The 113450-nt window shown below is 72.1% G+C and carries 99 protein-coding genes, 13 tRNA genes, 1 other RNA gene and 1 pseudogene (1 of these 114 running past the window's edge); 56 read left to right on the top strand and 58 right to left on the bottom strand.

Features of this window, described 5'->3' with window-relative positions:
• On the bottom strand, window positions 1-2979 hold the 5' portion of the coding sequence (locus ACFYXK_RS14380; RefSeq protein WP_389411415.1) for a PAS domain-containing protein. It extends 543 nt beyond the left edge of the window; the window shows 2979 of its 3522 coding nt (coding positions 1-2979); it begins with the start codon at window positions 2977-2979; the stop codon falls past the left edge of the window.
• A gap of 119 nt (window positions 2980-3098) precedes the next feature.
• Window positions 3099-3536, bottom strand: coding sequence for an SSI family serine proteinase inhibitor (locus tag ACFYXK_RS14375; RefSeq protein WP_389411414.1), 438 nt, complete (start codon window positions 3534-3536; stop codon window positions 3099-3101).
• A gap of 220 nt (window positions 3537-3756) precedes the next feature.
• Between ACFYXK_RS14375 and ACFYXK_RS14370 the strand changes: the two genes are divergently transcribed.
• The 3 genes from ACFYXK_RS14370 to ACFYXK_RS14360 all read left to right on the top strand — a co-directional run bounded on the left by ACFYXK_RS14370 (window position 3757) and on the right by ACFYXK_RS14360 (window position 4775).
• A tRNA-Ser gene (locus ACFYXK_RS14370) sits at window positions 3757-3847 on the top strand.
• 267 nt (window positions 3848-4114) lie between these two features.
• Window positions 4115-4187: transfer RNA gene (locus ACFYXK_RS14365), tRNA-Arg, on the top strand.
• A gap of 222 nt (window positions 4188-4409) precedes the next feature.
• On the top strand, window positions 4410-4775 hold the full coding sequence (locus ACFYXK_RS14360; protein WP_266665825.1) for a PH domain-containing protein: 366 nt from the start codon (window positions 4410-4412) through the stop codon (window positions 4773-4775).
• A 24-nt stretch (window positions 4776-4799) separates the two neighbouring features.
• Here the strand turns inward: ACFYXK_RS14360 and ACFYXK_RS14355 are convergent, their stop codons facing one another.
• On the bottom strand, window positions 4800-5711 hold the full coding sequence (locus tag ACFYXK_RS14355; protein ID WP_389411413.1) for an SMP-30/gluconolactonase/LRE family protein: 912 nt from the start codon (window positions 5709-5711) through the stop codon (window positions 4800-4802).
• Window positions 5712-5818: 107 nt separating this feature from the next.
• On the opposite strand from ACFYXK_RS14355, the gene ACFYXK_RS14350 reads away from it, so the two are divergent.
• From ACFYXK_RS14350 to ACFYXK_RS14310, 9 genes are all read left to right on the top strand, one after another.
• Window positions 5819-6253 carry an Lrp/AsnC family transcriptional regulator gene (locus ACFYXK_RS14350; protein ID WP_030160263.1) on the top strand — a complete coding sequence of 145 codons (435 nt, stop codon included), beginning with the start codon at window positions 5819-5821 and terminating at the stop codon, window positions 6251-6253.
• Window positions 6250-7131: a DUF2797 domain-containing protein gene (locus tag ACFYXK_RS14345; RefSeq protein WP_389411412.1), complete on the top strand. Its 882-nt coding sequence runs from the start codon at window positions 6250-6252 to the stop codon at window positions 7129-7131. The genes ACFYXK_RS14350 and ACFYXK_RS14345 overlap by 4 nt, the downstream gene beginning before the upstream one ends.
• A 130-nt stretch (window positions 7132-7261) precedes the next feature.
• Window positions 7262-7600: an antibiotic biosynthesis monooxygenase family protein gene (locus tag ACFYXK_RS14340; protein WP_389411411.1), complete on the top strand. Its 339-nt coding sequence runs from the start codon at window positions 7262-7264 to the stop codon at window positions 7598-7600.
• Entirely contained in the window at window positions 7584-8462 is an 879-nt protein-coding gene (locus ACFYXK_RS14335; RefSeq protein ID WP_389411410.1) for an amidohydrolase family protein, read from the top strand. The genes ACFYXK_RS14340 and ACFYXK_RS14335 overlap by 17 nt, the downstream gene beginning before the upstream one ends.
• 78 nt (window positions 8463-8540) lie before the next feature.
• Window positions 8541-9308, top strand: coding sequence for a response regulator transcription factor (locus ACFYXK_RS14330; protein WP_383507199.1), 768 nt, complete (start codon window positions 8541-8543; stop codon window positions 9306-9308).
• A gap of 74 nt (window positions 9309-9382) precedes the next feature.
• The gene (locus tag ACFYXK_RS14325; protein ID WP_389411654.1) at window positions 9383-10894 is read left to right on the top strand and encodes an ATP-binding protein; all 1512 of its coding nucleotides are present in this window, start codon (window positions 9383-9385) and stop codon (window positions 10892-10894) included.
• A 25-nt stretch (window positions 10895-10919) separates the two neighbouring features.
• Window positions 10920-12188 carry a glycosyltransferase gene (locus ACFYXK_RS14320; protein WP_389411409.1) on the top strand — a complete coding sequence of 423 codons (1269 nt, stop codon included), beginning with the start codon at window positions 10920-10922 and terminating at the stop codon, window positions 12186-12188.
• Window positions 12185-14398 carry an ArnT family glycosyltransferase gene (locus ACFYXK_RS14315; protein WP_389411408.1) on the top strand — a complete coding sequence of 738 codons (2214 nt, stop codon included), beginning with the start codon at window positions 12185-12187 and terminating at the stop codon, window positions 14396-14398. The genes ACFYXK_RS14320 and ACFYXK_RS14315 overlap by 4 nt, the downstream gene beginning before the upstream one ends.
• A 90-nt stretch (window positions 14399-14488) precedes the next feature.
• Complete coding sequence (locus ACFYXK_RS14310; protein ID WP_389411407.1) at window positions 14489-15124, top strand: TetR/AcrR family transcriptional regulator; 636 nt, start codon at window positions 14489-14491, stop codon at window positions 15122-15124.
• 103 nt (window positions 15125-15227) lie between these two features.
• Here ACFYXK_RS14310 and ACFYXK_RS14305 read toward each other — a convergent pair whose 3' ends face one another.
• Window positions 15228-16853 (bottom strand): MDR family MFS transporter, encoded by a 1626-nt coding sequence (locus tag ACFYXK_RS14305; protein WP_389411406.1) that lies wholly within the window; start codon window positions 16851-16853, stop codon window positions 15228-15230.
• 13 nt (window positions 16854-16866) lie between these two features.
• On the bottom strand, window positions 16867-17259 hold the full coding sequence (locus ACFYXK_RS14300) for a MarR family winged helix-turn-helix transcriptional regulator (RefSeq protein ID WP_389411653.1): 393 nt from the start codon (window positions 17257-17259) through the stop codon (window positions 16867-16869).
• A 287-nt stretch (window positions 17260-17546) separates the two neighbouring features.
• Between ACFYXK_RS14300 and ACFYXK_RS14295 the strand changes: the two genes are divergently transcribed.
• Window positions 17547-17786, top strand: coding sequence for a hypothetical protein (locus ACFYXK_RS14295; RefSeq protein ID WP_383507215.1), 240 nt, complete (start codon window positions 17547-17549; stop codon window positions 17784-17786).
• Window positions 17787-17793: 7 nt separating this feature from the next.
• On the opposite strand, the gene ACFYXK_RS14290 is transcribed toward ACFYXK_RS14295, so the two are convergent.
• From ACFYXK_RS14290 to ACFYXK_RS14245, 10 genes are all read right to left on the bottom strand, one after another.
• Window positions 17794-18513, bottom strand: coding sequence for a hypothetical protein (locus ACFYXK_RS14290; RefSeq protein ID WP_389411405.1), 720 nt, complete (start codon window positions 18511-18513; stop codon window positions 17794-17796).
• Between the two features lie 50 nt (window positions 18514-18563).
• Window positions 18564-19412 carry an RNA polymerase sigma factor SigF gene (locus tag ACFYXK_RS14285; protein WP_383507220.1) on the bottom strand — a complete coding sequence of 283 codons (849 nt, stop codon included), beginning with the start codon at window positions 19410-19412 and terminating at the stop codon, window positions 18564-18566.
• A gap of 219 nt (window positions 19413-19631) precedes the next feature.
• Complete coding sequence (locus tag ACFYXK_RS14280; RefSeq protein WP_389411404.1) at window positions 19632-20597, bottom strand: RNA polymerase sigma factor SigF; 966 nt, start codon at window positions 20595-20597, stop codon at window positions 19632-19634.
• 217 nt (window positions 20598-20814) lie between these two features.
• Window positions 20815-20976: a hypothetical protein gene (locus tag ACFYXK_RS14275; protein ID WP_166663145.1), complete on the bottom strand. Its 162-nt coding sequence runs from the start codon at window positions 20974-20976 to the stop codon at window positions 20815-20817.
• A gap of 385 nt (window positions 20977-21361) precedes the next feature.
• Entirely contained in the window at window positions 21362-21649 is a 288-nt protein-coding gene (locus tag ACFYXK_RS14270; protein WP_389411403.1) for a hypothetical protein, read from the bottom strand.
• A 177-nt stretch (window positions 21650-21826) separates the two neighbouring features.
• Window positions 21827-21911: transfer RNA gene (locus tag ACFYXK_RS14265), tRNA-Ser, on the bottom strand.
• A gap of 56 nt (window positions 21912-21967) precedes the next feature.
• A complete protein-coding gene (gene tadA, locus ACFYXK_RS14260) occupies window positions 21968-22438 on the bottom strand; it encodes a tRNA adenosine(34) deaminase TadA (protein WP_389411652.1) in 471 nt (156 codons plus the stop codon).
• A 20-nt stretch (window positions 22439-22458) separates the two neighbouring features.
• The gene (locus ACFYXK_RS14255; protein ID WP_383507229.1) at window positions 22459-23007 is read right to left on the bottom strand and encodes a hypothetical protein; all 549 of its coding nucleotides are present in this window, start codon (window positions 23005-23007) and stop codon (window positions 22459-22461) included.
• A gap of 340 nt (window positions 23008-23347) precedes the next feature.
• Window positions 23348-23533, bottom strand: a complete 186-nt coding sequence (locus ACFYXK_RS14250) for a hypothetical protein (RefSeq protein ID WP_030292405.1) — start codon at window positions 23531-23533, stop codon at window positions 23348-23350.
• A 117-nt stretch (window positions 23534-23650) separates the two neighbouring features.
• On the bottom strand, window positions 23651-24646 hold the full coding sequence (locus ACFYXK_RS14245) for a universal stress protein (RefSeq protein WP_389411402.1): 996 nt from the start codon (window positions 24644-24646) through the stop codon (window positions 23651-23653).
• Window positions 24647-24828: 182 nt separating this feature from the next.
• Here ACFYXK_RS14245 and upp point away from each other — a divergent pair, with 182 nt between their 5' ends.
• Window positions 24829-25464: a uracil phosphoribosyltransferase gene (gene upp, locus ACFYXK_RS14240; RefSeq protein ID WP_030160225.1), complete on the top strand. Its 636-nt coding sequence runs from the start codon at window positions 24829-24831 to the stop codon at window positions 25462-25464.
• Between the two features lie 85 nt (window positions 25465-25549).
• Here the strand turns inward: upp and ACFYXK_RS14235 are convergent, their stop codons facing one another.
• Together ACFYXK_RS14235 and ACFYXK_RS14230 are read right to left on the bottom strand one after the other, a co-directional pair.
• On the bottom strand, window positions 25550-26206 hold the full coding sequence (locus tag ACFYXK_RS14235; RefSeq protein WP_389411401.1) for a LytR C-terminal domain-containing protein: 657 nt from the start codon (window positions 26204-26206) through the stop codon (window positions 25550-25552).
• A gap of 146 nt (window positions 26207-26352) precedes the next feature.
• Window positions 26353-26652: a type II toxin-antitoxin system VapB family antitoxin gene (locus ACFYXK_RS14230; RefSeq protein ID WP_030160221.1), complete on the bottom strand. Its 300-nt coding sequence runs from the start codon at window positions 26650-26652 to the stop codon at window positions 26353-26355.
• A gap of 88 nt (window positions 26653-26740) precedes the next feature.
• Here ACFYXK_RS14230 and ACFYXK_RS14225 point away from each other — a divergent pair, with 88 nt between their 5' ends.
• Both ACFYXK_RS14225 and opcA read left to right on the top strand, forming a co-directional pair.
• Window positions 26741-28333 carry a helicase HerA-like domain-containing protein gene (locus ACFYXK_RS14225; RefSeq protein WP_389411400.1) on the top strand — a complete coding sequence of 531 codons (1593 nt, stop codon included), beginning with the start codon at window positions 26741-26743 and terminating at the stop codon, window positions 28331-28333.
• Between the two features lie 66 nt (window positions 28334-28399).
• Window positions 28400-29332, top strand: a complete 933-nt coding sequence (gene opcA / locus ACFYXK_RS14220) for a glucose-6-phosphate dehydrogenase assembly protein OpcA (RefSeq protein WP_389411399.1) — start codon at window positions 28400-28402, stop codon at window positions 29330-29332.
• On the opposite strand, the gene ACFYXK_RS14215 is transcribed toward opcA, so the two are convergent.
• Together ACFYXK_RS14215 and ACFYXK_RS14210 are read right to left on the bottom strand one after the other, a co-directional pair.
• Window positions 29281-29772: a cupin domain-containing protein gene (locus ACFYXK_RS14215; protein WP_037634043.1), complete on the bottom strand. Its 492-nt coding sequence runs from the start codon at window positions 29770-29772 to the stop codon at window positions 29281-29283. The genes opcA and ACFYXK_RS14215 overlap by 52 nt on opposite strands.
• A 78-nt stretch (window positions 29773-29850) precedes the next feature.
• The gene (locus ACFYXK_RS14210; protein ID WP_389411398.1) at window positions 29851-30450 is read right to left on the bottom strand and encodes an HhH-GPD-type base excision DNA repair protein; all 600 of its coding nucleotides are present in this window, start codon (window positions 30448-30450) and stop codon (window positions 29851-29853) included.
• Between the two features lie 142 nt (window positions 30451-30592).
• Here ACFYXK_RS14210 and ACFYXK_RS14205 point away from each other — a divergent pair, with 142 nt between their 5' ends.
• Window positions 30593-31411, top strand: a complete 819-nt coding sequence (locus ACFYXK_RS14205; RefSeq protein WP_389411397.1) for a VOC family protein — start codon at window positions 30593-30595, stop codon at window positions 31409-31411.
• 57 nt (window positions 31412-31468) lie between these two features.
• Here the strand turns inward: ACFYXK_RS14205 and ACFYXK_RS14200 are convergent, their stop codons facing one another.
• Window positions 31469-32410, bottom strand: a complete 942-nt coding sequence (locus ACFYXK_RS14200) for a helix-turn-helix domain-containing protein (protein ID WP_389411396.1) — start codon at window positions 32408-32410, stop codon at window positions 31469-31471.
• A gap of 357 nt (window positions 32411-32767) precedes the next feature.
• On the opposite strand from ACFYXK_RS14200, the gene ACFYXK_RS14195 reads away from it, so the two are divergent.
• A complete protein-coding gene (locus ACFYXK_RS14195) occupies window positions 32768-33625 on the top strand; it encodes a helix-turn-helix domain-containing protein (protein WP_389411395.1) in 858 nt (285 codons plus the stop codon).
• Window positions 33622-33879, top strand: a complete 258-nt coding sequence (locus ACFYXK_RS14190) for a DUF397 domain-containing protein (protein WP_389411394.1) — start codon at window positions 33622-33624, stop codon at window positions 33877-33879. Before ACFYXK_RS14195 ends, ACFYXK_RS14190 begins: the two co-directional genes overlap by 4 nt.
• On the opposite strand, the gene ACFYXK_RS14185 is transcribed toward ACFYXK_RS14190, so the two are convergent.
• Window positions 33866-34294 (bottom strand): hypothetical protein, encoded by a 429-nt coding sequence (locus tag ACFYXK_RS14185; protein ID WP_389411393.1) that lies wholly within the window; start codon window positions 34292-34294, stop codon window positions 33866-33868. The two genes, ACFYXK_RS14190 and ACFYXK_RS14185, sit on opposite strands and share 14 nt — an antisense overlap.
• A 246-nt stretch (window positions 34295-34540) precedes the next feature.
• Between ACFYXK_RS14185 and ACFYXK_RS14180 the strand changes: the two genes are divergently transcribed.
• Both ACFYXK_RS14180 and ACFYXK_RS14175 read left to right on the top strand, forming a co-directional pair.
• Window positions 34541-34732: a DUF1059 domain-containing protein gene (locus tag ACFYXK_RS14180; RefSeq protein ID WP_266627798.1), complete on the top strand. Its 192-nt coding sequence runs from the start codon at window positions 34541-34543 to the stop codon at window positions 34730-34732.
• Between the two features lie 142 nt (window positions 34733-34874).
• Complete coding sequence (locus ACFYXK_RS14175) at window positions 34875-35294, top strand: molybdopterin-binding protein (protein ID WP_389411392.1); 420 nt, start codon at window positions 34875-34877, stop codon at window positions 35292-35294.
• An 8-nt stretch (window positions 35295-35302) separates the two neighbouring features.
• Here the strand turns inward: ACFYXK_RS14175 and ACFYXK_RS14170 are convergent, their stop codons facing one another.
• The 3 genes from ACFYXK_RS14170 to ACFYXK_RS14160 form a co-directional block, all read right to left on the bottom strand.
• A complete protein-coding gene (locus tag ACFYXK_RS14170) occupies window positions 35303-35749 on the bottom strand; it encodes a molybdopterin-dependent oxidoreductase (RefSeq protein WP_389411391.1) in 447 nt (148 codons plus the stop codon).
• 80 nt (window positions 35750-35829) lie between these two features.
• Entirely contained in the window at window positions 35830-38622 is a 2793-nt protein-coding gene (locus ACFYXK_RS14165; protein ID WP_389411390.1) for a molybdopterin-dependent oxidoreductase, read from the bottom strand.
• The gene (locus tag ACFYXK_RS14160) at window positions 38619-39446 is read right to left on the bottom strand and encodes an FAD binding domain-containing protein (RefSeq protein WP_389411389.1); all 828 of its coding nucleotides are present in this window, start codon (window positions 39444-39446) and stop codon (window positions 38619-38621) included. Before ACFYXK_RS14160 ends, ACFYXK_RS14165 begins: the two co-directional genes overlap by 4 nt.
• 234 nt (window positions 39447-39680) lie before the next feature.
• Between ACFYXK_RS14160 and ACFYXK_RS14155 the strand changes: the two genes are divergently transcribed.
• Complete coding sequence (locus tag ACFYXK_RS14155) at window positions 39681-41135, top strand: PucR family transcriptional regulator (protein WP_389411388.1); 1455 nt, start codon at window positions 39681-39683, stop codon at window positions 41133-41135.
• 4 nt (window positions 41136-41139) lie between these two features.
• Here the strand turns inward: ACFYXK_RS14155 and ACFYXK_RS14150 are convergent, their stop codons facing one another.
• A complete protein-coding gene (locus ACFYXK_RS14150) occupies window positions 41140-41544 on the bottom strand; it encodes a molybdopterin-binding protein (protein ID WP_389411387.1) in 405 nt (134 codons plus the stop codon).
• A gap of 106 nt (window positions 41545-41650) precedes the next feature.
• Window positions 41651-41738: transfer RNA gene (locus ACFYXK_RS14145), tRNA-Ser, on the bottom strand.
• Window positions 41739-41869: 131 nt separating this feature from the next.
• On the opposite strand from ACFYXK_RS14145, the gene ffs reads away from it, so the two are divergent.
• From ffs to ACFYXK_RS14115, 6 genes are all read left to right on the top strand, one after another.
• Window positions 41870-41968, top strand: an RNA gene (gene ffs, locus ACFYXK_RS14140) — signal recognition particle sRNA small type.
• Between the two features lie 65 nt (window positions 41969-42033).
• The gene (locus tag ACFYXK_RS14135; protein WP_389411386.1) at window positions 42034-44289 is read left to right on the top strand and encodes a DNA polymerase III subunit gamma and tau; all 2256 of its coding nucleotides are present in this window, start codon (window positions 42034-42036) and stop codon (window positions 44287-44289) included.
• Between the two features lie 60 nt (window positions 44290-44349).
• Window positions 44350-45603 (top strand): phosphoribosylamine--glycine ligase, encoded by a 1254-nt coding sequence (gene purD / locus ACFYXK_RS14130; RefSeq protein ID WP_389411385.1) that lies wholly within the window; start codon window positions 44350-44352, stop codon window positions 45601-45603.
• 289 nt (window positions 45604-45892) lie between these two features.
• The gene (locus tag ACFYXK_RS14125; RefSeq protein WP_389411384.1) at window positions 45893-47503 is read left to right on the top strand and encodes a hypothetical protein; all 1611 of its coding nucleotides are present in this window, start codon (window positions 45893-45895) and stop codon (window positions 47501-47503) included.
• 147 nt (window positions 47504-47650) lie between these two features.
• Entirely contained in the window at window positions 47651-49129 is a 1479-nt protein-coding gene (locus ACFYXK_RS14120) for a N,N-dimethylformamidase beta subunit family domain-containing protein (RefSeq protein WP_389411383.1), read from the top strand.
• A gap of 81 nt (window positions 49130-49210) precedes the next feature.
• Complete coding sequence (locus tag ACFYXK_RS14115) at window positions 49211-50113, top strand: phosphoribosylaminoimidazolesuccinocarboxamide synthase (RefSeq protein WP_266665868.1); 903 nt, start codon at window positions 49211-49213, stop codon at window positions 50111-50113.
• 133 nt (window positions 50114-50246) lie between these two features.
• Here the strand turns inward: ACFYXK_RS14115 and ACFYXK_RS14110 are convergent.
• The 6 genes from ACFYXK_RS14110 to ACFYXK_RS14085 all read right to left on the bottom strand — a co-directional run bounded on the left by ACFYXK_RS14110 (window position 50247) and on the right by ACFYXK_RS14085 (window position 53030).
• A tRNA-Gly gene (locus ACFYXK_RS14110) sits at window positions 50247-50322 on the bottom strand.
• Window positions 50323-50346: 24 nt separating this feature from the next.
• Entirely contained in the window at window positions 50347-50958 is a 612-nt protein-coding gene (locus ACFYXK_RS14105) for a response regulator (protein ID WP_389411382.1), read from the bottom strand.
• Complete coding sequence (locus tag ACFYXK_RS14100; RefSeq protein ID WP_389411381.1) at window positions 50955-52193, bottom strand: sensor histidine kinase; 1239 nt, start codon at window positions 52191-52193, stop codon at window positions 50955-50957. Before ACFYXK_RS14100 ends, ACFYXK_RS14105 begins: the two co-directional genes overlap by 4 nt.
• 173 nt (window positions 52194-52366) lie before the next feature.
• Window positions 52367-52439, bottom strand: a tRNA-Gly gene (locus ACFYXK_RS14095).
• 79 nt (window positions 52440-52518) lie between these two features.
• Window positions 52519-52590 (bottom strand) — tRNA-Gly (locus ACFYXK_RS14090).
• Window positions 52591-52712: 122 nt separating this feature from the next.
• Window positions 52713-53030, bottom strand: a complete 318-nt coding sequence (locus tag ACFYXK_RS14085) for an Lsr2 family protein (RefSeq protein ID WP_362631386.1) — start codon at window positions 53028-53030, stop codon at window positions 52713-52715.
• A 347-nt stretch (window positions 53031-53377) separates the two neighbouring features.
• On the opposite strand from ACFYXK_RS14085, the gene purS reads away from it, so the two are divergent.
• The 5 genes from purS (at window position 53378) to ACFYXK_RS14060 (ending at window position 58350) form a co-directional block, all read left to right on the top strand.
• Window positions 53378-53629 (top strand): phosphoribosylformylglycinamidine synthase subunit PurS, encoded by a 252-nt coding sequence (gene purS / locus ACFYXK_RS14080; RefSeq protein ID WP_008740952.1) that lies wholly within the window; start codon window positions 53378-53380, stop codon window positions 53627-53629.
• A gap of 2 nt (window positions 53630-53631) precedes the next feature.
• Window positions 53632-54312, top strand: coding sequence for a phosphoribosylformylglycinamidine synthase subunit PurQ (gene purQ / locus ACFYXK_RS14075; RefSeq protein WP_266665872.1), 681 nt, complete (start codon window positions 53632-53634; stop codon window positions 54310-54312).
• Complete coding sequence (gene purL / locus ACFYXK_RS14070) at window positions 54309-56558, top strand: phosphoribosylformylglycinamidine synthase subunit PurL (RefSeq protein WP_389411380.1); 2250 nt, start codon at window positions 54309-54311, stop codon at window positions 56556-56558. The genes purQ and purL overlap by 4 nt, the downstream gene beginning before the upstream one ends.
• A 141-nt stretch (window positions 56559-56699) precedes the next feature.
• Window positions 56700-57491: a sterol carrier family protein gene (locus tag ACFYXK_RS14065; RefSeq protein ID WP_389411379.1), complete on the top strand. Its 792-nt coding sequence runs from the start codon at window positions 56700-56702 to the stop codon at window positions 57489-57491.
• Between the two features lie 52 nt (window positions 57492-57543).
• Window positions 57544-58350 carry an META domain-containing protein gene (locus ACFYXK_RS14060; protein ID WP_389411378.1) on the top strand — a complete coding sequence of 269 codons (807 nt, stop codon included), beginning with the start codon at window positions 57544-57546 and terminating at the stop codon, window positions 58348-58350.
• Between the two features lie 25 nt (window positions 58351-58375).
• On the opposite strand, the gene ACFYXK_RS14055 is transcribed toward ACFYXK_RS14060, so the two are convergent.
• Together ACFYXK_RS14055 and ACFYXK_RS14050 are read right to left on the bottom strand one after the other, a co-directional pair.
• Window positions 58376-59797 (bottom strand): sulfatase-like hydrolase/transferase, encoded by a 1422-nt coding sequence (locus ACFYXK_RS14055; protein ID WP_389411377.1) that lies wholly within the window; start codon window positions 59795-59797, stop codon window positions 58376-58378.
• A 116-nt stretch (window positions 59798-59913) separates the two neighbouring features.
• Window positions 59914-60009 (bottom strand): putative leader peptide, encoded by a 96-nt coding sequence (locus ACFYXK_RS14050; RefSeq protein ID WP_350325720.1) that lies wholly within the window; start codon window positions 60007-60009, stop codon window positions 59914-59916.
• A gap of 148 nt (window positions 60010-60157) precedes the next feature.
• On the opposite strand from ACFYXK_RS14050, the gene purF reads away from it, so the two are divergent.
• Window positions 60158-61675 carry an amidophosphoribosyltransferase gene (gene purF / locus ACFYXK_RS14045; protein ID WP_030160137.1) on the top strand — a complete coding sequence of 506 codons (1518 nt, stop codon included), beginning with the start codon at window positions 60158-60160 and terminating at the stop codon, window positions 61673-61675.
• Between the two features lie 104 nt (window positions 61676-61779).
• Entirely contained in the window at window positions 61780-62850 is a 1071-nt protein-coding gene (gene purM / locus ACFYXK_RS14040; RefSeq protein ID WP_389411376.1) for a phosphoribosylformylglycinamidine cyclo-ligase, read from the top strand.
• A 141-nt stretch (window positions 62851-62991) separates the two neighbouring features.
• Here the strand turns inward: purM and ACFYXK_RS14035 are convergent, their stop codons facing one another.
• A complete protein-coding gene (locus tag ACFYXK_RS14035) occupies window positions 62992-63258 on the bottom strand; it encodes a DUF3073 domain-containing protein (protein WP_030292353.1) in 267 nt (88 codons plus the stop codon).
• Window positions 63259-63540: 282 nt separating this feature from the next.
• Window positions 63541-64662, bottom strand: coding sequence for a Leu/Phe/Val dehydrogenase (locus ACFYXK_RS14030; RefSeq protein WP_389411375.1), 1122 nt, complete (start codon window positions 64660-64662; stop codon window positions 63541-63543).
• A gap of 208 nt (window positions 64663-64870) precedes the next feature.
• Between ACFYXK_RS14030 and ACFYXK_RS14025 the strand changes: the two genes are divergently transcribed.
• Window positions 64871-65725, top strand: a complete 855-nt coding sequence (locus ACFYXK_RS14025; protein ID WP_389411374.1) for a hypothetical protein — start codon at window positions 64871-64873, stop codon at window positions 65723-65725.
• A gap of 558 nt (window positions 65726-66283) precedes the next feature.
• On the top strand, window positions 66284-66490 hold the full coding sequence (gene bldC, locus ACFYXK_RS14020; RefSeq protein WP_003949541.1) for a developmental transcriptional regulator BldC: 207 nt from the start codon (window positions 66284-66286) through the stop codon (window positions 66488-66490).
• Between the two features lie 571 nt (window positions 66491-67061).
• Here the strand turns inward: bldC and ACFYXK_RS14015 are convergent.
• Window positions 67062-67135, bottom strand: a tRNA-Asp gene (locus ACFYXK_RS14015).
• A 95-nt stretch (window positions 67136-67230) separates the two neighbouring features.
• On the bottom strand, window positions 67231-71154 hold the full coding sequence (hrpA, locus tag ACFYXK_RS14010) for an ATP-dependent RNA helicase HrpA (RefSeq protein ID WP_389411373.1): 3924 nt from the start codon (window positions 71152-71154) through the stop codon (window positions 67231-67233).
• Window positions 71155-71494: 340 nt separating this feature from the next.
• On the opposite strand from hrpA, the gene ACFYXK_RS14005 reads away from it, so the two are divergent.
• The 3 genes and pseudogenes from ACFYXK_RS14005 to ACFYXK_RS13995 all read left to right on the top strand — a co-directional run bounded on the left by ACFYXK_RS14005 (window position 71495) and on the right by ACFYXK_RS13995 (window position 73388).
• Window positions 71495-71731: a hypothetical protein gene (locus ACFYXK_RS14005; protein WP_389411372.1), complete on the top strand. Its 237-nt coding sequence runs from the start codon at window positions 71495-71497 to the stop codon at window positions 71729-71731.
• Window positions 71732-71786: 55 nt separating this feature from the next.
• A pseudogene (locus tag ACFYXK_RS14000) lies at window positions 71787-72392 on the top strand (DsbA family protein); the annotation flags it as partial.
• A 159-nt stretch (window positions 72393-72551) separates the two neighbouring features.
• On the top strand, window positions 72552-73388 hold the full coding sequence (locus tag ACFYXK_RS13995) for a cytochrome c biogenesis CcdA family protein (RefSeq protein ID WP_389411651.1): 837 nt from the start codon (window positions 72552-72554) through the stop codon (window positions 73386-73388).
• 36 nt (window positions 73389-73424) lie between these two features.
• Here the strand turns inward: ACFYXK_RS13995 and ACFYXK_RS13990 are convergent.
• The 3 genes from ACFYXK_RS13990 to ACFYXK_RS13980 all read right to left on the bottom strand — a co-directional run bounded on the left by ACFYXK_RS13990 (window position 73425) and on the right by ACFYXK_RS13980 (window position 73709).
• Window positions 73425-73501, bottom strand: a tRNA-Phe gene (locus ACFYXK_RS13990).
• Between the two features lie 22 nt (window positions 73502-73523).
• A tRNA-Asp gene (locus tag ACFYXK_RS13985) sits at window positions 73524-73597 on the bottom strand.
• Between the two features lie 39 nt (window positions 73598-73636).
• Window positions 73637-73709: transfer RNA gene (locus ACFYXK_RS13980), tRNA-Glu, on the bottom strand.
• Between the two features lie 126 nt (window positions 73710-73835).
• Here ACFYXK_RS13980 and ACFYXK_RS13975 point away from each other — a divergent pair.
• From ACFYXK_RS13975 to ACFYXK_RS13950, 6 genes are all read left to right on the top strand, one after another.
• Complete coding sequence (locus ACFYXK_RS13975; RefSeq protein WP_030160118.1) at window positions 73836-74186, top strand: metallopeptidase family protein; 351 nt, start codon at window positions 73836-73838, stop codon at window positions 74184-74186.
• Between the two features lie 26 nt (window positions 74187-74212).
• On the top strand, window positions 74213-74698 hold the full coding sequence (locus ACFYXK_RS13970) for a CrcB family protein (protein ID WP_389411371.1): 486 nt from the start codon (window positions 74213-74215) through the stop codon (window positions 74696-74698).
• Window positions 74695-75069 carry a fluoride efflux transporter CrcB gene (gene crcB / locus ACFYXK_RS13965; protein ID WP_389411370.1) on the top strand — a complete coding sequence of 125 codons (375 nt, stop codon included), beginning with the start codon at window positions 74695-74697 and terminating at the stop codon, window positions 75067-75069. The genes ACFYXK_RS13970 and crcB overlap by 4 nt, the downstream gene beginning before the upstream one ends.
• Before the next feature lie 159 nt (window positions 75070-75228).
• On the top strand, window positions 75229-75741 hold the full coding sequence (locus ACFYXK_RS13960) for a hypothetical protein (protein WP_389411369.1): 513 nt from the start codon (window positions 75229-75231) through the stop codon (window positions 75739-75741).
• Between the two features lie 308 nt (window positions 75742-76049).
• A complete protein-coding gene (locus tag ACFYXK_RS13955) occupies window positions 76050-78293 on the top strand; it encodes a DEAD/DEAH box helicase (protein WP_369778403.1) in 2244 nt (747 codons plus the stop codon).
• A gap of 156 nt (window positions 78294-78449) precedes the next feature.
• Window positions 78450-78522: transfer RNA gene (locus tag ACFYXK_RS13950), tRNA-Lys, on the top strand.
• 255 nt (window positions 78523-78777) lie between these two features.
• Here the strand turns inward: ACFYXK_RS13950 and ACFYXK_RS13945 are convergent.
• The 10 genes from ACFYXK_RS13945 to ACFYXK_RS13900 form a co-directional block, all read right to left on the bottom strand.
• The gene (locus ACFYXK_RS13945) at window positions 78778-79197 is read right to left on the bottom strand and encodes a hypothetical protein (RefSeq protein ID WP_389411368.1); all 420 of its coding nucleotides are present in this window, start codon (window positions 79195-79197) and stop codon (window positions 78778-78780) included.
• A gap of 44 nt (window positions 79198-79241) precedes the next feature.
• Window positions 79242-79976 carry a hypothetical protein gene (locus tag ACFYXK_RS13940; protein WP_389411367.1) on the bottom strand — a complete coding sequence of 245 codons (735 nt, stop codon included), beginning with the start codon at window positions 79974-79976 and terminating at the stop codon, window positions 79242-79244.
• 965 nt (window positions 79977-80941) lie between these two features.
• The gene (locus ACFYXK_RS13935) at window positions 80942-81796 is read right to left on the bottom strand and encodes an immunity 49 family protein (RefSeq protein WP_389411366.1); all 855 of its coding nucleotides are present in this window, start codon (window positions 81794-81796) and stop codon (window positions 80942-80944) included.
• Between the two features lie 12 nt (window positions 81797-81808).
• Window positions 81809-82108, bottom strand: a complete 300-nt coding sequence (locus ACFYXK_RS13930; RefSeq protein WP_389411365.1) for a hypothetical protein — start codon at window positions 82106-82108, stop codon at window positions 81809-81811.
• Window positions 82109-82220: 112 nt separating this feature from the next.
• A complete protein-coding gene (locus tag ACFYXK_RS13925; protein ID WP_389411364.1) occupies window positions 82221-82640 on the bottom strand; it encodes a hypothetical protein in 420 nt (139 codons plus the stop codon).
• Window positions 82641-83055: 415 nt separating this feature from the next.
• Entirely contained in the window at window positions 83056-83421 is a 366-nt protein-coding gene (locus ACFYXK_RS13920; protein ID WP_389411650.1) for a hypothetical protein, read from the bottom strand.
• A 164-nt stretch (window positions 83422-83585) separates the two neighbouring features.
• Window positions 83586-83873, bottom strand: a complete 288-nt coding sequence (locus tag ACFYXK_RS13915; protein WP_389411363.1) for a hypothetical protein — start codon at window positions 83871-83873, stop codon at window positions 83586-83588.
• Window positions 83874-84258: 385 nt separating this feature from the next.
• On the bottom strand, window positions 84259-85119 hold the full coding sequence (locus ACFYXK_RS13910; RefSeq protein ID WP_389411362.1) for an immunity 49 family protein: 861 nt from the start codon (window positions 85117-85119) through the stop codon (window positions 84259-84261).
• A 341-nt stretch (window positions 85120-85460) separates the two neighbouring features.
• Window positions 85461-86327 (bottom strand): immunity 49 family protein, encoded by an 867-nt coding sequence (locus ACFYXK_RS13905; RefSeq protein WP_389411361.1) that lies wholly within the window; start codon window positions 86325-86327, stop codon window positions 85461-85463.
• Between the two features lie 15 nt (window positions 86328-86342).
• On the bottom strand, window positions 86343-87842 hold the full coding sequence (locus tag ACFYXK_RS13900) for a hypothetical protein (RefSeq protein WP_389411360.1): 1500 nt from the start codon (window positions 87840-87842) through the stop codon (window positions 86343-86345).
• Here ACFYXK_RS13900 and ACFYXK_RS13895 point away from each other — a divergent pair.
• From ACFYXK_RS13895 to ACFYXK_RS13875, 5 genes are all read left to right on the top strand, one after another.
• Window positions 87832-88206 (top strand): hypothetical protein, encoded by a 375-nt coding sequence (locus ACFYXK_RS13895; protein WP_389411359.1) that lies wholly within the window; start codon window positions 87832-87834, stop codon window positions 88204-88206. The two genes, ACFYXK_RS13900 and ACFYXK_RS13895, sit on opposite strands and share 11 nt — an antisense overlap.
• On the top strand, window positions 88203-88529 hold the full coding sequence (locus ACFYXK_RS13890; RefSeq protein ID WP_383507413.1) for an AzlD domain-containing protein: 327 nt from the start codon (window positions 88203-88205) through the stop codon (window positions 88527-88529). The genes ACFYXK_RS13895 and ACFYXK_RS13890 overlap by 4 nt, the downstream gene beginning before the upstream one ends.
• Window positions 88530-88649: 120 nt before the next feature.
• Window positions 88650-88723 (top strand) — tRNA-Met (locus ACFYXK_RS13885).
• A gap of 181 nt (window positions 88724-88904) precedes the next feature.
• On the top strand, window positions 88905-90062 hold the full coding sequence (locus ACFYXK_RS13880; protein ID WP_389411649.1) for a PP2C family protein-serine/threonine phosphatase: 1158 nt from the start codon (window positions 88905-88907) through the stop codon (window positions 90060-90062).
• Between the two features lie 293 nt (window positions 90063-90355).
• Entirely contained in the window at window positions 90356-91360 is a 1005-nt protein-coding gene (locus ACFYXK_RS13875) for a M23 family metallopeptidase (protein WP_389411358.1), read from the top strand.
• Here the strand turns inward: ACFYXK_RS13875 and ACFYXK_RS13870 are convergent.
• The 4 genes from ACFYXK_RS13870 to ACFYXK_RS13855 form a co-directional block, all read right to left on the bottom strand.
• Window positions 91269-92567: a PrsW family intramembrane metalloprotease gene (locus tag ACFYXK_RS13870; RefSeq protein WP_389411357.1), complete on the bottom strand. Its 1299-nt coding sequence runs from the start codon at window positions 92565-92567 to the stop codon at window positions 91269-91271. The genes ACFYXK_RS13875 and ACFYXK_RS13870 overlap by 92 nt on opposite strands.
• Window positions 92568-92618: 51 nt before the next feature.
• A complete protein-coding gene (gene trmB / locus ACFYXK_RS13865; RefSeq protein ID WP_389411356.1) occupies window positions 92619-93443 on the bottom strand; it encodes a tRNA (guanosine(46)-N7)-methyltransferase TrmB in 825 nt (274 codons plus the stop codon).
• Window positions 93444-93572: 129 nt separating this feature from the next.
• On the bottom strand, window positions 93573-94808 hold the full coding sequence (gene lhgO, locus ACFYXK_RS13860) for an L-2-hydroxyglutarate oxidase (protein WP_389411355.1): 1236 nt from the start codon (window positions 94806-94808) through the stop codon (window positions 93573-93575).
• A gap of 181 nt (window positions 94809-94989) precedes the next feature.
• Window positions 94990-96615 carry a sporulation protein gene (locus tag ACFYXK_RS13855; RefSeq protein ID WP_389411354.1) on the bottom strand — a complete coding sequence of 542 codons (1626 nt, stop codon included), beginning with the start codon at window positions 96613-96615 and terminating at the stop codon, window positions 94990-94992.
• Between the two features lie 650 nt (window positions 96616-97265).
• Between ACFYXK_RS13855 and ACFYXK_RS13850 the strand changes: the two genes are divergently transcribed.
• Together ACFYXK_RS13850 and ACFYXK_RS13845 are read left to right on the top strand one after the other, a co-directional pair.
• Window positions 97266-99464, top strand: coding sequence for an asparagine synthase-related protein (locus ACFYXK_RS13850; RefSeq protein WP_389411353.1), 2199 nt, complete (start codon window positions 97266-97268; stop codon window positions 99462-99464).
• 1300 nt (window positions 99465-100764) lie between these two features.
• Window positions 100765-104298, top strand: coding sequence for a BTAD domain-containing putative transcriptional regulator (locus ACFYXK_RS13845; protein WP_389411352.1), 3534 nt, complete (start codon window positions 100765-100767; stop codon window positions 104296-104298).
• On the opposite strand, the gene ACFYXK_RS13840 is transcribed toward ACFYXK_RS13845, so the two are convergent.
• Window positions 104285-106318: a sigma-70 family RNA polymerase sigma factor gene (locus tag ACFYXK_RS13840; protein WP_389411351.1), complete on the bottom strand. Its 2034-nt coding sequence runs from the start codon at window positions 106316-106318 to the stop codon at window positions 104285-104287. The genes ACFYXK_RS13845 and ACFYXK_RS13840 overlap by 14 nt on opposite strands.
• 248 nt (window positions 106319-106566) lie before the next feature.
• Window positions 106567-107340 (bottom strand): TetR/AcrR family transcriptional regulator, encoded by a 774-nt coding sequence (locus ACFYXK_RS13835; RefSeq protein ID WP_389411350.1) that lies wholly within the window; start codon window positions 107338-107340, stop codon window positions 106567-106569.
• 342 nt (window positions 107341-107682) lie between these two features.
• On the opposite strand from ACFYXK_RS13835, the gene ACFYXK_RS13830 reads away from it, so the two are divergent.
• Together ACFYXK_RS13830 and ACFYXK_RS13825 are read left to right on the top strand one after the other, a co-directional pair.
• A complete protein-coding gene (locus tag ACFYXK_RS13830; protein ID WP_389411349.1) occupies window positions 107683-109101 on the top strand; it encodes an NAD(P)/FAD-dependent oxidoreductase in 1419 nt (472 codons plus the stop codon).
• A 156-nt stretch (window positions 109102-109257) separates the two neighbouring features.
• Window positions 109258-111027, top strand: coding sequence for a SpoIIE family protein phosphatase (locus ACFYXK_RS13825; RefSeq protein WP_389411648.1), 1770 nt, complete (start codon window positions 109258-109260; stop codon window positions 111025-111027).
• Window positions 111028-111097: 70 nt separating this feature from the next.
• Here ACFYXK_RS13825 and ACFYXK_RS13820 read toward each other — a convergent pair whose 3' ends face one another.
• The gene (locus ACFYXK_RS13820; RefSeq protein WP_389411348.1) at window positions 111098-112390 is read right to left on the bottom strand and encodes an MFS transporter; all 1293 of its coding nucleotides are present in this window, start codon (window positions 112388-112390) and stop codon (window positions 111098-111100) included.
• A gap of 112 nt (window positions 112391-112502) precedes the next feature.
• On the opposite strand from ACFYXK_RS13820, the gene ACFYXK_RS13815 reads away from it, so the two are divergent.
• A complete protein-coding gene (locus tag ACFYXK_RS13815; protein ID WP_030292304.1) occupies window positions 112503-113039 on the top strand; it encodes a MarR family winged helix-turn-helix transcriptional regulator in 537 nt (178 codons plus the stop codon).
• The last annotated feature ends 411 nt before the right edge of the window (window positions 113040-113450 follow it).

The raw sequence follows: 113450 nt of genomic DNA, 5'->3' as shown, positions 1-113450 counted from the left end.
CGGCCCGGTCAGCGGGTCCACGAACAGCGCGGCGGGGAACGCGGCGATCTGCGCGTCCACCTCCTCGCGGGAGTGCACGATCACCGGGCGGTAGCCGCGGTCGCTGAGCGCCTGCTGGGTCTGCACATCGGGCGCCGGCCACACCAGCAGGCGGCGCGGGTTGTCCAGGGGCTCCGGAGGCAGTTCGTCGTCCACGGGGAGCGGTACGGGCCGGTTGACCACCTCGACGGCGCCGCCGGGCCCGTCCAGCGGCTCGGGGCCCTCGTCGGCGCCCGCCTCGGGGGCTCCTATCGCGAACGCCCGGCCCTGGGGCGTGGGCTCGGCCAGCCGGCGCCGGCGGCCGGAGCCGCTCGTGCCGCCCGCGCCGTTGGTGGACCCGGAGTCGACCGAGATGCCCTGGCCGAGGGTGCCGAGGGCGCGCACGCTGATCGGCTGCGCGGCCTCCGCCGGGGAGTCCTGCGGCTGCCGGGCCCCGGGCACGGCAGCCTCGCCCGCGGTCTCGTCGTCCTCGGGAGTGGTACGGGCCGCCGGAACCGGCCAGGCCGGAGTGGCGGGCAGCGCACGCCGCCGCCCGGTCGGGGGTACGGGCTCCTCCGCGGCCGTGGCCGGCTGCGCGGCGGGGGCCGCGGGCTCGCCGCCGGGCGCGCCCAGCACCCGGCGCCCGCGCCGCCCGGCCGGGGCGTCGCCCTCGGCCTCGCCCGGAGCAGGGGCCGAACCGGCCATGGCGGGGGCCTGCACGGCGGCTGGAGCCGGGACCGTGCCCTGAGCCGGCGCGGGAGCCGGCGGCGGGGTCGGTCCGGCGGGCAGTGCGAAGCCGCCCTCGGGGGCGATGGGCCGTGCGGGGGCCTGCGGTGCGGCCTGAGCCGGCCCGAGCCCGGTCGCGGGCACGGGACCGCCGGGCTGCGGCGCGGCTGCGGCACCCAGCGCACGCCGGCGCCCGGCGGGATGTTCGGTCACCGGAACCGGCGGCACGGCCGGCACCGGCGCACCCGCACCCGGCGGCACGGGCGCCACCGGCGGCACGGGCGCACCCGCACCCGGCGCCACCGGCGAGGCCAAGCCCTGCGGCACCGGCGCGCCCAGCGGCATCGGGGGCACACCGGGACCGGGAGAGACCTGGGGCACGGGCGGGAGCGCGGGCATGGCGGTGCCCTGCGGGGGCACGGGCCGGCCACCGGGGCCGCCCTGAACGCCGCCGCCGGATCCGCTTCCGGTTCCGCTTCCGTCGCCGTCCCGGCCGCGCCGGCGCCCGGTGCCCAGGCCTGCCGGGTTCACCGGGGACTGCGCGAGCTCGGGGCCCGGGGCCGGAGCGTCCGGGGCGCCGGCCTCGCCCGCCCGCCGCCGCCCGGACGGCAGTGCCAGCGCACTCCCGCCCTCGGCGGAGCCGTGCGCGTTCGCCTCGTCGGCCGCATCCTCCAGGAACGCGTCCACCCCGCGCCGGGCGCGCCGCCCCGCGGGACCCTTGCCCGCGGTCTCGGCCGCCGGCTCCTTCGCGGGTTCCGGTTCCGGATCCGGCAGCGTCACCGTGCCGGCTCCCGCGCCCAGCGGCAGCTCCAGCACGTACGCACCGCCGGGCGCGCCGGGAACCTCCACCGTCTGCAGCACGCCCCCGTGCGCGGTCACGATGCCCCGCACGATCGGCTCGTGCACCGGGTTCCCGCCTTCGTACGGCCCGCGCACCTCGATCCGTACGACCTCGCCCCGCTGAGCGGCGGCCACCACGATCGTCGAGTCGCTGTACCCGCTGCCCTGGCGGGTCTTGCCGGTGGCGTCGACCCCGGCGACGTCCGCGACCAGGTGTGCGAGGGCGCAGGCGATCCGCTCGGCGTCCACCTCGGCCTCGATGGTCGGGGCGTGCACCGCGAACTGCACGCGGCCCGGGCCGATCAGCTCGACGGCGCCGTCGATGCCGGCCGCGACGACCCCGTCGATCAGGACGTTCTTCTTCTTGAGCTTCTCGGCGCCGGCGTCGAGGCGCTGGAAGCCGAGCACGTTGTCGACCAGCGCGGTCATCCGGGAGTACCCGGCGGCCAGGTGGTGCAGCAGCTGGTTGGCCTCGGGCCACAGCTGTCCCGCGTCGTCGGCGGCCAGCGTGGCCAGCTCTCCGCGCAGCTCTTCCAGCGGCCCGCGCAGGGACTCGCCGAGGACCGCCAGAAGCTGTGCGTGCCGCGCGGCCAGGGCGTCGTAGGGCCGCCGGTCCGTGAACGTCATGACGGCGCCGACGAGCAGCTCCCCGTCCCGTACGGGCGAGGTCGTCAGGTCGACGGAGACCGGCTGCCCGGCCTTGTTCCACAGCACCTGGCCGCGCACCCGGTGCTTGCGCCCGCTGCGCAGGGTGTCGGCGAGCGGGGACTCCTCGAAGGGGAACGGCGAGCCGTCGGCGCGCGAGTGCTGGATCAGCCCGTGCAGCTCGCGGTTGCCGAGGTCGGTGGCGCGGTACCCGAGGATCTGCGCGGCGGCCGGGTTGACGAGGACGACGCGCCCGTCGGTGTCCGTACCGACGACGCCCTCGGCGGCGGCCCGCAGGATCATCTCGGTCTGCCGCTGCGAGCGGGCCAGCTCGGCCTCGGTGTCCACGGTCTCGGAGAGGTCGCGTACGACCAGCATCAGCAGCTCGTCACCCGTGTAGGGCTGCGGCTCGCGGTAGGCGTCGCGGCCGTCGAGGTGGGCGGCGGTGACCTCGACGGGGAACTCGGTGCCGTCGGTACGGCGCGCGACCATCCGCTTGGGCTTGGCCCGGCCGCCCTCGTCCTCGCCGGGCCGGCGCATGGAGCCGGGGATCAGCTTGGAGTCGAACTCGGGGAGGAGGTCCAGCACGCCGCGGCCGACGAGCCCGGTGCCGGGACTCTCCATGACCTCGAGGGCGATCGAATTCGCGTTGACGACCGTGCCGTTGGCGTTGACGAGCAACAGCGCGTCCGGAAGAGCGTCGAGTATTGCTGCGAGGCGAGCAGCGCCTCGGGATGGCCTGCTGCTCACGACGAGCTTCCTCCCTGACCACAACTACCGGCATGTCACGGGAGGAGTCTAAGGGCACGGCCCCGTCCTGAGGTGGCGGATGTTCGGCGGATACCGTGCATCCTTCGCATCCTCCCAGGTCAGGAGCGCCCACCCGGAAGCACAGGTTCCAGCTCGTTCCACCGGGCGATCTCGCATCCGTTGGTCCGCCGGAACGCGGCGTCCACCTTGTGGCCTTGCCATGTTCCGGTGACGTGCGCGGTGGCCGGACCGCCGTCCTGCATGGTGCAGATCTGCCGCTTGGCCTGAGGCGCGAAGGGGTCTTTGCCCTGCTTCGCGAGGTCGTCGAGGCGGGCGCAGGCCCGCTCCGCCTCGGGGTGGTTCCCGCCGACGGGGTTGCACTCGAGCAGGTACTCGCCGTCCGCCCGCGGGTTGCCGGTGGCGGACACGGCGATGGTGAGGCGGTCGGGCGCGGCGAGCAGCCGGCCCAGCGGTGGCAGCGGGGGCAGCGGCCCGGCGGCCGTGGCCGCCGTGGCGGCCAGGGCGGAGGTGACGGCGAAGGCGGCGAGACGCAGCATGGGGCACTCCAGGTCGTCCGTACGTCGTACGCCTGACCAACGACGTGCGTCCGCCGACGTTGCGTGCGGGCGGTGGTGCGTGCATGCGTGCGGACGACGCGTGCCGGGGGCTTAAGGCTTTGCTCTGGTGGCGGCTGTCCTTGTACCGTGGGAGCGGATTGGTGAGCGGCCCTGTGGCTGTGTCATCATCTGCACGCACCCTCGTACGCGGGGGTGTGCTGGAGGCGTCGCCTAGTCCGGTCTATGGCGCCGCACTGCTAATGCGGTTTGGGTCTTAAAGCCCATCGAGGGTTCAAATCCCTCCGCCTCCGCACCTGCCGAAGCCCCGGTCCTGATGGACCGGGGCTTCGGTGTGTTCGGGCCGGGTGCGTCCGGGGGCTTGCGTCGGTGGCTTCAGGCCGGGAGTGCCGGCGCCCCCAACCCCGCCCCGACATCCGTGCGAACCCTTCCGGATGATCTCCGTCCGGAGCGTTTTCGCAGGTCAGGACCGGTTTGGTTAACGGATTTCGCGTCCCGCCGAGGTCCATGTATTGTTGTTCTCGCAAGGCCAACGGGGCGCAAAACCCCGAGAAGCCCAAGCACTCGTAGCTTAACGGATAGAGCATCTGACTACGGATCAGAAGGTTGCAGGTTCGAATCCTGCCGAGTGCACAGCCGAAGAGGCCCCCCGGTTCACCGGGGGGCCTCTTGCGTTGTCCGGGGCCGGCCGGCGGTGTCCGGTGCGGGCGTGGGGGTCCTCCTTGGTGGGGAGGGGGACCCGGGGGTTCTCCGGGTCGGGGATCGGTCCCGTGGGGGACGACCGGCGGGCGGGGCCGCGGATACGGTCCTCGAAGACGGTTCGGAAGGGTTCGGAACCGGAAGAGGGGGACTCGCATGGGGCTGTTCGGGAACGCGCACACGGTCGATCCGACGTCGGCGCAGCGGGACTACGCGCGGCTGCTCGGGCAGGGGGAGCAGGTGCACGCCGCGTACCTGTTGATCCGGGACACGATCCTGTTCACCGACCGGCGGCTCGTGCTCGTCGACAAGCAGGGGCTCACCGGAAAGAAGGTGGAGTACCACTCCATCCCCTACCGGAGCATCACGCACTTCTCCGTGGAGACCGCCGGCCACTTCGACCTCGACGCCGAGCTCAAGATCTGGCTGTCCGGCAGCGCGGCGCCGATCGAGAAGACGTTCACCAAGGGTGTGGACATCTACGAGGTGCAGGCGATCCTGACGCAGTTCGTCGCACGGTAGCCCCGCCGACCGGGTGACGCGCGGCTAGAGGACGCGGGGGAGGCCCGTCACCGAGAGGACCAGGGAGTAGAGCGAGGTGGTGGCGGTGATGAAGAGGCGGTTGTTCTTCGGGCCGCCGAAGGCGATGTTCGAGACCGGTTCGGGGACGCGGATGCGGCCGATCAGGGTGCCGTCCGGCGCGTAGCAGTGCACGCCGTTCTCCATCGCCGCCACCCACAGCCGCCCGTCGTCGTCGAAGCGGATGTTGTCGACCGGGCGGCACTCGGCGAAGACGCGGTCGTCCGTCAGCCTGCCGTCCGCGCCGACCTTGAACGCGCGGATGTGGCCCGCCCGGGTGTCCGCCGCGTACAGCTCGCTCTCGTCCGGCGAGAAGACCAGGCCGTTCGGGCCGAGGAAACCGTCCGCGGCGAGGCGCACCTCGCCGGTCGCCGGGTCGGCGCGGTAGAGGTTGCACGCGCCGATCTCGGCCGGTGCGCGGCGCCCCTCGTAGTCGCTGGTGATGCCGAAGTCCGGGTCGGAGAACCAGATCGAGCCGTCCGAGTGGACCACCGCGTCGTTCGGGCTGTTGAGCCGCTTGCCGTCGTAGCGGTCGGCGATGACCGTGAGGGTGCCGTCCGGTTCGGTGCGGGTGACGCGCCGGTTGCCCTGCTCGCAGGTGATCAGGCGGCCTTCGCGGTCCAGGGTGTTCCCGTTCGGGTGGCCGGCCGGGGAACGGAAGACGGAGACCGCGCCGGTCGCCTCGTCCCAGCGCAGCATCCGGTCGTTGGGGATGTCGCTCCACACGAGCTGGCGCCAGGCCGGCAGGTACAGCGGGCCCTCTGCCCAGCGGCAGTCGTCGTAGAGCCGTTCGAGCCGTGCGTCGCCGTTGGCGCAGCGACCGGTGCGGAATCGTTCGTCCAGGATCTCGTACAGATTGAGGTCGGCTATGGATGACATTCTTCCCCCAGGTGACTTCTGTGCCGAATTTGGTTCGGCCTCGTGTTGAGATTGCAGGATCCTGTACCGTCGGCGCAAGGGATTCCAGGGGATGGGAGGAAGATCGCGTGGACGACATCGACCGGGCGCTCGTCCTGCGCTTGCAGCAGGACGCGGGCCAGTCGTACGCCGCCCTCGGCGCCGCCGTCGGGCTCTCGGCCGGGGCCACCCACGAGCGCGTGCGCAAGCTGCGCGAACGCGGGGTCATCCGGCGCACGACGGTCGAGGTGGACCCCGCGGCCGTCGGGAGCGGGGTGCTCGCCTACGTGATGGTCGACTCCAACGCCTGGATGGGGGACTCGAAGGCGGCCTTCGAGGCGATCGCCGAGATCCAGGAGGCCCACATCATCGCGGGGAGCGCCTCGGTCCTGGTGAAGGTGCGCACGGCCACGACCGGGCAGCTGCAGGACGTCCTGCGCCGCCTCTACGCCATCGACGGCGTCAGCGGTACGCATGCGACCGTCGTGCTCGAGACCTTCTTCGAGCGGCCTCTCCCGCTGTGACCTGGCGGTGCACCGGGATCCGGTGGAACGACGGCCGCCCCGCCATCGGCTGGTGCGCGGAAGGACGCGGCGAGCGCAGCAGCCTGCTCGACCACGGGCAGCGCCTGGCCTTCGCGGCCCGCGGGGAGCGGCACTGCCTCGGCGTACGGCGGGCCGGGAAGCGGACCCCGTGCCCCACGGCCGCCACGGTGCCCGGCCGGGCAGGGAACGCCCAGTGCCCCGAATGCGCCCGCCTGGACCGGTCGTTCTCGGTGGCCGCCGACACCAACGCCGCCGATCCGCGCACCTACCGCGTCTACCTGGCCTGGTTCGGGCCCGGCCTGGTCAAGGTCGGCATCACCGCCGAGGAGCGCGGTCCGGCCCGGTTGCTGGAGCAAGGGGCGGTGACCTGGACCTGGCTGGGCCGGGGGCCGCTGATGGCCACCCGCCGCACCGAGGAGCTGCTGCGGGCGGCCCTGGGGGTGCCGGACCGGATCGCGTACGCCCGCAAGCGCGCCGTACGGGGCCGCCTGCCGGCGGCGGCCGACCGGGCCCGGGAGGTCGCCGAGCTGCACGCCCGGGCCGCGGCCCTGCCGGGCTGGCCCGAGTCGCTCGAGCGGCTGGTGTGCGAAACCGTCGATCACGCCGGGCCGTTCGGGCTGGACGGGCTGCCCGCCCCCGCACGGGTGATCACCGGGATGGTCCCCGGCGGTGCGGTCGTGGGCCGGCTCGCCGGCGCGGCCGGTCCCGATCTGCACCTCGCGGACGGCCTCGTGGTGGACACCCGGCTGCTCGCCGGCTGGGAGCTCGTCGCCCCGGCCGAAGGCGGCGCGACCGCGGTACCGGTCGCCGAGCTGCCGCCGCTCGCCGCCCCCGGTGAGCAGGACGGGCTGTTCTGACCAGGGTCTGCTCCCGCCGGGTCAGCCCCGGGCACCGGTGTGGTGTCCATGGTCAAAACTTGGATCCCTTTGGCCTGCCGGGCCGCTTTCCGGTGGACATGCCAGGGGGCCGCCGCAGAGGGTGGTGGGCATGAGCATCCAGCCCGTACCCGCCTTCGAACCGCCGTACGTGATGGCGGTTTTCAGCAATGTCCGCACCCCGGACGAGACCGGCTACCCGGAAACCAACCAGCGGATGAACGAGATCGTGGCCCAGAACCCCGGCTTCCTGGGCTACGAGTCCGCCCGCACCCCCGGCGGCCTCGGCATCACGGTCGCCTACTTCCGCGACCACGCGTCCCTCGCCGCGTGGCGGCAGGACCTGGAGCACCAGGCGGCCATGAAGAAGGGCCGCGCCGACTGGTACGAGAGCTACACCCTGCACGTCGCGACCGTCGAGCGGAGCCACGGCTTTGCCCGCAACGGCTGACGCGGTCCGGGCCTTCCGGGAGCGGCTCGGGCTGCCCGGACTGATCGACGTCCACACGCACTTCATGCCCGAGCGTGTCCTGGACAAGGTGTGGGACTACTTCGACGCCGTCGGACCGCTGACCGGCGTCGCATGGCCCATCACCTACCGGCACGAGGAGGAGCAGCGGGTCGCGCTGCTGCGGGAGTTCGGGGTCCGGGCGTTCACGTCCATGCTCTACCCGCACAAGCCGGCGATGGCCGCATGGCTCAACTCCTGGTCCGCGGACTTCGCCGCCCGGACCCCTGACTGCCTGCACACCGCGACCTTCTTCCCGGAGGAGGGAGCACGGGCGTACGTGCGGCAGGCCGTCGAGTCCGGGGCCCGCGTCTTCAAGGCGCACCTCCAGGTCGGCGGGTACGACCCGAACGACGACCGGCTCGACCCGGTCTGGGGACTGCTCGCCGAGGCGGACATCCCGACCGTGATCCACTGCGGTTCGGGACCCGTCCCGGCCAAGTACACCGGACCCGAGCCGATCGCCCGCCTGCTGGCCCGGCACCCCCGGCTGCCGCTGATCATCGCCCACATGGGCATGCCCGAGTACGCCGACTTCCTGGACCTCGCCGACCGGTACGCCCCGGTGCACCTGGACACCACCATGGCCTTCACCGACTTCTCCGAGCGGTTGCACGGGTTCCCCCGGGAAGAGCTCGGGCGGCTCGCGGACCTCGGCGACCGGATCCTGCTCGGCACGGACTTCCCGAACATCCCCTACCCGTACGAGCACCAGCTCGAGGCCCTCGAACGGCTCGGCCTCGGCGACGACTGGCTGCGCGCGGTCTGCCACGACAACGGCGCCCGGCTGTTCCGCCTGGTCTGAGCGCCCGCCCGGGGGTTTCTCAGGAAATTCACAGGTAGCGACAAGAACGCTCTCAGAGGCCGGGGTCAGCGTGGTCGCATGACTGCGACGACCACCTCCCACGCGTCCACGTCCACCAGCAACCCCACGGCCCTCGTCCGGCCCGACGGCGGCCCCTGCCGGGTGCTCGTCGTCGACGACGAGGCCTCGCTCTCCGAGCTGCTCTCCATGGCCCTGCGCTACGAGGGCTGCGAGGTCCGCAGCGCGGGCGACGGGGCCGGTGCGGTGCGGGCCGCGCGGGAGTTCCGGCCGGACGTCGTGGTCCTCGACATCATGCTGCCCGACATGGACGGACTAGCCGTCCTCGGACGGCTGCGCCGGGAGATCCCGCAGCTCCCGGTGCTGTTCCTGACCGCCAAGGACTCCGTCGAGGACCGCATCGCCGGCCTGACGGCGGGCGGCGACGACTACGTCACCAAGCCCTTCAGCCTGGAGGAGGTCGTGGCCCGGCTCCGCGGCCTGGTCCGCCGCTCGGGCGCGGCGCAGGCCGCGCGCGGGGGATCCGTCCTGGCCGTCGGCGATCTGCAGCTCGACGAGGACAGCCACGAGGTGTCCCGCGGCGGCCGGGAGATCCACCTGACCGCCACCGAGTTCGAGCTGCTGCGCTACCTGATGCGCAACCCCCGGCGGGTGCTGAGCAAGGCGCAGATCCTGGACCGGGTGTGGTCGTACGACTTCGGCGGCCAGGCCAACGTGGTCGAGCTGTACATCTCCTACCTGCGGCGGAAGCTCGAGAGCGGCCCGGGCTACCCGCCGATGATCCACACCCGGCGCGGCGCCGGCTACCTGATCAAGCCGGCCGAGTAGTGGCACCCAGCCCGCCGCGGCCGCTTCGCGCCTTCCGCCGGCCCCGCTTCTTCCGCCCGGTCCGCTCCTGGTCCCTGCGGGCCCGGCTCGTCGTCTCGGCGGTGGCGCTGATCGCCGTGGTGGGCACGGCCATCGGCGCCGTCACCACACTCGCACTGCGCTCGTACCTCGTCGACAAGCTCGACGACCAGCTGCGGGTCTCCGTCGAGATGGGCACCCGCAAGCCCCTCGGCGAGAAGGCGCTCCGGGACAAGGACGACAAGTTCGTCCTTTCACCGGGAGCCCCGCTGGGCGCCGCCGGGATCCGGCTCCTGCCCGATGGCACGGTCGCCAGCACGGCACGCAGCGCCGCCGTCGGCGGGCCCGGCTACGACCACATCCAGCTCCTCACCCCGGCCCAGACGGAGGCCCTGGCCCTGGCCGCCCGCAAGGCCTCCGGACAGGGCCGGCCTCGCCCCGGAAACCTGGACCTGCCCGGCCTCGGTGCCTACCGGGTGCTCACCGCGCCCGACGGGAGCCTGGTCCTCGGCTTCCCGCTCGCCGAGGTCGACTCCACCGTGAGTACGCTCATCGCCGTGGAGGTCCTGGTCACCCTGGCCGGGCTGATCGCGGCCTCCCTCGCCGGGCAGGCCCTGGTCGGAGTCGCCCTGCGCCCGCTGCGCCGGGTGGCCGCCACCGCCACCCGGGTCTCCGAACTCCGCCTGCACAGCGGCGAACCCGCCCTCCACGAGCGGGTCCCGGACGCCGAGGCCGACCCCCGCACCGAGGTGGGCCAGGTCGGCGCCGCGCTCAACCGGATGCTGGGGCACGTCTCCTCCGCGCTCACGGCCCGCCAGCAGAGCGAGACCCGGGTCCGGCAGTTCGTCGCCGACGCCAGCCACGAACTGCGGACGCCCCTGGCCTCCATCCGCGGGTACGCCGAACTCACCCGCCGGGGACGGGAAGAGCCCGGTCCCGACACCCGGCACGCCCTGGGCCGCATCGAATCCGAGGCCACCCGGATGACCGGCCTCGTCGAGGACCTGCTGCTCCTCGCCCGGCTCGACGCCGGCCGACCGCTCTCCTCGACCGACACCGACCTCGCCCCGCTCGTCGTCGACGCCGTCAGCGACGCCCGGGCCGCCGGCCCCGAGCACCACTGGCGCCTCGAGCTCCCCGACGAGCCCGCGCCGATCCTTGCCGACCCGGCCCGGATCCAGCAGGTCCTGGTCAACCTGCTCGCCAACGCCCGTACGCACACCCCGCCCGGCACCACCGTCACCGCCCATGTTTCACGTGAAACATCCGCCGTCCGGCTGCGGATCGAGGACAACGGGCCCGGTATCCCGCCCGCCCTGCTCCCCCATGTCTTCGAACGGTTCGCCCGCGGCGACGCCTCGCGCTCCCGGGCCGCGGGCTCCACCGGCCTCGGGCTCGCCATCGTCCAGGCCGTCGTGACGGCGCACGGCGGACAGGTCGACGTACGGAGCGAGCCGGGGCGCACCCGCTTCGAGGTCCTGCTCCCCCTCGGTCCGGACCACACGACGCGGCACACGAATACGGACTCGGACTCACAGACGGGGCACAGGCTCACCACACAGCGGTGACAGCCCGCCCGGCGAGAGTCGGTGCATGCCAACCGACACCTCCTCCGGCGCACTCCCGGCACGGGCGCACCTCGCGCCCGTGCCCGGCGAGCCCGTACTCGACGTGGTGATCCCGGTGTTCAACGAGGAGCAGGACCTCGGCCCGTGTGTGCGCCGGCTCCACGACCACCTCACCCGCACGTTCCCGTACCCGTTCCGCATCACGATCGCCGACAACGCGAGCACCGACCGCACCCCCGAGGTCGCGGCCGGCCTCGCCGCCACCGTCGACGGCGTACGCAGCACCCGGCTGGAGGAGAAGGGCCGCGGCCGCGCCCTGCGCACCGTCTGGTCCCGCTCCGAGGCACCCGTCCTCGCCTACATGGACGTGGACCTGTCCACCGACCTCAACGCGCTGCTGCCGCTGGTCGCCCCGCTGATCTCCGGGCACTCCGACCTCGCCATCGGCACCCGCCTCGCCCGCTCCTCGCGCGTGGTGCGCGGCGCCAAGCGGGAGTTCGTCTCCCGCGCCTACAACCTGCTCCTGCGCTCCTCCCTCGCCGCCCGCTTCAGCGACGCCCAGTGCGGGTTCAAGGCCATCCGGCGGGAGGTCGCGGAGCGGCTGCTGCCGCTGGTGGAGGACTCGGGCTGGTTCTTCGACACCGAGATGCTGGTGCTCGCCGAGCGGGCCGGGCTGCGGATCCACGAAGTGCCGGTGGACTGGGTGGACGACCCGGACTCCACCGTGCACATCGTGAGCACCGCGACCGAGGACCTCAAGGGGATGTGGCGGGTGGGCCGGGCCCTGGCCGTCGGCGCGCTGCCGCTCGACCGGCTCGCCCGCCCCTTCGGCGACGACCCGCGCGACCGCAGCGCCCTGCCCGGGGTGCCGCGCGGGCTGGCCCGCCAGCTCCTCGGCTTCTGCGTCATCGGGGTGCTGTCCACGCTCGCCTACCTCGCCCTGTACTCCCTCTTCCGGCTCGGCGCCGGACCGCAGCTCGCCAACGCCGGCGCCCTGCTGGTGTCCGCCGTCGCCAACACCGCCGCCAACCGCCGGCTCACCTTCGGCGTCCGCGGCCGTGACCGGGCCGTCCGGCACCAGGCCCAGGGCCTCGTCGTGTTCGGCGTCGGGCTGGCCCTCACCAGCGGGTCGCTCGCCGCCCTCGGCGCAGCCACCGCCGATCCCTCCCACAGCACCGAACTGGCCGTGCTGATCACGGCCAACCTCGCCGCGACCGTGCTGAGGTTCCTGCTCTTCCGCGCCTGGGTCTTCCCCGAGCGGCGCGCCACTCCCGCGAAGGACGACACCCGATGACCACCGCCGTACCACCCATGGACTCCCCGTTCCCCGAACGGGCCCCGGCCGCGCCGCCTGCGCCGAGCGCCACCGCCGGTACCGCGGCCGCAGGGCGCCCCCGCTGGGAGCGGCCCGCGTACGTGGCGCTCCTGCTGGCCACCGCCGTCCTGCTGCTGTGGAACCTGGGCGCCTCCGGCTACGCCAACTCCTTCTACTCCGCCGCCGTCCAGGCGGGCAGCGAGAGCTGGAAGGCCTTCTTCTTCGGCTCTTCCGACGCCGGGAACTCCATCACCGTCGACAAGCCCCCGGCCGCCCTGTGGCCCATGGCCCTGTCCGTCCGGCTGTTCGGGCTCGGCGGCTGGCAGATCCTCGTCCCGCAGGCCCTGATGGGCGTCGGCACCACCGCCGTGCTCTACGCCGCCGTACGCCGCCACTTCGGGCCCGCGGCCGCGCTGCTCAGCGGCACGGTCTTCGCACTCACCCCGGTCGCCGCGCTGATGTTCCGCTTCAACAACCCGGACGCGCTGCTGGCCCTGCTGATGACCGTCACCGTCTACTGCGTCCTGCGCGCCCTCGACGGTGCCCACACCAAGTGGCTGGTCTGGGCCGGTGTCGCGGTCGGCTTCGCCTTCCTGACCAAGACCCTCCAGGCCTTCGTCATCCTGCCGCCGCTCGCCCTCGTGTACGCCGTCTGCGCGCCGACCCGGCTGCGCCGCCGGCTGGGCCAGCTGCTGCTCGCCGGAGCCGCCATGGCGGTGGCCGGCGGCTGGTGGGTCGCGATCGTGGAGCTCTGGCCCGCGTCCTCCCGCCCGTACATCGGCGGCTCGCAGACCAACTCCTTCCTGGAGCTGACCCTCGGCTACAACGGCCTCGGCCGGATCAACGGCAACGAGACCGGCAGCGTGGGTGGCGGCGCCCGCCCGGGTGGCGGCGCCGGTGGCGGCGGGGGCTGGGGAGAGACCGGCATCGACCGGCTCTTCTCGGCAAACATCGGCGGGCAGATCTCCTGGCTGCTCCCCGCGGCCCTGGTCATGCTCGTCAGCGGACTGGTGATCACCTGGCGGGCCCGGCGGGCCACCGACTCCCTGGAGGGCATGGCCCGCGCGGCGTTCCTGGTGTGGGGCGGCGCCCTGCTGATCACGGGGCTCGTCTTCAGCTACATGCAGGGCATCTTCCACGAGTACTACACGGTGGCGCTGGCGCCGTTCGTGGCCGCGCTGGTCGGGATGGGCGTGGCCATGCTGTGGGAGGAGCGGGGCAGCAGGGCCGCCGCGCTGACCCTGTCCGCCACCCTCGCCCTGACCGCGTGGTGGTCGTACGTCCTCCTCGGCCGCTCGACCGGATACCTGCCGTGGCTGCGTTGGACCGTCCTCGTGGCAGGCCTCCTCGCCGCCGCCGCCCTGCTGCTCGGCGCCCGGCTCGGCCGCCGGTTCGCGCTGGGCGCCGCGGCGCTGGGGCTGGCGGCCGTGCTGGCCGGTCCGCTCGCGTACTGCCTGACGACGGTGGACTCCACGCGCGGCGGGTCGATCGTGACGGCCGGGCCCGCGGTCTCGGGCGGCCGGGGCGGCATGGGCATGCGCTTCGGCGGCGGTGAACTCCCGCCCGGCACGGCCCCGCAGGGGGCGTTCCGGGGTGGCCCGCAGCAGGGCCAGCAGGCCGGCGGTCCGCAGGGCGGGCCCCGGCAGGTCCCCGGCGGCCAGGGCTTCCCCGGCGGTCAGGGCGGTCAGGGCTTCCCGGGTGGCCAGGGGGCTGCCGGGGGGCGCGGTGCACGCGGGGCGGAGAACTTCGCGGGCGGCCCCGGTGGCGGCGGCCCCGGCGGCCTGCTGAACGGCACCAAGGCCGGCAAGGAGGCCACGGCGGCCCTGCGCAAGGACGCGGGGAAGTACACCTGGGCGGCGGCCGCCGTCGGCGCGCAGAACGCGGCGAGCTACCAGCTGGCCTCGGGCGAGCCGGTGATGCCGGTCGGCGGGTTCAACGGCAGCGACCCCTCCCCGACGCTCGCCGCGTTCCAGGAGTACGTGCGCACCGGAAAGATCCACTACTTCATCGGCGGCAACGAGGGCGCCGGCGGAGAGGGGCAGGCCATGCGTGGCGGCGGCGGCCCGGGCGGCGGCACCAGCAGCGCCATCTCGAGCTGGGTCCAGGCCAACTTCAGGTCCACGACGGTCGGCGGAGCCACCTTCTACGACCTGACCGCCCCCCTGAACGGCACGTCCGCCCCGTCCTGATCCTGCCGAAACGCGACCGAGACCGCTTAGCATCAAGTGGGCGGACCGGGCATTCCGGGCTGATCCAGCTGTCGTGAGGAGGGTGCCTCCATGGTGACCGCGGCCGATCCCGGCAAGGCCCGGACCAGCGTGTGGCTGGCCGCCGGGCACACCGCACCCGCCAGACGCCGCACCGAGGCTCCCTCCGGCCTCGACCGGGAGCGGATCACCGGCGCCACCGTACGGCTGCTCGACGCCGAGGGGCTCGCCCGGTTCTCGATGCGGCGGCTCGCGGCCGGGCTCGGGGTCACCGCGATGTCCCTGTACTGGTACGTCGACACCAAGCACGATCTGCTCGAACTCGCCCTGGACCGCGCCCTGGGCGAGCTCCCGCTGCCCCGGACCGCGCCGGCCGAGCCCGTCCGGGAGGGCTGGCCCGGCCGGCTGCGGTCGCTGGCCTGCGGCTACCGGCGGCTGCTGGCGCAGCACCCCTGGGTGGCTCCGCTGACCGCCGCGTACCCGAACATCGGCCCGCACGCCCGGGCCTTCGACTCCGCCCTGCAACGGCTGCTCGACGCCACCGGCCTGGCGGGCGCCTGCCGGACCGGCGCGCACCTGGCCGTCTCGCAGTTCCTGCACGGCTGCGGGGGCGCCGCCCGGCGGGTGCCCGACGGGGACTTCGTCCTCGCGCTCGACGTGCTGATCGCGGGCATCGAGGCGAAGGCCGCCGCCCGGCCGGGCGCGTAGAGAACCCCCGCCGGGTGCCCGCCCCGCCCGGTTGGGCGGGACAGGGGCCGTCCGACGGGGGCCGCTGGATGTCGCTGGGTGCCGCTGGGTGACGCCGGTGGTGCTACTCGGCCGAGGAGGCGGCAGAGGCCGCCGCCGGGGCGTGGGCCGCCGGCTTGGACTTCAGTGCGACCTCCTTGATGAACAGCACCAGGACGAGCGCGAGCAGCGCGGTGGGCGCGGCGTAGAGGAAGACGTCGCCGACGCCGTGCCCGTACGCGGACTCGATGACCGTGCGGAACGGCGCGGGCAGCTTGTCGAGGTCGGGGATCCCGCCGCCGGCGGTACCGCCGTGGCCCATCGCCGCCGCCTTCGGGCCGAGTTCGGCCAGCCCGTCCTTGACGTAGTGGGTGACCCGGTTGGCCATGACCGCGCCGAGCGCCGAGACGCCCATGGCGCCGCCGAGCGAGCGGAAGAAGGTGACGACCGAGCTGGCCGCGCCCAGGTCCTCGGGGGCCACCTGGTTCTGGGTGGCGAGGACGAGGTTCTGCATCATCATGCCGAGGCCGAGGCCGGTCAGCGCCATGTAGATCGCGATGTGCCAGTACGGGGTGTCGTACCGCAGGGTGCCCAGCAGTCCGAGGCCGGCCGTCAGCAGGACGCCGCCGGAGACGAGCCAGGCCTTCCACTTGCCGGTCTTGGTGATCACCTGACCGGAAACCGTGGAGGAGACGAAGAGCCCGCCGATCATCGGAATCGTGAGGATTCCGGACATCGTGGGGGACTCGTTGCGGGCCAACTGGAAGAACTGGCTGAAAAAGACCGTGCCCGAGAACATCGCGATGCCGACGAACAGCGAGGCGGCGGAGGCGAGGGAGATGGTCTTGTTGCGGAACAGGCGCAGCGGGATGATCGGGTCGCTCGCCCTGGACTCGACGAGGAGGAAGAGCAGGCCGAGCACGACGGCGCCGCCGGTCATCGCCGCGGTGGTCCAGGAGATCCAGTCGTACGAGTCGCCGGCCTGCGTGACCCAGATCAGCAGCAGGGACACGGCCCCGCTGATCAGGAAGGCGCCGAGCCAGTCGACCTTGACGTCGCGGCGGACGACCGGGAGGTGCAGGGTCCGCTGGAGCACGATCAGGGCGATGACCGCGAACGGCACGCCGACGTAGAAGCACCAGCGCCAGCCGAGCCACGAGGTGTCGGTGATGACGCCGCCGAGCAGAGGGCCGCCGACGGTGGCGACGGCGAAGACCGCGCCGAGGTAGCCGCTGTACCGGCCGCGCTCGCGCGGGGAGATCATCGCGGCCATCACGATCTGGGCGAGGGCCGACAGACCGCCGACGCCGATGCCCTGGACCACGCGGCAGGCGATGAGCATGCCGGTGTTCTGGGACAGGCCCGCGACCACGGAGCCGAGGACGTAGATCACCAGGGATATCTGGACCAGCAGCTTCTTGCTGAAGAGGTCGGACAGCTTGCCCCAGAGCGGGGTCGCCGCCGTCATCGACAGCAGGGCGGCGGTGACGACCCAGGTGTAGGAGGACTGGGTGCCGCCGAGGTCGCTGATGATCTGCGGCAGGGCGTTGGAGACGATCGTGGACGACAGGATCGCCACGAACATGCCGAGCATCAGCCCGGACAGCGCCTTCATGATCTGCGGGTGGGTCATCGGGGCGGGTGCGGGGTGGTCGGGCGTGGTCTGCGACCGGCTGCCTTCCTGCACACCGGTGGGTGCGGTCGTCGCCATGTGGGTCCTTTGTCTAGAAGCTCGATCGGAGCCGGGTCAGCAGGGTGTTCAGTACGTCGATGTCGTGGGCGGACCAGTCGGCCAGGGCCCTTTCCAGCGCGCCGGTGTAACGGGCGCCGAGCTCTGCGAGGAGCGCGTGGCCGGCCGGGGTGAGCCGCAGGATGCGGCAGCGGCCGTCGCCGGGGTCGATGTCGCGGGTGATCCATCCGCGGTCGGCGACGTGGGCGACGTGGCGGCTGGTCACCGAGATGTCGATGGCCATGAGGTCGGCGAGGCGGCCGAGCCGCATTTCGCCGTGGCGGTCGAGCAGGGTGAGGACGGCGGCGGAGCCCGGAGGACAGTCCGCAGGGAGCATGCGGGCGAGGTCGCGCTTGACCGCGCCGATGCCGGTGAGCTGGCGGGCCAGTTCCTCGTAGCGGCTGGGGTGGGGTGGCCGCGGCGGATGTGGTGCAGGCGGTGCTTCCCGTGCAGGTGGTGCCTGCGGTGTGGGTGGTGCTTCCCGTGCAGGTGGTGCTTGCGCTGTGGGTGGTGCTTGCAGTGCGGGTGGTGCCTGCGGCGCCTGGGTGGTCATCGGCCCCTCCTCTCCTCATGTTGTTGCTTAGGGCAACCATAGGATCAATTGGTTGCTACAGGCAAATGAATCGAGGGGGTGGGGCGGTAAAGGAATCGGAAAACCCGCTAGGGTCCTGAGCCATGGCTGCGAACCACAACTCACAGGGCCCCGAGGGCAACTACGACCCCGCGGGCAGCACTCAGATGTTCCGGGCGTTCGTCGAGGAGGCCGCACCGGCCGGGCCGGGGCCCGCGGTGCAGGGGTCTCGGCGGCGGCAGGGCTCCGGGTCGGGCTCGGGGTCGAAGACCGGGCTCTGGCTGGGGCTCGGGGTGGCGCTGCTCGTGGTGGTGGGAGCGGTGGCCTGGCTGGCCCTGTCGTAATCCCGCGTCAGGTCCAGGTGGCCGTCGCCGTCCGGGTTTCCACGTGCATGCCCAGGGGGACCCGCCAGGATTCGACGCAGACCGTGTAGGTCTGCGTCTTCGTCGTGCCGCCCGGGATCGGGGCCGGCAGGGGCTGGGCCGTGGTGATCGTGGCCCAGTCGATGCCGAGGGCCCCGATGATGTGCGTCGCGAAGGACACCGTGCCCGAACGGGCCGGTGTCGTCCCGGTGTTGGTGAACGCCACCGTGACCTCCTCGCACCAGCGGTCGGCCGCCGGGGTGCGGGTCGGCGGGCTCAGGGTCAGCCTCGCCGGGGTGGCCGGCGGTGTCGTCCCCGGCTTGGGTGCCGGGGTTCCCGGGGCCGGGGCGGTCGGGCTCGCCCCGGGCGGGGGCTGCGGCGGCGAGGCCGTCCTCGGCGGGGTCGTCCCCGGAGGTGTCGTCCCGGGCGGGGTGGTCGTGGCTCCGCTCCGGGCGGAGGCGGCAGGACTCTGCGAATCCGGGGCACCGGCCGACGTACTCGTGGTGGAGGAAGGGGTTCCGGCCAGCTGCTGGAACTCCACCGGCGCCTGGGGCGCGACGTTGTCGCCCGCGCGGCGCTCCGGGCCGGGGGCGACGGCGCCCGCGGCGGCGTAGCCGTCACGTGCCGGGCCGCCGCACCCGGTCAGGCATGCGGCGGCCAGTACGGGCAGCGTGAGGACGGTGAGGGCTCGGCGTTCCCTGCGCAGCATCGCGGCAGTTTGACTGACTGTGGGTCAGATGGGAACCCCCGGTGCGGCGGCTATTCGCCGATCAGGCCCACCCGGAGCTGCGCCAGCGTGCGCGTGAGCAGCCGCGAGACGTGCATCTGGGAGATGCCGACCTCCTCGCCGATCTGCGACTGCGTCATGTTCGCGAAGAACCGCAGCATGATGATCTGCCGCTCCCGGGGCGGGAGTTTGGCGAGCAGCGGCTTCAGCGACTCGCGGTACTCGACGCCCTCGAGCGCGGTGTCCTCGTAGCCGAGGCGGTCCGCGAGGGAGCCCTCGCCGCCCTCGTCCTCGGGGGAGGGCGAGTCGAGCGAGGAGGCGGTGTACGCGTTGCCGACGGCGAGGCCGTCGACGACGTCCTCCTCCGACACTCCGAGCACCGCGGCCAGTTCCGGCACGGTCGGCGAGCGGTCGAGCTTCTGGGCGAGCTCGTCGCTGGCCTTGGTGAGGGCGAGGCGCAGTTCCTGGAGCCGGCGCGGGACGCGCACGGACCAGGAGGTGTCCCTAAAGAATCGTTTGATCTCTCCCACGACGGTCGGCATCGCGAACGTCGGGAACTCCACGCCGCGTTCGCAGTCGAACCGGTCGATCGCCTTGATCAGGCCGATCGTGCCGACCTGGACGATGTCCTCCATCGGCTCGTTCCGGCTGCGGAAGCGAGCGGCGGCGTACCGCACCAGGGGCAGGTTCAGCTCGATCAGGGTGTCGCGTACGTACGCCCGTTCGGGGCTGTCCGCGTCCAGGGCGGCAAGTCGCTGGAAGAGGGAGCGGGAGAGGGTGCGGGTGTCGATGGCTTCCGAGCGGTCAGACGCTGCAGGTGCTGTCGGCGCAGGGCTCTTGACGAGCGTGAGCACCTTGGAGCTGCCCTGGTCTACGGACATGCCACCCCCTTGAGGTCGCGGACGGTCGCGTACGGCGCGCCCGTCGGAGGAACGCAGCCTCCACCTGAATACCGGAGGCGGGGCTGCGGCAAACGCGGTTCAAGCAGAATGTCACATGTCGGCAACGCGCTGTAGCGCCAAGTCGACATATATCTCCAGCGACAGAGCGGAATGAGCCCATTCCATGGGAAACGGAGGAACGATCTCCACCCGTTTCAGCTACGCCTCGATCCTGTTTGCGGACCGGAGCCGGGCGAAGCTGCGGGCGAGCAGCCGGGACACGTGCATCTGCGACACCCCGAGCTCGGCGCTGATCTGCGACTGCGTCAGATTGTTGTAGTACCGCAGCAGCAGGATCCTTTGTTCACGTTCGGGCAGTTGTACGAGCAGGTGCCGTACGAGGTCCCGGTGTTCGACCCCGGCCAGCTCGGGGTCCTCGTAGCCGAGGCGGTCCAGCAGGCCCGGCAGCCCGTCGCCCTCCTGGGCGGCCTCGAGCGAGGTGGCGTGGTAGCTGCGCCCGGCCTCGATGCAGGACAGCACCTCGTCCTCGGTGATGCGCAGCCGCTCGGCGATCTCGGCCGTGGTCGGTGTGCGCCCGTGCAGGGTGGTGAGGTCCTCGGTGGCGGCGTTCACCTGGACCCACAGCTCGTGGAGCCGGCGCGGCACGTGGACGGTGCGGACGTTGTCGCGGAAGTACCGCTTGATCTCGCCCACGACGGTCGGCATCGCGAAGGTCGGGAACTGCACACCGCGGTCGGGGTCGAACCGGTCGATCGCGTTGATGAGGCCGATGGTGCCGACCTGGACCACGTCCTCCATCGGCTCGTTGCGGCTGCGGAAGCGGGCGGCCGCGTACCGGACGAGCGGAAGGTTCGCCTCGATGAGGGCCCCGCGCACCCGGTGGTGCTCGCTCGTGCCCGGCTGAAGGCCCTTCAGCTGCCCGAACAGGACCTGGGTGAGGGCTCGGGTGTCCGCGCCCCGGCTCTGCGGTCTCGGGGCCGCTGGAGGCTCTTGCGGGGGGTCCTGCTGGGTCGGGACCTGGGAGTCCGGCTGGGCGTCGCGCGCGGTGTCGTGCCGAGGGGCGTGCGGGGCGTCCTTCGGGCCGCGCGGCGCCTCGTGCTCCGGGCCGTGCTGGGGGTCCTGCTGGGGTGGCACCTGAGGCGCAGTACTGGCCGGCACGGTCACGCCACCCCTTCATGTATCAACTCATCCGTCAAAAGCGGTCATAGCATCACAAGACATGTGCACTGTGTGCAAGCACCGTATATCGCCGTGTTGAGGGCAAGTTGGGCATAATGGGGTGTTTTGGATAGGGCCATCACGGGGGGTGCGGGAACGCAAAAGCCCCCCACCCGTCGGAGTGGGGGGCCGGTCAGTCCGGAAGCCGCGTCAGCGTACGGGTTCAGCGCACCAATTCGGTCATGAACGCGCCGATGCCGTGGGCCGCGTCCGATATGCCTTGGAAGCCTATTTTCACGATGTCGGCCGCCTTCACCGGCTGGGTGATGATCACGAAGAGCACGAATACGACGAGCCCACCCGTGATCATCTTCTTGGTGTCCATGAGCGGTGTCGGCCTCCCCAACCGGTCCTGCGCAGTCGGGTGAGTCTATCCGGCCGGGTTCGCACACTCACCAGGCCTTTATGGACCAATGACCCGGTGGTCCGGGTCCTTTGCCGCCGGGCGGGCGGCCGCGGGTGGCGCAGGATGGAAGACGAGCCCACCGGTTCTGGCAGGAAACCGGTGGGCGAGGGACAGGACCTCACTGCGGGGTCCGGGCTGCGAGCTTCCCCCTGACTGCGGCCCGGACTGGCAGGTTCCGTCCTCGTCGGGGGAAGTGGATTGTCCCCCCGATGCCACTTCCCCCGTACCTCGAAGGCCCCGACCCCGGTCGGGGCCTTCGAGGTACCAGGGGGTGCGGACCGTCCCGTACCGGCTGCCGCTGCGGCTATTGGATGGCGCCGAGCAGGCCCAGGACGGGCTCCACGGGGGCGATCACGGGCGACAGCTGGTTCGGCAGGTCCATCAGCCGGCCGAGCTTGTCCAGCTCGTTGAGCTTCGAGCCGATCTCCTGGACGGAGCCGGGCGTGGCCCCCTGCGGCATGCCCGGGGCGGCCTGCGGCAGGTCCGGGAGGGTGATCGGGGCCGCGGGGGCGGCGGAGGCGGCCGGTGCGGCGAGGCCCGCGGCGGCCCCCGCGAGGGCGAAGGCGGCGAGCATGCGCTGGGTCTTGGTCATGCCGTGACAACGGCCGAGCGGGCGCCCGGTCACGCGGCCGTCATCCGTAAAGACGCGTCGGGGTGCGCCGGGCGGGCCGAGTGCGCCGGGTGCCGGGTGCCGGGTGCCGGGTGCGCCGGACCTGCCCCGGACACGCCGGAAGCCCCGTCCCTTGCGGGGCGGGGCTTCCGGTCGAAGCGGTAGTGGAGGGATTTGAACCCCCGATGGGTTGCCCCATACTCGCTTTCGAGGCGAGCTCCTTCGGCCACTCGGACACACTACCGAGATGGATCCTAGCCTACGGATCCGCATCAAATGAAATCGGTGCCCCGGGGCGCCTCAGAGGTCGCGGAAGAAGTCCGTGAGCTGCCGCGCGCATTCCTCGGCGAGCACGCCGCGGACCACTTCCGGACGGTGGTTGAGCCTGCGGTCCCGTACGAGGTCCCAGAGCGACCCCGCGGCTCCCGCCTTCTCGTCGTCGGCGCCGTAGACGACCCGGGCCACCCGCGACTGCACGAGCGCGCCCGCGCACATCACGCACGGCTCCAGGGTCACCACGAGGGTGCATCCCGCGAGCCGCCATTCCCCGCGCCGGGCGGCCGCCCGGCGCAGCGCCACCACTTCGGCGTGCGCCGTGGGGTCGCCGGTGGCCTCGCGCTCGTTGTACCCGGTGGCGAGGAGCTCCCCGTCCGGGCCCAGCACGACGGCGCCGACCGGCACGTCGCCGGCCGGCACCGCCCGGGCGGCCTCCTGGAGCGCCAGGCGCATGGAGTCCCGCCACGGGTCCCGTACGGGATCGGGGCCGTGCATGGGGTGGTGCGTGGTGATCACTAGCGGACGGCCTCCAGCACCTCGGTGGCGCCGAGGGAATCGGCGATCTCCGAGAGGGCGTCCCCGTCGAGGGTCATCAGTTGTTTGTGGCTGACGCCGAGGTCGTCCAGCAGTCGGGGGTCGCCGAGCGGGCCGGCCGGTACCGGTTCCGCGCCGGGCGAGTCCTCCTCGTCCCCGTCGTCATCGGTGTCGGTGAACGCGGCGATCGTGTCCTCCTCGCCGTCCTCGGTGCCGTCCAGGTCCAGTTCGTCGAGTTCGTCGTCCTCCTCGTCGCTGCCCAGCAGCTCGTCGGTCAGCATCGAGCCGTAGGAGCTGCGGGAGGCCGCGGAGGCGTTCGACACGAAGTACCGCGGGTCCTCCTCGCCGTCCACGCGGACGACGCCGAACCAGGCGTCCTCCTGCTCGATGAGGGCGACCACCGTGTCGTCGTCGACAGCGGCGGCACGGGCGAGATCGATCAGATCACTGAGGGACTCGACGTCGTCGAGTTCCATGTCGCTCGCTTCCCACCCGTCTTCGGTGCGCGCGAGCAGTGCGGCGAAATACACCGTGACTCTCCCACTGGTCATAGGCGTGCCGGTTGGAGGTCCCCCCGGCCGGAGGTGGGAAGGGTTGGAACGGCTGTCCTGCTCGCCGTTTCGTGCCCCGCCCAATCGGCATCGTGGCAGAAACGGCGGCTTTGCGAGAGGTCTTCCGCGCTTGCGTCGTGCCGTGCCGCTTGCCGCGGGGGGTGTACAGGGGCTGCGGGGCGGGCCTGCGGGGCCGCCCGGGATCCCGTCGGACCCATCGGCGCGGCGCCGTTGTCGGGGGCTCTGCCCCCGCGCCCCCGCGCCTCAAACGCCGGCGGGGCCGGATTCTGCCCGGCGGGGCCGGGTTCACCAGCCGGGTTCACCAGCGGAAGGTGCGCATGCGCATCTGCTGGCGCATGCGGGCGGCGCGGGCGCGGCGGGGCTGTACGCGGTCGCGCAGGGCCCGCGCCTCCATCAGGTCGCGCAGGAACTGCGCTCGGCGCGCTCGGCGCTGCGCCGCGGTCTCCGGCGCGTCGTTCTCCCGGCTCGGCTGCGTGTCGGGCATCGGCCACCACCCCAGGCTGGTCCGGTCGTCCTCCTCCGCCGGCGCGAAGCAGACCCCCCGCACCCCACCTTCCCCCGGACGGGCCGATTGATGCCACCCCGTCGCAGCTCAGAAGGGTTACGAGTCGTCCGACAGGGTGGGGACCACCGCCACCGGGCCGTGCGCGTGGTGGAGCACCGCGTGGGCCACCGAGCCGATCATCAGGTGCCCGACGCTGCGCCGCGGGTGGTGGCGGCCCACCACCACGAGGGCCGCCGACCGGGAGGCCGTCACCAGACGCTCCGCCGGGTCGCCCGGGACCGCCGCCTGCTCCACCCGCACCTGCGGCCACCGGGCCCGGAACGGCACCAGCCGCTCCGTCTGGGAGCGCAGCATCTCCCGCTCCGCCGGTACCGCGTCCCCGTCGTCGGCCAGCCCCTCCGGCGGAATCACCTGGAAGGGGCTGTCCATCACCAGCGTCGGCGCCGGCGGGATCGCGTACGCCGAGACCACCTGGACGGTGGTCCCCCGTGCGGCCGCTTCCGTGAAGGCGAAGGCCAGGACGTCGTCCGCGGTCTCCGCGGCGTGCAGGCCGAGCACCACCCGCCCGGCGGAAGCGGCGGAATCGGCAGATCCGGCAGATCCCGCGGCGCCGGCGGACGGCTCGGCCGGCTCGGACGCCTCGGCCGGCGCGCTCCGCGCCGCGTGCGGGACCACCACCACCGGGCACGCCGCCGACGAGGCCAGGGCGCGGCTGTTCGAGCCGAGCATCAGGGCCGCGAAGCCGCCGCGGCCCCGGGAGCCCATCACCAGCATCAGGGCGTCCTCCCCGCTCACCCGCAGGGCCTCGGGCACGGAGCCCTCCAGCGCGTCGTACCGCACCTGCTCCGGCAGTTCGGGGGCCTCGGCCAGGATGCCCCGTACCCGCTCGCCGACGGGGTCGGCGTACTCCTCCGGCTGCGAGGGGTCGGCGAGGGAGGAGCGGCGCGCCGCGTACAGCTGGGCGGTGTCGGGCAGCACGTGCGCGACGACGAGGCCGGTGCGGTGGCGCAGGGCCGCGGTCCGGGCCCATTCCAGCGCCCGGAGGCTGTGATCGGATCCGTCGACCGCCGCGACCACCGGTGCATTGCTCATCCGTCCAGCGTGCTGGGCGTCCGGGCGGGTCGCATCCGCAGGCCCGGCCGGAGGCGCCTGCGCCGGTTCGTACGCACAGGGGTGCGCACACCGCGTAGCCTTTTGACCGTGGGTCGCGAAAAAGTGCGACCGTTTTTGCAGGTCGCAGGTCGAAACCCGGCAGCTGAGCCTTGGAGGATGTTGTGCGTTTGCAGGTCGTCGATCACCCCTTGGTGGCGCACAAACTGACCACCCTGCGCGACAAGCGCACCGACTCCCCCACCTTCCGTCGGCTCGCCGACGAGCTGGTGACCCTCCTCGCGTACGAGGCCACCCGCGACGTGCGCACCGAGCAGGCCGACATCGTCACGCCGGTCGGCCCGACCACCGGCGTGAAGCTCTCGCACCCGCGCCCGCTGGTCGTGCCGATCCTGCGCGCCGGTCTGGGCATGCTGGACGGCATGATGCGGCTCCTGCCGACCGCCGAGGTGGGCTTCATGGGCATGGTCCGCAACGAGGAGACCCTCGAGGCATCCACGTACGCGACGCGCATGCCGGAGGACCTCTCCGGGCGGCAGGTCTACGTCGTCGACCCGATGCTCGCCACCGGCGGCACGCTCGTCGCGGCGATCCAGGAACTGATCAAGCGCGGCGCCGACGACGTCACCGCCGTGGTGCTGCTGGCCGCGCCCGAGGGCGTCGAGGTCATGGAGCGCGACCTCGCGGGCACGCCGGTGACGGTCGTGACGGCCGCGGTGGACGAGCGGCTCAACGAGCACGGCTACATCGTGCCGGGCCTGGGCGACGCGGGCGACCGCATGTACGGCTCGGCCGAGTAGGACCCGTACCGACCGCCGACGGTCCCGTACCCGTAATGCCGACAGCCGGCCGCCTTCTCGGCGGCCGGCTGTTCGCGTCAGGGGGTCAGCAGGTCTTGGCGGGCGCGGGCTGGGGGTTGGCCAGCAGGTACAGCTCCTTGTCCGCCGCCTCCTTCGGGCTGAGCTCCTTGAAGGCGTCGCCGAGGATCAGGTCGATGTCGGCGCCCTCGCGGGCGTCGGTCTGCTGCGTATCGCCCTCGAGCTGCGTGCCCAGTACGGAGAAGGCCGCCTTGTCGGTCTTGGGCGAGCCGAGGAGTATCCCCGTCCCGGGGACCTTCTTGTCGAAGTCGGCGGGGGCGTTGCCGACGTTGGCGACGGTGAAGCCGCGCTTCTTCAGCTCGTCGGCGACCGCCTTGGCGAGGCCCGCGCGCGGGGTCGCGTTGTAGACGTTGACCGTGATCTCGCCGGGCTGGGGCAGTGCCACGGCCGGCTTGGCGGCGGCGGCGGCGGTGGCGGCCGCCGCGGCGCCCGCCCTGGGCTTCGGGGTCGCGCAGTCCTTGCCGGCCGCGACGGGCTTGCCGCTCCCGCCGCGGAACACGTTCATGAGCTGCAGGGTTCCGTAGCCCAGCAGGGCGAGACCGAGGACTGCTCCGAGCACGGTGAGGACGATCCGCCGACGCCGCCGGGGGCGGCTCATGCGGGGATAGGCCGCTCCCGTGACGCGGTACTTTCCGCCCATGCCGGGGGGAGTGAGCATGCTCATGGGCGCAGCGTAATACCGCCCGCTGCCGATGCCCACCAAATGATCTGTTGATAGGGCAAGACCGACCCGAAAGGCGCAATTTGCGCGAAGCGGGACGTGCAGTGCTCAGGCCCCGCCCCGGTGGCGCCTGCGGGGAGCTCCCGGCCTCAGTAGTCCATTTCGAGGACGCGGGCGTGCAGCACCTGGCGCTGCTGCAGGGCCGCGCGCACGGCGCGGTGCAGACCGTCCTCCAGGTACAGGTCGCCCTGCCACTTCACGACGTGGGCGAAGAGGTCCCCGTAGAACGTCGAGTCCTCGGCCAGCAGCGTCTCGAGGTCCAGTTGTCCCTTGGTCGTCACCAACTGGTCGAGCCGGACCGGGCGCGGGGCGACATCCGCCCACTGCCGGGTGGTTTCCCTGCCGTGGTCGGGGTACGGCCGCCCGTTTCCGATGCGCTTGAAGATCACACGGAAAGCCTACCGGGCCGGTGCCTGCGGGCGCAGCCTCGCTAAGCCGGTGCAAAAGTGGCAGACAGGGCTATTTCGGGAGTGATGCATGAGCGAGAGCACCGACCCTGCGTCTGCGGCCGACCAGATCGCCGCCGGGTACGCCTTCACCGGACCCGCGCTCGAACTGGGTGCCCTGCTCTGGGAAGGCGCCTGCCTGCCGGACCGGCAGATCCGCATCCCGCTGTCGATGCTCAACCGCCACGGCCTGGTCGCGGGCGCCACGGGCACCGGCAAGACGAAGACCCTCCAGCTCATCGCCGAGCAGCTGTCGGCGGGCGGCGTCCCGGTGTTCCTCGCCGACGTCAAAGGGGACGTCTGCGGGATCTCGGCCCCGGGCACGCCCAGCGAGAGGATCGCGGAACGGGCGAAGGAAGTCGCCCAGGAGTGGGAGCCCACCGGATTCCCCGGCGAGTTCTATTCGCTGGGCGGGATCGGGCCCGGCATTCCGCTGCGGGCCACCGTGACGAGTTTCGGCCCGGTGCTGATGTCGAAGGTGCTCCGGCTCAACCAGACCCAGGAGCAGTCGCTCGGCCTGATCTTCCACTACGCCGACTCCAAGGGACTGGAGCTGATCGACCTCAAGGACCTGCGGGCCGTCGTCGCGTTCCTCGTCTCCGACCAGGGGAAAGCCGAGCTCAAGGGCATCGGCGGGCTGTCCACGGTGACGGCCGGGGTGATCCTGCGCGCCCTGACCGCGTTCGAGCAGCAGGGCGCCGCGGAGTTCTTCGGGGAGCCGGAGTTCGACACCGGCGAATTCCTGCGCACGGCCCCCGACGGGCGCGGGCTGGTCTCCGTACTGGAACTCCCGGCGGTCCAGGACAAGCCGCAGCTGTTCTCCACGTTCCTGATGTGGCTGCTGGCCGACCTCTACACCGACCTGCCGGAAGTCGGCGACCTGGAACGGCCCAAGCTCGTCTTCTTCTTCGACGAGGCGCACCTGCTGTTCAACGGCGCCTCCAAGGCCTTCCTGGAGTCCATCACGCAGACGGTCCGGCTGATCCGCTCGAAGGGCATCGGCGTCTTCTTCGTGACGCAGACCCCCAAGGACGTGCCGGCTGACGTCCTCGCGCAGCTCGGCAACCGGGTGCAGCACGCGCTGCGCGCCTTCACCCCGGACGACGCGAAGGCGCTGAAGGCCACCGTGAAGACCTTCCCCAACTCCCCGTACGACCTGGAGGAGCTGCTGACCGGGCTCGGGACGGGCGAGGCGGTGATCACCGTACTCAGCGAGAAGGGCGCCCCGACCCCGGTGGCGGCGACCCGGCTGCGCGCCCCGCAGTCGCTGATGGGCCCGATCGACGCGGCGGCCCTGGACACGGCGGTGAAGTCCTCGCCCCTCTACGCGCGGTACGCGCAGGCGGTGGACCGCGAGTCGGCGTACGAGAAGATCAGCGCCGAGCAGGCTGCGGCCGAGGCGGCTGCGGAGGCGGCCGCGGCCGAGGCGGCGGCCGAGAAGCAGGCCGAGAAGCAGGCCAAGGAGGCCGCGAAGGGGGCGCGCGGCGCACCGAAGCCCGAGCCTTCGCTGGCCGAGCAGGTGGTGGGGAGCGGGCTGTTCCGCTCACTGGCCCGCTCGGTCGGGACCCAGCTGGGGCGGGAGATCTCACGGTCGATCTTCGGGACGGCGAAGCGGCGCAGGTGACGGATCCGATGACCGGATCCGCAGCCGGGTGCCCCGGAAGGCGCCGTCGCTGACAGACTTCGCCCCATGCGGACCGAACTCACCGACACCACGTCCAGCAAGATCGACCGGGCCCTGCTCGAGGCCCGCCGGGCCATCGGCAGTCCCACGATGGGCCTGGTGCTGACGCTCGTCATCGCCACCGACGAGGAGAACGCGTACGACGCCGTCCGCGCGGCCTCGGAGGCCTCGCGCGAACACCCGTGCCGCATCATCGCGGTGATCAAGCGCACCTCGCGCGGCCCGCAGAAGCTGCGCCAGACCCGGCTGGACGCCGAGCTGCGGGTCGGCTCGGACGCCGGGACCGGGGAGATCGTGCTGCTGCGCCTGCACGGCGCGCTCACCGAGCAGGCGGGCTCCGTGGTCCTCCCGCTGCTGGTGCCGGACGCGCCGGTGGTGGTGTGGTGGCCGGGCGATGCCCCCGCCGACCCGGCGCGGGACCCGCTGGGCGCGCTGGCGCAGCGCCGGATCACCGACGCGGAGGCCGCCGCCGACCCGGTCGCGGTACTGGACGAGCGGGGTGCCTCGTACGCCCCGGGGGACACCGATCTCGCGTGGACCCGGCTGACGCCGTGGCGGGCGCTGCTGGCCGCCGCGATGGACCAGAAGCCGCTGCCGGTGACGGGCGGGGCGGTGGAGAGCGAGGCCGACAACCCGAGCGCCGAGCTGCTGGCCCGCTGGCTCGAGGACCGCCTGGGGGTGCCGGTGGAGCGGGTCACCACGGACGGACCGGTGATCACGCGGGTCCGGCTGGAGAGCACCGCGGGGGAGATCGTGGTGAACCGTCCCGACGGGGCGCTGGCCACGCTGATCCTGCCGGGCGGCCCCGACCGCAAGGTGGCCCTGAAGATCCGCAGCAAGGCCGAGCTGATCGCGGAGGAGCTGCGGCGCCTCGACGCGGACGAGGTCTACGCGTCGGCGCTGCGCAGGCGGCCGGCCCAGGCGTCGCTCTCCGCGTAGTGGTTGTCGTACGTGGGCTGGCTGTCGATGATGTCCTGGACGGTGGCCTCGCCCGCGCGGACCCGGCCGAGCAGCCGGTAGTAGTCGAAGCGGCCCATGCCGGGCGTGAAGCCGACGAAGACGCTCGCCGTGTGCCCCGGGGAGGGCGCGAAGGCGTGCTTCACGCCCGCCGGGACGGACAGGAAGTCCCCGGCGGTGAGGGTCTTGACCTCGTCGCCGACGAGTACGTCGAGCCGCCCGGCGGTGACGTGGAAGAACTCGGTCGCCTTGGTGTGGAAGTGGACGGGGGCGCCGGCCGCGCCCTCGTCGAAGGTGGCGGTGTTGCAGGTGAGTTCGGCGGTGTCGGTGAGCAGGGTGATGACGCTGCCGGGGCCGTCGGTGATGGTCTCGGCGGTGGCGGCGCGGGTCAGGATCTCGTTCTTCTCGTTCGTCATGACCATGAATCTACGGGGTCCTTTGACCGGTGACAGGGGCCAATTTACGCCGAAGATTCCCGGTCAATTTCCGGTCGGTCCCGGTCAGTCGACGTTCTTCTCCGCCTTGGCGGCCTTGGCTGCGGCCTTCATCTCCTGCTTGTGCGCCCGCACCTTGGCCAGGGACTCCGGCCCGGTGATGTCGGCCGCCGAGCGGTAGACGTTCGCCGGGCCGTAGCCGCCGGCCGCCTCGCGCCACCCCTTGGGGCGCACGCCCAGCTGTTTGCCGAGCAGGGCCAGGAAGATCTGGGCCTTCTGCTCGCCGAACCCGGGCAGCTCCTTGAGCCGCTTCAGCAGCTCGTCCCCGGTCCCCACGCCGCGCCAGATCGCCTCCGCGTCCCCGTCGTAGTGCTCCACGATGTACGCGCACAGCTGCTGCACCCGCTTCGCCATCGACCCCGGGTAGCGGTGCACGGCCGGCTTCTCGGAGAGCAGCGCGGCGAAGGCCTCGGGGTCCTGGGCGGCGATGGCATGGGCGTCCAGATCGTCCGACCCCATCCGCGTGGCGATCGTGTACGGCCCCGAGAACGCCCACTCCATCGGCACCTGCTGGTCCAGCAGCATGCCGACGAGCGCGGCGAGCGGGCTGCGGCCGAGGAGCTCGTCGGCCTCCGGCTGCTGGGCCAGCCGCATCGTGATGTCCATGGACCCAGCGTCCCGCGTGGCCGCGTTCCCCGCGCGGTCGCCGCACCGTGGCCCTAGCGTGAGAACCGCGCAAAACGCGACCCACGACACAAACACGACGACAGACCACGGACAGACGACACGACACAGGAGTCGATCGATCATGGCTGAGTTCCCGGAAGGCGCTCCGTGCTGGGTGGACGCGATGTTCAAGGACGTGGAGGGCGCCAAGACCTTCTACTCCGACGTGCTCGGATGGACCTTCGGTGAAGCCTCCAGCGAGTACGGCAACTACACGCAGGCGTACTCCGACGGCAAGGCCGTGGCGGCCGTCGTCCCGCCGATGCCGGGCGGTGAGGCGCCGTCGCAGTGGTGTCTGTACTTCGCCTCGCCCGACGCGGCGGCCACCGCCGAGAAGATCAAGTCGGCCGGCGGCGAGCTGATGATGGAGCCGATGCAGGTCGGCACCTTCGGCACGATGGCCATCGCCAAGGAGCCCAGCGGCGCGGTCTTCGGCGTCTGGCAGCCCGGCGAGCACAGGGGCTTCGAGAAGGTCGGCGAGCCGGGTGCGTACGCCTGGGCGGAGGTCTTCAGCCGGGACGTCGGCAAGGTGGACGGGTTCCTCCCGAAGGTCTTCCCGTACGGCGCCCAGAAGATGGAGCCCGGCGACGACCCCGAGATGGCCGGGATGGACTACAAGATCTACAGCGTCGGCGGCAAGGAGAACCCGGTCCTCGGCCGGATGAACATGGGCAAGGAATTCCCGCCCGAGATTCCCTCGTACGTCCAGGTCTACTTCGGGGTCCCGGACTGCGATGAGGCGGTGGCCAAGGCGAAGAAGCTCGGCGGCACCCTCCACTTCGGCCCGATGGACAGCCCCTTCGGCCGTTTCGCTGCGCTGACGGACCAGCAGGGCGCGGCCTTCGCGGTCATCGACATGTCGAAGACGACCGGCGAGATGCCGAAGATGTCGGACGCGTAGCCGCCCCCTCGGGACGGGGCGGGGCCACGCGACGGGTGGCCCCGCCCCCCTGCGCAGTCATGCGGGGGTGCAGCCCTTGCAGGTGCCGGGAGCCGGGGCGCGGAAGGCGCGGTCGCATTTCTCGCAGGTCTGGAAGGGGTCCGGTACGACGGACGGCTCTCTGCGGGCCAGAGGTGGCAGGAGGGGCGGGAGCTGGGTCGTCAGGCGGTGGGCGATCAGGCCCGGTGGGTTGCGGGGGTGGTCCGGGAGGTTCGCGGTGAGGGCGTCGGTCACCGCTTGGTGGGTGGCGCCGCGCTCCAGCCAGGCCTCGACGCCGCCCGCGAGGCGTTGGACGTCCCGGGCGCCGAGGAGCAGGCGGGGGTCGGCCCGGCGGAGTTCCGCCAAGACCTCCTCGGCCAGCTGACGGCGGGCCGGGTTGTGTGGGTTGCGGGGCGCCGGGAGGGACGCGGCCCGGGGTTTCGCGGGCGGGGACGGCTGCCGGGGTGCCGGACCGGGCTCCGGATCCGGTGCGGGGTCGGGGGCCGGTCCGGGCGCCGGCTCCGTTCGGGGCTCCGGTCCCGGGTCGGGTCCCGCGTCGGGGTCGGATTCCGGTTCCGCGTCGGGCTCGGGTCCGGGCTTCGGCTCGGGCTGCGGTGCGGGGTTCGGGTCCGGCCGGGTGACGGCCTTCGGGGCGTTGCAGAACACCGTACGGGTGACGATCCGCCCGTCCGGGAGCTTCTCCTGGAGCCGCCGCAGGTACCCGTACGCCTCCAGCTCGCCCAGCGCCTTGGCGATCGCCTTCTCGCCGAGGGGCAGCTGCCTGGCCAGGGCTTTGATGCCGACCGGGGTGCCACGGGGCACCGACTGGATGTACGAGGCGAGGGCTCGCGCGTTCATCGACAAGTGGGGATGCCGGATCAGGTCGTTGCTGACGACGGTGAAATTCCGGGTCTGCCGGACGTTGGCGTGTTGAACGCCGTACGCGGCGGGCGAGGGAGCGTTAGAGTGCTGGAAAGCCATCGGGAAGTTGGATCCTTCTCGTGGTCAGGCCCTCGCACTGGGATTGCCGTCCCGGCGGGGGCCGTCCTATGTCTGGAGTTTGTCGGGGCGAGCATGTGCCAGGCAACTGCCATGTAATCCAGTCGAGTTGGGTCGATTCACCCGTGTGAGTGAGCGGCGCGCCGGGGAGGCTGGAGGGGCAGGGCAGGAGTTCTTTCTCCCGGTACTTCCAAAGAAAGCGTCGTGACGCGCCGGGTCGCGCCCGGGCGCGACCCGCCTGCGCGAGCGGTCCGCACGCATGTCCACGACTTTGTCCAAAGCTGTCGGGACTGCCTCAACGCGAGTGACGGGTAAGGCGCGTTGAGGAGGTGGGTGCGCATGGGCGTGGACAGTGACGGTACGGAAGAGCACAGCTGGTCCGTGGACCCCGAGGACGAACAGGGCGCGGCGGTGGTCGCGGCGCTCGGCCGTCAGATGCGGGCGAGGCGGGAAGCGCTGGGGATGCGGGTCGGCGACCTCGCGGCGGTGATCCAGTACGGCGAGGCCCTGATCTACAAGGTCGAGGGCGGCAAGCGGATCGCCAAGCCGGAGTACTTGGACAAGGTCGACGACGCGCTCAAGGCCGGCGGCCTGATCCGGGCCATGCGGGAGGACCTCGGGCGGGTTCGATACCCGAAGAAAGTCCGGGACCTGGCCAAGATGGAGGCCCTGGCCGTCGAGGTCGGTGCCTTCACCATTCAGGGCCTGCACGGCCTTCTGCAGACCGAGGACTATGCGCGTGCGCTGTTCGAGATGAGGCAGCCCTCCTACTCACGCGACGAGGTCGAACGCGGAGTCGCCGGACGCATGGCTCGCATGTCGATCTTCGAGCGGGTGCCTGCGCCGACGCTCGGATTCGTCCAGGAAGAGGCAAGCCTTCGCCGCCCGATCGGAGGCACAATGGTCATGCGTGGACAGCTCGAACGCCTATTGGAACTAACCGAGTTGCGGAACGTGACTCTTCAGGTGATGCCGATGGGTCGTGAAGGCCACGCGGGAATGGAAGGTCGGATCGAGCTGCTGAAGTTCGCTGACGGTACGGCGGTGGGACGCTCCGAAGGAGCATTCAACGGACGCCCTGTGTCCGACCCGAAGCGGCTCCGGACCCTTGACCTGCGGTATGGCATGCTCCGGGCCCAGGCGCTGACGCCCTGGGAGTCGCGCGCCTTTGTCGAGCAACTGCTGGGAGAGACATGATCCACAAGGCCGAGCTGGACTGGTTCAAGAGCAGTTACAGCAGTAGCAGCGACATCAACGACTGCGTCGAAGTGGCGTGGGTCAAGAGCAGCTACAGCGATGGCAGCGAAGGCGACTCCTGTGTCGAGGTGGCGGCGTGCCCCGAGGCCGTGCGCGTGCGGGATTCCAAGGTGCTCGACGGGCCCCAGCTGGCGCTCACGCCGCGGGCCTGGGCCGGTTTCGTCTCGTACGCGCGCGACGTCAGCCCGCGTTGACGGCGGCGTGGGAGGCCGCGCGGTAGCAGCGGGAGCCGACGGAGAAGTCGAGCGTCGGCTCCAACGTCGCGGTGTGGGCGGTGACCTCCACGAAGAAGTGTTCGGTCTCGTTCGTGGCCCGGATCTCGTCGGGGCCGTCCTTGCTGATCTTCCAGCCGTTCTCGCCCAGCGCCTTCCGCAGGTTCTGCATGCCGGCGTCGTACTGGTCACTGGTCATGCCGCCCACCGACCAGCGGTGCTCTAGGGCGTACAGGTCTTGGCCGTACTCGTCGCAGACCACGAAGCCCATGCCTGTGCGGGGCTCGGTGACCTTGCCCTTGACCCCGGCCATCTCCAGCAGGCGGGCGGAGACCTGCCTCGTCTTCGCGCGCGCCGGGTCGGGATCCATCCGCTCCGGCGTGTAGGGGAGCTCCATGATGTTCGAACACCCCACGGACAGCGCCAGCAGCGACGCGAAGACGGCCGTGACGAGACGCCCCGTACGAGATGCCCGTGTCGAGTGTTTTCTTTCCGCGATTCGCCGCATCCGGCCCGTCCCCCTGGTGGTCCCCGGCCCTGACCGTACCCGGCGGCTCGGGCGCATCCCCTCCCCCTCCCCGTGGGCCCGGCTTTCGCCGCGTGGGGAAGCGGAGGATCGTGGGGAGTGGAAGGGAGGCGCGTCATGCGCAAGGTCATGGACTGCAGGGAGTACCCCAGCGACATCGGGTGCACCCTGACCATCACGGGTGAGGAAGACGAAGTCATGGGGGCGGCCGTCCAGCACGCCGTCGCCGTACACGGCGAAGAGGACACCCAGGAGTTCCGCGACGCGCTGCGCGGGATGCTGAAGCCCGAGGTACCCCAGCACGCCTGAAACCGCAGGGGCGAGCCGCACGGGTGGTTCCGGCTGGCGGATGCGATGGGTCGAATGCACGCCGGGCCGGGGGTGCTTACGGTCGATCTTGTGCGGTTCCCCCGGACCGTGCGAGGTCACTACCGAAGAGGTCGAACACCCCATGAGCCTGAGCATCCGCAACCAGATCGCCGGCACCGTCACCGCCGTCACCGCAGGTGAGGCCATGGCCACGGTCAAGGTCCGTCTGGAGGGCGGTCAGGACATCACCGCCGCCATCACCGCCGACGCCGTGAAGGAGCTCGGCATCGCCGAGGGCTCCGCGGTCAAGGCGCTCGTCAAGGCCACCGAGGTGGCGCTGGCCACCGCCGCCGTCGACGGCATCAGCATCCGCAACCAGCTGGCCGGCACCGTCTCCGACGTCGCCACCGGGGGCGCCATGGCCTCCGTCAAGGTGGACGTGAACGGTGGCGGGCTGACCGCCGCCATCACCAAGGACGCCGTCGAGGCGCTCGGCCTGGCCACCGGCTCGTCCGTCGTCGCGCTGATCAAGTCCACCGAGATCTCGCTCGCGACCGCCTGAGCCCGCGCTCACAGCCCGAGGTTCGGCGGCGACAGCGCGCCGAACCACACGTGCGTCACCGCGCTGACGTAGCGCGCCCCGCACCGGTCCGACGGCACCACCAGCTGCGCGCCCGCCTCGTCGAGGTCCTCCCCGTCGAGGCGGGTCGCCAGCAGCACCGGGCTGTCGCCGAAGTCCGCGTCGAGCTCGGCCCAGGACAGGACGCTGTGGTGCCCGTCCCCGCCGCTGACCGCCAGCAGGAAGCGGCTTCGGTCCTTGCGCCGGCGCGCGTCGAAGGACGGCCCGGCGTCAGCGACCACGTCGCGCAGCAGCGCGCCCTCGAACACATGGTGCTGCGGACCGTTCGTCGCGCAGTCGAACGTGACCGAGGCCCGGTGCTGTACCCAGTCCCGCAGGTCCGCGACGCTCAGCGTCGCCGGGTGGTCTAGATCTCCGTGCAGCATGAGTTTGGCCATGTGCAGATGATGCCCGGGGCCGGTCATTCCGGAACCTCATCTGCAAGGTTGATGGCTTGATACAACCCGCAGATGTGGCTTCATCGTGTGTTCTGCCCTTGCAGGTCCTGCAATCTCCGGTTCACCTTCCGCCAGACGATGTCGCGTGTCACCGGCATCTCCGTGAAGCGGACCCCCGTCGCGTCCCGCAGGGCGTTCGCGAAGGCCGGGCCCACCGGGTTGAACGGGCTCTCGGACATGGACTTCGCGCCGAGCGGGCCGATCGCGTCCGAGGTCTCCATGAAGTGGACCTCCGTCCGCGGCACGTCCGCGTACTGCGGGAGCCGGTAGCGGCGGAACGCCGCCGTGGTCACCTCCCCGCGCTCGTCCACCCGTACGGTCTCGAACAGCGTCGCGCCCAGCGCCTGGGCCACGCCGCCCTCCACCTGGCCGCGGCACTGCATCGGGTTCATGACCTTGCCCGCGTCCGCCGCGTGCACGCTGCGCAGGATCTTCATCTCGCCCGTGTCCGGGTCGACCGCGAGGCGGAACCACTGGGCGTTGAAGGCCACCGAGCGGGGGGAGCCGATCCAGTGGCCGTCCGCCGCGAGCTCCTCGAGCTTGCCCTCGTCCCACGCGGCCTCGTACAGCTCCTTGAGCGTGACGATCCGGCCCGCGCAGTCGAAGGCCTCCGCCTCCAGCCTGCACAGGTGCCGGGCGACGCCGGTGTGCCGGGCCGCGAAGGTCCGGAGGCGCTCCGCGAGCGAGTTCGCCGCCAGCATGACCGCCTTGCCCGCCACCACCGTGCCGGCCGAGCCGAACGCGCCGGTGTCGTGGCGGACGACGTCGGTGTCCGACTGGCGGACCGCGATCCGGTCGACGGTGGTGTTCAGCGCGCCCGCGGTGATCTGCTTGTGGACGGTCGTCGTGCCGTTGCCGAACTCCGCCGTGCCGACCGCGATGTCGTACGTGCCGTCGCGCAGCAGCGAGACCCGGGCGTCGGCGAAGTGGCCGCCGGGCGGGCCGGTCGCGATCATGGCGACGGCCGATCCCGTGCCGGTGAGCCAGCCCTCCGGGACGTCCTCGTGGCTGCGGTCCTCGGCGATGGCCTTGCGGACCACGTCCATGCACTGCTTCATCCCGTACGAGGCGATGAACAGGTCCTCCTCGTGGCCGATCGGGGTCACCATGTGGTCGCCGGCGCCGATGACGTTCTTCTCGCGCAGCTCGAGCGGGTCCATCCCGAGCCGGATGGCGAGCTCGTCCATCACCGATTCGACGGCGAACAGGACCTGGCCCAGGCCGTAGCCGCGGAAGGCGCCCGCCGGTACTCCGTTGGTGTAGACGGAGTACGCCTCCACCTCCTTGTTCGGCGCCTTGTAGACGGCGAAGGACTCGCCCACGCTGTGGAACATGACGGCCGGGCCGTGGTTGCCGTAGGCGCCGGTGTTGGAGACCACGCGGATGCGCAGCGCGGTGAGCGTGCCGTCGGCCTTGGCGCCGATCTTGACGGTGATCTTGAAGGGGTGGCGGGTGGTGGCACCGTAGAACTGCTCGGCCCGGGTGAATTCGAGTTTCACCGGCCGCCGCAGCTTCAGGGCGGCGAGGACCACGATGTCCTCGGTGAGCATCTCCTGCTTGCCGCCGAACCCGCCGCCCACGCGGCCCGCGACGACGCGGACCTCGTCCTCGTTCAGGTCGTAGAGGGCGCACAGCGCCCGCCGGGTCAGGAACGGGGCCTGGGTGGAGGAGCGGACGGTGATGCGCTCGCCGTCGCCCTCCTCCTTGGGTTCGAAGTACGCGACGCTGCCGTGGGTCTCGAGGCTGGCGTGCTGCACGCGCTGGGTCCGGAAGGTCTCCTCGTAGACGACGTCCGCCTCCGCGTAGCCCTGCTCCATGTCGCCGATCGTGTTGTGGACCTCGCCGCACACGTTGTTCTCGGCGCGGAAGATCCCCGACTCGGGGCCCTTGGGGTGGAGGACGGGCGCGCCCGGCAGCATCGCCTCCTCCGGGTCGATCACGTACGGGAGTTCCTCGTACGTGACCACCACGCGGCGGCAGCCCTCCTCGGCGGCCTGCTCGCTGTCGGCGACGACGGCGGCCACGCGCTGGCCGACGAAACGGACCACGTCGTCCAGGACGCGGGTGTCCATCGGGTCCTCGGTGGGGTGCTCGTGGCGGGCGGAGGAGTACAGGCGGTCGGGGGCGTCGTGGTGGGTGAGGACGGCGTGCACGCCCGGGACCTGGAGCGCGTCCCCGGTGTCGATGTCGACGATGCGGGCGTGCGGGTGCGGGGAGCGCAGCAGCTTCATGTGGAGCAGCCCGGGCACCTCGACGTCGAAGGTGTAGCGGGCGGTGCCGGTGACGACGAGGGGACCGGCGGGGGCGCCGAGGGACTTGCCGACGGCCTGGCCGGCCTCCGGGTCCTCGGTGTGCTTCACCCCGCGCACCGCGTCCTCGATGGCCCGGTAGCCCGTACAGCGGCAGATGTTGCCCTTGAAGGCGCGCGGGAGGTCGTCCAGCTTGCCGTCGTCGTGGGCGGTGCCCTGCTCCGCCTGGAGGGCGGCGGTGGTCATCAGGAAGCCCGCCGTGCAGAAGCCGCACTGGAAGCCCTGGGCGTCGAGGAACTGCTGCTGGGCGGGGTGGAGCTCGCCGCCCGGCCTGGCGAGGCCTTCGACGGTCGTGACGGACCGGCCCTCGGCGCGGACGGCCGGGTAGAGGCAGCTGTGCACCGGCTGCCCGTCGACGTGGACGGTGCAGGCGCCGCAGTCGCCCTGGTCGCAGCCCTTCTTCACGCCGAACCAGCCGCGCTCGCGCAGGTACGTGCGCAGGCACTGGCCGGCGCGGGGCTCGGCGTCGAAGCGCTGCTCGTTGATCTCGATCTCGTAGCTCATCGGGAAGCCTCCTCCAGCGTGAGTTCGCGGCGGATCTCCTCCGCCAGGAGCAGCGCCATGTGCCGCCGCCAGTCGGGCAGCCCGTGGATGTCGTCGAACCACTCGTCGGGACGGACCGTGTCGTCGATGGCCGCCCGCAGTTCGGCGGCGGTCGGCCACAGTGCGAACCAGAAGCGGAAGGGGCGGGTGGTGGCGGCCGTGACCGTGAGGGCGAACGAGCCGTCCTGGGGGTCGGCCGTGCCGATGACCAGGGCTCCGGAGCGCCCGAGCCCGTAGAGGGAGGCCTGCCGGAAGGCCGTACGGCACTCCAGCGAGCGGGCGGGCAGCCGGACCGAACGCAGCAGCTCGCCGTCGCGCAGGTCCTTGACGCCGGCGCCGCGGATGAAGTCGGCGACGGGTGTGCGGCGGGTGCTGCCGTCCTGGCCCTGGAGGAAGACGGTGCCGTCGAGTCCGGCGGTGAGGGAGATCATCGGGCCGGCGGGGAGGCCGTTGCAGAGGTTGCCGCCGACGGTGGCCATGTTCCAGATCTTGAACGAGGCGAGGAAGGCGCGGCAGCACTGCTCGACGAGCGGGGCGGCGGCGGCCGGCAGGGTCCGGCCGAACCGGGACAGCTCGGTGATGGTGCAGGTGGCGGCGATGTCGAGGGAGCCGTCGGGCTGCCAGGACAGGGGCGGCCAGCCCATCCGGGAGAGGTCGACCAGGCGGCGGATGTGGGGCTGGGGCTCGGAGAACAGGTAGGTGCCGCCGCCGAGCCAGGCGTCGCCGGGACGCCAGGGCTCGCGGCGGCGTGCGTCGCGCACGTCGAGCACCGTGTTGAGATCCAAGGTGGGCCACCGCCTCCACTCGGGACACCCGGGGAACCGAGCGTTTCCAGTCAGTGAAGCAACGGGGGCGGGCCCGGGACGACTGTGGCCGGGCACGGAAACCGCTGGACTCCGGGCGGTTCGCCCTGGAGGATCAACCAAGAGGCTGACTGGAGCCTTGCCCTTGCATTTACGATGGTGTTTGCCGTATTCGCCTCGCGAATGTGGGCTGCCACCCACCGCAAGGAGCTCCGCATGCACGTCCTCGACCTGCTTCAGTCCGACAACCTCGGCCTCACCCTGCTCTGGGGCGAGGACGCCCTTCTCGGCCAGGAGGTCAGCGGGGTCACCGCCACCGACCTGGAGGACCCGCGCCGTTTCCTGGGGCCCGGAGAGCTCGTGCTCAGCGGTCTGGTGTGGTGGGCCGACGGCGACCTGGCCAAGGCGGATCGATTCGTCTCCGCGCTCGCCGAGGCCGGGGCCACCGCCCTCCTCGCCGGCGAGGAGACCCACGGCCGGGTCCCCGACGAGCTGGTGGCCGCCTGCCGCGCCCACCGCGTACCGCTCGTGGCCGTGCCCGCGCAGACCAGCTTCCGGGCGGTCACCGAGGCGGTCTACCTGCGCCAGTGGGGCGACCTGAGCCGCCGCCCGACCCGGCTCTTCGCGCTTCCCGAGAACGTGCGCAGCGAGCTCAGCCGCCTCCTCGAAGGCGGGGCCGGACCGGCCGAGCTGCTGGACCGGGCCTGCGCCCACCTGGGCAAGATCGCCTGCTACCTGACGACCGCCAGCGGCCGCACCGTGGCCCGCACCCCCTCCGCACCCGCGATCCCGGCCCAGCGGGCCGGCGCGATGCGCGAGGGGCTCTCGCTGCGCATCGAGTCCGAGAGCTCCCCGTACGACGCCTGGCAGCTGCACGTGCCGGACGCGGACGCGGCGCCCCCGCGCGTGCTCCACGAGATCGCCGAGATCTTCGCCCAGTACCGCGACGGCCAGGCGCGCCGCACCGGCGCGGTGCGCGCGGCGGGCCGGGAGCTGGCCGCCCTCCTCGACGCGCAGGTGCCGGCCGCGGACCCGGTCGCGCTCGAGGAGGCGCTGGCCGCGGCAGGACTCCCGACGGGGGGCGCGTACCGGGTGCTCGCGGCGACGGACGGCGACGCCCTGGCCGAGGCGCTGGCCCACCTGGAGGACGTCCCGTACGCGGTGGGGAGCTCGGTCGCGGTCCTGTACGAGGACCAGGACGCGGCGGTCGACGTCCCGGGCCGGCTCCGCTCGGTCTGGCCGCTGCTCCAGGCATGCGGGGGCCCGGACGCGGATCTCCGGCTCGGCGCGGGTGCGCGGGCTTCGGGGGCCGAGGGACTACGCGCGTCGATGCACCAGGCCCGCTTCGCCCTGACGGCGACGGACGAGGCCACTCCGGTGCGCGCGGTGGAGCAACTGGACACCCTGGCCACCCTGTTGTCCGGGGTCCCGGAGGAGGTCCGGGCGGTCTATGCGGCGCGGACGCTCGGGGCGCTCGGGGACGGCATGCTGCGCGAGACCCTGGAGGTCTTCCTGGCCAACAACTGCTCCTGGACGCGCACGGCGGAGGCGCTGCACCTGCACGTGAACACGGTGCACTACCGGATCGAACGGGTGGAGTCCCTGACGGGCCGGGACCTGTCCCGCCTGGACCACAAGCTGGACCTCTACGCGGCCCTGCGCTGCGGCTGACGGTTCACGGCAGGTCGACGTACACCTCGGTGGACTTCACCCGCGCGGTGACGCTCACCCCGACCGCGATCCCGAGCGCCTCGACCGACTCCCGCGTCACCACGGACACCACCCGGTGCGGGCCCGACTGGATCTCCACCTGGGCCGCGACGTCGTCGACCCGCACCGCGGTGACGATCCCGACGAAGGAGTTCCGTACGGACGTGGCGGTGCCGTTGCCCGCCGGCGGCTGAGGCCGCGGCGCCCCGGCCCGCTCCTTGGCGAAGGCGGCCAGCGTCACGCCGTCGACGGCGCGCGCCCCGTCGGGCGTACGGCGGGCGGGCAGCCGCCCGCCGTCGGCCCAGCGGCGCACGGTTTCGGCGCTCACGCCCAGCAGACCCGCAGCCTGCCCGATCGAGTACAACGGCACGCCCGCACCCTATCCCCGCCCCGAAGCCCGGGACGGCCTCAACCGGAGCACGCAGAAGGCCCCGGCCGGTTTCCCGGTCGGGGCCTTCAAGTGCCCGGTGAGGCACTGGCGGAGGATACGAGATTCGAACTCGTGAGGGGTTGCCCCCAACACGCTTTCCAAGCGTGCGCCCTAGGCCACTAGGCGAATCCTCCGCCGCAAACAATACAAGACGTTGAGGGGTGCTCGCGAACGTGATCGTCTGCGGGGGATCCGGGTGGGGATCCGGTCGGGGTCCGGGGTGGGGGCGGGTCGAATCCGGGGGCTTTCATCCGCTAGGGTGGGGCCCAGCCCCTCACGTGGCGCTATCTCACCCAACTCCCCCAGGGCCGGAAGGCAGCAAGGGTAAGTGGGCTCTGGCGGGTGCGTGGGGGGCGCTTTGCGTTCCGGGGCGGCCGGCCGGCCGTCGGCGGGACGTCTTTGTCGGTGGGCCCGGATAACCTCGTAGACGTGTCGTCCCTTGCGCTGTACCGCCGCTACCGCCCCGAGTCGTTCGCCGAGGTCATCGGGCAGGAGCATGTCACTGTCCCCCTGATGCAGGCCCTGCGGAACAACCGGGTCAATCACGCGTACCTGTTCAGCGGGCCCCGAGGCTGTGGCAAGACCACCAGCGCGCGGATCCTGGCGCGGTGCCTGAACTGTGAGCAGGGCCCCACTCCCGAGCCCTGCGGCGAGTGCCAGTCCTGCCGGGACCTGGCGCGCAACGGGCCGGGCTCGATCGACGTCATCGAGATCGACGCCGCCTCGCACGGTGGTGTGGACGACGCCCGTGACCTGCGGGAAAAGGCCTTCTTCGGGCCCGCCTCGAGCCGCTACAAGATCTACATCATCGACGAGGCCCACATGGTCACCTCGGCGGGCTTCAACGCCCTCCTGAAGGTGGTCGAGGAGCCGCCGGAGCACCTCAAGTTCATTTTCGCCACCACCGAGCCGGAGAAGGTGATCGGGACCATCCGGTCCCGTACGCACCACTATCCGTTCCGGCTCGTGCCGCCCGGCACGCTGCGGGACTACCTCGGCGAGGTCTGCGGGCGCGAGGGGGCCAAGGTCGAGGAGGGCGTGCTGCCGCTCGTCGTGCGGGCCGGCGCCGGGTCCGTGCGTGACTCGATGTCCGTCATGGACCAGCTGCTCGCCGGCGCCGCCGATGACGGTGTGACGTATGCCATGGCCACCTCCCTGCTCGGGTACACCGACGGGTCGCTGCTCGACTCCGTCGTCGACGCCTTCGCCGCCGGGGACGGGGCGGCCGCCTTCGAGGTCGTCGACCGGGTGGTCGAGGGCGGCAACGACCCGCGCCGCTTCGTCGCCGACCTGCTGGAGCGGCTGCGGGACCTGGTGATCCTGGCCGCCGTGCCCGACGCCGGGGAGAAGGGGCTCATCGACGCCCCCGCCGATGTCGTCGAGCGGATGCAGGCCCAGGCGTCCGTGTTCGGCGCCGCCGAGCTCAGCCGCGCCGCCGACCTGGTCAACACCGGGCTCACCGAGATGCGCGGCGCGACCTCGCCGCGGCTCCAGCTCGAGCTGATCTGCGCCCGGGTGCTGCTGCCCGCCGCCTTCGACGACGAGCGGTCCTTCCAGGCCAGGCTCGACCGGCTGGAGCGGAGCGGGTTCACCCCCGGCGCCGCGGGCATGCCCGGTATGGCCGCAGCCCCGGCCGGCGGGCCCGCCATGGGGTACGTGCCCGGCCCCGAGGCGCATGCCATGGCCCCGGCCGGGCCCGGCGGGGGCGTCGCCGCCGCGCGGGCCGCCGCTGCCGCCGTACGGGCCCCCGAGCCGGAGGCCCCGGCCGCGCCTGCTCCGGCGCCGGTCCAGGCGCCGGCCCCTGCTGCGGCACAGCCTCCGGCTCCCGCTCCGGCTCCGGCTCCGGTGCAGGCACCCGCCGCTGCGGCCCCCGCGCCCGGTTCCTGGCCCGGGGCCGCACAGCCCGGTGGCGGTGCCCCCGGTGCCTGGCCCGGAGCCGCCGCTCCCGCCCCGGCTCCGGCCGCCTCCGCCCCCACCTCCGCCCCCGCCGCCGGTGCCTGGCCCAGTGCCGCCGCGCCCGGCTCGGGCCAGCCCGCGGCCGCCGCCCCGGCCCCGGCCCCGGCCGCGGCCACCCCCGCGCCGGCCCCGGCCGCCGCCCCGTCGCCCGGCATGGCCGCCGGCGCCGGGCAGGTCCAGGCGATGTGGCCCGCCGTCCTCGAGGCCGTCAAGAACCGCCGCCGCTTCACCTGGATCCTGCTCAGCCAGAACGCCCAGGTCGCGGGCTTCGACGGGACGACCCTGCAGCTCGGCTTCCCCAACGTCGGAGCCCGCGACAACTTCGCGAGCAGCGGCAGCGAGGACGTGCTCAAGGCCGTCCTGGCCGAGCAGTTCCAGGTCAACTGGAAGATCGACGCCGTGGTGGGAGGGGGCGGCGGCCAGCCGGCCCCGTCCTCGTACTCCGCCCCGGCCGCGCCCTCCTACAGCTCGCCGCCTGCCGCCCCGGCCCCGGCGCAGCAGGCTCCCGCCCCGCAGCAGCCGTACCAGCCGCAGCAGCAGCCACAACCGCCCCAGCAGGGCGGTTCCGCGCCGCAGCCCCCCGTACAGCAGGCGCCCCCGCCGGTCGCGCCCGAGGACGACGTACCGGAGGAGGACGATCCCGACCTCGTCGAGAGCGCCCTGACCGGACACGACCTCATCGTGCGCGAGCTCGGAGCCACCGTCATAGAGGAATATACGAACGAGTAGGGCCGTCTCATTGGGTGGCCGCACGAAAGACATCCCGCCGCGCGGGCTAGGCTGCATGGCGTGAAGGTCCTCGTCATCGGCGGCGGCGCCCGCGAACATGCCCTGTGCCGCTCTCTGTCCCTCGACCCCGACGTCAACGCGCTGTACTGCGCTCCCGGCAATGCCGGCATCGCCGAGGTGGCGGAGCTGCGCCCGGTCGACGCCCTCGACGGCGCGGCCGTGGCCCGCCTCGCCACCGAGCTCGGCGCCGACCTGGTCGTCGTCGGCCCGGAGGCGCCCCTGGTCGCCGGCGTCTCCGACGCCGTCCGCGCCGCCGGCATCCCCGTTTTCGGCCCGTCCGCGGAAGCGGCGCAGCTGGAGGGCTCCAAGGCGTTCGCCAAGGACGTGATGGCCGCGGCCGGCGTCCCGACCGCGCGCAGCTACGTGTGCACCACCCCCGAAGAGGTGGACGCGGCCCTCGACGCCTTCGGCGCCCCCTACGTCGTCAAGGACGACGGCCTCGCCGCCGGCAAGGGCGTCGTGGTCACCGACGACCTGGCCGCCGCCCGCGCGCACGCGCTCGGCTGCGACCGCGTCGTCATCGAGGAGTACCTCGACGGCCCCGAGGTCTCCCTCTTCGCCATCACCGACGGCGTCACCGTGCTGCCGCTCCAGCCCGCGCAGGACTTCAAGCGCGCGCTCGACGGCGACGAGGGCCCCAACACCGGCGGCATGGGCGCGTACTCGCCACTGCCCTGGGCCGACCCGAAGCTGGTCGACGAGGTCATGGAGAGCGTCCTCCAGCCGACCGTGGACGAGCTGCGCCACCGCGGCACCCCGTTCTCCGGGCTCCTGTACGCCGGCCTCGCGATCACCTCGCGCGGCGTCCGCGTCATCGAGTTCAACGCCCGCTTCGGCGACCCCGAGACCCAGGTCGTCCTGGCCCGGCTGCGCACCCCGCTCGCGAGCGTGCTGCTGAACTCCGCGAACGGCACGCTGGACGCCGAGCCGCCGCTGCGCTGGCGCGAGGACGCGGCCGTCACCGTGGTCATCGCCTCCCACAACTACCCGGAGACCCCGCGCACCGGGGACCCGATCGAGGGCCTGGCCGAGGTGGCCGCCGAGGAAGGTCCCGACGCGTACGTCCTGCACGCCGGGACCCGGCGCGAGGGCGAAGCCGTCGTCAGCGCGGGCGGCCGCGTGCTGTCGGTGACGGCGACCGGTTCCGATCTGGCACAGGCCCGCGAGAAGGCGTATAAGGCCGTCGCGCGGATCCGGCTGGACGGCTCCCAGCACCGTACGGACATCGCCGCCAAGGCGGCCGAAGGCCGCTGAGCAGCGGGGCAGCCACGACGCGGGCCCGGTGCGCACCTCGGTGCGGCCGGGCCCGCGCGCGTGTTCGCGTGCGAGTGCATCCGGCCGCGTTCGAACGCACCCACCTTTGCCCAAAGCCATTCCATCGGGTGATGGTCCCCCGGTCCGGCTGACTGCCGCACGGTGCCCAACTAGGGTGCGATGCCAAGCATTCCGGCACTTGGCCCACCGGCATTGCGATGTCAGTGGCGGGTGTCACAGTGGGGGAGTGAGCAAAACCGCCGCAGGGCAGAGGGGGTGAGATCCGGCCGTGTCCGGAACCGGTTCGATCGTGGAAGTGGGCGCGCCGTCCGCGCGCTCCCGGGCCCTGGCCGTGCTGCGCGTGCGCAGCAGGGCGCTGGCCCTCGGGGTGCTGCCCGCCGCCCTCGCGGTGGTGCTGCTGAGCGCCCGGATGACGGGCCGGCTGGCCGGGGATCCCTGGCCCGTGGTGACCCTCGCCGTGTGCGTCGTCGCGGTGCTGGTGCTGCTCGTCGGCGGGGTGTTCGCCGCGGTGGTGCTGCGGGCGAGCCCGGCCGTGACGCCGACGGTGCCGCTGCCCGAGGCCTCCGCGCCCGACCTGTACCGGCTGGTGCGGGATCTGGCCGACCGGATGGACGTGCCCGCGCCCTCGGCGATAGCCCTGACTCCGGACTGCGACAGCTGGCTGGAGGACCGCACGCATGCGGCGCACCGCCGCGGCGGCATATCCGGAGGCCGCGAGTCGGAGCCGGGCGCGGCTCCCGTGCTGGTGATCGGCTCGCCGTTCCTGTGGTGGATGCGGGTCGCCGAACTGCGGGCGGTCCTGGCGCCGGTCGTCGCCGGTACGGGTCCTTCCGCGCATCCGGACATAGCCGACGCCCGCGGCTTCGTCCGCGGACTCGATGCCGCCGTGGACGTGGGCAGCCGGCCCGGCCTCGGCTGGATCGGCCGGCCGGCCCGGCTGCTGCTGAGGCTGTGCCAGGCGGATGCCGCCGAGATGGAGCGCGGGGTGGCCGCCGCCGCCTCGGACCGTGCACAGGGTGTGGACTACGGGCTGCGCATCGTCGCCCAGGAACAGGTCGGCCTCGCCTACGCGGGCTGGGACCGGCTGCTGACCCGGGTCGCGCTGCCCGCGTGGCGGATGGGCCGCTGGCCGGCGCACCTCGACGCAGGGGTCGTCTCCGCGCTGACCGAGCTGTCCCGGCGGGACCGGCTGGCCGAGGGGTTCGCCTCGCGGCTGGGCGAGCGGCCCGCGTGCGATCTGCTGGAGCGGCCGGGGGTCGTCGACGAGGCGGCTTCGCTGCTGGCCGCGCGTCTCTTCCACGGCGGACCGGCCGAGGCCGGTCCGGACTGGTCGCCGGTGGACTGGGCGGCGTATCCGGAAGAGGTCGTGGACCGCAAGTGGCGCGCCGAGGCCGCCCGGCTGCATGCGGCGCTGGACACCCTCGCCGTGCCGGCCGGGCCCGGACCCACGCTGGACCGGGTGCTCGGCTACCTCGCGGACGGGGCCGGCGAGGGCGCTGCCGGGGAGGCGCTGGCCGGACTGCTCAGCGGTGACCTGGCCAGGGAGGAACGTTCCGCGGGCGCCGCTGCCGGTGCGGGTGCCGGGGTGGCGCGGGGCGCGGATGCGGTGCCGCTGTTCCCGCTCCAGCCGCCCCGCAGCGGGCGGGACCTGCTCGCCGACCACGTGACGGCGATGGTGTGCGCCGCGGCCGTGGACTCGGCCGATGCCGCGCCCGGGCTGGACTGGCTGGACGGCCCGGTCCTCCTGGTCGGCGGAGAACGCCGCGCGGACCTGGCCCCCCGGGTGCTGACCCTGGTGGAGGACGGCGACGCGGAACCCCTGCGCGACTGGCTCGCCGCCTTGGGCGTCCGCCCGGAAAAGCCGGTCCGCCTCGTGTGACCACTCCGTGGCCCCGGATGTGGCGAACGGTGACGGAATGAGTGCGTTATGTGATGTGCTGGGACCGGTCGCGGTTCGATGTGCTGAAACCGTGCCGCATCGGCGTTGAGCAGAGACCGTTCGGGGGAGCGAGGGAGGGGAGCGGGTATGGGTGCGGACCAGATCCGGCGGTGGGAATCAGGGGCGCTCGCGCACGCGGTGACCGATCCCTTCGGCCAGGGGCCGCTGCCGTGGTTCCGGGGCAGCGAGCTGTACTTCGACGACACCGGTCAGGTCGTGCCCTGGTACGTGGACCCGGCCCTGGCCCCGGGCCAGAACCCCCGCGCCCGCAGCAACGGCGGCCCGCGCACCGCCGACGACGTGCACCGGCAGATCAAGGGCTTCGCCTCCACCGGGGCCGTCGCGCCCGGCGAGGCCATCGACTTCCACATCACCGTGGACCCGCCCCAGCAGTTCTCCGTCGACGTCTACCGCATCGGCCACTACGGCGGCGACGGCGCCTCCAAGATCACCACCAGCCCCCGGCTCTCCGGCATCGTCCAGCCGGCCCCGCTCACCGCCGACCGCACCGTCTCCTGCCACCACTGGTGGCTCTCCTGGCGGCTCCAGGTCCCCGCCTACTGGAGCGTCGGCGCGTACGTCGCCGTGCTCACCACCGCCGACGGGTACCGGTCCCACATCCCCTTCACCGTCCGCGACGACCACCCCGCCGATCTGCTCCTGCTGCTGCCCGACATCACCTGGCAGGCCTACAACCTCTACCCCGAGGACGGGCGGACCGGCGCGAGCCTCTACCACGCCTGGGACGACGAGGGCCGGCTGCTCGGCGAGCGGGACGCGGCCGTCACCGTCTCCTTCGACCGGCCCTACGCCGGCGCCGGCCTGCCCCTGCACGTGGGCCACGCCTACGACTTCATCCGCTGGGCCGAGCGCTACGGCTACGACCTCGCCTACGCCGACACCCGCGATCTGCACGCCGGCCGCGTCGACCCCACCCGCTACCGCGGCCTGGTCTTCCCCGGCCACGACGAGTACTGGTCGGCCCCCATGCGCCGCACCGTCGAGCGCGCCCGCGACCACGGCACCTCGCTCGTCTTCCTCTCCGCCAACACCATGTACTGGCAGGTCGAGCTGGGCCCCTCCCCCTCCGGGGTCGAGGACCGGCTGCTCACCTGCCGAAAACGCCGCGGCCCCGGCCGCCCCAGCCTCTGGCGCGAGATCGACCGCCCGGAGCAGCAGCTGCTCGGCATCCAGTACGCAGGGCGGGTCCCCGAGCCCGCGCCCCTGGTCGTGCGCAATGCCACGCACTGGCTCTGGGACGCCACCGGCGCCGCCGAGAACGACGAGCTGCCCGGCCTGGTCGCCGGAGAGGCCGACCGGTACTTCCCGCGCACCCAGCTCCCCGAGCACCAGGACCGGATCCTGCTCGCGCACTCCCCGTACCCCGACAGCGAGGGCGCGAAGCGCCACCAGGAGACCTCCCTGTACCGGGCCCCGAGCGGCGCCCTGGTCTTCGCTTCCGGCACGTTCGCCTGGTCCCCGGCCCTCGACCGGCCCGGCCATGTCGACGAACGGATCCAGCGGGCCACCGCCAACCTCCTGGACCGGATCTGCAAGCGGGACTGACCGACCCGGACCCGTTGTGCCCGTTCGCGGACAGGTACGGGAGAATGGGGCTGCGCTCGTACAGAACCACAGGGAGACCCCGTGTCCGGATTCGTCGAAAAGCCCGAGCCGGTTCAGGTGCCCGGCCTCGTCCACCTCCACACCGGCAAGGTGCGCGACCTCTACCGCGACGGCGACGGCAACCTCGTCATGGTCGCCAGCGACCGGATGTCCGCGTACGACTGGGTGCTCCCCACGGAGATCCCGGACAAGGGCCGCGTCCTGACCCAGCTCTCCCTCTGGTGGTTCGACCAGCTCGCCGACCTCGTCCCGAACCACGTGATCGGCACCGAGCTGCCCGAAGGCGCCCCGGCCGACTGGGCCGGCCGGACCCTGATCTGCAAGAACCTGCGGATGGTCCCGGTCGAGTGCGTGGCCCGCGGCTACCTCACCGGCTCCGGCCTCGCCGAGTACGAGCAGACCCGTACGGTCTGCGGACTCGCCCTCCCGGAGGGGCTCGTGGACGGCTCCGAGCTGCCCGCCCCGATCTTCACCCCGGCCGCCAAGGCCGAGGTCGGCGAGCACGACGAGAACGTCTCCTACGAGGAGGTGGCGCGCACCACCGGCGCCGAGACGGCGGCGCTGCTGCGCCAGACCACCCTCGCCGTGTACGGCCGGGCCAGGGACATCGCCCGCGAGCGCGGGATCATCCTGGCCGACACCAAGTTCGAGTTCGGCTTCGACGCGGACGGCACCCTCGTCGCCGGCGACGAGGTGCTGACCCCGGACTCCTCCCGCTTCTGGCCCGCCGACCAGTGGGAGCCGGGCCGCACGCAGGCCTCCTTCGACAAGCAGTTCGTCCGCAACTGGCTGTCCTCCCCGGCCTCCGGCTGGGACCGGAAGGGCGAACTCCCGCCGCCGGCCCTCCCGCAGGAGGTCGTCGAGCAGACCAGCGCCAAGTACATCGAGGCGTACGAGCGGCTCACCGGCCTCACCTGGGCCTGAACCCAGAGGTTCCGGGCCCGGCCGCCGGGTCCGGAACGCCAGGCCTTGCGTGCCCGGCCTTGCATGCCCAGCCCGGCGTGCCCGGCCCGGAACACGAAGAAGCCCCCGGTCAGATGACCGGGGGCTTTCCCGATGGAGCGGACAACGCGACTCGAACGCGCGACATCCACCTTGGCAAGGTGGTGCTCTACCAACTGAGCTATGTCCGCAGGTGCGCCGTAGCGCGAGAACTACTATACCCAACCTCGCTCGCGTGCGAGACGCACTGCCGTGTGCCGGTTCTCCGCGCCGAGCTTCGAGGCCGCCGACGACAGGTAGTTCCGTACGGTCCCCTGCGACAGCGAGGCCCGCTCGGCGATCTCCGCGACCGGCGCCCCGTCCCCCGCGAGTTCGAGCACCTCGGCCTCGCGCGCGGTCAGCGGGGAGTCCCCCGCGCTGATCGCATCGGCCGCCAACTCCGGGTCCACATAACGCCCTCCGGCGTGCACGGTCCGGATCAGCTCGGCCAGCCGCTGCGCCGACACCGTCTTCGGCGCGAAGGCCCGCACGCCTGCCGCGAGGGCCCGCTTCAGGTGCCCGGGACGCCCGTGACTCGTCACGATCATGGTCTTGCATTCGGGGAGTTCGGCCCGCAGGGATGTGGCCACGCTCACACCGTCCGCCCCCGGCATCTGCAGGTCGAGCACCGCCACGTCCGGCCGGTGGGCGCGCGCCATCGCGAGGGCCTCCGGTCCCGAGGCCGCCTCCGCGACGACCAGCAGATCGTCCTCGAGGGCCAGCAGCGCGGCGAGCGCGCCGCGGATCAAGTGCTCGTCGTCGGCCAGCAGTACGCGTACGGGGCTCACGCCCGCACCTCCAGTCCTCGCAGTTGTCCGCCCGGGATCCGCGCCCGCAGCCGGAACCGGCCGCCGTGGACCGGGCCCGCCTCCAAGGTGCCGTCCAGCACCGCGAGCCGCTCCCGCAGCCCCGCGAGCCCGGAACCCGGCGGTCCGGCCGGTGCCTCGGGGGCCCCGTCGTTCTCCACCACCAGCGTCAGCGCGCCCTCGTCGGGCGCCGTCAGCCGGATCACACAGTTGCGGGCGTCCCCGTGCCGCAGGACGTTCGTGGTCGCCTCCCGGACCACCCAGCCCAGCGCCGACTGCACCTCGGGGCGCAGTGCGCGGGCGGCCTCGATCTCGACGCGGCAGTCCATCCCGGCCGCGGCGAGCACCCCGCGGGCGCCCTCCAGCTCCGCCGCGAGGTCCGCCTCGCGGTAGCCGCGCACGACGTCCCGTACCTCGCGCTGCGACTCCCGGGCGATCCGCTGGACCTCGATCATCTGGTCCACGGCCTCCGGGCGTTCGCGGCGGGCCAGCTGGACCGCCAGCTCGCTCTTGAGCGCGATCACCGCCAGATTGCGGCCCATCACGTCGTGCAGGTCCCGCCCGAAGCGCAGCCGTTCCTCGGCGACGGCCAGCTGCGCCTGGAGCTCCCGGGCCCGGTCGAGCTCGTACACCGTCTTCAGCAGCCACCCGGAGAACCCGTAGGCCATGCTCATGAACAGGCCGCTCAGCAGGACTCCGACCGTGTAGCCGACGGATTCGCCCAGGGGCAGGCCGAGGGCGGCCGTCGCGGCGGCAGTGCCGGCCGCCGCGGCCGGGGCGACGCACCACATGCGCTGGACCCTGTTCAGGCACAGCACCAGCGATCCCGTGCCGAAGCAGCTGATGCCGATCACCAGGGACGGGGCCGCCGACGCGTCGATGTGCCCGGTCTTGCGCAGGACGAGGGCGGCGAGGCACGCGACGGCCGTCAGGACCGCCGTGGCCACCGCGAGCCGCACCGGCCGCGTCCGGCGCCCGACCACCCAGTCCAGTGCCCTGGAGGAGAGGAACGCGACCAGCACGGAGTGCGCGCACAGTGCCAGGAAGAACGCGACGGCCACGGGACGCGAGGACGACCGCACCGCTGCCGAGCCCACCAGGGGCAATCCGAACGACATGATCTCGATCAGGACGAAGAAGTGGAACGAGCAGCGTGTGTACAGCTCGACCTTCGCCGCACTGCTGCGGTTCTTCCACCATCCGGTCAGCTTCGACACAGTCCCCAGTCCCCCGATCACGCTCCGGCGGTCGCCGCCGTGCACGACTCCAGCCTCGCGGCAGCCCGCGGCCGGTACCAGTGCGCGCCGTCATCACCCCCGATGACATTTGTCAGCACAAGCCGATACATACGACAAAGGCCCTGATCAATGATCAGGGCCTTTGCGATCTGAGCGGACGACGCGACTCGAACGCGCGACATCCACCTTGGCAAGGTGGTGCTCTACCAACTGAGCTACGTCCGCATACTCGCACCGACTTATCGCCGGGGCGATGCGAGCACTACTGTACCTGATCCACCGGAGTGGTCGGTAAAGCGTGCAGAGCGGGTGACAGGGATCGCACACTGCGCCTTCCCCCTGGAAGGGGGATGTTCTGCTACTGAACTACACCCGCACGACCTTCGGGGCTTTGACCTGCGGTCTGGCCCCTCGGCGTGATCCACACACTAGCGGACCGGAGGGGGTGGATGGCAAATCGGCCCCCTCCGGGCCCCGTTAGCGGCCCTCGCCGGGCCCTCAGTGGGCCTCGTTGTACGCCGCGTAGACCCGCTTCGGGATGCGGCCGCGCGGCGGCACGTCGAGGTCGTTGGACCGGGCCCAGGCGCGTACGACCGCCGGGTCCGGTGCCAGTGAGGTGTGCTTGTACGTCTTCCCGGAGCGGGCCTGGCGGCGGCCGGCGGCCACGAAGGGCTCGAGGCTCTTCCGCAGTTTCTTTGCGTTGGCCAGATTGAGGTCGATCTCGTACGACTTACCGTCCAGGCCGAACGTGACCGTTTCCGCCGCTTCTCCGCCGTCGATGTCGTCGGAGATCGTGACTACTACGCGCTGCGCCACGGATATCGGTCCCTTCGCGCGACGCCACCCACGCGTGGGACGTGCGGTGATGTCGCCTGTGTGGATGTTTCGGAGCAATGCAACTTTCCGCCCCGGGTTGAGAGGCGACAAATGTCACCGACCCGGTGGAATCCTTTGTACCTCGATTCCCATTGCATTGCGAAGCCCAGTTAATTGTCTCCGCGTGTCCTGCCGCAATCCCGGGCGCGTGGTTTTCCGGTGGATTTTGCGAAGCGTTGGTGAAGCCGAAACGGGCGGACGATCACGCTCCATGGATATCTACCCGCGTAGAAATTTCGGACGGGTACGCTGAGGGAACCGCCTTCGCACCAACCACCTCATCGGGAGTGCCAGTGGCACGCGTCGTAGTCGACGTCATGCTCAAGCCGGAGATCCTCGACCCCCAGGGCCAGGCGGTGCAGCGTGCACTGCCGCGCCTGGGCTTCGAGGGCATCGCCGACGTCCGTCAGGGGAAGCGTTTCGAGCTGGAAGTGGAGGGACCGGTCGACCAGGCCGCCCTCGACCGCATCCACAAGATGGCCGAAACGTTCCTCGCCAACACCGTCATCGAAGACTTCACCGTGAAGGTCGAGGCCTGACGGTGACCACTCGCATCGGAGTCGTCACGTTCCCCGGAACGCTCGACGACCGTGACTCGCTGCGCGCCGTCCGCCTCGCGGGGGCCGAGCCCGTCTCGCTGTGGCACCGCGACAAGGACCTGCACCAGGTCGACGCGGTCGTCCTCGCGGGCGGCTTCTCCTACGGGGACTACCTGCGCGCCGGAGCCATCTCCCGGTTCTCGCCGGTGATGGAGACCATCATCGAGCAGGCCAAGGGCGGCATGCCCGTCCTGGGCATCTGCAACGGCTTCCAGATCCTCACCGAGGCCCACCTGCTGCCGGGGGCGATGCTCCGGAACAACCACCTGCACTTCATCTGCCGCGACCAGAAGCTGCGGGTGGAGAACGCGGAGACCGCGTGGACCGGCGACTACACCGCCGGCCAGGAGATCTCCGTACCGCTCAAGAACATGGACGGCCGGTACGTCGCCGACGAGCGCGTGCTCGACGAGCTGGAGGCCGAAGGCCGCGTGGCCTTCCGCTACGTCGACATGAACCCGAACGGGTCGCTCCGCGACATCGCCGGCATCACCAACGCCGCGGGCAACGTCGTCGGCCTCATGCCGCACCCCGAGCACGCGGTGGAGCCGCTGATCGGGACGGGCCGCACCGACGGCCTCCCGTTCTTCACCTCGGTCCTGAAGAAGCTGGTCTCCGCATGAGCCTCGACACGGTCAAGAACGCCACCGAAACCCCGGACGCCTCCCAGCCCTGGAAGGAACTCGGCCTCAAGGAGGACGAGTACGCCCGGATCCGCGAGATCCTCGGCCGCCGCCCCACGGGCGCCGAGCTCGCCATGTACTCGGTCATGTGGTCCGAGCACTGCTCGTACAAGAGCAGCAAGGTCCACCTGAAGCAGTTCGGCGAGAAGGTCCCCCAGAACGACGCCATGCTCGTCGGCATCGGCGAGAACGCCGGCGTCGTCGACGTCGGCCAGGGCTACGCGGTCACCTTCAAGGTCGAGTCGCACAACCACCCGTCGTACATCGAGCCCTACCAGGGCGCGGCCACCGGCATCGGCGGCATCGTGCGCGACATCCTCGCCATGGGCGCCCGCCCGGTCGCGGTCGTCGACCCGCTGCGCTTCGGCGCGGCCGACCACCCCGACACCAAGCGCGTCCTGCCGGGCGTCGTCGCGGGCATCGGCGGCTACGGCAACTGCCTCGGCCTGCCCAACATCGGCGGCGAGGTCGTCTTCGACGCCTGCTACCAGGGCAACCCGCTGGTCAACGCCGGCTGCATCGGCGTGATGAAGCACGAGGACATCCACCTCGCCCAGGCCTCCGGCCCCGGCAACAAGGTCATCCTCTACGGCGCCCGCACGGGCGGCGACGGCATCGGCGGCGTCTCCGTGCTGGCCTCGGAGACGTTCGACGACACCAAGCCCACCAAGCGCCCCGCCGTCCAGGTCGGCGACCCCTTCCAGGAGAAGCTCCTCATCGAGTGCACCCTGGAGATCTTCAAGGAGAAGCTGGTCGCGGGCATCCAGGACCTCGGCGGCGCCGGGCTCTCCTGTGCCACGTCCGAGCTGGCCTCCGCCGGTTCCGGCGGTATGCGCGTGGAGCTGGACACCGTCCCGCTGCGCGACGCGACGCTCTCGCCCGAGGAAATCCTCATGAGCGAGTCGCAGGAGCGCATGTGCGCGATCGTCGAGCCGCAGCACGTCGACCGCTTCATGGAGATCTGCGAGAAGTGGGACGTCATCGCCACCGTCATCGGTGAGGTGACCGACGGCGAGCGCCTGGAGATCTTCTGGCACGGCGAGCAGATCGTGGACGTGCCCCCGGGCACCGTCGCCCACGAGGGTCCGGTCTACCACCGCCCGTACGCCCGCCCGGAGTGGCAGGACGCGCTCCAGGCGGACGACGCGGGCAAGCTGCCCCGGCCGCAGACCTCCGAGGAGCTGCGGGCGCAGGTCCTGGCCCTGGTCTCCTCCCCGAACCAGGCCTCGAAGTCGTGGGTCACCGACCAGTACGACCGCTTCGTGCAGGGCAACACGGTGCTCTCGCAGCCCGAGGACGCCGGCATGGTCCGCATCGACGAGGAGTCCAACCTCGGCGTGGCCATGGCGACGGACGGAAACGGCCGCTTCGCGAAGCTCGACCCGTACACGGGCGCGCAGCTCGCGCTGGCCGAGGCGTACCGCAACGTCGCCGCGACCGGAGCCAAGCCGCTCGCCATCTCCGACTGCCTGAACTTCGGTTCCCCCGAGGACCCGGGCGTCATGTGGCAGTTCGCCGAGGCCACCCGCGGTCTCGCGGACGGCTGCCTGGAGCTGGGCACCCCGGTGACCGGCGGCAACGTCTCGCTGTACAACCAGACCGGTGACGTCGCGATCCACCCGACCCCGGTCGTGGCGGTCCTCGGCGTGATCGACGACGTCAACCGCCGTACGCCGATGGCGTTCGCGGAGGCCGGCCAGCTGCTGTACCTGCTGGGCGACACGGCCGAGGAGTTCGGCGGCTCGGCCTGGTCCCAGGTCGTCCACGACCACCTCGGCGGCATGCCGCCCAAGGTGGACCTGGGCCGCGAGAAGCTGCTCGGCGAGATCCTGATCTCGGCGTCCCGCGACGGCATGGTCGACGCGGCGCACGACCTGTCCGACGGCGGCGTGATCCAGGCGCTCACCGAGTCCTGCCTGCGCGGCGGCAACGGTGCGCGGGTCGTGGTGCCCGAGGGTCTGGACGCGTTCACCTTCCTGTTCTCCGAGTCGGCGGGCCGGGCCATCGTGGCCGTCCCGCGCAGCGAGGAGCTCCGCTTCACCGACATGTGCGGTGCGCGGGGCCTGCCCGCCACCCGCATCGGCGTGGTGGACGGTGAGGAGATCGAGGTCCAGGGCGAGTTCACGATCCCGCTCGCGGAACTGCGTACCGCCCACGAGGCGACGATCCCGGCCCTGCTGGCCTGATCCCGCCGTAGCTCGCGAGCCCCCGTCCGCGGTCTGCGGGCGGGGGCTCGGGCGTGCCCGGCCGCTGTGCGGCGGGGCTGCGTCTGCAGGGCTGCGTGGTGGGGCCGTGCCGGTGTCGGCCGCGGCGGATAGGGTCGGGCCATGCCACCCGCCAAGAAGAGGGCGCGTACCTACGACGCCGCGAAGATCCGTGCCGCGGTCACCGCGCAGTTCGGGCATGTGGCCGACGCCGTACGGGAGTTGAGCGGCGAGCAGCTCGCCCGGCCCAGCGGTGTCGGGGCGTGGAGCGTCGCCGAACTCGCCGCGCACATCGCGTGGATCGCCGACTCGCTGGCCACCGGACTGGCCAGGCCTCCGGCCGCCGTGCCGGAACTGACGGCCGTCGAATGGCCCTCCGCCACCGCCTCCCTCGCCGGGAAGATCGCCGAGGCGGCCAGGGAGACCCTCGAGGGCGCCCCGTTGCCCGAGCTGTACGAGCGGGCCGCCGCCCGCATGGCCGAGGCGCTGGCCGCGAACCCCGGCAGCCGGGTGCTCGACCTGTGGATCGGGGACATGACCCTGGCCGACTTCCTCGTCACCCGGACCGTGGAACTGGTGGTCCACACCGACGACCTGGCCCGGGCCGCCGGAGTGGACATCCCGATCGAGCGGCAGGCCCTGGCCGCCTGCACCCGGCTGCTCGCCGACGCCCTCGCGCTGAGGGCCCCGGGCGGCTCGGTGGAGGTACGGATCCCGCCGTTCGCGGTGGTCCAGTGCATCGAGGGGCCCCGGCACACCCGCGGCACCCCGCCGAACGTGGTGGAGACGGACCCGCTGACCTTCCTCCGGCTGGCCACCGGGCGTACGGACTGGTCCTCAGCCGTGGAGGACGCGCAGGTCAGGGCCAGTGGCGAGCGGGCCGACCTGTCCGCGCTGCTCCCGGTCATGAGCTGAGGGGATGGCAGTCGTGGTGGAACCGCCCGCCGGGCCGGCCCGTCCCAGGAGCATGCGTACTCATCGGCACGCCCCGGCCGGCCTGGCCGTCGTATCGGCCCTCGCGCTCGCCCTCACCGCCTGCAGCGAGGGCGGCGCATCGCAGACCCGCGTGCTCCCCGACCCCAAGGGTTCCTGGGCCGTCGAGTCCCTGACCACCGGCGGCCGGACCCTGCACGCGCCCGACAGCGCCCGCCTGGACCTCGCGGAGAAGGAGGCCACGGGCAACTACGGCTGCAACGCCTTCAAGGCCGAGGTCGCCTTTGCCGGCACCTCCTCGGTGACGGTCACCCCCGGTCCCACGACCACCATGGCCTGCGCGGACAGCGAGTTCGAGACGGCCTTCGCCGGACTCCTCAAGGGCCGGCTCACCATCGACCGGGGACCCGACCGGCTCACGCTGAAGACCTCCGACGGGAGCACGATCGCGATGAGCACGAAGCCCCCGGTCCCGAACGCCCCCCTCACCGACACCTGGTGGACCGTCGAGTCCCTGGTCACCGGCGACACCGTGTCCCCGCTGCCCGCCGAGGCCGCGGGCAAGGCGCGGTTCGAGCTGACCGCCGGCCTTGCCGCGAGCGGCAGCCTCGGCTGCAACCGGTTCAGCGCCCAGGCCACCGGTGACGGCGCCCGGCTCAGGTTCGGACCGCTGACCACGACCCGGATGGCCTGCGAGGGCGCGGTGGGCGAGGTCGAGCGGAAGCTGACCGAGCTGTTCGCCGCCGACTCGCTCACCTGGAGCATCGAGGGCCGCACCCTCACCCTCACCGCGCCCGACGGCCGGGGCCTGGTCGCGCAGGGGGCCTCGGCCACGGAATGACCGGGCGCGTCCGCCACCCGGGGGGTCAGCCCGGGTAGGGCAGCAGGCCCGCGTCCGTCTTCTCCCAGGCCGTGCGCAGCTCCGCGAGCCGGGCCGGCTCCAGCGCCGCCTTGTCGGCCTGCTCCCGGGCATCGCCGGCCAGGTTGAACAGCTGGTCCCGGCCCGCCTTCCCGCGGTAGTACTTCCAGTCCCCGCGGCGCAGGGCCCGCTCGCCGCGCACCCGCCAGAACAGGTTCCGCTCGGCGATCTTCTCGCCGCGCAGCAGGTACCCGGCCAGGCTGGCGCCGTCCAGCGGGTAGGCCGGGTGCGGCCGGGCCCCGGCCAGCTCCAGCAGGGTCGCCGTCCAGTCCGGGGTGAAGACCGGGACCCGGCTGACCTGGCCGCCGTCGATCCGGGCCGGCCAGCGCACGATGTTCGGCACCCGGATCCCGCCCTCCTGGAGGGAGGCCTTGTTGCCGGAGAGCGGCCAGTTGTACGAGAACCGCTCGCCGCCGTTGTCGCTGGAGAAGACGATCAGGGTGTCGTCCGCCCGCCCCGAGCGCTCGAGCGCCTTCAGCACCTCGCCGACCGAGCGGTCGAGGTCCTCGACCATCTGCCGGTACTTCTCGACGGAGCCGCCGTCCTGGTGCCACAGCGCCCGGGCGTCGCCCGCCTTGATCCGGCGCTCGACCTCGGCGCTCGCCTCGGTGTCCCCGTCGGCGATCCACGGCCAGTGCGGGGTGGTGAAGTTGAGGTTGAGCAGCCACGGCTTGCCGCCGTGGTCGCGGGAGACGTACTCGGCGGCCCGCTCGGTGATGATCCGCGTGTAGTAGCGCAGGTCCTTGTAGGTGGCGTCGCCCTCGTAGAGGTCGTACTCGCCGCCGAGGCCCAGCTTGGAGTAGTACTCCAGGGCGCCGCCGAAGTTGCCGAAGAACTCGTCCCAGCCCGACTTGGTCGGACTGTGGTCGGGCAGGTAGCCGCAGTGCCATTTGCCGATCAGCGCGGTCGCGTAACCCGCGTCGCGCAGCAGCGAGGCCAGCGTCGGGTGGGTGGGTTCCAGGCCGACGCTCCGGTCGGCGATGGGCTCGGCGAGCCCGCCCTCCACCCGGCCGGGGTAGCGGCCCGTGTACAGGCTGAACCGCGTCGGTGAGCAGGTGGCGGAGCCGGAGTAGGCATCGGTGAAGCGGACGCCCTGGCGGGCGAGCCGGTCCAGGTTCGGGGTCTTGATGTGCGGGGAGCCGTACGAGGACAGGTCGGCCCAGCCGAGGTCGTCGCCCAGGATGAACAGGATGTTGGGCCGTCGGGAGTGCCGGCCGCGGGCGGCGCGGAACTCCCGCTCCGGCGGCCCGGCGGTCTCCTGGGCCGCCCGGGCCGGGGCGGCACCCAGCCCCACGGCCGCCGCGGCCGCGGTCACTCCGACGGCGCTGCCGAAGGCACGCCGGGACAGGTGGTTGTCGTACGAAGGCACAAGTACTCCAAGGCGCGGCTCGGCCACCCGGCCCGGCGGGCGCGCGGGACGGCGCGCGGCACGGCGGGGCAGGGGCGGCCGGAGCGGAAAAGAGAAAAGGAAAAGGAGAGTTGCGGCTACGCGGAACAGCGACAGATGGCGCTCGCGACACGGACCAGGTCTACGTGGCGGCGCTCGACGAGGGTGACGGAACGGTCACCGAGAGGCTGCATGGGCCGAGAGCCTGTACGAATGCCCTCGTAGATGTCAACAAGGTGATCCGAATGCCGAGACGGAGCCGTCCGGTCACCCTCTGTGCTGTGAGATTTCCCGGCCGTCCCCAATTCGGACCAGTGGTCGATCTCGCCTACACTCGGGAGCGTGCCTCGTGGTGATGGACGACTCAACCACGACCTGCTCCCCGGCGAAAAGGGCCCCCAGGACGCTTGCGGCGTCTTCGGTGTCTGGGCTCCGGGTGAAGAGGTCGCCAAGCTCACCTACTTCGGACTGTATGCGTTGCAGCACCGTGGACAAGAGTCCGCGGGAATCGCTGTGAGCAACGGTTCCCAGATCCTCGTCTTCAAGGACATGGGCCTCGTTTCCCAAGTCTTCGACGAAACCTCTCTCGGCTCGCTCCAGGGTCATATCGCGGTCGGTCACGCCCGCTACTCGACCACCGGAGCCTCCGTCTGGGAGAACGCGCAGCCCACTTTCCGCGCGACCGCCCACGGCTCCATTGCCCTGGGTCACAACGGCAACCTGGTGAACACCGCCGAGCTCGCCGAGATGGTCGCAGACCTCCCCCGTCAGGACGGCCGCGCCACCCAGGTGGCGGCCACCAATGACACCGACCTGGTCACCGCCCTGCTGGCCGGCCAGACGGACGACGACGGCAAGCCCCTGACGATCGAGGAGTCGGCCACCAAGGTCCTCCCGAAGGTCAAGGGTGCGTTCTCGCTCGTGTTCATGGACGAGGGAACCCTCTACACCGCCCGTGACCCGCAGGGCATCCGCCCGCTGGTCCTCGGCCGCCTGGAACGCGGCTGGGTGGTCGCGAGTGAGACCGCCGCCCTCGACATCTGCGGCGCCAGCTTCGTCCGCGAGGTCGAGCCGGGCGAGCTCATCGCGATCGACGAGAACGGCCTGCGCACCTCCCGCTTCGCGGAAGCAAAGCCCAAGGGCTGTGTCTTCGAGTACGTCTACCTGGCGCGCCCGGACACCGACATCGCCGGCCGGAACGTCTACCTCTCGCGTGTCGAGATGGGCCGGCGCCTGGCCAAGGAAGCCCCGGTGGACGCCGACCTGGTGATAGCGACGCCGGAATCCGGCACGCCCGCCGCCGTCGGATACGCCGAGGCCAGCGGGATCCCGTACGGCTCCGGCCTGGTCAAGAACGCCTACGTCGGCCGGACCTTCATCCAGCCCTCGCAGACGATCCGCCAGCTGGGCATCCGCCTGAAGCTCAATCCCCTCAAGGAAGTCATCCGGGGCAAGCGCCTGGTGGTCGTGGACGACTCGATCGTCCGCGGCAACACGCAGCGCGCCCTGGTCAAGATGCTCCGCGAGGCCGGCGCGGCCGAGGTCCACATCCGGATCTCCTCGCCGCCGGTGAAGTGGCCGTGCTTCTTCGGCATCGACTTCGCCACCCGGGCCGAGCTGATCGCCAACGGCATGACGGTCGACGAGATCGCCACGTCGCTGGGCGCGGACTCGCTCTCGTACATCTCGCTCGACTCGATGATCGAGGCGACGACCATCCAGAAGCCCAACCTCTGCCGTGCCTGCTTCGACGGCGAGTACCCCATGGAGCTGCCAGACCCGCAGCTCCTGGGCAAGCAGCTCCTGGAGTCCGAGCTCGCGGGCGGCACCGACGCCGCCGACGCGCTCCGGCGCCCGTAGCGCCGCGGCCGCAACCCCCGCTCCACCTGCGCCGGGCCCTGTCTTTCAAGCTTCTCCCAGGGCCCGGCACCACAAGCAGTAACGACACGAAAGCTCTCCCTGTCATGACAGAGAAGACCACCGGTGCCAGCTACGCAGCCGCAGGCGTGGACATCGAAGCGGGAGACCGCGCCGTCGAGCTGATGAAGGAGTGGGTGAAGAAGACGCAGCGCCCCGAGGTCCTCGGCGGCCTCGGCGGCTTCGCCGGCCTCTTCGACGCCTCCGCCCTCAAGCGCTACGAGCGCCCGCTGCTGGCCTCCGCGACCGACGGGGTCGGCACGAAGGTGGACATCGCCCGCCAGCTGGGCGTGTACGACACCATCGGCCACGACCTCGTCGCGATGGTCATGGACGACATCGTCGTCTGCGGCGCCGAGCCGCTCTTCATGACCGACTACATCTGCGTGGGCAAGGTCCACCCGGAGCGTGTCGCGGCGATCGTCAAGGGCATCGCCGAGGGCTGCGTCCTCGCCGGCTGCGCCCTGGTGGGCGGCGAGACCGCCGAGCACCCGGGCCTGCTGGGTCCGGACGACTTCGACGTGGCGGGCGCCGGCACCGGTGTCGTCGAGTACGACCGCCTGCTCGGCGCGGATCGCATCCGTACGGGTGACGCCGTCATCGCGATGGCGTCGTCCGGCCTTCACTCGAACGGGTACTCGCTGGTCCGGCACGTCCTCTTCGAGCGCGCCAAGATGTCCCTCGAGCAGCACGTCGAGGAGCTCGGCAGGACCCTCGGCGAGGAGCTCCTGGAGCCGACCAAGATCTATTCGCTGGACTGCATGGCCCTCACCCGTACGGCCGAGGTCCACGCGTACTCGCACATCACCGGCGGCGGCCTCGCGGCGAACCTGGCCCGGGTCATCCCGGACCACCTGCACGCCACGGTCGACCGTTCGACCTGGACCCCGGGCGCGATCTTCGACCTGGTCGGCAAGGCCGGTCAGGTCGAGCAGCTGGAGCTGGAGAAGACCCTGAACATGGGCGTCGGCATGATGGCCGTGGTCCCGCAGGAGTCGGTGGACGTGGCGCTGACCGCGCTGGCCGACCGGGGTGTGGACGCGTGGGTCGCGGGAGAGATCCTCGAGCGCGGCGCACACACCGAGGGCGCGACCCTGACCGGCGCGTACGCGAGCTGACCAGCCGGGACAACGGCGGGCAACACTGAAACCCGGTCCGGGGCGAGGCCCTGGACCGGGTTCTTGTGTTGCTCAGCCGGGGTCAGTCAGTGACTGGCCGCCACCTGCGTGGTGCAGACGCGAAAGAGACGCGCGAGAGCGTCAAGCGCCCCGACGCTGTGCCGACGGACCGGACTCTTCGTCCTCGTCGTCGTCGTCATCGCTGTTGTACAGATCCGCGTACTTGGCGTACGGGTCGTCGTCGTCCAGATCGTCATCGACTTCGACCGGCTCGCTGACAGGCAGCAGCGGTTCCGTCGGCGATGCGCCCAGCTCATTGGCCAGACGCGAGAGGTCAGTCCCGCCGCTGTTGTACTTCAGCTGGCGGGCGACCTTTGTCTGCTTGGCCTTGGCCCGGCCGCGCCCCATGGCTCGACCCCCTCGGTGACGGGGCTCGACGGCCCCAGAGTCTGACACGCGTTCATGGTTCGGAGCGGGCTCTCCGTGGAGAGACCGTCCGTAGGGGTTTAACGGTACCTGCTTCCGCGGCCATACGGTACGCCGCCCGCATGACGTGCCCCGGTGCAGGACCAATGAGGCGCCCCGTCCTCGCTGGTCAGCTGCGATTTTAACCCTTTCCTGGCGGGCGACCCGCCGAAGTGCAGTGAGTTCCGTCTCGCCGCAACCCCGGCGGGCGCACGTCAGGGTCGGTTACGACGGGTCGACGGCCGGGGCCGAGCCCTTCGCGGCCTTCGCGGCGCGGGCGTCCGCCATCCGCTGTTCGGCGATCCGGTCGGCGGCCGCGGCCGGCGGAATACCGTCCGCCTTCGCACGAGCGAAGATTTCCAGCGTGGTGTCGAAGATCTTCGTGGCCTTGGCCTTGCAGCGGTCGAAGTCGAAGCCGTGCAGCTCGTCGGCGACCTGGATGACCCCGCCCGCGTTCACCACGTAGTCGGGCGCGTAGAGGATCCCGCGGTCCGCGAGGTCCTTCTCCACACCCGGGTGGGCGAGCTGGTTGTTCGCGGCGCCGCACACGATCCTGGCGGTCAGGGCGGGTACCGACTCGTCGTTCAGCGCGCCGCCGAGTGCGCAGGGGGCGTAGATGTCCAGGCCCTCGGTGCGGATCAGCGCGTTGGTGTCCACCACGGCGGTGACCTGCGGGTGCTTGTCGAGGATCCGGCGCACCGACTCCTCGCGGACGTCCGTGATCACGACCTCGGCGCCGTCCTCCAGGAGGTGCTCGACCAGGTAGTGGCCGACCTTGCCGACGCCGGCCACGGCGACCTTGCGGCCGCGCAGCGTCGGGTCGCCCCACAGGTGCTGGGCGCTGGCCCGCATGCCCTGGAAGACACCGAACGCGGTGAGCACCGAGGAGTCGCCGGCGCCGCCGTTCTCGGGGGAGCGGCCGGTCGCCCAGCGGGTCTCGCGGGCCACGATGTCCATGTCCGCCACGTACGTGCCGACGTCGCAGGCCGTCACGTAGCGGCCGCCGAGGGACTCCACGAACCGGCCGTAGGCCAGCAGCAGTTCCTCGGACTTCAGGACGTCCGGGTCCCCGATGATCACGGCCTTGCCGCCGCCGAGGCCGAGACCGGCCATGGCGTTCTTGTACGACATGCCGCGCGAGAGGTTCAGCGCGTCCATGACGGCCTCCTCGTCGGAGGCGTACGCGTGGAAGCGGGTACCGCCGAGGGCGGGGCCCAGAGCGGTGGAGTGGATCGCGATGACGGCCTTCAGGCCGGAGGCTCGGTCCTGGCACAGCACGACTTGCTCGTGGCCGCCCTGTTCCGAACGGAACAGGGTGTGCAGGACGCCGTCGGTCATTTCGGTCACGGTGGTGACTCCCATGGAAGAGATGCGGCGGAATGACGCCCGCCCTGCGGGTGGGGGAGGGCGCGCTGGGAGCAGCGTAAGACCTGCAGGGCGTGTGCAGTCGACCTGTCCAGAGATCGAAACACTCCCGGAGTATGGGCGGCCGGCCCTGGAGGTCCGGCGGACGCCCGGCGGAGTATCGCCGGGCGGTGCGGGGGAGTACGAGAGCGTGAGCGAAACCCCCGACCCCAGGCTGCCCTCGGCGCGCTCGGCGCCGACCGTCCCGTACGCCTCCTACCTGCGCGTCTACGAGCCCCTGGCGGCTTTCGCGGAGCCGGAGCGCACGCACTGGGCCTCGTACGCCCGGCGCGGGGTGGTCCCGACCGCCCAGGACGAACTGCGCCGCTCCCTTTCCGACTTGGTCCGGGTCCCGGTGGTCGGGGTGCCGGCGCACGAGAGCGCGGACGCGTTCACGGCGGAGGTGGACGGGGTGGTGCTGGTCTGCCCGTGGCGGACCAGACTGCGCGGCTGGCTGGCGCTCCAGGAGCTGGCCGACCAGTTCCCGCTCCCCGTGCTGGACGCGGCGCTGCCGCCGGCGGCGAGGCGGCGGGCGGCGGAGGAGTACGAGCGCTGGCGCGAGCGGAACCCGGATGCGCGCCCGTGGATCCGCACCGCGGTGTGGCAGGTGCCACTGCGCTGGTTCGTGCTGGTGGCCGACGACGAGCGGGAGTACCTGCCGGGCGAGCGGATGCGCTACCGGACGCCGATGGTGCAGGCCCGGCGGAGGCTCGCGCGGGGGCTGCGGACGCTGCGGGAGGCCGAAGGGTACGCGGGGCTCGCGGACGGGCTGGTGGAGGTCGGCAGCTGGCTGGAGGAGTTCCACCCGCGCTCGATGGTCGAGCTGGACTACGGGGGCCTGGTGCACGCGCTGCCGGCGGACCGGCTGCGGGCCGACCGCTCGGCCCGGGACGTGGCGGTGGGTATCGCGGCGCTGCGCGCCGGGGACGAGGCCGGGGCGGCGGAGGCGTACGAGGAGCTCGCGGAACGCTGGCGGGAGGTCCGGGAGAGACTGTTCGCGAACTGACCGCCGGACGCGGTGGAGGGCGGCGGGGCGGACGTCGCGTACCGTGCGTATCGGTCGATCAGCCACAAGTGGCTGATCGGAGGCTTGATCACCACATTCAGGTCTTAGTGCCAGGACCTACGTCCCGATACGGGCCATTGGCCCAAGCGTGACGGACCGCACTAACTACACCCTTGCGCCCTTCCCCTACCCTCGTGCCAAAATAGGACAAGGAGTCCGGGGAGGGTTCCTTCCGCCCAACTAAGGGCGGAATGCTCGGCATTGCACTCTACGGGGGGTCCTGACGACTCCTGATCGCTCTGTGACTGATCGTCACAGTGGGGTGACTGTCCGTTATAGGGCGGTCCATCGGCTTCCGCCGCTGATGAACACCTCGGAGGGCAATTCCATCGGTTTGGCCGTCGAGGCTGGACGGATGGTGTAGTTGTAGTGCCGAGGACAAGCCGTTCGTCCTATAACCGACTCGGCCCGCGTATGTCCATTTCGGGCAACGCGGGCCAAGGTGCAGAATTTAGAGGAAAGAACCGAGATGGTTCGGTTCTCCCGAGGAGGCCGCTCATGACCGCTCGCACCCCTGATGCCGAGCCGCTGCTGACCCCGGCTGAGGTTGCCACGATGTTCCGCGTGGACCCGAAGACGGTCACCCGCTGGGCCAAGGCTGGCAAGCTCACGTCCATCCGCACCCTGGGTGGACACCGCCGTTACCGCGAGGCCGAGGTTCGCGCACTGCTCGCGGGAATTCCGCAGCAGCGCAGCGAGGCCTGAGGTCGCGCAAGCACGTAAGCACCCCGCTTTACCGGGCATGAATCGGGTCCCCCAATCCGATGAAACCCACATGGCTTCACACGCTCGGACCTGCCCCAACAGGTTCTCGGCGTTCGATCGCGCTGGACTCCGCCGGGTCCAGCGCGATCTTTTTTTATGCCCGGGGTCGGGTGGAATCGGGCGGGTGCGGGGCGCCGGCGGAGTGGGTGCCATTGCACATATTAAATCGAGCACGCGTATGGGTGCGATAAATGTGCAAGTCTCAAAAACTAATGTGGTGACTCCCGTCACAGGCTGTCACTCTTGTACAACCCGCAATGCACCCGTAAGGGGACGTGCGTCGCAGAGCGCCTCATGCGGACGGGGGATTTTTCGCTCGGATGCCCCGACGGGGCCGAGGTGAACCCCGACGGGTCCGCGACGGGCTCCCGGACGGCCGCCGGGAGCTCCCGAAGGGGCGTGGAGGGGCGGGGGCGGGTGCGAAGGGGCGCAGGCGGGTGCGGGTGCGGGTGCGGGTGCGGGCAACGCAACAGGGCCCGTATCCCTGGGGATACGGGCCCTGCTCTTCTTGCGATCCTGACGGGACTTGAACCCGCGACCTCCACCTTGACAGGGTGGCGAGCTAACCAACTGCTCCACAGGACCTCGTTCGCAACCGCTGTGGCGTGGCTGCGAATCAGACTGTACAGCAGCTCAGGGGGTGCGGTCGAACTCGCCCGCGGACCCCCGGGCCGATCCGGTCACGGCGCCGCCGCGTCCACCGCCTTCACGATCCGCTTGTCGGAGATCGGGTACGCCGTACCGAGCGCGTGCGCGAAGTAGCTGACCCGGAGTTCCTCGATCATCCAGCGGATGTCGGTGACCGCGGAGGGCACCGGCCGGCCCTTCGGCAGCTGCTCCAGCAGCCACGCGTACTCGTCCTGCATCTCGTGGACCTTCTGCATGCGCGTGGTGTCGCGCTGGGCGCCCGTCGGCATCTGCTGGAGCCGCCGGTCCACCGCCACCAGGTAGCGCATCAGGTCCGGCAGCCGGCGCAGACCCGTCAGGGTCACGAAGCCGGCCGGTACGAGGGCCGCCAGCTGCGTCCTGACGTCCTGCACGTTCGCCACCAGGGCCAGGCTGTTCGTGGCCTTCAGACGGCGCTCACAGGCCTGCCAGGCGGCCAGCACCTGCTGCACCTGGCCCACCGTCCGCACGGTCGTGTCCACCAGGTCGGCGCGTACGGCCTCGTAGAGCGCGCGGAAGCCCGCCTCGTCCCAGGCCGGGCCGCCGTGGTCGGCGATCAGCCGGTCGGCCGCCGCGGTCGCGCAGTCGTCGAACAGCGCCTGGATGGAGCCGTGCGGATTGCGGGACAGGGCCAGCTTCTGCTGGTTGGTCAGGTGGTCCGAGGCGAACTTCGCCGGGTTCACCGGGATGTTCAGCAGGATGAGGCGCCGGGTGCCCAGCCACATCGCCTGCTGCTGCTCGGCCTCCGTGTCGAAGAGCCGTACGGACACGCTCGTGCCCTCGTCCACGAGCGCCGGGTACGCCTTCACCGGCTGGCCGGCCCGCCGGGTCTCGAAGACCTTGGTCAGCGTGCCGATCGTCCAGTCGGTCAGACCGGTGCGCTCCAGCGACTCCCCGCCCGCCCGCTCGGCGGTGGCCGCGGCGGCCTTGGAGAGGGCCTGGCGGGCCTTCGGCTTCAGCTTCAGCCGAAGCGCCTCCAGGTCCTTGGCCTCGGCGAGGTTCTTGCGGCGCTCGTCGATGATCCGGAAGGTGATCTTCAGGTGGTCCGGGATCCGGGAGAGGTCGAAGTCCTCGGCGGAGACCGGGACCCCGACCATCCGCCGGAGCTCGCGCGCCAGCGTCACGGGCAGCGGCTCCTGCAGGGGAACGGCCGTGTCCAGGAAGCGGGTGGCGAAGTTCGGCGCGGGCACGTAGTGCCGGCGGATCGGCTTCGGCAGCGAGCGGATCAGCTCGGTGACGACCTCGGCCCGCAGGCCCGGGATCTGCCAGTCGAAGCCCTCGTCGGTGACCTGGTTCAGCACCTGGAGCGGGATGTGGACGGTGACGCCGTCCGCGTCCGCGCCGGGCTCGAACTGGTAGGTCACCCGGAACTTGAGCTGCCCCTGCCGCCAGGAGTCCGGGTAGTCGGCCTTGGTGACCCCGGCCGCCTTCTCCGTGAGCAGCATCTCGCGCTCGAAGTCGAGGAGTTCGGGCTCCTCGCGCTTCTTGTGCTTCCACCAGGAGTCGAAGTGCGCCCCGGAGACCACGTGCTCGGGGATCCGCTGGTCGTAGAAGTCGAAGAGGGTCTCGTCGTCGACCACGATGTCGCGGCGCCGCGCCCGGTTCTCGAGCTCCTCGACCTCGGTGAGGAGCTTGCGGTTGTCGGCGTAGAACTTGTGGTGCGTGCGCCAGTCGCCCTCGACCAGCGCGTTGCGGATGAACAGCTCGCGCGAGACCTCGGGATCGATCCGGCCGTAGTTGATCTTCCGCTGGGCGACGATCGGCACGCCGTACAGCGTGACCTTCTCGTACGCCATGACGGCCGCCTGGTCCTTCTCCCAGTGCGGCTCGCTGTACGTGCGCTTGATCAGGTGCTGGGCCAGCGGCTCGACCCACTCGGGCTCCACCTTGGCGTTGACCCGGGCCCACAGCCGCGAGGTCTCCACCAGCTCGGCCGACATGAGGAACTTCGGCTGCTTCTTGAAGAGCGCCGAGCCGGGGAAGATCGCGAACTTGGCGGAGCGGGCGCCCAGGTACTCGTTCTTGTCGGTGTCCTTCAGACCGATGTGCGAGAGCAGCCCGGCCAGCAGCGAGACGTGCACGCTCGTCTCGGGGGCGTCGGCCTCGTTCACGTGGATGCCCATGCCCTTGGCGACCGTGCGCAGCTGCGAGTAGATGTCCTGCCACTCGCGGATCCGCAGGAAGTTCAGGTACTCCTGCTTGCACATCCGGCGGAACGAGGACGAGCCGCGCTCCTTCTGCTGCTCGCGGACGTAGCGCCACATGTTCAGGAACGACAGGAAGTCGCTCGTCTCGTCCTTGAAGCGGGCGTGGTTCTGGTCGGCCTGGGTCTGCTTGTCCGAGGGCCGCTCGCGCGGGTCCTGGATGGACAGGGCCGCCGCGATGACCATGACCTCGCGGACGCAGTTGTTCTTGTCGGCCTCGACGACCATGCGGGCCAGTCGCGGGTCCACGGGCAGCTGGGAGAGCTGCCGGCCCATCGGGGTGAGCCGCTTCTTGGGGTCCTTCTCGGAGGGGTCCAGCGCGCCGAGTTCCTGGAGCAGCTGGACGCCGTCGCGGATGTTGCGGTGGTCCGGCGGGTCGATGAAGGGGAACTTCTCGATCTCGCCGAGGCCGGCCGCGGTCATCTGGAGGATGACGGAGGCCAGGTTCGTGCGCAGGATCTCGGCGTCCGTGAACTCGGGACGGGCGTTGAAGTCGTCCTCGGAGTACAGCCGGATGCAGATGCCGTCGCTGGTACGGCCGCAGCGGCCCTTGCGCTGGTTGGCGCTGGCCTGGGAGATCCGCTCGATGGGCAGGCGCTGGACCTTGGTGCGGTGGCTGTAGCGGGAGATCCGGGCGTTGCCCGGGTCGATCACGTACTTGATGCCGGGGACGGTGAGGGAGGTCTCGGCGACGTTGGTCGCGAGAACGATCCTTCTGCCGGTGTGCTGCTGGAAGACGCGGTGCTGCTCGGCGTGCGAGAGGCGGGCGTAGAGGGGCAGGACCTCCGTGAAGCGCAGGTTCCGCTTGTTCAGCGCGTCCGCCGTGTCGCGGATCTCGCGCTCGCCGGAGAGGAAGACCAGGATGTCGCCCGGCCCCTCGGACTGGAGCTCGTCGACGGCCTCGCAGATCGCGGTGATCTGGTCGCGGTCGCTCTCCTCGCTGTCGTCCTCGAGCAGCGGGCGATAGCGCACCTCGACCGGGTACGTACGGCCGCTGACCTCGACGATCGGGGCCTCGCCGAAGTGGCGGGAGAAGCGCTCCGGGTCGATCGTCGCGGAGGTGATCACGACCTTGAGGTCGGGACGCTTCGGCAGCAGCTGGGAGAGGTAGCCCAGCAGGAAGTCGATGTTGAGGGAGCGCTCGTGGGCCTCGTCGATGATGATCGTGTCGTACGCGCGCAGCTCGCGGTCCGTCTGGATCTCGGCGAGCAGGATGCCGTCCGTCATCAGCTTCACGAAGGTCGCGTCCTGGTCCACCTGGTCGGTGAAGCGGACCTTCCAGCCGACCGTCTGCCCGATCTCGGACTTCAGCTCCTCGGCGATGCGCTCCGCGACGGTGCGGGCGGCGATCCGGCGGGGCTGGGTGTGCCCGATCATGCCCCGGACGCCGCGGCCCAGCTCCATGCAGATCTTGGGGATCTGCGTGGTCTTGCCGGAACCGGTCTCACCGGCGACGATCACGACCTGGTGGTCGCGTATCGCCTCGGCGATCTCGTCCTTCTTCTGGCTGACGGGCAGGTTCTCGGGATACGTGACCTCCGGCATCCGCGAGGCACGGCCGGCCAGTCGCGCGGCGGCCTTCTCGGCCTCCGCGGCGATCTCGTCGAGCACGGCCTGCTTGGCCTCGGGCTTGCGGATGCGGCGGGCGCCTTCGAGGCGGCGGCCGAGGCGGTGCGCGTCACGGAGGGAGATCTCACCGAGAAGCGTCTGCAGGGCGGCGAAGGAAGTAGACATACCTGATCGAGGATCTCACCCGCAGGTGCCGGGTGGCGAACGCATTTGTGCCCCCTCCCCGTACCATTTCGGGACGAGATCGCCTGAACCGACCCGCCGACCGAGTGAGAGGCCCGCCATGTCCCGCGTCCGTGGAGTGTGGTGGCTGCTCGGCGCCGTCCTCGCGGTCCTGGTGGGGTGTGCGGTGCCCGCGGCGGCGGCTCCGCTTTCGGGTCCGCTTTCGGGTCCGGTTTCCGGTGCGGTCCGGGGTCCGGTTTCCGTTTCGGCTGCTTCCGCTGCTTCCGCTGCTTCCGCTGCTTCCGCTGCTTCCGCTGCTTCCGCTGCTTCGGCGGAACCCGGCGTGGCCCGTGCCGTGGCGGACACCGACCGGGGGCCCTCCTGCGATCCCGGGACCCGGGACCGGGGCCGGGCTCCGGGCGTGCCGCCGCGCGGAGCCGGGGAGCATGCGCATGCCCCGGTGGGGCGGCCCGCGGTGGAGCAGGTCTGGGGGTCGCGGACGCCGCCCGTGCGGGTGCTCGTACGCGGGCCCGACCAGCCGGCGCCGGGTCCGGTGGAGCTGTCCGTGATGCGGGTGTAGAGGACCGGCCCCGCCCGCCGGTCCGATCCGCCATCCGCTGCTCTGGAGCACCCGTATGTCCCCTTCCCCTTCCTCTTCCTCCTCCACTTCCGCGCGCAAGCCGCTGCTGATCTCCGCCGGGGTCGCGCTCGCCGCCGTCACCCTCGGGCTCGTGTCCTGGCAGGCGACCGTGCCCGAGGACGCCCCCGCCCGGACCTCCTCCTCTGCGTCCGCGCCCCGGGGCTCCGACGTCCACGCCGAGCTGGCGAAGCTCGCCCGGCGCGAGTCCGGCGACAAGCTCGCCGCCGGGCGGGCCGACGCCCCCGTGGTGCTGATCGAGTACTCGGACTTCAAGTGCGGCTACTGCGGCAAGTTCGCCCGCGACACCGAACCCGCACTGGTGAAGAAGTACGTCGAGGACGGCACCCTGCGCATCGAGTGGCGCAACTTCCCGATCTTCGGCGCCGACTCCGAGGCCGCCGCCAAGGCGGCCTGGGCCGCCGGGCAGCAGGACCGGTTCGCGCAGTTCCACGCCGCCGCGTACGCCGACGGCGCCAAGGAGAAGGGCTTCGGCCAGGCGCGGCTGCTGGAGCTGGCCCGCGAGGCCGGGGTCCCGGACCTGGAGCGCTTCCAGCGGGACATGGCCGGCGAGGCGGCCGCGGCCGCCCTGCAGAAGGACCAGGAGGAGGGCTACCGCATCGGTGTCAGCTCCACCCCGTCCTTCCTGCTCAACGGGCGCCCAGCCGCTCGACGCCTTCGCCGCGGCGATCGCCAAGGCCAAGGCGCAGGCCGAGGCCCCGGCCGAGCCCCAGGCCGACGGCCGGGCCGCGCAGTGACCGGCGTGGGCGACATCGGGTACCTGGCCGCACTGCTGGGCGGGCTGCTCGCGCTGCTCAGCCCGTGCAGCGCGCTGCTGCTGCCCGCGTTCTTCGCGTACTCGATCGATTCCGCCTCGCGGCTGCTGGCCCGGACCGGGATCTTCTACGCGGGCCTCGCGAGCACCCTCGTACCGCTGGGCGCGGCCGGCTCGTACGCCGGGCGGTTCTTCCACAGCAACCGTGATGCGCTGGTCCTGGCCGGCGGCTGGCTGATCATCGCGCTCGGTCTCGCGCAGATCCTGGGCCTGGGCTTCGCCTCGAAGCGGATCTCCGAGCTGTCCGGGCGGATCCGGCCGACCACCGCACTGTCGGTGTACGCGCTCGGCGCGGTCTACGGGCTGGCCGGGTTCTGCGCCGGCCCGATCCTGGGCAGCGTCCTGACGGTGGCCGCGGTCAGCGGCAGCCCGGTCTACGGCGGGCTGCTGCTGGCGGTGTACGCGCTGGGGATGGCCGTACCGCTGTTCCTGCTGGCGCTGCTGTGGGAGCGGTTCGACCTGGGCCGGCGGCGCTGGCTGCGCGGGCGGGCCGTCCGGGTGGGCCGCTTCGAGCTGCACACCACCTCGCTGCTGTCCGGGCTGTTCTTCATCGCCCTCGGCGCGCTGTTCCTCGCGTACGACGGGGCGAGCGCGCTGCCGGGGCTTCTGGACGTGGACGACTCGTACGCGGTGGAGCAGCGGGTCCGCTCGCTCGCGGACGCGGTCCCGGACTGGGCGCTGCTCGCCCTGGTGGCGGCGGGCGCGGCGGCGGTCGGTGTCACGCAGTGGCGCCGCCGTACGGGTCCCGAGGGCGGGGCGGAGTAACGCAGAAGGCCCCGTCCGATGGACGGGGCCTTCCTGTGGTGGCTGGGGCCGGGGTCGAACCGGCGACCTATCGCTTTTCAGGCGATCGCTCGTACCAACTGAGCTACCCAGCCACGAGACCGTTTCCGGCCTCAGCGATCCTGACGGGACTTGAACCCGCGACCTCCACCTTGACAGGGTGGCGAGCTAACCAACTGCTCCACAGGACCTTGCAGTGTGCGAGACAAAGTCTTGCACACGGTAATGCGTACCCCCAACGGGATTCGAACCCGTGCTACCGCCTTGAAAGGGCGGCGTCCTGGGCCACTAGACGATGAGGGCTAAAGGCCCGCCTGGGCGCTTTCCAGCGCGTCGGGGACGTGAGAAGCATATGGGATCCGGGGAGCTATCGCCAAAACGGTTTCCCCCGCACGCGGGAGGCGCCCCCACCGGAGGGACAATGGCCCGGTGCTGGAGATGACGCGCGAGGAGTTCGAAGAGCTCGTCGCAGAGGCCCTGGACCGCATCCCGCCGGAGCTGACGCGGCTGATGGACAACGTGGCGGTGTTCGTCGAGGACGAACCGCCGGCGGACGATCCCGAGCTGCTCGGGCTGTACGAGGGGACCCCGCTGACGGACCGCGGCGAGTGGTACGCCGGTGTGCTGCCGGACCGGATCACGATCTACCGGAACCCCACGTTGCGGATGTGCGAGGACCGGGAGAGCGTGATCGCGGAGACGGAGGTCACCGTGGTGCACGAGATCGCCCACCACTTCGGGATCGACGACGAGCGGCTGCACGCGCTGGGGTACGGGTGAGCGGCCCGCAGCCGGCCGGGGGTGGCGTGAGCGGCGGGGGTGGCCCTGCCGAGGCGATCGATCCGGACGTCGACCTCCATGTGCCGGGGCAGCGCGCCGAACGGCTCGGCCCGGTGCTCGCGGCGATCGCCGCGGGCGGCGCGCTCGGCTCCTCGGCGCGGTACTGGGCGGCGCTGCTGTGGCCGGCCGGGCCGGGCGGTTTCCCGTGGGCGACGTTCTGGACCAACGTGATCGGCTGCGCGCTGATCGGGGTGCTGATGGTGCTGATCAGCGAGGGCGGCCGGTCGGCGCCGCATCCGCTGCTCCGGCCGTTCGTCGGGGTCGGGGTGCTCGGCGGGTTCACCACGTTCTCCACGTACGCGGTGGACTTCTCGCGGCTGCTGGAGGAGGGGGAGGCCGGGACTGCGCTGGCGTACGCCGGGCTCACGGTGGTCGCGGCGCTGGGCGCGGTGTGGGCTGCGGCCTCGGCGACCCGTTTCGCGGCTCGCCTCGCGGTGCGGGGGCGGGCGTGAACTGGCTGCTGGTGGTGGCGGGTGCGGTCGTCGGGGCGCCGCTGCGCTATCTGACGGACCGTGCGGTGCAGGCGCGGCACGACTCGGTGTTCCCGTGGGGGACGTTCGTGGTGAACGCGGGCGCCTGCCTGGTGCTCGGGCTGCTGACGGGGGCGGTGCTGGCCGGTGCGGCCTCGGCGCGGCTGAACCTGCTGCTGGGGACCGGGCTGTGCGGGGCGCTGAGCACGTACTCGACGTTCTCGTACGAGACGCTGCGGCTGTACGAGCGCGGCTGGCGGTTCCTGGCGGTGGCGAACGCGGCGGCCTCGGTGCTGGCGGGGCTGGGCGCGGTGACGCTGGGGTCGCAGGTGGCACGGCAGTTGTTCGCCTGAGCCGGCGGCGGGGCGGCGGGGCGGCGGATTGCGGACAGGCGGTGTCCCCAAGGGCGTGTCTCTTACGGGGCAAAGGGAGTTGGGCACATTGACCCGCTCACCGCGGACCCTGACCGCCCTCCCCCGGCCGCTGCCGGGGGGACCCCCAGGAGGTGCCCCGTGCGCCAGTTGTCCGCTTCCCTCCGACTGGCCGTCTCCGCGCTCGCGGTCGCGGCCACGGCGGGCTGCATGAGCGTCGGCGAGGACGGCGCGAAGCCCGGGCCCTCCTCCTCGGCGGACCGCAAGGCGGCCGCCGAGGCGGCCGGAGGTTCCGTTTCCGGAAAGGGGTCGGGGGTCCACGGCAACGGCCGCGGCTCGAAGCCCGGCGCGGCGGGCGCGGAGGGCAAGCAGGCCGAGGACGGCAAGGCGTCCGGAGCCACCGGGGCCTCCCCCAGCCCGGGCGCGCCCGCCGGCCGGCCCGGAGCCCCGTCGCCGTCGGCGGGTCCGGGCGGCGGCGCCGGCGGCCAGGGTCCGCAGCAGCCCACCTCGGGTGGATCCGGAAGTGGCGGCTCCGGTGGGACGCAGGTCACACCGCCCGTCCAGTCGCCGAGCCCGGCGCCGCCCGTGACTTCGCCCACTCCGCCCGCCCCGACGCCGCCCGCGCCGGAGCCCAGCGCCTCGCCCTCCGCGTAGCCCCGGGGCGGCCCGGGGGGGTGGCCGCGGGCCGGTGTCGGCTTCCTGGATCTGCGGGATCGTCGCAGGTCAGGATGGGTGGGGCCGGGACGACTTGCCAGACCCAGGGGAGGGTGCGTATGGTTATAGATCGTTTGATCCCATTGCCCGGCGCCGAATCCGAAGAGCGCCGTGTGGCGCGTACTCTCCCTAGCCGTGGCTGACCGCATTGAGGCGGTCGATTTGCGATTCACGGAGTTTGGGCGCGTGCCGAGACTCCGGAAGGTTTCGCATTTCGCATGTCCATTTCCAGTTCTGACCGTGCCGTCATGCCCGAGAACGACTCGAACGAGATCGTCGACGCCGTCGAGGCCCTTGTGGTCACCGAGGCGATCGAGGCCGCTGAGGCGGACGAGATCATCGAGGCCCTCGAGGCCGACGTGACGACCGACCAGTCCATCGACGCCGAGGCGGACGACGCCGACGCCGAGCCCACGATCACCTTCGGCGACCTCGGTCTGCCCGAGGGCGTCGTGCGCAAGCTCGCGCAGAACGGTGTCACCTCCCCCTTCCCGATCCAGGCCGCGACCATCCCGGACGCCCTGGCCGGCAAGGACATCCTCGGCCGCGGCCGCACCGGCTCCGGCAAGACCCTCTCCTTCGGTCTGCCCACCCTGGCCCGCCTGGCCGGTGGCCACACCGAGAAGAAGAAGCCCCGCGCGATCATCCTCACGCCGACGCGTGAGCTCGCGATGCAGGTCGCGGACGCCCTCCAGCCGTACGGCGACGTGCTCGGCCTGAAGATGAAGGTCGTCTGCGGCGGTACGTCGATGGGCAACCAGATCTACGCCCTCGAGCGTGGCGTCGACGTCCTCGTCGCCACCCCGGGCCGTCTGCGCGACATCATCAACCGCGGCGCCTGCTCCCTGGAGAACGTCGAGGTGGCCGTTCTCGACGAGGCCGACCAGATGGCCGACCTGGGCTTCCTGCCCGAGGTCACCGAGCTGCTCGACCAGATCCCCGGCGGCGGCCAGCGCATGCTCTTCTCCGCCACCATGGAGAACGAGATCGGCACCCTGGTCAAGCGCTACCTGTCCAACCCCGTCACGCACGAGGTCGACAGCGCGCAGGGCAACGTCACGACCATGACGCACCACGTCCTCGTCGTGAAGCCGAAGGACAAGGCGCCGGTCACGGCCGCCATCGCCGCCCGCAAGGGCCGCACCATCATCTTCGTCCGCACCCAGCTGGGCGCCGACCGCATCGCCGAGCAGCTCGTCGAGGCCGGCGTGAAGGCCGACGCGCTGCACGGCGGCATGACGCAGGGTGCCCGTACCCGCGTCCTCGCGGACTTCAAGGACGGCTACGTCAACGCGCTCGTCGCGACCGACGTCGCCGCCCGCGGCATCCACGTCGACGGCATCGACCTGGTCCTGAACGTGGACCCGGCCGGCGACCACAAGGACTACCTGCACCGCTCGGGCCGTACCGCCCGTGCCGGCAAGTCGGGCGTCGTGGTCTCCCTCGCCCTGCCGCACCAGCGCCGCCAGATCTTCCGCCTGATGGAGGACGCGGGCGTCGACGCCTCGCGCCACATCGTCCAGGGCGCCGGCGCGTTCGACCCGGAGGTCGCCGAGATCACCGGTGCGCGTTCGCTGACCGAGGTCCAGGCCGACTCCGCGAACAACGCCGCCAAGCAGGCCGAGCGCGAGGTCGCCGACCTCACCAAGCAGCTGGAGCGCCTGACGCGCCGTGCCGCCGAGCTGCGCGAGGAGGCCGACCGCCTGGTCGCCCGCTCCGCGCGTGAGCGCGGCGAGGACCCGGAGGCCGCTGTCGCCGAGGTGGCCGAGGCCGCCGAGGCCGAGGTCGCGGCCGCCGTCGCGGCCACGCCGGCCGCCGAGGAGCGCCCGGCCTTCCAGGCCCGCGACGACCGCGGCAACTACGAGCGCCGCGACAACCGTCGCGACGACCGTGGTGGCGACCGCGGCGGTGACCGTGGCGGCTTCCGTCGCGACGACCGTCCGTCCGGTGGCTTCCGCTCCGGTGGTGACCGTCGTGACGACAACCGCGGTGGTGGCTTCCGCCGTGACGACCGTCCGTCGGGTGGGTTCAACCGTGACGACCGCGGTGGCGACCGTGGCGGCTTCCGTCGCGACGACCGCCCGTCCGGTGGCTTCCGCTCCGGTGGTGACCGTCGTGACGACAACCGCGGTGGTGGCTTCCGCCGTGACGACCGTCCGTCGGGTGGCTTCAACCGTGACGACCGCGGTGGCGACCGTGGCGGCTTCCGCCGCGACGACCGCCCGTCCGGTGGCTTCCGCTCCGGCGGCAGCGACCGTCCGTCCGGTGGCTTCCGCCGTGACGACCGTCCGTCGGGTGGGTTCAACCGTGACGACCGCGGTGGCGACCGTGGCGGCTTCCGCCGCGACGACCGTCCCTCCGGTGGCTTCCGCTCCGGCGGCAGCGACCGCCCGTACGGCCGCCGTGACGACCACCGCCCCTCCGGCTCCGGCTCGACCGGCTCCTTCGGCGGCCGCCGCGACGACAAGCCCCGCTGGAAGCGCAACGGCTGACACCGGCCCCCGGCTCTGAGCTGACGGCCTGACAGGGCCCCCACGACACCGTCGTGGGGGCCCTGTTCTGCGTTTTGTACGCCGCGACGGGCCGGTCGGCCGATACTCGATCGGCTGACCGTTGGTCTGCGGCTATGCTCTGGGGTGAGCACGTGAGGGCCATTAGCTCAATTGGCAGAGCAGCGGACTTTTAATCCGTTGGTTGTCGGTTCGAGTCCGACATGGCCTACCGCTCCGAGGCCAGGGGGAACCCCCTCTGACCTGTCACTGAGCGCCCCACCCGGCTTCGGCCAGGCGGGGCGCTCAGTCGTTTGACCTCCTGCCCATGACCGCACGCCGCCCCGTCACACCCCGGCCGGGCTCCAGCCCGTCCGAGGGCCGCACTCACGGACGCCCACAGCCCGCCTGCCGGGTCCGGCCCGCCCCGGCCCGCCACGGGGCCCACTGTACGGCCAGGTGGTCATGTCCGGCGCAGCGGGGACGGTCACGCCCCGAGGAACTCGCGGATTCCGGCCAGCGGGTCGTGACCGTGCTCGTCGGCGTACTCGTGGCGGCGCGAGTCGGCCTTCTGGGGATTCGCCAGGCAGCAGTAGTCCCAGAAGTCGACCAGCACGCGGAACGCGTCGTCGAGGGTGTATTCACCCTGAACGTGCTCGACGAAGTAGTTCTCCACCCTGACGCCCTGCGGGCTGATGGTGACGGTGTGCGCGTTCCCGTCCAGATCCTCCGGCGCGAAGCCAGGGTTGGCCTTGGCCTCGGTCACCAGGTCGATCGCCTCCAGGACGGACAGCGGCGAGAGCTGGATGTCGGCCGTCACCCACTCTCCCAGGAACATCAGCTCGTCAGGCCCGGAGAAGGACGGCACCCCGAAGGCGTCCTCGACGTAGTACTTGGTGCGTATCACTGCCTGTTCCCCAAATCGCTTCTCGAGCCGCATGGGCGGGCGCACTACAGGCCAGGTGTGGCCAGGGCCGTCGCGATGAAGTCCGCGGCCTCCATCTCATCCAGCCGGACCAGGCCGAAATCCGCGGCCTTCTCCGCGGCCGCGGGAAGAGCGCCCGTCGGCGCCCAGTGCAGGCTGTCCCGGCTGAACGCCTCGCTGCTCTGGTCACCGCGTACGACGCGCTGCCGCAGCAGCGGGCCCCGCCGGTCGGCAGCCATGTAATACGTGATGCGCCCCGCCGCGTCCAACGCGTCGAGCATCGCGCCCTCGAGGGAGCTCAGGTGCGGGGTGCCCAGGTGGCCCCGGAGAGTTCCGGGGCGTAGCAGCACACCGGTCAGGTCGAGGAAGCCGGCGTTGTCGGAGAGGAATTCGCCGCCCCGCTCGTAGAACAGGACGAGGGGCTCGTAGAGGTCGGGCAGGTCCCCGCCGGTCAACGGATCCTGCGCTCTGAGCCCGGCCATGCGGACCGCGCCCGCACAGGTGCGCTTGATGGAGTCGCCTCCGGTCGCCTGACCCAGGAATTCCTGGAGTTCCGTTTCGATTTCCGGGGGGAGCGTGAATTTCGGGTCCACGTAGTCGGTGGCGTCAAAGAAGGGCCACGCGCTCTCGGCCGAGTACGCCTGCGCCCACATGCCCGCCCGCCGGAGATACTCACGCATCAACACACGACGAGACATGACGTGGGCGACGGCGTCGTCCCAGTCACCCGCCCATTCCACCGCGCGCAGGCGCTCCAGCACGGCGGATGATGCCCGGTCGGCCACTGCGCAATTCCCTTCGATCGAAACTCCTGCAGGAGGGCTGCCGTCACCTCGTCGATGTCGGACAGGCCGGCCGCCAGCTCCCGCCCGCGTCGCTGGGGGAACCTGCCTCGGTCACCACTTGTTCGGTGAGGAAGAAATGGGTCCGGACCCGATCGAGGATCTGCGTACTAATGGGTGAGGTCCGGCCCACGGCCGTCGATGAGGTCGGGAGCCTTCAGCCCGTGGCCCTCGGCCTGGCCGAAGTGCGTTGGTTCACCGGGCTCGGCCCCGACTCCGAGCAGCGCGTCGAGTTCCCGCAGAGCCGCTGCGAGGCGGGGCGCCTTCCGTCCGCGTCCAGCCAGGCGCCGGACCCCAGCACGACGATCCCAGCCGTCTCGGCAGCCGGATGGCCGACTGGCCGGCAGGCCCGCACTTCCTCCGCCGGCAACGCGTCGTCGAGCGAGCGCCCCACGAGACTGAGGCTGGAGGTGATGCCGATGCCGCCCTTACCGACCTCGAACCAACTCCATTCGAGGGCAACCGGCTCCAGCAGACCGTGGTTGCCCAGAACGGGACATGCGCGCCGCGGTCGTGAGCGCTGCGCACAGGTCCGGCTCGGTCACCTCGTCCAGGTCCCAGAACCACGATCCGCATTCTCTCGGGGCACGCATCAGCATCGACACGGATGGCTCGGTCCTCCTCGGTCCAGTACTCCTTGTGCCACTGGAGGGCGGCGGCGAGAGCGCGGTCGCCTCAGCGAGACAGTGCCACTTCGCCGCCGTCAGCGCGAGCGCGTCGTGCCGGTCGTCCTCGGACGTCGCGAGCCCGCGCGAGCGCCTCTTCGGCGCTCCCGACGATCGGTGCCATAGCCTCCGTGACGTTGTCCGTACGGAAGTCATGGCGCGAAATGGGCGTACGCACCCACCCACCCCGACCAGAACTCAAATGCTTCAGCACGCCGCTCACGTATCGAACTCGCCCGCCCAGGAGCGGTCCAGGAGGCGGAGCGGCAGGTAGTCCGACTCGACCTCGATCGACAGTCCCGCATCGCGGGCGAGGCAGGCGATGGCCAGCGGGCCGAGGGCAAGGAACCCCGCGATGTCATGCGCACGCTCCGGGGTGCTCCAGTACGCCTTGTGGAGCTCCAGGGCCTCCACAAGCGCCTGATTGAAGCCGTCCTGGTCCTTGCGCAGGAACTGGTAGAAGAGGTTGATCGGCGGGTAGAGCACACACTGGAGCAGGTCGCGCGGCACGGTCGTGGCGATGTCCGGGTGGGACTGCTCGATGGCAGCCGTCAGCTTCTCCAACAGGCCCGGCTGTTCCCGCCAGTACGTCTGAAGTGCGTCGACCCAGTGGTAGATGTACTCGTCGCCCTCGGCTCCGGATGCCCGCAGCAGCTCCAACGAGACCTGGCACATACGGTTCATGCGGGGTTGATCCCGACAGATGATCACGAACCAGAGAGTCGTCAACCAGTTGCCGGCGTTGGCATAGAACTGTGGACCCGTCGCGCTGATGGTGCGCAACTCATGCGCGATGCGCGCCTCGACCACCTCCTCGGTGACGCAGGCCGCATCGAACGCCGCAACACCCACCTGCATCGCAGACACCGTGGCGTCCCATGTACCGAACCGGTTGCCGGTCGGGTTCAATGCCTGGTGAACCTGCACTTGCAGCAGTGCCTCGTTCAGCGCCATGCCGACGATCGCGGGTGAGGCGTCCAGATTCCGGATACTTGTTTCGAACTCCTCGGCCAGGCGCACCGTGGCCCGCTCGTCGACCGCCGGAATGGCGTGCCGCTCCACAATCACCGTCACGGATCGCTCCTATTATGGTTTCTCGAAGAAGAAGTCTTCGCCCCTTTGAACGTACCCATTTTGAATCGACGACTCTTGAATCAGGTAATCGGCGACGTAGGACATCAGATCACTGTGCAGCGTGATCCAGTCCGACTGCTCGAAGTCACCCAGCGGGGCACATGAGACATAGTCCTGGAGGGCGGGGACGAGACTCAGCGGGCCACGGGTGTAGATCTCGGTTGCCACCCCGAGCATGTCAGCCACGTCGACGATGTTCCGGCGTCCCTCCTCGATCCACGCGCGGAGATCCGGTCCGCTTGCCTTGGTCAAGCCTTGAGCCTCCGTTGGCACGTCACGTGGTGGACTCGCCCACCCAGGGGCTCCTGCGTCACCGATGTGTCACCCGCGGTCGCGACCGGCGCGGGCGGCGCAGCGGGGGCGGTCACGCCCTGAGGAACTCGCGGATTCCGGCCAGCGGGTCGTGACCGTGCTCGTCGGCGTACTCGTGGCGGCGCGAGTCGGCCTTCTGGGGATTCGCCAGGCAGCAGTAGTCCCAGAAGTCGACCAGCACGCGGAATGTGTCTTCGAGAGTGTATTCACCCTGAACGTGCTCCACGAAGTGGTTCTCCACCCTGACGCCCTGCGGGCTGATGGTGACGGTGTGCGCGTTCCCGTCCAGATCCTCCGGCGCGAAGCCAGGGTTGGCCTTGGCCTCGGTCACCAGGTCGATCGCCTCCAGGACGGACAGCGGCGAGAGCTGGATGTCGGCCGTCACCCACTCTCCCAGGACGTTCAGCTCGGCAGGCCCGGAGAAGCCCGGCACCCCGAACTGGTTTTCAACGTAGTACTGAGTGCGGATCACTGCCCTGTTCTCCTTCTTGCCTACTTCGGAATGAGCGGGTAAATGGTCTTCGCATCACCGGTGATGCGGTCGGAAAAACCACCAGGACCCGCCCCGGAGCCACCGGACTGGCGCCCTCGGAGCCGCCGTCACCGGCGTGCCCGGGCTGGTGGCTCCCGCCACCGGTAGTGCCACGGCCGCCGCCCGTGGTGGGGCCATCGCCGTGGCCTGCGTGCGGGGTGCTGTCCAAGTGGTTCGTGGGTGTGTGGTCGCCCGCTCGGCCGCCCGGGTCAGGTCCGGGTGGCCCGGCGAGGTGTGGTCGGCGGCGCGGAGCGGGCCGGAGATGTCCGAGCCGACCGGGGTCACGTCGCGGCCGCCTCGGGGCCGCTGATACTGGTCAGATCGCGCACCAGAGCCTTGATCGCAGCCAGGGTATCTACCCGAATACCGCATCGGTGAGGTCCGGTCCCCGCCCGTCGACGTATTCGGGAGCCTTCAGCCCGTGGCCCTCTGCTCGACCGTGGTACGTCGGTTCGCCGGCGGTCGGCCGACAGGCGCGGAGGCCATCGGGCAGTGCCGGATCGTCGAGCGAACGCCTGACGAGGTCCAGGCGGCTATGGATACCGAGGCCGCGCTTTCCGACCTGGAACCAGTTCCACTCAAGCGTGTCCGGCTCCAGCAAAGCGTGCTTCTGGAGCACCGCACCCATGCGCCCCGCGGTCCTGAGCGCGGACTCCAGACCAGGCTCCACCACGTCGTCCAGGTCCCAGAACCACGAGCCGCACTCTCTCGGCGCGCGCATCAGCACGGCCTCGAACTTCCTTATCGCTTGGCGGCATTGGACGTCGTTCTCCCAGCCGTTCCCCTCAACAACCGCCCTGATGCCGTCGATCGCTGCCTTGATGCGCTACGCGCATCAAGAAACGTCGGGATCTCACCCACCCGCTGGAGCGTCAAGAGCCTCTTCTATTCCGGCGGCGCGGGCTGGACGGGAGCATCCTCGAACAGGTACGAATGCATGTCCCTGAGATATTGGCGGAGGGAATCACTATCCGGGAATTCAATGTTGGTCAGGCGTTCGTATTCCGCTGGACCGAAATCGGGATCCTGGAGAATTTCATTGAAACCGTCACGGATTACCTGCACGTACGACTCGTTGAATGCCATCAGGGTAGGTCGCAGGTAGCCGCTCGTGTCGTATGCCTGCCCGGTATCGAGGTATGCATTGAGGAATCCCTCGAACTTCTTGTCCATTGGATATTCTCTAGGAGTGCCGGCCAGGTGCGGGGTTGGCGAACATGGTGTGCAGTTCCCATTTCCCGTCATGGAGCTTGTATACCGGATTGATTGTACCGCTAGCGAAATCGACCGACTCGAACGTATTGGGATCGGTAGGGTCGCAATAGTAGCCGCTGAACCTTCCCTCTGCGCCGGCCCCGAGAACTTGTTCGATGGAGGTTTCGAGAGGTGACCCTCAGGCCGGCCATCACGTCGCCGGTCTTCGACACGCCGGCGCCCGCGCCCTTGAAGACACGTAGGTCATCGTCCGGCAGGCGTCCGGCTGATGGCCGCACTCGGCCTAGATCGGAAGCGTGCGCATCTCGCGGTTGGTCCGACGCGTTGTCATCAAGCTTCCTCGTCACGTGGGGAATTCGCCGAGCCAGCCGTGCTCGAGGAGGTACTTCGGGATGAAGGGCGATTCCACGCCGCTCGGCAGCTTCCCGTCGTAGGCCAGGCATGCCATGGCCAGTGGCCCCAGGGCGACCGCGCCGTCGATGTTCTCCGTGCGCTCCTCGGTCAGTGTCCAGTACCCCTTGTGAAGGTTCAGCGCCTCCGCCAGGGCGGGGCCGAAGCCTTCCTCGTTCTTGCGCACGAAGTTGCAGAAGAGGTTGATCGGCGGATACAGCAGCCCCTGGAGCAGATCGCGCGGAACGCTGTGCGCGACCTCGGGGTTCGACGTCTCGATCGCGGCGATGAGCTTGTCCACCAAGCCCGGCCGCCGGAGCCAGTACGTCTGCTGGACGTCCACCCAGTGGTAGTAGAACTCCTCGTACTCGTCGTCTGGCGAACGCAGCCGTTCCAGCGGTATTTCACACAGATCGGTCATGCGCCGCTGCTCACGGCAGATGACGGCCAGCCAGAACGCGAGCAGCCAGTTGCCCGCATCGGCGTACGGCTGAGGGCCGATCGCCTTGATCGTCCGCATCTTTCCATTGATGAAGCACTCCACGGTCCCCTCGCTCGTGCCGGTCACAGCGAACAACGCCGAGCCCAGCTGCATCGCGTTGACCGTGGCTTGCCATGTCTCGAGCGCATCGGCCTCAGAGTCGGCCACGCAATGCGCCTGGAGGGCGAGGACAGCAGCACTGAAGGCGAAGTCGATTCTGTCCGCCGACACCTCGAGGCGGTCGATGCGGCGTGCTACCTGCGCGCTCAGCCGCTCGGCGAATTCAGCCTCATCGGGCCCGGCCACGAGATGGCGGGCAACGGTCACAGTCACGGAAGACCCTCCTTGCTGACGTCGAATCGAGGCCGTGCGTAGGAGGTGCTCCTGTCATCAGCTTTCGAATTCGGTGGTCGGGGCATGTGAGACGCGATTCTGGAGGCTCCGTTCGCAGGCCTTCGGGAGCCACGTTCGGCTGTGCTCCTGCGTGGGGAACTCGCCGCACCAGTTGCGGGTGATGCGAAGACGGTGGGCTGGTAGTCGGACTCGAACTCGATTGGGATGTCCGCCTCTTGACGAAGCAGGTCATGGCGAGCGGAGCGAGGGCGACGAGGCTCGAGATCAGAAAGCGTGCCTGGGTAACGGTGAATGTGCTGTCCAGGGCCGCACATTCACCGTCAGGTCGTGGACTCGCCCACCCAGGAACGCTTGATCAGGTGCTTGGGCAGGTAGTCGGACTCGACCCCGAGCGTCATGTCCGCGTCGTACGCCAGGCATGCGATGGCGAGGGGGGCCAGGGCGACGAGGCCGTCGCCGCTCAGGGAGCGGGCCTCGTTGGCGGTCCAGTACTCCTTGTGCCATGTCAGGGCTTGCGCGAGCGACTCGGTGAAGGCCTGCTCCTCGCGGCGCAGGTAGAGCTGGAACAGCTCCAGCGGCGGATAGAGGACCTTCAGTATCAGCTCGGAGCCGGCGATCCGGGCCTGCTCGGGGGCGGTGCCCTGGACCGCGGTCACGAGGGTGTCCCACGTCTCGGGGCGGCCGGACCAGAAGTTCTGGAGCGTCTCGATCCAGGCGTAGACGTACTCGTCGAACTCCGCCCCGGAAGCCCGCAGGAACTCCACCGGCACCTGAGCCAGTTGCTTCAGCCGGTCGTTCTCGCGGCAGATCACCGCGAGGTAGAAGGCGGTGAGCCAGTTTCCGGCGTGCAGGTAGTCCTGCGGGCCGGTGGCGGGGAGCCGGCGCACTTCGTCCAGAGTCCCGACGCGCAGCGGGACCGGGCTTTCCTGCGCCGTACCCGCGGTGAAGAGGGCCGAGCCCACCTGCATGGCCAGGACCCAGGACTCCCACGTCTCGAGCTCGCCCGAGCCGGGGTCCTGGAGACAGCGCCACTTCGCCGCCGAGAGCGTGAAGCCCAACGCGTCGTAGCGGTCGTCCTCGGAGGTCTCTATCCCCTCGACAGCTTCTTGGGCGGCCGCGACGACCGGCGCCATGGCCTCCGCGGCATTGTCCGTACGGAAGTCGTGGCGCGGGATACGCGTTGCCATCAAGATCTCCTCTGGCTAATAGAGAAATTCCTCAAGCGTGGCACCAGCGTATTCGCCGTTGCCATTGAGGTCTTCCTTGGCCTTGACCAGAACATACTTCAGCCGCCCGGCCTTCAGCGCGGCGCGAAGATCCGTCGCGATCTCGGCGTCCTTGCCACCGCGGGACTTCATCTCGGCAAGGATTGTGCGGATGTACTGCCTGGTGCCCTGCTGGACCCGCATGCCCTGGGCACCGCCGTGGTTGAGGTCGGTCGGATCGAGGGGATCGGGGTCTGGCTTGCCTTGGCGCCACTCCGGACCGTTGGGAGGGGCCTTCTCCTCCACGATCAGGCGCCAGTCGTCGGGGAGCTTGTACGCCCCGTCGAACATGTTCGCCCCGTTGGGCGTCTTCGGGAGGTGGATGATGTCGGCCTGCGGGAAGGCTTCCGGGATCACGTGGAGCACGGCGGCTTTGTTGCCGAGATTCTCCGGGATCTTGCTGTTGTTGGGGACACCGGGCAGACGTTTGTCGAAGGCCTTTCGCGCCTCCGCTACGGCGTCGCGGGCCGCCTGGCTGTCCCCTTCCTTCAGCTTCACCTCGGCGTTCGTGAGATTGACCGACACACGACGGTCGCCCATCGCCTTGTTGAGCTCCGGGAGGTTGCCTTCAGGGACCGTGTCGAGCTTGAAGGGCTCCGGGGCCAGCCGGGTCTCGCGCGGACCGTTGGGGAGGTCGTGGACGGAAATGAGCTTGCCGTTCGCGTCCTTGGTCAGCTGCGGCAGCTCGACACCGTCCACTGGCGTAGCGACGCTCCTACGGCGGTTGAGCGTGTTGTAGTGCGTCGAACGCCAGGCCTCGTCGTTGTTCGCGAGCCAGACGTGCTTGTCTTGGAGCTCCTTGCGCCGCTCCGCGGTCAGCGGCTCCTCGCCATCGTGCGCGCCGGCGCCTGCGGCGTCGTCGCTCGCGTGCGCCGCGTCATCCATGCCTCCCGCACCAGGGTTGTCCGGGAGGTGGGTGTCGGCGGCGGGCGGCGCGTCGTGGCCCGCGCCTCCCGTGCCCGTGGCGTCGGTGTGGCCCGTGCCGGACGGGGTGTCCGGGTGGCCTGCCGCGGACGGGGTGTCCGGGTGGGTGCCGCCGGGGGGCGAGCCGTCGGGGTGGCCGCCTCGGGGGGTGTTGTCCAGGTTGTTGGTGGGGCCGTGGCCCGCGGTGCCGCCCGGGGTCAGGTCCGGGTGGCCCGTCGGGGCGTGGTCCGGGATGTGCAGGGGGTGCGAGGTGCCGCTGCTCAGGCGGATGCCGGCGACGCCGGCCAGCTCGCGTTCCGGGATCTTGGCCGTCGCCGGGGAGTCCACCTTCGGGGCGTCGACGCGCGGGACGTCCGCGCCCGCGGCCGGCTTGCCCTTCGGGACGTCTTCCGCGCGCTGGATGATCGTGCCGTTATGGTCGTAGATGTTGTACTTCGCGGAACGCACGCAGCGTCCCAAGGCCGAGGTCTTCACCTTCAACACCGCCGTCCACGCCTCCTGGGTGGCGGGCACGCTCGCGGGCGTGCTGGCCGGGGACCTGGTCACCGACGTCGAGGCGCTGGGCCTCGACTACGCCCTGCCCGCCATGTTCATGGCCCTGCTGGCGGCCGGGATCATCGCCGACCGGCGCGGGCTCGCCGTCGCCGTCGTGGCGGGCGGCGGGGCGGTGGGCCTGACGCTGCTCGGCCTGCAGTACTGGGCCGTCCTGGTGGCGGCGGCCGTCGCGGCCACCTTCGGCCTGGCCATCGCACCCCGCGGCAGCCGCAGCCGTAGCGACGACGCGGCCGAGGCCACCGACGAACGCAGCGCAGAAAGCCGCAGCGCAGAACACCGCAGCGCGGAAGACCGCAGCACGGAAGGAGCGCCGGGCCGATGAGCGACCTCACCCTCGCCCTGACCATCGCCGCCATGGCGGCCGTGACCTTCGGCCCCCGTCTGGTGCCGACCCTCTTCCTCGCGGCGGCCGCCCTGCCCCGGCCCGTCGTGGTCTGGCTGCGCCAGGTGCCGCCCGCGGTGATCGCCGCCCTGCTCGCCCCGTCCCTGTTCGCCCCGGCCGGCACGCTCGACCTCGGCCCCGGCAACTACGCCCTCTGGCTGGCGGTGCCGACCCTGCTGCTCGCCTGGCGCACCCGGAACTTCTACCTGACGATCGCGTTCGGTATCGGATCCCTGGCCCTGCTCCGCCTGATCACCGGCTGACGGAAGCCGTCTTCCACCGTCCTTCAAGGCTTTGACCTGCATATATGTCGGTCCAGGGGGTGGCCGGGAGGTTAATTGGCGTGAGTCCTCCCCGCGATGACGTAGAGTTGTGTTTACCGACGCGGGGTGGAGCAGCTCGGTAGCTCGCTGGGCTCATAACCCAGAGGTCGCAGGTTCAAATCCTGTCCCCGCTACTCAGTACGAAGGCCCGGTTCCCCTTGGGGAGCCGGGCCTTCGTCGTGTTCCCGGCCCGCCCTCACCCGATCGGCCCGGGCCGGGTCGCCGCAGCACCCCGGCTGCGGCCAGCCTTGAGGGGCGAGGCGGCAGCGGCCCGCACCCGTATGAGGGACCGGGCAGGAGAGCAGCGTGGTGGGCCTGGGGCAGCAAGGCGGCGACGAGTACGCGGGCGGCACCGGCAACGGGGCGGCCGGCCGATTGGTCCGGGTGCTCCCGGCCGCGCTGATCGCGGTCGGGCTGGCTTTCGACGTGATCACCCCGCCCAGCTACACGGGGTCCCCGTTCTTCTCCGCGGCCCCGTTGATCGCCGCCCCGCTGTCCTCCCTGCTGGTCACGGTCCTCACCGGCGTGCTGGCCTCGCTCGCGGTGGTCCTGCTGCACATCCTCAACGCCACCACCTGGAAGGTCGAGTCGCTGACCGAGCTGGTGACCGTGGTGACCGTCTCCGGGCTCGCCGTCCTGATCAACCGGGTCGTCCGGCGCAGCGGCGAGCGGCTCGCCTCGGCGCGTGGGATCGCGGAGGCCGCCCAGCGCGCGGTACTGCCGAAGCCCGCCGAACGCATCGCGGGCCTGCACGTCTGCGCCCGCTACGAGGCCGCGCAGGCCGACGCCTTCATCGGCGGGGACCTGTACGCCGTCCAGGACACCCCGTACGGAGTGCGGCTGGCGGTCGGCGACGTACGGGGCAAGGGGCTGGGCGCGGTGGAAGCCGTGGCGGTGGTCCTCGGGGCCTTCCGGGAGGCGGCGGAGACGGAGCCCACGCTGGAGGGACTGGCGCAGCGGCTGGAACGGGCGCTGGCCCGGGAGGGCACCCGGCGCGACAGCCTGGACGCGGTGGAGGGGTTCACGACCTGCGTGCTCGGCGAGATCCCGGCGGGGGCCCAGGTGCTGCGCCTGGTCAACCGGGGCCACCCCGAGCCGCTGCTGCTGTACGCGGACGGGCGCCTGGTGGTCCTCGCCCCGGCGGAGCCCGCGCTGCCGCTCGGCATGGGGGAGCTGGCCGAGGCGTGGCCGGACCGGGTCGAGGAGTGGGCCTTCCCGGCCGGGGCCACCCTGCTGCTGTACACGGACGGGCTGACCGAGGCCCGGGACGCGGCGGGGGTCTTCTACGATCCGGCGGCCCGGCTGAACGGGCGGGTCTTCCCGGGGCCCGGCGAACTGCTCGGCGCGCTCAGCAGCGATGTGCGCCGGCACACGGGCGGCGGCGCGACGGACGACATGGCGCTCCTCGCAGTGGGCCGGCCGGAGGCGGGTCGGCCGGACCGGCGGCGCACGGTACCCGTGGTCGCTCCGTGACGGTGTGTAATTGAAAAAGTGCGCTCTGCAAGGTTTATGACGCCTCGTCAAGGTGCGGGCGTGGCCGAAGAGATATGGATCTTGGTTTATTTTTGCCCGAGTTAATCCGCTTAAGTGGCATTAGCGGTGGCCAAAGCGGCGCGCAGCGTGGCTGATTGCCGTTAACGATCAATCGCAACAGCTTGGAATCACTCCCCTCCGTCTATTACCGTTCGATAACGCAGCGCGGTCGTCCCAGCCGTCGCAAGAGGCGGCGCCGTGCGCGTGCGTGTCCCCATGAGGAGTGTGGCCCGGTGGCCTCCAACTCGCCTGCCCCCGAAGGCATCGAGCTCCAGGAAGCGCCCACGGCGGGCGCCTGGGGCGAATGGAACCCCACCGAGGACTCCGCCCGCCCGCCCCGCGGCAAGCACCGGGTCGTCAAGCAGCGCGGAGGGCTTGCCCGCAGCTCCACCGTGCTCGGCGTCGGCGTCATCGCGGCGGTCGGTGCGAGCGGTATCGCCACCGCGCAGGACCGGCCCCAAGTCGCCATCTCCATGCCCTCGTTGCCCGACTTCGGGCTCGGGGGCGACGGGCAGCACGCGGACGCCGAGGGCGCCGCGTCGGGCACCGCAGCCGCCGCGAAGCAGACCGGCATCATCGCGCAGCAGGCCGCCGGGCACGCCGACGCGGGCGCGACCCTGGTGGGCCGCATCCTCCAGCAGGCCGAGTCCCAGGAGAGCGCCGCCGAGTCCCAGACCCGGGCGCAGGCCGAACGCGCCGCGCAGGAGGCCGCCGCCGCGGAGGCCAAGGCCCAGCGGGAGACCGCGCAGAAGGAGGCCGACGACGCCCGCGCCGCCGCCGAGAAGGAGGCCAAGGAGGCCGCCGAGGCCAAGGCCGAGCAGGAGCGGATCGCCAAGCTCGCCGGCAGCTACTCCCTTCCCACCTCCGCCTACACCCTCACTTCGCACTACGGCGACTCCGGTTCGATGTGGTCCTCCGGCTACCACACCGGCCTCGACTTCGCCGCCCCGACCGGCACCCCCGCCAAGGCCGTCGCCGGCGGGAAGATCGCCTCGGCCGGCTGGTCAGGGGCGTACGGCTACCGCATCGTGCTGGAGCTCGAGGACGGTACGGAGATCTGGTACTGCCACCTGTCCTCGATGTCGGTGACCTCCGGCTCGGTCGGCGCGGGCGAGACCATCGGCCGCGTCGGCGCCACCGGCAACGTCACCGGACCCCATCTCCACCTGGAAGTGCGCAAGGGCGGCTCGACCATGGACCCCCTGGCGTGGCTGGAGTCCAAGGGTCTGAGCGTCTAGCAGGCGGTACGAAGCCCCGCTCGGCCGGTACCGGTACGGGGACCGGCCGCGGCGGAAGGAGCTCCTCCAGGACCGCAGCCCGGGCCAGGGCGGGCCCCGCCGTCGCCTTGCGCAGCCACAGCCGGCGCAGCAACTCCCGCTCCCGGCAGGCGAAATCCGGCTCCCGCGCGGGTCCGCCCTGCCGGGCCCGGTGCCGCAGCAGGGCCAGCGCGGCCGCGTCCGCCTCGTACAGGGCGACCGCCCGGCCCGCCGCCCGGCCCCCGGTGCTCCGGGCCAGCGCGCGGGCCAGCGACCGGGCCGGCATCGACACCAGGGCCGGCACCTCCGCCGGACGCAGCCAGCCCGCGGCCGCGTACACCGCCAGCTCCCCGGCGACGGCCCGCAGCCGGCGCCGCCTTATCCGCACGGCCAGCCACAGCAACAGCCCGAACACCGGGACCATCACGCAGCCGTAGACCACGTAGAACCCGTACTCCCCGAACCGCGAGGAGCTGTTCCACAGCGCGTGCAGGCCCATCGCGCTCAGCAGCCCGAGCAGCGGAAGCCCGATCCGACGCAGCCGGCCGGTACGGAGCGCGGCCGCGCCGAACCCGAGCCCGGTGAGCACCGTGAACAGGGGGTGCGCGAACGGCGAGACCATGATCCGCACGAAGAAGGTCGCGGCCGTCACCGAGTCCAGCGGGGCGGCGCCGCTCTCCAGGTCCTCCCCGAAGGCGTTGCCGAGGTAGAGGACGTTCTCGGTGCAGGCGAAGCCGGTGGCGGTGAACCCGGCCACCACGAACCCGTCCGCAGGGCCGGTGAACTGGCGTCTTCGGAACGCGAACACCAGCAGCAGGGCCGCCGCCTTGGCGCTCTCCTCGACGACCGGGGCGACCGCCACCGAGCCGAGCCGGTCGGCGGCGGAGGCATCGGCGGTCGCCGCCGTTATCCACTCCGTCGCGAAGTTGTTGGCCAGTATCGCGATCAGGGCCGCGGTGCAGGCACCCCAGCCGAAGCAGAACAGCAGCTGCGCCCAGGGGCAGGGCGCCGCCCGGCCGAGCCACCGGAAGGCAGCCATGAGCAGCGGCACCGGCAGCACGGCCAGCCCGAGGCCGACGAAGAACCCCGCGGTACCGGTCTGCTCCCGCACGAGTTCGAGGATCGCCAGCCCCGAAAGCGACAGCACGGCGAGCACGCACGTACGGACACCAGGGAGCGCTCGGAACACGTGATGACTCTAGCGAGCCACTCTGACACGCGGAGTGACGATGGTGGTTCTCTACTCGTTCGGGGGCACCTGGCGGCGGCGGGCGAAGAGCAGATCGTGCACGACGTGCCCCTTGTCGAGGCCCTGTCCCTCGAAGCGGGTGAGCGGCCGGAAGTCGGGCCGCGGCGCGTAGCCGCCGTCCGCCTGGGTGTTCTCGAACTCCGGGTGCCCGGTGAGCACTTCGAGCATCTGCTCGGCGTACGGCTCCCAGTCGGTCGCGCAGTGCAGTACTGCGCCCGGGGCGAGGCGGGTGGCGGCCAGGTCGAGGAACTCGGGCTGGATCAGCCGCCGCTTGTGGTGGCGGGCCTTGGGCCAGGGGTCCGGGAAGTACACGCGGAGCCCGGCGAGGGATTCGGGCGCCAGCATCTCGCGGAGCAGGATGACCGCGTCGCCGTTGGCGACGCGCACGTTGGTCATCCCGCCGCGCTCGGCGAGCGCGAGCAGGTTCCCCTGGCCGGGCGTGTGCACGTCGGCGGCGAGGATCCCGGTCGCAGGGTCGGCGGCGGCCATCTGCGCGGTGGCCTCACCCATGCCGAAGCCGATCTCCAGCACGACGGGAAGCCCGTCGAACAGCTTCTCGAGGTCGATGACGGAATGCCCGTCGATGTCGAGGCCCCAGGTCCCCCAGAGCCGCTTCAGGGCTTCGCCCTGCCCGGTGGTCACCCGGCTGCGCCGCGGCTGGAAGCTGCGGATCCGCCGCTCGTGGTGCGAGCCGGCCGGGTCGGGGGCGGGCCCGTCGGGGAAACGGGGCTCGGTCCGCCACTTCGGGGGCACGTAGGAGTTCGCCTCCGGCGTGGTTTCCGGGGCGCTGGGCTGGGGGGTGAGGGACTCAGACACAATCCCCGGATTCTACGGCCCCGCCCCCACCGGCCGCCGCCCTCACCCGCGCCCCCGCTCCGGGACCGGCGTCAGGAGACCCGGACCGGGGTCAGGAGACCCGGAGGGTGTCAGGAGACCCGGAGGGTGTCAGGAGACCCGGAGGGTGGTCAGGGCGCGGCGGGCGATCTCGCGGCCGATCGGGAGCGAGGCCGTCGCGGCCGGCGACGGGGCGTTCAGGACGTGCACCGTCCGCGGCGCGTCCCGGATCAGGAAGTCGTCCACCAGCGTCCCGTCCCGCAGCACGGCCTGCGCCCGCACCCCGGCCCCGGCCGGAGCCAGGTCCGCCGACGAAACCCCCGGCAGGAGCCGCCGTACCGCCTCCGTGAAGGCCTGCTTCGACAGCGACCGGTGGATCTCGCCCACCCCGTACCGCCAGTGCCGCCGGGCCATCCGCCAGGATCCCGGCCAGGCCAGCTCGTCCGCGAGGTCCCGCGGCCGGACCACGCCCCACCCGTACCCCTCGCGGGCCAGCGCCGGCACCGCGTTGGGCCCGACATGGACCCCGCCCCCGATGCCGCGCGTCAGGTGCACGCCGAGGAAGGGGAACGCCGGATCCGGGACCGGGTAGACCAGCCCCCGGACCAGAGAGGGCCGCGCCAGGTCGTAGTACTCCCCACGGAACGGCACGATCCGCATCCCGGGGTCGTCCCCGGCCAGCCGCGCGACCCGGTCGCACTGCAGGCCCGCACAGTTCACCAGGACGCGGGAGCGGACCACCAGCCCGGAGGTGGTGCGGACCGCCACCCCCGACGCCCGCCGCGAGATCAGATCCACCGCCCCGCCGTACACGATCTCCGCCCCGGAGGACTCCGCCAGCTGCTGCGCCACCTGCCCGTAGTCCACGATCCCGGTGGTGCCGACGTGGATCGCGGCCAGGCCGCGCACCTCCGGCTCGTACTCCGAGATCTGCGCCGGGCCCAGCTCGCGCACCGGGATGCCGTTCTCCCGGCCCCGCTGCACCAGTGCGTGCAGCCGCGGCAGCTCCTCCCGCCCGGTGGCGACGATCAGCTTCCCGGTGACCTCGTGGGCGATCCCGTGCTCGGCGCAGAACTTCACCATCTCGGCGGCCCCGCGCACCGCGAAGCGCGCCTTGAGCGATCCCGGCCGGTAGTAGATCCCGCTGTGGATCACCCCGCTGTTGCGGCCCGTCTGGTGGCGGGCCGGGCCGGACTCCTTCTCCAGCACCACCACCCGCGTCCCCGGGGCCAGCTGTGCCAGGGCATGCGCCGTCGACAGGCCGACGATTCCACCGCCGATCACCAGCACATCGCAGTCGACCCTGCCCACGCTGCCCACGCCGCCGCCCAAGCTGCCACCTCCCACCCCTGCATACTGCACCCCGCCACTGACAACGCGTTAAGGGGGTCTCCGGCGGATCATGCCCCGGCCCGGGCCGCCCGGCACCACGCCTCGCCGGGTCGCCGCCGGTCGCCGATGTCTCCCGGCCACCGCCGCAGGCGCTCCCGCCGCAGTGGCCGTGCGGCTCCGGTCCGCCGGACAACCCCTATGCGGGGGCCACCAACAGCGGCCGTGCCCGCTCCCGCAGCTCCGCCACGCGCGGCTCGTCCCCGTACGGCTCGAGCCGGTGCAGCAGGTCCCGTACGTACTCCGTCGTCCGCGCCGAGGAGATGCGGCCCGCGACCTCCACCGCCCGGGTGCCGGCCGCGCACGCCGCGTCCAGGTTGCCCGACTCCAGCTCGGCGACCGCGCTCACCACCAGCCGCAGCCCGTGCGAGCGCACGTACTCCTCCGTCGGCCGCGACAGCGCCTGCTCGGTGAAGCGCCGCACCTGCCGCGGCAGTTTCAGGTCCCGGTAGCATTCCGCCGCATCCGCCGCGAACCGGTCGTACGAGTAGAAACCCAGCCAGGTCGGATCCGGATCGCCCTCCCGCGCCCGCTCCAGCCAGCCCTCCGCCGCCCGCAGCGCCGCCCCGGCGGCCGCCGAATCGCCCGCCTTCGCATGCGCCCGGGCCTCGACCAGCCGGAAGAAGCTCATGGTGCGGGCGGTGGCCAGCCCCCGGTTGCGTTCGACCGCCGCCTGCGCGAGGTCCACGCCCTCGTCCGGGAAGTCCCGGTACGTGGCCTGCAGCGACATCGAGGCGAGCACGTACCCGCCCAGCGGTACGTCCGCGGCCGCGCGGGCCAGGCGCAGCGCCTGGATGTAGTAGCGCTGGGCCGCCTCCTGCTGGCCGGTGTCGAAGGCCATCCACCCGGCCAGCCGGGTCAGTTCGGCGGTCGCACCGAACAGCGCACGGCCCACGTCGTCGCTGTACGAGCCGAGCAGGAGCGGCGCCGCGTCGACGCGCAGGCACTCGGGCACCATCGACGAACGCCAGTCCCCGCCGCCGTACTTGGAGTCCCAGCGGCGCGCGTCCTCGGCGGCCTCGCGCAGCTTGGTCACATCGCTGTGGCCCACGCGCTGCGGCGCCGGGTCCGACAGCCCCACGACGGCGGCCGGCACCGGTGCGGGCGGGGCGTGCGGCGTTTCACCCGAAGACTGCGCGGGCAGACCCGTTGACGAAGACGACGAAGACATCGGCGACGACGCCGGCGAGGCCGTCGGTCCCTGTGCCGGGGCCGGGGTCGGAGCCGGGGCCGCGGGCGCCGTGTTCGCCACCGGCTCGCGCGACGCCACGGTCTCGCGGGGCGGGGCGGGCTCGCGCGCCACCGAACCGTCCGCCGGAGATATCAGCCAGCGCGAAGCGGGCGTCGCGTACGCGGACACCGCGAACGAACCGGCCAGCGACTGCCAGATCCCGCCACCGCCCCGGCGCCCGGCGAGGTCGAGCCGGTACAGATCGGTGGCCGAGCGCACCGCCTCGCCCACGTCCCGCGGGAACGCCAGGCCGACCTCGGGTGCGGGGTCCGCGTCCGCCAGCCCGATCTCGTGCAGCGGCACCGGACGCCCCAGCTTCGCGCCGATCGCGGCGGCGATCAGGTGCGGGGCCGCGCCCTGCGGCACCATCCCCTTGGACACCCACCGGGCCACCGACGTCTTGTCGTAACGAAGCGTCAGGCCGCGCTGTGCGCCGAGGTCGTTGACCCGCCGGGCCAGCCCGGCGTTGCTGATGCCGGCGAGGGCGAGGACGGCGCCGAGCTTCTCGTTGGGCTCGCGGAGCTCCCTGGACATGCGCCACCCCTCGTCACACGCGGAACGCACACAACGCATACGCCGCCGGGGCATAGTTGCCCGGCATTTCGTAAACCCAGCGTAGTTCCCCGCCTCCCAAGCGTTAAGGCCCCGACTTCCGTATGGCGGGATTGTTGTCCGCCTGCACAGTCGGGCCGGGGCCCGCGCCGCGGGCGTACGCCCTCCCCCGTGCTCCGTGCGTGTGGCCGTGCGCCCGTCCGTGCGCTCTGGCCGGTCACCGGGCCCGGCGATTCGATGTGCCGTGCGTGGGTCGGCCCGCTGCGTGGATCCGGCGGGCCGGGGGATGCCGCTACCTCAATCCCCGCGGGTGGCGGAACGGTCCGGGGGGCGAATCCCGTCTCCCGGACCGCGCCCGCGCGCCGCTGCGGTCGGGCGCCCCAGCGCGCGCGACGGCACTCAGTACGGCCGAAGAATGGCCGAAACCGACCTATGGGACGGTGGGAACGGAACGCCAAATACCGTGTGGCCGAGGCATGTTCGTTTGCACGTGCGCCCTCCTCGGCCACTCCCGCACGCCCGTCTCGTGGCAGCATGGACCCCGAGCCACCCGGGGTCCCGTCGGCCGCGCCCTCTGCGCTGACCATGCCGTTCATGCCCCGGTCAATTGCCCACAGGCTGGGGAGGCGGCGGTGCGCTGGTTGGTCGGGTGGAGCAGTATCGCCGCGAGCTTCGGCACGGCCGGCCGGGTCTCCGGCCAGGGCGGACAGGGCTCCGACGGACCTGTGCGCGGCGGCCCCGACGGACCCCTGAGCGGTGGCATCGCGGACGCCGACCACCCGGACGACCCGGCCGCCCGGGACGCCGAACGCACCGTCGTCCCCGTGGGCGCCCAACTGCTCTGGGGAGACCCCGACCCCCTCTGGGCCGTCGGCGACTGGCGCCCCGACGAGATCCGCACCCTCGCCGCCGACCCCGCAGACCCCTTCACCCGGCTCGCCGTCCTCGGCTGCTGCGGCGCCACCGACGCCGAGCTGCGGCGCGCACTCCTCGCCGCCCGCGGGGGAGCCCTGCGCCACCTCACCCAGTGGTCCGGCAGCTACACCGCCGTCGTCCAGACCGGCCGCCGGATCACCGTCGTCGGCGACCTCGCGGGCGCGCGGCCCGTGTTCTACACGCCCTGGGCCGGCGGTACCGCGTACGCCACCGCCGCGCTGCCGCTCGCCGACCTCATCGAGGCGCAGCTCGACATCGGCCATCTCGCGGCCCTGCTGGCCTGCCCCGACAGCCCGGAGGCACTGGGCGACGGCACACCGTACGTCGGCGTACGGCGCATCCCGCCGGGGCACGCGCTGATCCTGCGCGAGGGCTCGCGCGAGATCACCGGGTACGAGCCGGTGGCCTCCCTCGCGGTGGCGGCGCCCGCGGCCGATCCCGAGCGCGCGGTGGAGGGCGTACGGGAAGCATTGGTGGATGCCGTGCGCGCCCGGCTCACGGCACCACGGCATGCCCCCGACACACTGCCCCACGACCCCGGCCCGGTGCCCGGAATGGGCCCCGCCGACCGGCGCGCGGCCCGGGGCGCACCCGCGCCGGTCCCCGGTGTCGGCGCCGACCTCTCCGGAGGCAGCGCCTCCGCAACCCTGGCCCTGCTCGCCGCCGGGCTTCCGGGCGCACCCGGCACGGTGATGAAGCAGTCCGGCGAACGGCTCCTCGCCGTCACCTTCAACGACCTCGCCACCCCCCAGGGCCGCGAGGCCGAACTCGAACGCGCCCGGGCCATCGCCGCCAACCCCCGGCTGCACCACGTGGTCGTGGCCGCCGCCGAGGAAGCCCTCCCGTACGCGGAACTCGACGGCCCCCTCACCGACGAACCCGGCCCCTCCCTCGTCACCGCCGCCCGCGAGCGGCGCCGGCTGGCGGCCGGCTCGGCCGACCACTTCGTCGGGCACGGCGCCCGCCAGGTCCTCGACGCACACCCGGCCCGGCTGGCCGACCTCCTGATGGACCGCCGCCGACGCCACCTGCTGCGCCCGGTCGCCGCCCTGGCCCGCTCGGCACCGGGCGACTCCGCGCTGTCCCTCCTGGTCCCGTTCTCCGTCTACTCCGCGGCCCGCCGGCTCGCCCGTACGCCGTACCGCGCGGGCATGGAGGCGGCCGCGGCCCGGCTGCGCGAAGGGCCGATCGAGGGGGGCGCCTCGAACCCGGTGGACGCCTCGCTGGCCGCCCTGACCTGGTCCCGCCCGGGCCCGGCGGCGGGCTGGCTGACGGGGGAGGCCCTGGCGGAAGTATCGATCCGCCTGGCCACCGCCGCAGGCCGCCCGCCCCTGTCGCTACGCCCGGGCGAGGCCCGGGCGCGCGCTGCGCTGACCCGGCACGCGGCCGACCACCGGGTGTTCGAACAGGCCGTGGAGGTCCGCAGCCAGCGCCTGCACGCCCCGTTCCTGGACAACCAGGTCGTACGGGCCGCCCGCGCGCTCCCGGAATCCCTGCGCGTCCAGCCCGGCGCCCGGGCCGCGATCCTGCGCAGCGTCCTCTCGTCGGCGGGCGTACGCGAACTCCCGCCGGGCTGGGGCGCCCCGGCACACACCCCGAACGAAACGGCGACCCGAGTGGGCCTGCGCGCAGCGCTCACCTCTTTGCTGGCCCTCTTCGCGTCCCCGCTGCTGGCGGACGCGGGCCTGATCGAGGCCCGGGTGGTCCAACAGGCCCTGCTGGACGCGGCGGAGGGCCGCCCCGTCCCCCTGGACGGCCTTGCGGAACTCGTCTCGATGGAACTGTGGCTGGGCCGCCTCCTGGCCCGCCGCGGCACCTGCTGGACGGGTACGTCCACCCCCCGCCGCCGAGCCGTCCCCCAGGGCGTCCCCATCCCCCGCCCAGCCCTCTCCTGACCGGCCCGGCCAGGCTGCCGCGGCCGCGCACCGGGCTTCGGGCCGACCGCGCACCGGTCGTCTGTCCCTGGCCGCGTACTGGTCGTCTGCCCCTGGCCGCGTACCGGGCGGTTCGGCCCCGCGGCCGGGTGCGGGACGCCCTGTGCGTACCGACGCGGGGCCCGGCCGGGCCGCACGCGGCCGCCGGCGCCGGGCCGAAGGGGCGGGAGCCGCGGACGCGGGAGCAGGAAGACCCGACGCGGACACGCGCACGGCAGGCCCAGCGGCCCGCCCCTCTCCCCTGCCGCCCGCTCGTACCGGGCCTGACCGCTGTGATCGACACCCGCCACTACGGGCCCGCACCACTGATGGCCGGTGTGCGGGCAGGGGGCTGTCGCCGACGTGCGTCCTGGCATGTGGGTGGTGGCCGGTGCGGTGGGTCACTGCGGGCAGGCGGGGCAGGCGAACTTCGAGGCCGTCGTGACGGTTGGGGCGGACGGCCCGCAGGCCGCCTCCGGCAGCCCGGAGGCGAATGGCGAGGCCGTCGTGGCCGATGGGGCGGAGGGCCTGCAGGCTGCGTCCGGCGTCCGGCAGCCCGGTAGCCCGGAGGCGAACGGCGAGGCCGTTGTGACCGTTGGGGCAGAGGGCCTGCAGGCTGCGTCCGGCAGTCCGGCAGTCCGGCAGTCCGCAGCCCGGCAGCCCGGCGGCCCGGAGGCGAAGGGCGAGGCCGTCGTGACCGTTGGGGAGGACGGCCCGCAGGCCGCGTCCGGCAGTCCGCCCGGCGGGCAGGGGCGGCCGCGGGCCTGCCTGCGGGGCAACCCGGTCCGCGCGACCGGCCCCGCGCAGCGACACCACCGCCTCCCAGCCGACCGCGCCGAAACTCCCCGGCACCCCGGCCGGCGTGACGGTTGGGGCGGACGGCCCGCAGGCCGCGTCCGGTAGCCCTGAGGCGAAGGGCGGGGCCGTCGTGACCGTTGGGGAGGACGGCCCGCAGGCCGCGTCCGGCAGTCCGCCCGGCGGGGCGGCCGCGGGCCTGCCTGCGAGGTAACCCGGTCCGCGCGACCGGCCCCGACCAGCGACACCACCGCCTCCCAGCCGACCGCGGCGAAACTCCCCGGCACCCCGGCCGGTGTGATGGTTGGGGAGGACGGCCTGCAGGCCGTGTCCGGCAGTCCGCCCGGCGGGCGGGGGCGGCCGCGGGCCTGCCTGCGGGTTAACCCGGTCCGCGCGACCGGCCCCGCGCAGCGACACGACCGCCCCTCGCAGCCGACCGCGCCGAAACTCCCCGTCACGTCGGCCGGCGGCAAGGCAGAATTGTCCGGTGCGGTATCTCATCCTCGGCGTCACCGAAGCCCGTGACGAGACCGGCGCCCCCCTCCCCATCGGCGGCGCCCGCCTGCGCGCGCTCCTCACCGCCCTCGCGCTCCGCGCCGCGGCCGGCGCGCGGACCGCCTCCGCTTCCGCCTCTGCCACCGCCTCCGTCGCCGACCTCGTCGACGAGGTCTGGGGCGACGACCCGCCCCAGGACGCCCCCGCCGCCCTGCAGGCCCTCGTCGGCCGGCTCCGCCGGGCCCTCGGCGGCCGGCACACCGTCCACGCCGGACCCGCCGGCGGCTACCGCCTCGCCGTCGCCGACCGCGACGACATCGACCTGCACCGGTTCACCCGGCTCGCCCGCCAAGGCGCCCAGGAGCTGGCCGCCGACCCCGCCACCGCCGCCGGAACCCTCCGCACCGCCCTCGCCCTCTGGCGCGGCCCCGCCCTCGCCGACCTGCCCGAGCACGCGCGCAGCGCCCACGCCGCCGCCCCCGAAGCGCACCGCACCGCCGCCCTGCGCGCCCGGATCGACGCCGAGCTCCGCAGCGGCGCCACCGACCCGGCGTCCCTCCTCCCGGAGATCGAGGCGCTGATCCGGGAGCACCCGTACGACGAGCCCCTGCGCGCCCACCAGCTCCGCGCGCTGCGGGCGGCCGGCCGCCCCGCCGACGCCCTCGCCGCGTACGAGCGCACCCGCCGCACCCTCGCCGACGCCCTCGGCGCCGACCCCGGTCCCGAACTCGCCGCCCTGCACGCAGAGCTGCTCCGGCCCGCGCCCCCGGCCCCCGCGCCCCCGGCCCACCCGGCCACCGGGCCCTCGGCGTACCCCGCGTCCCCGGCGCCCCCGGCCCCCGCGTCCCCGGCGCCCCCGGCCCCCGCGTCCCCGGCGCCCCCGGCCCCCGCGTCCCCGGCATCTCCCGCGCAGCCCGCAGCCGGCGTGGCACCCCCGGCATCCCCCGCGCCCCCGGCAACCGCGCCCCCGGCCACCGCGCCCTCGGCGTACCCCGCGCCCCCGGCATCTCCCGCGCACCGCGCAGCCGGGGCGCCCCCGGCGGCAACCGCGCCCCCGGCATCCCCCGCGCCCCCGCCGGAGCCGGCCGGCAACCTTCGTCCCCGCCTCACCTCCTTCGTCGGCCGCGAGCCCGAACTGGCCGCCCTGCACACCGACCTGGCCCGCCTCCGCCTCGTCACCCTCACCGGACCCGGCGGATCCGGGAAAACCCGGCTCGCCGAGCACGCGGCCTCCGCCCACCCCGAACCCGGCTGGCTCGTCGAACTCGCCCGCCTCGACCACCCCGCCGCCGTCCCCGGCGCCGTCCTCAGCGCCCTCGGCCTGCGCGAGAACACCCTGGTGGCCCGCGAGAAGACCGCCGCCGCCGACCCCGCCGCCCAGCTCGTCGAGCACTGCGCGAGCCGCCGCCTGCTCCTCGTCCTCGACAACTGCGAGCACGTCATCGGCGCCGCCGCCGAACTCGCCGAGCGCCTCCTCACGCACTGCCCCGGCGTCCGGATCCTGGCCACCAGCCGCGAACCCCTCGGCGTGCCCGGCGAAACGGTCCGCCCCGTCGACCCGCTGCCGCCCGACCCCGCACACCGTCTCTTCGCCGAGCGCGCCGCCGCCGTCCGCCCCGGCTTCACCCCCGCCGAGGACCCGGCCGCCGTCGCCGAGATCTGCGCCCGCCTCGACGGGCTGCCGCTCGCCATCGAGCTGGCCGCGGCCCGGCTGCGGCTGCTCACCCCGCGCCAGATCGCCGACCGCCTCGACGACCGCTTCCGCCTCCTGACCAGCGGCGCCCGTACCGTCCTGCCCCGCCAGCAGACCCTGCGCGCCGTCGTCGACTGGTCCTGGGACCTGCTGGACGAGCCCGAGCGGGCCGTCCTGCGCCGCCTCTCCGTCTTCGCCGGCGGCTGCGACCTCCCCGCCGCCGAAGCGGTCTGCACGGACGACACCCTCGACGTCGCCGACGTCCTCGGCTCCCTCGTGGACAAGTCCCTCGTCGTCGCCACCCCCGGCCCGGACGGCAGCGGCATGCGCTACCACATGCTCGAGACCATCCACGAGTACGCCGCCGAACGCGCGGCCGCACACGCGCCCGACCGCAGCGCCGCCGCCCACCGCCACGCCGCACACTTCCTGGCCCTCGCCGAGAAGGCCGAACCCCTCCTGCGCTCGGCCGACCAGCTCCCCTGGATCCGCCGCATCGAGACCGAGCTCGACAACCTCCGCGCCGCGCTCCTGCACACCACCGAAACCGGCGCCGCCGAGACGGGTCTGCGCTTCACCCTCGCCCTCGGCTGGTTCTGGTGGCTGCGCAACTACCGCACCGAGGGCGCGCAATGGGCGGCCCGGGTCCTGGAATGCCACGCCGCCGAGCCGCCCGAGGGCACCCCCGAGTACTGGCGCTTCATGCGTACGCAGATGCTGCGCGTCCTGCTCCTCGCCGAGGGCCACGCGCCCGAGGAGTTCCGCACCCCGCAGAACATCGCCCTCGCCGACCGCATCCAGCAGGTCTTCCGGAACGCCGGCCCCGAAACCGCCCGCTTCCCCGGCATGCTCTGGCCGATGACCACGTTCCTCACCGGTGACACCCGCGACGTCCGCGACGGGCTCGCCAAGATGGTCGACAACTGCCGCCGCTACGGCGGCGACTGGGAACTGGGCCTCACCCTCATGCTCCGCACCCACGTGACCATCGACCTCACCGGCGGCCTGTCGTCCGTCGACGCCGACCTCGCCGAACTGCACGAGATTGCCCACCGCGTCGGCGACCGCTGGACCCGTGCCCAGGTGGCGAGCGCCGCCGGCGAGGTCGCGCTCTCCCGCAGCCGGTACGACTGGGCCCGCGCCGAGTACGAGGAGTGCCTGCGCCTCGCCCGTGAGGTCGGGGCCCACACCGAGGTGCCCTTCGCCATCGCCCGGATCGCCGAGTCCGCCTTCTGCTCCGGAGACTTCGACGGCGCCGAGCAGCTGCTGGCCGACGTCGCCCGCGAAGTCGAGCCCTACGGCGGGGTGTACGACGTCCGGGCCTACGGCGGCATGCTCGCGGCGATGCTCGCCCTCGTCCGCGGGGACCTCGGGCGGGCCCGTGCCGAGTGCGAGCTGGCTCGCGCCGCCTGCGAAAAGATCGCGGCGCCCCCGCAGCTCACCGCCGGGCTCGGCAACATCGACGCGGTCCTGACCGCCCGCGCACACGGTCCGCAGGCCGGCCTCGCGAAGCTCGGGCCGGTCCTGGCCGCCGCGGTCGCCGCACACTGTGCCGAGCGCGTGCTCGCCTCGCTCGCCGACACCGCGGCCGTGCTGCTGGCCGCCGCCGGGCGCAGTGCCGAGGCCGTACGGGCACTCGCGGCGGCCACCGCCTGGCGCGCGGGGCACCCGCGCTCGGTCCCGGAACAGGCCGCCGTCGGCGGACTCCCGGACGACACCCGCGCCGTGCTGGGTCCCGACCGCTACGAGCAGGAGGCGGCGGCGGGCGCCGGGCTCTCCCCGGCCGAGGTCGCCACCCTCGTCACCCTCGCCACGCAGGTCACCGGCAGCTGATCACGGCGTCGGCCCAGCTCGCCAGCGTCGGCAGGCTGCCCTGCCCGGCCTGCTCCACCACCAGCCGCAGCGTCTTGTGCCCGGCCAGGGAGACGTCGACGGCGGCCGCCGGATCCCCGTACCCGAGGGCGCCCGACCGCCACAGCCGCTGCCCGTCGGCGTAGACGGAGAAGCGCACCGTGCCGTCGGTGAACAGCGACAGGTCGTCCACCCCGGCCCGCGCCGAGAACTCCGTGCACTGCCGGTTGAGGGTGATCTCCACCGAGGAACGGGAGTTCACGGTGATCCCCTGCGCGAACCGCCGGTCCGCGATCCGCAGCCCCCACCGCTGCCACACCCAGCTGCTGCGCCAGGTCTGCAGCTCGGGACCGCTGTGGTCGCCGAACGCGGAGTGTTCGAGCCCCGCCAGCCGGAACCCCTGAGTGGGCTTCGGCGGGGACGGGGATGGGGACGGCTTGGCCGGACTCCGGCTCGGTGCGGGGCTCGGTACGGGGCTCGGCGTCGGCGAGGGCTTCGGCGAGGGCGTCCGGGACACCGGCGGGGCCGGGGCCTTCGGCTCCGGCGCGGAGGGGGTCGCGGACGCGGGAGTCGCGGGCGGCGCGGACGGTACGGAGCCCTGCGCGGTCGGCGGCTCGGCATCGGCCGGAGCCGGGGTGCGCGGAGCCGGGACCAGCGGCACCACGGGCGCGGCCACACTCGGCGCCGGCTGCGCCACGACCCCCGGGTCGGGATCGTCCCCGGCCAGCGCGAACACCACCCCGGCGGCCGCGGCGACGGCGATCCCGGCGGCGATGGCGGCCTTGACCGGCAGCCCGAGCCCCTCGGACACCACCGCACCGCCGACCCCGGTGGCGGCACCCCCGGCGCCGCCACCGGCCCCGGCAGCCCCGGCCCCGGCACCCGCGCTCCCGCCGGCGGCCCCGACCCCGGCGGCACCCGCCCCGGCGGACGGTCCGGCGGCCGATCCGCCCGAGGCCGCGGCCGCAGCCCCCACGCCCCCGGCGGCAACGGCCCCGCCGGCCACGACCCCGGCCGCCTTCGCCGCGTACCCGGCGGCGAACCACCCGATGACCGCGACGGGCAGCAGCGCGGGAATGCCCGCGTTGACGTCCTTGAGCTCCCCGGCGGCGAGCCGGCACTTGGCGCACCCCTCCAGGTGCCCGCGCAGCCCCCGCTCCGCCCGCATCCGCAGCCCGCCGCGGGCATACGCCCCCAGCCGGTCCGCGTACCGCGCACAGTCCCCGCCCGCACTGAGCGCCGAGCTCACATGCGCCTGCAGATAGGCCTGCTTGAGCCCTTCACGGGCCCGGCTGGCCAGCACCGCCGTCGCGTTGGCGCTCAGTCCGAACAGCGGCGCGATCGCACTCGGCGAGGCGTCCTCGACGGTGGTGTGCCACAGCACGGCCTGCCACCGCTCGGGCAGGCTCCGAAAGGCCTGCATGGCCAGCGACTGCTCGGCCACGCGCATCGCCCGGACGTCCGCGCCCAGTTCGAGGGTGTCGTCCCCGGACAGACCGGACAGCCCGCCGCCGACCTCGGATCCCGCGGCCGCCTGCTCCGCGAACACCGCGAAGTCCTCGACGAGATGCTCCCGCCGGGACGTCTTCGCCCAGGCCGCCGCGACCCGCCGCACGGTCGTCAGCAGATACGCGCGCACCGACTGGTCCGGCCCGGCCCCGCCCCGTACCGCCTGCAGCGTCCGGGCGAACACCTCCGCGGTCAGGTCCTCGGCCGTGTGCCCGTCACGGCAGCACGTCCGCGCGTAGCGCCGTACCGAATCGGCGTGCCGGAGGAACAGCTCCTCGTACGCACCGTCGTCGCCCCCGCGCATCCGGGCGATCAACTCGCCGTCGGACGGCGGCAGCTCGCCGCCGGAGCGCCGCGACCCCGCATGCCGCCCGCGCGGTTCGCGCTGAGCCGGGACCTGGCCCGCGACCGGGCCGTCCACCCCGGCCTCGCCGCCGGCACCACCGAACGCGCCGGCACCACCGAGCGGCTCTTCCCGACCGTCAACGCTCATCGCGGAAGCCCCCGCCCGACACACTCACCCGGTACACCGTTCAAGCGTGTCACACGGGGGGCGCGCGCCGAACCCCTCTCCACGCCATCCACCCGTCCGGGCAGCGGCCGGTGAATCCCCGTACCCGGCCCTCACTCCTTCGAGTGAGCGGCCGTTCGGGGATTCGTTCGACGAACCGGTCGGCGGGTGGAGCGGGCATCCGCACGCACCCCTGCGAGGGCCTCCGCGAGGACCGGCTCCCGTACGGCTCAGACCGTCCGGGACCGCAGCCCTTCGAGCAGGATGTCGAGCAGCCGGGACGAGGCCGCCGCCTGCTGCGCCGCGTCCGGCAGGGCCGGGGCGGCCGTCGCTATCACCAGCAGCACATCGGCCACCGTGACATCGCCGCGCAGCTCACCGGCCTCCCGGGCGCGGTCGACCAGCCGGCCGACCACCTCGAGCAGCGCACCCGCACCCGCGTCCTCCGAGGGCTCGTCCTCGAGGGAAGTCCGCGAGCCCACGACGCGCAGCTCGGGAGCCCCGCCGGTCACACCGGCCTGCCGCTGGTGCGGAACCCGGGCCTTCTCCGGCTCCTCGAGGCCGTCCTCGCTCGCCGACCCGACCCGCAGCACCTGCGGCGGCAGCAGCCGCCCGGCGCCCGAGGCCACGGAGGTGCGCAGGAAGCGCGACAGCGCCTGCCACGGCTCCTCCTCCTGGCCCAGCGCGGTCCTTGCCTGCTCGGTCAGCCGGGCGGTCTCTTCCTCGGCTATCCGGCGGACCAGGACGTCCTTGCTCGGGAAGCGCCGGTACACGGTGCCGACGCCGACGCGTGCGCGGCGCGCCACGTCCTCCATCGGGGCCCCGTAGCCCAGCTCGCCGAACACCTCGCGCGCCGCACGCAGCACGTGCTCGAGGTTGCGCTGGGCGTCGACGCGCAGCGGCGTGGAGCGACCCACACCGTGCGTGGTGCCGCCTGTCATCACACGACCGTTGCTCTCGCTCGAGAGTGCGGTCGCAGAACCATGGAAATCGGAAATGTTCATATGTATCCCCCGGTAATCATTTGTCTCCCCCCGGAGACACTCCCCGCCTTCGTGCCGAGGTGGGCCACGGTCATGTGGGCCCCGGTCTTACTCCTCGACGAGATACGAACATAGTTGAGCCAGAGTCAATTCAGAAGAGGCAGCCCCGGACGGACCACCGCCCGATCGGAGCATTCACCCCCACTTTTCCGATCCAAGCCACCGGAATCACCCTCTCCGCACCCCCTGACCTGCGGAACTCCACCCCCGCTCCGGAGGTCCGACAGCCCCGTACCGGCGTCCCCTCCGGTCACACAATGTGTCAGGCCTGTGGACAAACTCCCGGCCACGTTGCGTCATGGGATGGTGAAGGCTGCTAACTCCCGGGGCACGGCCCCCGGTACCCCGCCCCGCACGCGCATCCTCGTCGTCGGCGGGGGCTACGTCGGCATGTACACGGCTCTCCGGCTCCAGCGAAAGCTCAGAGCCGGCGAAGCCGAGGTCACGGTGGTCAGTCCCGAGCCCTACATGACGTACCAGCCCTTCCTCCCGGAGGCGGCCGCCGGCTCCATCTCCCCACGCCACGTCGTCGTCCCGCTCCGGCGCGTCCTCGACAAGTGCCGCATCGTCATCGGCGAGGTCCAGCGCATCGACCACGCCAAGCGGACCGCGACCGTCAGCACCCTCGCCACCGCCGACGAGGGCACCGGCGCCCAGGAGCTCGAGTACGACGAAATCGTCGTCGCCCCCGGATCCGTCTCCCGCGCACTGCCCATCCCGGGACTCGCCGACTACGCCATCGGCTTCAAGACCGTGGAAGAGGCCATCGGCCTGCGCAACCACGTCATCGAGCAGATGGACATCGCCTCCTCCACCCGTGACCCCGCCCTCCGCGACGCCGCCCTCACCTTCGTCTTCGTCGGCGGCGGCTACGCGGGAGTCGAAGCCCTCGGCGAACTCGAGGACATGGCCCGCTACGCGGCCCGCTACTACCACAACGTCAAACCCGAGGACATGAAGTGGGTGCTGGTCGAGGCCAGCGACCACATCCTCCCCGAGGTCGGCCCCGAACTGGGCGTCTACACGATCCGCGAACTGCGCCGCCGGAACATCGACGTCCGCCTCGAGACCCGGCTCGAATCCTGCGAGAACCGCGTCGCCGTCCTCAGCGACGGCGCCCGCTTCCCCACCCGCACCGTCGTGTGGACCGCCGGAGTCAAACCGCACCCGGTCCTCGCCGCCTCCGACCTCCCGCGCAACGAGCGCGGCCGCCTCACCTGCACCGCCTTCCTCACCGTCGACGGCGTCGAACACGCCTGGGCCGCCGGCGACGCCGCCGCCGTCCCCGACATCACCGCCGACGAACCCGGCGTCGACTGCGCCCCCAACGCGCAGCACGCCGTCCGCCAGGCCAAGGTCCTCGCCGACAACCTGCTGGCCTCCCTGCGCGGGGAACTCCTGACCGAATACGCCCACAAGTACGCGGGCTCCGTGGCCTCCCTGGGCCTCCACAAGGGCGTCGCCCACATCTACGGCCGCAAGCTCAAGGCCTACCCCGCCTGGCTGATGCACCGCACTTACCACCTCAGCCGGATCCCCACGTTCAATCGCAAAATGCGCGTCCTGGCCGAATGGACCCTCTCGGGCCTCTTCAAGCGTGAGATCGTCTCCCTCGGCTCCCTCGAACACCCCAGGGCAGAATTCGAACTCGCCGCCGGACACGGCCACAGACACACCCCGCCCCCGCCCGCCCCCAACCCCCCGAAGGACAGCCAGGACTGACGTTGTCAGTGCGGTCGGCCACACTGGACGTGTGACCATAGGTGGGCTCGTACCTGCGCACAGTGACGTTCACCGTGACACCACCGAGCGACACCGGCCAGCGACCGACCACGAGAAGCACAGCGACCACTTGCGACACCACGAGGCTTGAACGCAGTGAACTTCACGCGCTGGAGCGCCCGTTTTCCCGGAACGCAGCGCCGCGCCGCCGCCCGGTCCGAACACGCCGCCGCCCAGGCCAAGCGGGGTGAGGGCGCCGTCCCGGCAGCCCGCGGCGCCGCCGCCCGCCCGGCCACGGCGCCGGACGGCTGTGGGGCCGACCCCGCGGACCCCACGGTCTGCGGCACCGGCTCGGGCGCAGGCACGGGCACCGGCTCGGGCACCGGCGTCCTCGCCGCCGTGCCCTCCCTCGACGAGCTCTCCGTACGGGAGGTCCTCGGCCGGCTCCCGGCCCTCGTCGCCCTCGTCCACGGCCCCGAGCACCGCGTCGCCTACCTCAACGACGCCTACACCGCGGGCTTCGGCCCCCGCCCCACCGGCGCACCCGCCCACGAGGCCCTCCCCGAACTCGGCGAACTCGGCCTCCTCCCGCTCCTCGACCAGGTCCAGCGCAGCGGCAAGCCCCGTACCGCCAAGAACCGCACCGCCCCCGGCGGCGCCAGCTCGTACACGGTCACCTGCACCCCCGTCGAGTTCCCCAAGGCCGACACCGAAAACGGGACCGACCCCCACCACACCGGGGTCCTCATCCACCTCGCCGACGTCACCGACCACGCCGAAGTCGTCGAACGGCTGCGCGCCAGCGAGCGCCGCCAGCGCGAAGCGGCCGTCACCCTCCAGCGCTCCCTCCTCCCGCAGGAACTCGAGCAGCCCGACGACCTCCGCATCGCCGCCACCTACCAGCCCGGCGGCACCGAAGCCGCCGTCGGCGGCGACTGGTACGACGTCATCACCCTCGGCGCCGGCCGCACCGCCCTCGTCATCGGCGACGTCATGGGCCGCGGGGTCCGCGCCGCCGCCGTCATGGGCCAGCTGCGCACCGCCGTCCGCGCCTACGCCCGCCTCGACCTGCCCCCGCACGAGGTGCTCCAGCTCCTGGACGGGCTCGCCGCCGAGATCGACGCCAGCCAGATCGCGACCTGCGTGTACGCCGTCCACGACCCCAACGAGGGCCTCCTCGCGTACGCCTCCGCCGGCCACCTCCCGATCCTCGTCCGCGACGAGGACGGCACCGTACGCAGAGCCGCCGACCCCACCGGCCCGCCGCTCGGCACCGGCGGCTGGCTGCACACCTCGGGCACCATCGCGCTCGGCCCCGGCTCCACCGCCGTCCTCTACACCGACGGCCTGGTCGAACGGCGCGGCGAGGACATCGACGAGGGCGTCGCCGCCCTGGAACGCGCCCTCTCCGGCGCCCAGGGCACCCCCGCCGTCATCTGCGACCGCCTCATGCGCGCCCTCGGCGTCGACGCCGACCACGACGACGACGTCGCCGTCATGGTCCTCCAGCAGCCCGCCCGCACCGGAGCCGACGCCGAGCTGTTCCACAACGCCGCCCTGGAACTCCTCGGCGGCATCGAGGCCGCCCCGCGCGCCCGCGCCTTCGCATCCGGAGTCCTCGCCTCCTGGCGCTTCCCGGTCGAACTGTGCGACCTCGGCGTCCTCGCCGCGAGCGAGCTCGTCGCGAACTCCCTCCAGCACGGCACCCCGCCGATGCGGCTGCGGCTGCGCCGCACCGACCGCCGCCTGATCATCGAGGTCACCGACGGGGACGACCACCTCCCGCGCCGCCGCCGCGCCGAACCGGCCGACGAGACCGGCCGCGGCATCTCGATCGTCGCGACGATCGCCTCCTCCTGGGGTTCCCGCCGCACCCCGGGCGGCGGCAAGGCCGTCTGGTGCGAGTTCGCCCTGCCGGACAAGTAACGGAAACGGGAAGGGCCCGGTCCTCGAGGACCGGGCCCTTCCCGTATCTCCTACACGGTCCACGTATCGCCTACGCGGGCACGCGCTCCGGCTCGGCGGCCTTCACGGCCACCGCCGCCGCCTCGCGCTTCAGCAGCGACGGCCTGTCCTGCACCGGGCTCAGCTGCTTGCCGAGCCGCAGCGCCAGGCACGCGATCCCCAGCGAGACCACGACGAACACCCCGATGTAGAGCATCGGCACGCCCGCCCCGAGCGGCACGCCCAGCGGCCCCAGGGCCAGCGCCATCTGCTTGACCAGCGCGAAGGCGGAGTTGTACTGGCCCACCGAGCCCTCCGGCGCCAGGTCGGCCACCAGCGGGGCCAGGGTCGGCGACAGCATCGCCTCGCCGATGCCGAAGAGCCCGTACGTCGTGATGAACGCGGCCGCGGCCATCATCGCGCTGCCGTGCCCGAGGCCCGAGAACCCGGCGATCAGCCACGCGACGGTCCAGATCAGCCCGACCAGCGCGATCACGCGCGACCGGCGGCGCTTCTCGACCAGCTTCAGCACGACGAACTGCGCCACGACGATCGCACCGGTGTTGGCGGCCAGCGCGAAGCCGAGGGTGGACGGGGAGATCCCGGCGGCCTCGGTACCGAAGGCGGCGAGCCCGGACTCGAACTGCCCGTAGCAGGCGAAGAAGATCACGAAGCCCAGTACGAGCAGCTTGACCATGGCCTTGTGCTCGAGCAGCCGCTTCCACGCGCCGCCCGCCCGGGACTCGTCCCGCGGCACGGCGTCCTTGATGCTCGGCGCGTGCGGCATCCGCACGGTGAGGATGACCCCGGCCAGGACCAGGAACATCACGGCCTCGATGCCGAACAGCAGGGTGAAGCTGGCGGGCCGGCTCTCGTCGACGATCTGGCCGCCGATGAGACCGCCGATGCCCAGGCCCAGGTTCTGCATGAAGAACTGCAGGGCGAAGGCACGCGTCCGGGTGCTCGGGGTCGAGCACCACACGATCATCGTGGCCAGCGCCGGCTGCATCACGGCCTGCCCGGCGCCGAGCGCCAGGGCGGACAGCAGGATCGGCACGACGCCGGTGGAGAGCCCGAGCGACAGGGCGCCCGCCGACGCGGCGACGGCGGCACCGATGACCACGGGGACGGGACCTCGGCGGTCGATGACCCGACCGGTGAGGGGCAGCGCGACCAGAGCACTCACCGCGAAGGCCACGAACGCACTCGTGGCCGCCATGGAGCCCAGACCTCGCACCTGCGCCACGTAGATGTAGAGGAACGGAACCGTGAAACCGATGCCGAACGCGGTCAACGCGTTGCCGGCCTGGATCCGCCGCATCGCAGCGCCCATCACCTTGGTCACTTCTCACCTGCCTTAAGAACTGAAGCCCGAAGACTTCATAGCTAAACTTCGACCCTTAACTCTACACATCGAAGGAGTTAGACGCCAACGGGCTCATGCGATACTTCGAACCATGGGTGACACCCCCGACGGCACTGCGCCCGTCCATGAGCCGAGCCTCGACGAGCAGATCGCCGTCTATCAGCGCGAGTTCCAGGACCTCGATCCCCAGGTCGAGAAGGTGGTCTCGGCACTGAGTCGGCTGAACCGCCGCATGAACGTCGCGTACGGACGCCAGACCGCCGCACTGGGCATCAGCAACGCGGAGTGGGAGGTCCTCAAGGCCCTCGTCATCTCCGGAGCCCCGTACCGGATGGGACCGAGCGAGCTCGCGAAGCAGCTGGGCCTCACGCCGGCGGCGATGACCCACCGGATCGACCGCATGACGGCGGAAGGACTGGTGACGCGCGAGCGGGACGAGTCCAACCGCGTCCGCGTGATCGTGGAGCTCACGGACGAGGGCCGCAGCAAGTGGCTCGACGCCATGCGAGCGGCCACGGTCTTCGAGGAGGACCTCCTCCAGGACCTCTCCACGGCGGAACGGGGCGTGCTGGGCGACATGCTCACCCGGCTCCTGGACCGCGTGGAGGACCTCCAGTCGCCGAGCTGACGGGCCCGCCAACTGCGGGGTTGACACCGACCCCGCGGGTCCGTAAGGTTCTTCGAGTTGTCCCTGAGCCGGAAGGTTTTGGCGACAACGAATCCCGCCGCCTCGTTGCGGCACCCAACTCAGCACGATCTCCCACCGGGAACGAATTCGGCATGCCCGAATTAATTTCCGAAGGCCGATTATGAATCGACCGGGAAATCCACTAGAGTTCAGGGAGTCGGAAGGGCCCAACAGCCCGGAAGACAAACCCCGCTGACTGGGGGTCAGGCCCGAAAGGATCTGATAGAGTCGGAAACGAAGAACGAAGCCCGGAGGAAAGCCCGAGAGGGTGAGTACAAAGGAAGCGTCCGTTCCTTGAGAACTCAACAGCGTGCCAAAAATCAACGCCAGAAGTTGATACCCCGTCCACTT

Source organism: Streptomyces sp. NPDC002209, from assembly GCF_042890265.1.
Lineage (GTDB): Bacteria > Actinomycetota > Actinomycetes > Streptomycetales > Streptomycetaceae > Streptomyces.
The sequence above is the reverse complement of the archived record's forward strand: the minus strand, read 5'-3'. Positions and strand labels throughout refer to the sequence as shown.

Bases quoted from the DNA above. Each gene is read 5' to 3' on its own strand.
- ACFYXK_RS14375 (WP_389411414.1), bottom strand. From the start codon at position 3,536: ATGCTGCGTCTCGCCGCCTTCGCCGTCACCTCCGCCCTGGCCGCCACG.
- ACFYXK_RS14360 (WP_266665825.1), top strand. From the start codon at position 4,410: ATGGGGCTGTTCGGGAACGCGCACACGGTCGATCCGACGTCGGCGCAG.
- ACFYXK_RS14355 (WP_389411413.1), bottom strand. From the start codon at position 5,711: ATGTCATCCATAGCCGACCTCAATCTGTACGAGATCCTGGACGAACGA.
- ACFYXK_RS14340 (WP_389411411.1), top strand. From the start codon at position 7,262: ATGAGCATCCAGCCCGTACCCGCCTTCGAACCGCCGTACGTGATGGCG.
- ACFYXK_RS14330 (WP_383507199.1), top strand. From the start codon at position 8,541: ATGACTGCGACGACCACCTCCCACGCGTCCACGTCCACCAGCAACCCC.
- ACFYXK_RS14320 (WP_389411409.1), top strand. From the start codon at position 10,920: ATGCCAACCGACACCTCCTCCGGCGCACTCCCGGCACGGGCGCACCTC.
- ACFYXK_RS14315 (WP_389411408.1), top strand. From the start codon at position 12,185: ATGACCACCGCCGTACCACCCATGGACTCCCCGTTCCCCGAACGGGCC.
- ACFYXK_RS14310 (WP_389411407.1), top strand. From the start codon at position 14,489: ATGGTGACCGCGGCCGATCCCGGCAAGGCCCGGACCAGCGTGTGGCTG.
- ACFYXK_RS14305 (WP_389411406.1), bottom strand. From the start codon at position 16,853: ATGGCGACGACCGCACCCACCGGTGTGCAGGAAGGCAGCCGGTCGCAG.
- ACFYXK_RS14295 (WP_383507215.1), top strand. From the start codon at position 17,547: ATGGCTGCGAACCACAACTCACAGGGCCCCGAGGGCAACTACGACCCC.
- ACFYXK_RS14290 (WP_389411405.1), bottom strand. From the start codon at position 18,513: ATGCTGCGCAGGGAACGCCGAGCCCTCACCGTCCTCACGCTGCCCGTA.
- ACFYXK_RS14285 (WP_383507220.1), bottom strand. From the start codon at position 19,412: ATGTCCGTAGACCAGGGCAGCTCCAAGGTGCTCACGCTCGTCAAGAGC.
- ACFYXK_RS14275 (WP_166663145.1), bottom strand. From the start codon at position 20,976: ATGGACACCAAGAAGATGATCACGGGTGGGCTCGTCGTATTCGTGCTC.
- ACFYXK_RS14270 (WP_389411403.1), bottom strand. From the start codon at position 21,649: ATGACCAAGACCCAGCGCATGCTCGCCGCCTTCGCCCTCGCGGGGGCC.
- tadA (WP_389411652.1), bottom strand. From the start codon at position 22,438: ATGCACGGCCCCGATCCCGTACGGGACCCGTGGCGGGACTCCATGCGC.
- ACFYXK_RS14250 (WP_030292405.1), bottom strand. From the start codon at position 23,533: ATGCCCGACACGCAGCCGAGCCGGGAGAACGACGCGCCGGAGACCGCG.
- ACFYXK_RS14245 (WP_389411402.1), bottom strand. From the start codon at position 24,646: ATGAGCAATGCACCGGTGGTCGCGGCGGTCGACGGATCCGATCACAGC.
- ACFYXK_RS14235 (WP_389411401.1), bottom strand. From the start codon at position 26,206: ATGAGCATGCTCACTCCCCCCGGCATGGGCGGAAAGTACCGCGTCACG.
- ACFYXK_RS14225 (WP_389411400.1), top strand. From the start codon at position 26,741: ATGAGCGAGAGCACCGACCCTGCGTCTGCGGCCGACCAGATCGCCGCC.
- opcA (WP_389411399.1), top strand. From the start codon at position 28,400: ATGCGGACCGAACTCACCGACACCACGTCCAGCAAGATCGACCGGGCC.
- ACFYXK_RS14215 (WP_037634043.1), bottom strand. From the start codon at position 29,772: ATGGTCATGACGAACGAGAAGAACGAGATCCTGACCCGCGCCGCCACC.
- ACFYXK_RS14210 (WP_389411398.1), bottom strand. From the start codon at position 30,450: ATGGACATCACGATGCGGCTGGCCCAGCAGCCGGAGGCCGACGAGCTC.
- ACFYXK_RS14205 (WP_389411397.1), top strand. From the start codon at position 30,593: ATGGCTGAGTTCCCGGAAGGCGCTCCGTGCTGGGTGGACGCGATGTTC.
- ACFYXK_RS14200 (WP_389411396.1), bottom strand. From the start codon at position 32,410: ATGGCTTTCCAGCACTCTAACGCTCCCTCGCCCGCCGCGTACGGCGTT.
- ACFYXK_RS14195 (WP_389411395.1), top strand. From the start codon at position 32,768: ATGGGCGTGGACAGTGACGGTACGGAAGAGCACAGCTGGTCCGTGGAC.
- ACFYXK_RS14190 (WP_389411394.1), top strand. From the start codon at position 33,622: ATGATCCACAAGGCCGAGCTGGACTGGTTCAAGAGCAGTTACAGCAGT.
- ACFYXK_RS14185 (WP_389411393.1), bottom strand. From the start codon at position 34,294: ATGGAGCTCCCCTACACGCCGGAGCGGATGGATCCCGACCCGGCGCGC.
- ACFYXK_RS14180 (WP_266627798.1), top strand. From the start codon at position 34,541: ATGCGCAAGGTCATGGACTGCAGGGAGTACCCCAGCGACATCGGGTGC.
- ACFYXK_RS14175 (WP_389411392.1), top strand. From the start codon at position 34,875: ATGAGCCTGAGCATCCGCAACCAGATCGCCGGCACCGTCACCGCCGTC.
- ACFYXK_RS14170 (WP_389411391.1), bottom strand. From the start codon at position 35,749: ATGGCCAAACTCATGCTGCACGGAGATCTAGACCACCCGGCGACGCTG.
- ACFYXK_RS14165 (WP_389411390.1), bottom strand. From the start codon at position 38,622: ATGAGCTACGAGATCGAGATCAACGAGCAGCGCTTCGACGCCGAGCCC.
- ACFYXK_RS14155 (WP_389411388.1), top strand. From the start codon at position 39,681: ATGCACGTCCTCGACCTGCTTCAGTCCGACAACCTCGGCCTCACCCTG.
- ACFYXK_RS14120 (WP_389411383.1), top strand. From the start codon at position 47,651: ATGGGTGCGGACCAGATCCGGCGGTGGGAATCAGGGGCGCTCGCGCAC.
- purL (WP_389411380.1), top strand. From the start codon at position 54,309: ATGAGCCTCGACACGGTCAAGAACGCCACCGAAACCCCGGACGCCTCC.
- ACFYXK_RS14065 (WP_389411379.1), top strand. From the start codon at position 56,700: ATGCCACCCGCCAAGAAGAGGGCGCGTACCTACGACGCCGCGAAGATC.
- ACFYXK_RS14060 (WP_389411378.1), top strand. From the start codon at position 57,544: ATGCGTACTCATCGGCACGCCCCGGCCGGCCTGGCCGTCGTATCGGCC.
- ACFYXK_RS14050 (WP_350325720.1), bottom strand. From the start codon at position 60,009: ATGCAGCCTCTCGGTGACCGTTCCGTCACCCTCGTCGAGCGCCGCCAC.
- purM (WP_389411376.1), top strand. From the start codon at position 61,780: ATGACAGAGAAGACCACCGGTGCCAGCTACGCAGCCGCAGGCGTGGAC.
- ACFYXK_RS14035 (WP_030292353.1), bottom strand. From the start codon at position 63,258: ATGGGGCGCGGCCGGGCCAAGGCCAAGCAGACAAAGGTCGCCCGCCAG.
- bldC (WP_003949541.1), top strand. From the start codon at position 66,284: ATGACCGCTCGCACCCCTGATGCCGAGCCGCTGCTGACCCCGGCTGAG.
- hrpA (WP_389411373.1), bottom strand. From the start codon at position 71,154: ATGTCTACTTCCTTCGCCGCCCTGCAGACGCTTCTCGGTGAGATCTCC.
- ACFYXK_RS13955 (WP_369778403.1), top strand. From the start codon at position 76,050: ATGCCCGAGAACGACTCGAACGAGATCGTCGACGCCGTCGAGGCCCTT.
- ACFYXK_RS13920 (WP_389411650.1), bottom strand. From the start codon at position 83,421: ATGCGCGCGCCGAGAGAGTGCGGCTCGTGGTTCTGGGACCTGGACGAC.
- ACFYXK_RS13915 (WP_389411363.1), bottom strand. From the start codon at position 83,873: ATGGACAAGAAGTTCGAGGGATTCCTCAATGCATACCTCGATACCGGG.
- ACFYXK_RS13905 (WP_389411361.1), bottom strand. From the start codon at position 86,327: ATGGCAACGCGTATCCCGCGCCACGACTTCCGTACGGACAATGCCGCG.
- ACFYXK_RS13890 (WP_383507413.1), top strand. From the start codon at position 88,203: ATGAGCGACCTCACCCTCGCCCTGACCATCGCCGCCATGGCGGCCGTG.
- ACFYXK_RS13855 (WP_389411354.1), bottom strand. From the start codon at position 96,615: ATGTCCAGGGAGCTCCGCGAGCCCAACGAGAAGCTCGGCGCCGTCCTC.
- ACFYXK_RS13840 (WP_389411351.1), bottom strand. From the start codon at position 106,318: ATGAGCGTTGACGGTCGGGAAGAGCCGCTCGGTGGTGCCGGCGCGTTC.
- ACFYXK_RS13835 (WP_389411350.1), bottom strand. From the start codon at position 107,340: ATGAACATTTCCGATTTCCATGGTTCTGCGACCGCACTCTCGAGCGAG.
- ACFYXK_RS13830 (WP_389411349.1), top strand. From the start codon at position 107,683: ATGGTGAAGGCTGCTAACTCCCGGGGCACGGCCCCCGGTACCCCGCCC.
- ACFYXK_RS13815 (WP_030292304.1), top strand. From the start codon at position 112,503: ATGGGTGACACCCCCGACGGCACTGCGCCCGTCCATGAGCCGAGCCTC.